The following is a 114,725-nucleotide window of genomic DNA, read 5'->3' as shown; positions in this document are numbered from 1 at the left end:
ACCTTCATGAGAACGAGTTCGGAGTCCTCGACCGTGACGCTGGGACCATCTATCCAGATCGTGCGATCCAAGCAGCAGCCAACGCTGCCATCGGACAAGGGGCATCAATTCGCACAGAATCCAGAGTGACCAGGATTGAACAGCGCGGAGCCCAGGTGCGAGTGACGACAGGCGACAGCGACGAACTGTTCGAGAAGGTGGTTGTAGCGGCCGGTGCGTGGACGTCGGCATTGCTTCCCGATATTGCGCCGTTGCTGGCTCCGCGCCGGCTGCTGTCGACGTGGTTCCTTCCGCGCCCTGGTCATGACCTTTCCGGGCTCATGCCGTACATCAGGGCTGCCCCGAACTATTCTTACGGACTCCCGACGGCCGACGGGGCGGCGATGAAGCTCGGACTGGGATTTGCCAATCACATGGCGGTCGACTCTCCTGATGACGCTGACGTCCGTGTCGGTGAATCGGACCTGACCGCGGTGCGCGAACTGGTCCGTGATTTCTTCCCGAACCTCGAGTCGTATCCAATGCGGATCAACCCATACTTCGAGGCGTATACGCAGTCTCGCATTGAGTACGTGGGGCGGCATCCTTCCATGGGCAAGGTCCTGGTCATGGCCGGTTTCTCGGGCAAGGGATTCAAGACGTCGCCAGCGATTGGTGAGCTCGGAGCGCAGTTGGCCCTTGAGCAGGAGATTGGTGAGGAATACTCGTTCATTGTTGAACAGGACCATCAGCCCTTCTGAGCCAATCTGAATCGCCAACATGAGGGGTCCGTTCTTGCTTATCCGAGCGGGCCCCTCAGGTTGGCTTGGTCGATCGGTTTGCGCTCTAGCGCATCGACTTAATTGCCTCCTGAATGACATGGTGCCCTTGGTCTATTGCATCCCGTTGATCATGAGTTACCTCGTGAACGGGGTACTCGTCGAATGCCCAAACGAACGGATCGGGAGTGAGTTTCTCGATGCCAGCTAGAGTTTCGACGACAGCAAGTCCGCAGAGCGGGACGTAGGCAGGTGAGTAGCCCCCCTCATGCGAGAAGACGAGCTTTCCTTCGCAGAGTGAGTCGGCCGCAGACATGAGGACATTAGTTATCTGCGCATAGCCTGCGGCTGTAACGCACATCCGACCCAAAGGGTCTGCCACCGACGCGTCGAATCCGCAGCTGACGATGATCACTTCGGGGCGAAACGCTTCGAGAGCTGGGACGACGTTCTCGGCAACAGTGGCAATATACGCGCCGTTGCCGCATCCGGCGGGAAGCGGCAGATTGATGTTGGTTCGTTTGCCTTCCTCACTTCCAGTCTCGTCGAACTTGCCACTGTCCAGAGGAAACAGGCGGTCTTGGTGGACGGAGATCGTCAGTACCTCCGGATCATCCCAAAAGATCTTCTGTGCTCCGTTGCCGTGGTGGACATCGATGTCGACGATGGCAATTCGGCGTGCCTTTCCCTGACGTCTGGCTTCATTGATTGCGATGCTGACATTCGAGAAGATGCAAAACCCGCGACCCTGTTGAGGCTCCGCGTGGTGGCCTGGGGGACGTACGAGCGCGTACGAGTTGTCGACGGTACCGTCAAGCACGTTGAGGAGCGCCGATGTCGTTGCGCCGGCTGCCATCTGTGCGATTTCATAGCCGCCGGGGCCAAAGGGCGAGGTGCCGTCACCGGCGTCACCGCCTCCTGAATTGCTCTGATCGATGATGCGGTCGACGTAATCTTCCGTGTGCACCGAAAGGATTTGTTCCTTTGTGGCAGGGTCAAATTCCAGGTCGGTCAGATTCTTTCGAAGGCCGCTGACCTCGATGAGGCTCGCCATTCGCGTTTTCGACGCGGAGCTTTCAAAGTGCTCAAGCGGCTGAAGCAAGCCGCCTGCAGGGAGGAAGCCGACGTGGGTAGAGGTGTCGTGCCATCCGAAGCGTTCGTGCCAAATGTAGCCGGTCCTGCGTGTAGTCGTGCGTTCTGCCTTGGTCATGATGCTTGCTTCTCGTCCTTCTGGATCTGATTGAGTTCGTCGAAGAGGTTGTCGACTCGAGTCTGTTCGTGCGCGTTATTGGGCATGAGCAGGCTGACTGCAACCATCACTCCGGTGTTGACGATCAGCCCGACAATTCCTGAGGTCATCCCGCCTAGCCAGGGCACGGAGATCGGGTAGAAGATTTGCACGATAGCGGCGGTACCGAAGCCGAGCACCATTCCCAGGATGGCGCTGAGCGCAGTTGTTCGTCGCCAGAAAATGCCGAGGAACAGTGTCGGGGCGAGCTGGCAGATTCCTTGGTAGGAAACTTGGGCCCACAGCACGAGCCCTGTTGTGGTAGATGCGGTTGCCAGCGCCCCGAGTGATGAAAGGATCGTGATAGCAGCCACGGAGATCTTGCCGATCCGTGCGTTCTGAATCTCTTGTTTCCTCATCGGTCCGATGATGTCGTTGGCGGTCATGGCTCCGATTGCCTGGAGGTTCGCGCCGACGTTGCCCATTGAGCCGCACAGCACGCAGATGCCGGCGAGGCCGAGCAGCAGGGGACCTCCGAATGAAGCCAAGACGAACCACACGGTGTCCGGTGCTGCGGCGACCTCTGGCACTGAGGACGCCAGCAGTGCCATCACGTTGAGTGCGGTGGCGAAGACGAGCAGGATCGGAACTGCCTGGACGGATGTGCGCCGGATGGTGCTCACACCGTTCTGCGTGAAGAGGCGAACGAAGATGTCCGGCCAGCACCATCCGCCCAGTGCTCCAGTAAGAACGAGCGAAAACAAATACAGTGGACCAAGCTCGCTTCCTGGTCCGGGCAGAATGAGGAGCGCAGGGTCGACTTGGGCGAATCCGTGGTTGTTGGCGATGAGCCAGACGATGAGTCCGAAGATGACAATGAATCCCATCAAGTACGCGGCGATTCCCTGAATCAAGTCGGAGATCATTACGCCTCGCATACCGAACTTGACGGTCCAGATCTGTCGGATAGTCAGAACGATGACTCCCAGGACAACGGCGAGCACGGGCCCGATGACTCCGTCGGACGAGAAGCTGAAAATGAGCGCCAACGACTGCATTCCCAGAACGACCCATGGGACTGATGCAACGACCCCGATGATTGCTGCGATAACGCGGACTGGCGTCGAGCCATAGCGGAGTCCGAGTAGGTCTGCTTGGGTACGGAGATCGTAACGATTTCCCCAGAGGTAGGCGGGCTTGGCCAACAGAAACATGATGATGGCGGCAAAGACGCTGTACTGGACCAGATAGAACCCTGTCACGCCGCTGCCAGCAGTGAGCCCTGCGAAGGAAATGAAGACAGTACCCGGCAACCAGGTATTGATGAACGCGGCGGTTCCGTAGACGGAGTTGAACGACCGGCCGCCAGTAGCGTAGTCAGAGAAGGAAGAGTCTTTGGCTGAGGTGCGCTCCATGACGATGATGACGAAAATGAAGAAGACGGCAATCATGCCGAACGTGATCCACATGCTCAGTCGCCTCCCTCAGCGGTGAGAGTGATCCTGTTGAGAATGATAACCAATGCCGAGACGAGAACAGAACTGCCGACGATGTAGGCAAATGACCACCAGGCTTGGCCAAAGATCCAGTGCAGGGGTGGGAAGAGTATGAGGACGGTGGCAAGAGCAATGATTGCCCTGACCGTTCGGGTGGGACTTGTCTTCTTTGACATGTGCATCAACCTTCGAAACGTTTGACTGCCATATGCCGGAACGTTCCGGCATTGATGAAGTGTAGTCATGCTCGTTAGCTCCGTGTCAAGAGCTCGGCCGCCAACGGCTGTCTGACTGACCGAAGGGCAAACGGTCCGACGCTCGTCATCGGTGCTGATACTGTTCCCATATGACGCGCCCCTCGCCCACGCTGCATGATCTCGCCGCTCACGTCGGATTGTCCGTGACAACGGTGTCTGATGCGCTGCGTGGGCAAGGTCGAGTTGCCGAGGCCACACGGTCCAAGATTCTCAAGGGCGCGGCCGAGTTGGGATACTCGCCAAATCGACCCGCGCAGTCTCTTCGTAGCGGGTCGAGCCTCAACGTCGGGATCTACATTCCCCGGCGGGTGCTCGGGATGGAGTTTTACATGGCGTTTGCGATGTCGGTCGCAGACGAGCTGGGACAGTATGGGTACGACTTGACGATCATTTCCGATGCGAAGGAACCGCGGCGGTGGACACAGTTCGCTGTGGTGGTGGTCGTAGACGCGTGCTTGAGCGACGGTCCGTTGCACGAGAATCTCGATAATGGGTCAACCGTATTTACCGCCGGTCGAATTGAGGGGTTGCCGGACAGTCGGTTGGCTGGACTGATCGAGATTGACTATTGGAAGATGCTAACGGAGGCACTCGACGGGCTCGAACAGCAAGGTGAAGTGACTTCGCCCTTCCTCATCGCGTTCGAGCCGTTGGACAAGTATTCGTGGTCTCAGATGCTCATCGACTCGTTCGAGCATTGGTGCACCGTGCGGGGGTTGGAACCTGATGTGTTCACGGTCTCTCCAGACCCGAATTCGTGGTTGTTTTCTGACGATTTCTCACGACGAATCAGCGAGGGGAAATCGTATGATCTGATTGTTCACGGAGGGACGCTTCTGTCGATGGCCGCACGTACCCAGAAGCTGTACACCGAGCTTATTGAACCGGAGTCAATACGCACGGCAGTTCTGACGACGAGTGAAATTGAAACCCGACTCATCGATTGCGACGTCGCTCTTAACATCCGCGCAAAGGAATTCGGAGCGGCAATGGCCCGTCTATGCCTGAAGCGGTTGCTCAATGGGACGCGAACCTTTGCTCACGAATGGTTCGAGCACGAGGTAGTCATGACCGAAGCCTCCTAAGGAGGCGCTCCTTACCCTCTCGCCTCAGATCCGCTGGTCCAAGTCGTTTCGCATAGTTCGGTGTTGCGAACACCACCTAAGTGAAACTTGGTGCGTTCCCATGACGCTGCGGGGTGTACAGACTGAGAAATCTAACTTCGCTCCTTCCCTGGTGAGACCGATCCTCTTGGTTTGAATGCGGAGTGCATCCTGCATTTGATCAGTTTGCCCTAGGCGACACGACGTTGACACAGATGCAACGGTTGTGGCTTATGCACAATGGTGAAGTTCAAATGCTGTGAATGTATTGTGGCATCTAGCGACCAGGCGGTGCATATTATGAGGGACATGCCAATGACTTTCAGTGCAACGCCGCCCGAATCTCTCCCCCGCAATCACGTTTCAAAGCGGACGCAGGCAGTTTATTCACTCGTACAAAACGTTCCGGGCTCCGGCTTACCTCACTTGAGCGACGAGACGCCACTAGTGGGCTTGATCGATCTCGACCTTGTCGACGTCCTCTTCAAAGATCTTGAAGCAGCTTTTGTTATTCCCGGGACAACTCTCCACGCGGTTGCGTGTAAGGCTGCACCGGTCAGGGGCCTGCTCCAAAGGTACGCAGATATGGGGGCTGGCTGTGAGGTTGCGAGCAAGGGCGAGCTTGAGCTGGCGCTGGCGTCTGGATTCTCTCCGGACAGGATTGTCTTCGACTCACCAGCAAAGACCTGGTCTGAGCTGAGACAAGGGCTTGAGCTCGGAGTGTCGATGAACATCGACAACTTCGACGAACTCAGCCGCGTAGATGAAATTCTGTCTGATCGGGAGCCTCTGTTGACCCGTAAAGATATGCCAGTGATCGGTCTGAGGATCAATCCTCAGACGGGCTCTGGAGACATCGAAGCACTTAGCACGGCATCGAAGACCTCGAAGTTCGGTATTGGCCTGTCTGATCTTGGTACCCGGGCGGAAGTTGTTCAAGCCTATCTGGACCGCCCTTGGATGACGCAGATTCACATACATTCGGGTTCACAAGGGGTCAGCCTCCAACACGCTGCACAAGGAATTTCGCAGGTAGTTGCACTCGCTCAGGAAGTCAATGATCTATCTGCGCGCCGTGGAGGCAGTGATAAGCAGATCAAGCGCATTGACATTGGGGGAGGGCTTGCAGTCAACTTCGCCGACGACGAAGTCACGCCTACTTTCGCAGACTATCGGAAGGTCCTCGAAGACGCTGTTCCTGAACTGTTCGACTTCGACCTCGTGACAGAGTTCGGACGAGCTCTCCTCGCCAAAACCGGAACGATTGTGACACGCGTTGAGTATGTGAAGTCCGCAGGCGATCGCAAGATTGCAGTTACTCATGCGGGCGTTCAGGTGGCGACTCGAACTGCCTATGCGCCGAAAGATTGGCCATTGCGAATTCTGCCCTTTGATGCCGATGGTTTGCCGAAAGAACAGGGAGAACTGGTCGCTCATGATATTGCAGGACCTGCCTGTTTCGCTGGTGACCTTCTAGCACGAGACACAATGTTGCCGCTTCTTCAGCCTGGAGACATTGTGGCCGTGCCAGAAACTGGAGCGTACTACTTCAGCAACCACTTCTCGTACAACCTATTGCCTCGGATCCCAATTTACGCCTACTACGGCGATCGGGATCAGCAATACGTGCTTCTCAGGCGAGGACAGACAACTGAGGAAATCCTTGCTGAGGCCTCCATCTAACGGAACCTCATTAAAACGTCACAACTCTTGAATTAGGAGAATGAAGTGAGAAACGAAGCTCTTCCCGATACACCAACTTCGAAAAAGTCATCCAATGCATATGAGACGGCGCTAACTCCAGGGAGATCAAGGTTGATCTGGGTTATCTCTACGATTGGCGTTGTCCTCGCCGTTGTCGCAGCGTTCATGTCTGACGGTCCGACGCTGTGGGGGCTTCTCCCAATCGTCCTCTACGCTGTATTGGCGATCCTGGGGATGGACATCGTGGTAGCGACTGTTGTCGCGGTGGTCTCAGGCATCATCATCTCGAAGATGGGAGCCATCGAGATCGGAGAGATGCTCGGAGAATCGTTGGCAGACCAGATCACGATCATCGGCCTCATCATCATGCTCGGTGCAGGTGTCGGCGAGGTTCTCAAAGTGACCGGTGTCGCCCAAAGCATCGTCTCGACCGTGATGCACGTGTTCGGACGAAGCGGCAAAAACATGATGGTCTTCGGCGTCATGGCCTCCTGCCTGATCCTGGTGGCGGCTCTCGGCACGCTGGCCGGTGCCATTGCGATCGCCGCACCGATTCTCCTCCCGATTACAGCTCGGCTTGGGTACACAAAGTCGGCTACGGCGTCGATGCTTTTCATCGGCGGTTGTGCAGGGCTTGCCCTCGCGCCGTTCGCAGGCTCGAATGTCGCGATCATGGAAGCGGCCGAGGTGAACTACGGACAGTACGTCCTTTACGGTGGCGGACCGATTGCCCTGCTCTCCCTGGTAGTCGGAGTGCCAGTGGTAGCGCTGATGCAGCGTTGGACGGCCAGAAAGAATGACTTCTATTCGACCGAGGAAGTAGGAGAAGCGAAATCTGGTGAGACCCCCGGATCGCGGTTGCCGACGTTCGTCTTTCTCGCACTCTTAGCAGTATCTGTTGTCTTCGCCGCTGTCACGTCGGCCGGAACCACTTTCCCCCTTCTCGCTTTGCCTATCCTCGGTGTCGCCACTGCCATCGCAAGTCGGATGAGAGTAGCGGACATCGTCTCCACCATCTATCGAGGATGCTCGCAGGTCATCAGCATCTTCATCCTTTTCTGGTTGCTAGCGGCCCTCTTCATCATTATCGACAAGTTGGCTCCGTTCGACGTCGTCATGGACCTATTCGGCGCACAGCTCGAATCTGCGTCCCCGTTCGTCTTCACGATCATCATCGCTTTGTTGGGCTGGGTCGGTGTACCCGGAGCTACTGCGGCGCAGGTGGTTCTGCTCGACAAGGTGTTCGGCGAACTCGGAAATACGCTCGGTGTGAGCGCCGGCTCGTGGGTCATTGTGCTTCTCTTCGCATCGAAAGCAGACACATACGGGCCGTTCCCCAACGGAAACATGGTGGGAGTCATGGGGCTCGCACGGTCAACGAACCTCCGCAATATGCTGTTCACAGGATGGATGCTCCTAGTTCCCGCTTGCATCATGTACTTCCTCATTCTCTTCGTCGAAACGAGGTAAACAATGTTTGATCTTCTCATCACCAACGCACACATCATCGATGGCAGCGGACGTCCGGGATTCCACGGGGAAGTCGGGATCCGCGACGGAAGAATCGTCCATGTCTCCGACACTCTCGAGACTGCTTCTGGCGAGGCGGAGCGCGAAAAGTCGCAAAGCGATGTCGATTCGCTGGACGAAGCACGGGCGAGTCAATCAATCAATGCTCACAACCAAGTGCTTGCCCCTGGCTTCATCGATCTGCATTCCCACTCTGACTTCTCAGTCATGGCAGATCCGGCAGCGGAGACACAACTGCTGCAAGGCGTCACCACTGCTCTTGTCGGAAACTGCGGGTCCTCGCCATTCCCAGCACGGTCAGTTGCTCAGGTCCAGCGTGACAATGCCCACCTTGACGCAGAGTTCACCGCCGATTGGACCGTAGCTCAGGGGTTCGCCGAGGCAGTGCAAGCAATCGGACCAGGTATTAACATCGCCCTGCAAGTCGGGTTGTCGAGTATTCGCTCGTACGTGATGGGACCGGTCGACGCCGTTCCGGATATGGACCAGCTGGCCTCGATGAAGGCACAGGTCGCGGAGGCGGCCTCAGCTGGGGTATACGGATTCTCCAGTGGACTCATTTACGCTCCGGGTATGTATTCTCTGCCGAACGAGGTAGCTGCGCTAGTAGCAGAAGCTGCAGCGCACGACTTGCTTTACTCGACTCATATGCGCAACGAGTCCCATAGTCTTCTCTCCGCAGTCGATGAAGCTTTAGATGCGGCCGCTGTCGCCGGAGCCAGGCTGGAAATCTCCCATCTCAAAGCTATGGGGCCCGAGAACTACGGCTCGCCGGCTTTCGCGCTGGAACGGATTGAACGAGCGCGAGAGGACGGACTCGATGTCAAAGCCGATGTCTATCCATACACAGCCTCAAGTACGAGACTGACCTCGAGACTGCCCGGATATGCGATGGACGGTGGGCAAGAGGCACTGATGGAACGACTCGCTGATCCGATGACGCGATCGAGGATTGCAAGCGATATGGCAGCTCGATTTGGAAGAGACATCGATCCTGAGGGAGTCGTTATCTCTGCTCTCGGTAACGGGGACAGTGATGACGACTATACATGGGCGATCGGGAGCTCCATCGCGCAGATCGGTAGAGCAGAGGGTTGCAACGCAGAAGAAGCTGCAATGCGTGTCCTCGCAGCTCACGGGGCCTCTGTCGGGATTGTCAACCACGCGATGGATCCTGCCGATGTCTCGAAGGTGCTTTCTCATCCGCTCGTCTCGGTCGCGAGCGACGGTTGGACACTGAAGCCCGAAGGGGAAGGTATGCCGCACCCCCGTTCGTTCGGAACATTCGTCAGGGTACTGGGCAAATATGTGCGCGACGAAGGCCTGATCACCCTGGAAGAGGCTGTCCGCAAGATGACCAGTCAACCAGCCGAACGAATGAGGTTGGTCGATCGCGGTCTAATCGCACAGGGAAACTTTGCTGACCTTGCAATATTCGATCCTGACACAGTCCGAGAAAATTCGACGTATGGCGATCCTTGGCAACTTGCAAGCGGAGTCTCGACCGTACTCATCGGCGGCGAGTTTGCTGTCTTCGACGGTCAGGTCACAGCGAATCGGCACGGTGAGGTACTGAGGAAATGCTGACTTCGAATAGGTATCCATCGAGGCCCAGCTAGAGGGAGATCGGGTGAGGTAAAGGTGATACGAGAAACACAGCTTTCTCACGCCGCGCGGATCGCATTGGTTAGGACTGACCACAGTTGGATCGGCGTCAATATAAGAAGCTGTTGCAATCTAAGCAAAGTTCCACACGTCGAGACCACTATTGCTGATCGCCGAACGAGCAGTATCGACCATTTCTTCAATATGGGGCCGCATTCGGACGTTTGGGCCGCCGACCGTAATAGCTGCGGCCAAAGACGAGCCGATCTTGAGCCCAAGAGCGAATGCGGACACATCTGCGACGGTTTCGCCGATGTTGAGACCGTAGCCTCTTTTCCGTACTGATTCGATTTCGACTTCAAGGGTCTCTTCGTCGAGATCTTCTGACGCTAAGACATGCGCCTTGAGCTCTGGAGTCTCAGACGCTGCCAGAAGAATCTTGCCGGCACTCGTGGGCCAGAGCGGTCGGCGGGTGTGCATCTCGGGGTTGTAGCCGATCCGCTGGTTGGACGGGACCGAGTGGACGTAGGTCAGCTCGTGATCGAGGAATACGGCGAGGGTGATGGTTTCACCGAGCTCCTGTCCGAGTTTGTTCATCACTGGTGATGCAAGTTCGACGAGGGAAGTCGCCTGTGACGCCAGCAGGGTATGAGCGCCTAGGCCGAAGACGAAGTGCCCGGCCGCGTTCTCCTTCAAGTAGCCCTCTGCCTCGAGTCCGCGCACGAAACCGTAGACGGATGACTTCGGAGCGTCCAGATGCTCAGCGATCTCAGAAAGTGTCGCGCCGTTGGGGGACCGCACGACGAACTCGAGGATGCCGATGACACGGCTGACCGTCCGGTGCTTCTCAACCATGAAGCCAGCCTAGATGACGCGCTCGGCCACATGCCGACGTTTCATGTTCATTCGATCGTGTCGTCGGCAGCAAGGGCGGGGTAGTAGACGTTGATGAGCTCAAGTGGCTCTGATGAGAGGACCTCGACGTGGTGGGCGACGTCGGTCGGGATCAGGACTGAGTCGCCTCCGCCCAGCTCGAGGGTTTGTGCACCGAGTTCGACTGAGCAGCGGCCCGAGAGGATGTGGAGGAATTGGGTGCTCTTGAGATGTCGGTGGGGGAGTGCAGACCCGCCGTGCTCGATCGTTCCTCGTACGACGGAGACTTCGCCGTTAGCATCGTCACCGGGCAAGAGCCTGAGATTTGATGTCAATGTGTGGCGCGGCGGAGTGTAGGCTTCGAGTTCCTCACCGACATAGTGCTTGATCGATTCGTTGGTCATTTGTTTCTCCTTTGTTCGATGAGAGCTGTGATGGCCTCGCGATCCCCGTCGGCTGGTGACGCCAGATTGACTGGCTGCAGTGGTGACTCGGAATAGCCGACGTTCGGTGTGGTTCGCCAATAGCTGCCTTCTGTGGGGTGATCAACCCGTTCCACAGTTCCGCGCCGTCTGAGGTATTCATCGTCGACGAGGTCTTCGATCCTGTTCACTGCTTGGGCCGGGATGTCGTGGTCATGGCAGAGCTTGATGACTTCGCCTGTCGAGCGGTGAGCAGCGAATTCCGCAATGAGAGTCTGTGTTTCTTCGACATGGGCGTTGCGGTCGCGGTTCGTTGGATAAGGCACAGTTCCGTCAGCGACGGTTGGATTATCAATGGCGAGGAAGTCTCTCCATTGTCGATCGTTGTAGGGCAGCACGCAGACCCATCCGTCTGTGGTGCGGTGTGGCCGCCGAGCTGGATTGATTGTTCGGTGCCAACCAGCGTCTCCCAGAGGAGGCTCAAACGTGTAGTCATTGAGCTGTTCGACCATGTTGAAGTCGGACATGACATCGAACATGGGGACATCGACCCACTGCCCGAGTCCGGTGATATGGCGGCGGTGGATCGCAGCGAGCCCGGAATAGACCATCGACAGGGCGCAGACTTTGTCGGCGACGACGTACGGAGCGTACTGAGGCCGGCCCAATGATTTCCGATAGACATCGCTGAGACCACTGGCCGCTTGAATGATGTCGTCATACGCGGGCCGGTCACGTTCTGGGCTGATCGAAGAGAATCCTTGGGCCGTAATGAGAACACACTGTGGATTGATCTCAGCAACGGAATCCCAGTCGAACCCATATTTCTGACGTTGTCGCGGAAGGTAGTTGGTGACGATGAGGTCGGCGATTCCGATGAGCTCGTTCAGCGTCTGCTGGTCGTCGGCGTCTGAGAAGTCGAGCGTGATGTTCTTCTTCCCGTCTCCGAGGCTGAGCGCGGCGGCAGACATCCCGGGGTTTCGGGACTGGCCGGACCGCCGGATGACATCTCCGCTCGGAGCTTCGATGTGGATGACCTCTGCACCGAGTTTGGCGTAGAGCCTTCCGGCCAGGGGGCCCATGATGACCGTGGCGATCTCGACAACTATCAGTCCGTCGAGCGGCCCTTTGACCTGAGTATTCTGCACGGGTTGTGTGTGCGTCATAGACTTCCCATCATTTCTGGCAATATGAGGACGATTTGCGGAAAGGCGAAGAGCAGGACACCGACGGCCAAGATCGCAAAGACGAACGGAATGCTGCCGCGGAAGACATCCTCAACCGGCATTCTGGCTGCTTGAGCGACGACGAAGACATTGAGGCCGAGTGGTGGAGTGATCAGCCCGATTTCGGCCAGCAGAATGACGACGATTCCGAACCAGATCGGATCGAAACCGAGCTCCGTCACAACGGGCAGTGTCACCGGCACGGTCAGCGCGATGATCGCCATCTGGTCCATGAAGAAGCCGAGAATGAGGTAGCCAAAGGCGATGATCGCAACGATGACGATCGGAGCAATCGGCAGCGCCGAGAGTGAATCGACCAAATGAGGTGTCACCTGCGATTCAGTGATGAAGTGGCCGAAGACGTGGGCGGCCATGATGATCGTCAGGATCATGATCGATGAGCTCAGTGCCTCAGCGAACGATTTTGTCAGGTTCGTCCAGTTGAGCTTCTTTTTGCCGAGCATCAGTCCTAGTGCACCGAGGCATCCGACTGCGGCGGCTTCGGTTGCGGTCGTGACGCCGAGGAAGACCAGGCCAACGACGATGATGAAGAGTGCAGCGATCGGCAAGAGGCCGGCAAGACTGCGGAACTTCTCGCGTCCGGTGCTGGCTTCGCCTCGTGGTGCTGATGACGAGTTGAACGTGATCAGAATGGTGATCGTGATGGCGAGTGCCACAGCTACGAGGAGGCCGGGGATGATTCCGGCGATGAGGGTCGGTCCGACTCCTGCTTCGGCTGTGATGGCGTAGAAGATGAGGAGCACGCTGGGTGGGATCATGGCCGCCAGTGTTCCTGCTGCGGCCACGACTCCGGCGCTGAGGCGTTTGTCGTAGCCCTGGCGGATGAGTTCGCCGGTTGAGGTGTGAGCGAGTGTCGCTGCCGCAGCGGTGGATGATCCCGAGACTGCAGCGAAGATGGCACCGGCCCCTACAGCCGCATGCGCTGTTCCGCCGCGCATTCGGCCAACGAGGACCTTTGCTGAGTCGAACAGGCTAGAGAGTGCGCCGCTGTGGAGGACGAACTGTGCCATGAGGATGAAGAGCGGGATAGCTGCCAGTGAATTGTTGCTGACTGCGCTTTGCGGGATCGTCATCAGTACACCGATGACATCGGCAGGGCCGCCGAGCGCCAACAGGCCGACGATGCCGCTGATCAGGATGGCAAAGGCGATTGGTATGCGGAGCAGGATGAGGGCCAGCAAGAGTGCCGTGATGGTGAGTACTAGCATCAGGCTGCACCGCCTTTGATGAAGGTCTTGGATTCCAGGAGAATGACTACAGCGGTGAACAGGCTCCCGATTGGGAGGAATGCCTGCCAGATCCAGCTATAGATCGGAAGCTGGGATGACAGTGGCGGTGGGATGTCACCGTGTTTGAGGGCTTCGAGCATTGTGATCGTCCCAGCGATGGCCAACGCAGCGATTCCCACGAAGACGACGATGAGGCTGAGCCATCGTGCGGCTGACTGCACGTTGGCCGGAAGGTGCTCATACAGCATGTCCGCAGCGACGTGTGCGCTGACTGCGTAGCCCCACGGCATGCCGAGGAAGACGATGGCCGGCAGCAGAACTTTTTCGATGAACGAGACGTTCCAGCCCAGGGGGCTTCCAGCGAAGTATCGCAGCACGACCTCAGTAAGCATGAGGACAGTGATCAGCGCGAGTGCGATGATCGCACACCATTTTGATGTGGACACGATCGCCGTGTGGATGCTGCCGTAGCGATGAGTAGAGGGGTCAGGAGTTTGATCGATTTCGCTCATTCTTGGTCACCGCCTTCTCGAATTCGGTCAGTATTTCGGTACCGGGGAGGCCAGCTGAATCGAGGCTTGTAGCCCAATCAGACTTTGCACGGCTTAGTTCACTAGTCCACTGATCTTTGGCATCGCCAGTGATTGGGACGAGCTCGACGCCGGCGTCTTTCATCAGTGATTCGGCTTCGGACTTTTCTTTGTTGAGGCCATCGCACAAGGATTGCTGGGCTTGAGCGGCTGCGTCAGTGACTTCGCCCTGTTCCTGCGGGCTAAGACCATCCCAGGTGCGTTCACTGATGACATAGGGGATGCCAACAGAGCCGAGGTTGAGGCCCTTGGTCGAGTAGTTGGCGACCTGCTCGAGGTTGTACGAGGGGACGCTGACAAATGGCATGGCGGTTCCATCGACGGTGTTACGTGTCATCGCCTCGTAGGTATCTGCCGCAGACATGCTCACTGCCGATGCCCCGATGGTTTCCATGGTGACGTCGAATGCACCACCCGAGGAGCGGAGGAGCAGTCCACGCACGTCAGCGGGATCTTCGACTTTGGCGTTGCTCGTCATCACTTCGTATCCGGGGATGATCGAGACCCAAAGAGGTCGGAGTCCGCGGTCCTCATATTCCTCTTTGTAAAGGATTCCGTCCTCGTCGAGTAGGTCCATCATCGAATCAGACGCGACGCAGGCATCTGTCGTCATCATGGGCAGGTCGCCGACACTGGACAGTGGAAGTTTGTCTTCCAGGTACGCGGCCGATGCCGGGCCGATGTCGATGTTGTCGGTGGAAATGAGAGAGGCAAGATCCTCGGCGTTCCCCATCTGACCTGACGGGTAGTACTCGGTGTCGATGCCGTCTTCTTTGAGCTTTTCGAGGAAGACGCTGACTCCGTACTTGCCGAACGGGTGCTTGGGAGAATACGAGTCGGCCAGGCCGAGAGTTGGATTCCCGGATCTCTCCACTGGTGCACAGCCCGCAGTCGCAGTGACCGCCAGAAGTACACCGGCTGCCAAAGGGAGTAATGAGCCTTTGAGTCTTGGGCGCGTGCCCGAGCTTTTGTATCGCGACATGACCTCACTGTCCTTCGCATATAGAAACGATAGTTCGTATATCCGAAACTGAGCTTATGCTTATGGACATGCCGAGTCAATCCGACATCGAGAGATAGTCAACGTGGGGAGAGGAATGCGTGAAGCCCAGCGTGGTTCGCTGTACCTACCAATTGCCCCGATTCGTGTATCGAAATCTGGGTTAACGACCTAGTTAAATGACTGCCTGGTCCCAATCGCTGAGAAGGTATAAGACACCAAACCGAAGCATTGGACTGGCGAGCTTCTATCCGAGAGGAAGTACCCAGGTTTGGCATGAAAAAGTTGGCCCATCGGCCGTAATGTTATGCCTCGTGAAGGGTTGTCTCCCATGCTTTGACGAGGTTGACTACCGTCGAATTCGCAGGAGTCGGCACTCCGACGTCTGCCCCGAAGCGGACGACGGAACCGTTGATCACGTCGATCTCACCTCGGGAACCTCGCAGTGCGTCGAGCAGCATAGACGGCTTTGCGTCCGGGATGTTTCCCGCAAGGGTACGCACGTGGTGGACGGGGTCGGTGATTTGGATGGGTACTTCCAGCGCTTGTGCGACGGCAAAGGCTTCTAAAAGGCATGCTCGAGAGACTTGCCAGGCGTTCTCGTCTGTCATCATTTCGCCGATGGTGAGCTTGTTGAGCACTCCGGGGCCGGAGAACGCCACATTCATGATCAGCTTTTCCCAGATGACACGAGATGGGTCACGCAACGAGGTCGCGTCGAAGCCCGCAGAGCGCCAGATCTCGACAACTTTGTCGACTTTAGGCATCGGCAGATCTGAATATGGAGAGAAGCGGACTAATGCCATTCCGTTGTGATGTGCGTGTCCTGGTTCGGGTACCGAGGCACCGAATCCGCCCACGACCCCAAGGCATAGTTGAGATTGCGGTAGATGCGGAGCGACGAGATCCATCGATCCGACTCCGTTCTGGATCGACTGGACGACTGTGTTCCGACTGACCAGCGGTGCTGTATCGAGCGCTGCTTGCTCAACGTCATAGGCTTTCGTGGCGATGACAATCAGGTCGAAATCTGCGGCGAGCCCGTCGGCCGTCGTGCTCACCGAGTCGAGTTGGACTGTGCGGTCGCCGCTGGCACCGGTGACTCTTAGGCCATGAGCCGCGATCGCATCCATGTGGTCAGCTGCCAGCCCCACTCCGTGGACTTCGTGGCCGGCGCTCTTCATCAGCGCAGCATAGACCGAGCCGAGTGCCCCTAGCCCCATAATAAGTATCTTGGCCATCGTTCTTCTCTCCTTTGAGTGGGGACAGGTCTTTTGAAACGCCAGGATGGTGACTAGTCGGTGTAATCGACAAAGTCGGCTGCCGATTTCACCCGCTTGGGGATCTCCTGCTGCAGAAATTCGGTGAAGCGCCTGGCGCGGAGCGGGAAATACTCGTTGTTGGGAAAAGCGAGGTAGACGTCTGATCGAATGGTCGGCACATCTGGCAAGACCGGGACCAACTGACCGCTCTCCAAGAACGGACGGACGTTCCATATCGAGCGCATCGCAATTCCGTGTCCGAGAACAGCCCATTTGGTGACAGTGTCGCCGTCATTGCATCGCAACGGTCCGCGGACCCGGACCGGTGTGACGACCCCGTCGAGCTCGAACTTCCACAGAGTGAAGTCGGGCTCGTGCTCGTTGAGAATGATGCAGTCATGTTCAGGAAGCTCAGAAACTGAGCTCGGAGACCCTCTGCGATTGACGTAGTCGGGTGACGCGCAAAGAACCCGACGGTTCGTCAGAAGCCTGCGGTAAGTTAGTTGAGAGTCTTTTGCTGCGCCGACTCCGACGAGCATGTCGAAATGAGTGTTCTCCAGGTCGAATGGGTCGCCTGAGAGCTCCAGATGAATCTCGATATTCGGGTACAGCGTGTGAAAATCCGCCACTAACTCAGACAGATGCGTGCGCCCGAATCCCAACGTGCCGAATACGACGAGAGTCCCACGTTCGCTGTCGACGCTGTTGGAGATATCCGCGTGCAGTACGTCGGCCTCATGCACGATGCGTCGAGCGCCTTCGAAATAGCGCAGCCCCTCGCTGGTTAGCAGCATCTGACGTGAGGTGCGTTTGATCAACTGGACTCCGAGTCGGTTCTCCAGTTGCGTGAGTCGCCTGCTCACTGCTGACACCGACATTCCCATTGACCTGGCCGCTGCAGTCAGGTTCATCTCTTCGCCGATGGTGGCGAAGAACTGGAAATCGTCGACTCTCACGATCCCAGTCTAGGGAGGGCACGCCCAATATTGGCCGACCCGCCATTGCAATTTGTTCAAGCCTGAGTTGATTCAAACGGCGGGTGAAACGACTGATTTCGCTGTTAGATTCGTGGCCAAGCGAATCAGCGCGCCGTCGGAATCCTTCCTATCAAGGGACCGACTCATAGAAACGTGGAGGTAGCTATATGCCCAAGATTGCAGTCATTCCGGGAGACGGGATCGGAAAAGAAGTCATGCCAATTGGTGTGCGGGCCGTCGAAGCTGCCGCACAGCGTCATGGCGTTGACGTGGAGCTCGAATGGTTCGATTTCGCCAGCGTTGAGTACTACCAGCAGCACGGCCAAATGCTTCCTGACGGCTGGAAGAACCAGCTGAGTGAGTTCGACTCGATCTACTTCGGCGCTGTTGGCTGGCCCGATGTAGTGCCCGACCATGTGTCCCTGTGGGGGAGCCTCCTGCAGTTCAGAAGGCAGTTCGACCAATACGTGAATCTCCGGCCATGCAAGATCCTTCCCGGTATCACTCCACCCTTGCGCGACAAAGGGCCCGGCGACGTTGACTTCCTCGTTGTTCGAGAGAACACAGAAGGGGAATACTCTAACTCCGGCGGCGTGCTGTTCGAAGGAACTGACCGTGAGTTTGCCATGCAGGAGACGGTGATGACGCGGATCGGCGTCGACCGTGTCATGGAGTATGCCTTCGCCCAGGCTGAGAAGCGCCGCAAGAAGGTGACATCGGCGACGAAGAGCAACGGAATCTCGATCACCATGCCGTACTGGGATACGAGATTCGAAGCGATCCAAGAAAATCACCCAGGCATCGAGACGAACCAATTCCACATCGACATCCTCACTGCTCACTTCGTTCAACACCCGGAATGGTTCGACGTCGTCGTCGCATCCAATCTCTTCGGCGACATTCTCTCGGACCTCGGTCCTGCGTGCACGGGCACGATCGGTGTGGCACCAAGTGCCAACATCAACCCGACAGGTGAATTTCCCAGCCTTTTTGAGCCCGTCCACGGTTCGGCACCCGACATCGCCGGCAAAGGAATTGCCAACCCGATCGGCCAGATCTGGTCGGGAGCGATGATGCTCGACCACCTCGGTTCTGAAGCGGCAGGAACTGAAATTGAGAATGCCATCGACGAAGTCCTCCGAAGCGCAGACCCAACTGTGCTGACGCCCGACGTCGGAGGACAGGGAACCACAGAGACACTTGGTCAAGCCATCATCGACGTGCTTCGAGGGGAGTGAAGCAGCCTGGCAGAGAACACCCTTCAGGCGTGGCTCGTCGACAGCGAACCATAGTTGAGGCGAGGCTAGCGGCCTCTCGAGTAGATCAGCGGTCACTCGAATCTCGTTCAAGAACCAAACGTTGCGCAATATGCGATGCCGGAGGGCTTAGCGCATTGCGCGCATAGTCCAACCCGAAATCGGAGATGCAATGACGCATTACGAATCTCAGACTGCGCAGACTCGCAGCAAAGTTGAGGCACCAGAGCAAAACCTTCATCAGAACCGCAAACAGCTCACAATAATGGGCTTCCCCTGGCCCTTCTACTTGGCCTTCCTCGTGGTGATCATCGCGGCCATTTTCCTCAATGTCATGCCAGTCAACATCGTCAGCGGAATGGCGATCGCGATGATCATCGGGGGTGCACTGAAATACATCGGCGACTCGATCCCCGTTTTCAATACATTCGGAGGAGGATCGCTGCTGTGCATCGTCGTCCCGGCCTTGATCGTCTTCACCGGGCTATTCCCTCAGGAGTTCGCTGATTTAGCGGACTCCTTCTACAACGAGCTCGGATTCTCTGAACTCGTCGTCACGGGTCTGATCGTCGGATCTATTCTCGGAATGAATCGGAAACTGTTGGTCAGCGTCGGCGCGCGCTTCTTCTTCCCAATCATCGCCGGCGTCGTCACAGCCTTTCTCGTCGGCGCACTGATGGGTCTGATCACCGGCTTCGGCGTCGGCCGAGCGGTCATGTTGGTCGTAGGACCCGTCATGGGCGGCGGCATGGCGGCGGGCGCGGTGCCAATGTCGGAAATCTTCGCCTCAGCCAGCGGAGGAGACGCCGGTTCGTTCCTCGAACAGATCGCCCCCGCCGTCATCGTCGCCAACGTCGTGTGCATCGTCGTCGCGGGAATCCTCAACGGAATCGGTAAGACTGTGAAGGCAAAGAGCTTCAGCGGCGAAGGCCGAATGATGCGCAAAGGCGATTTCGACTATTCGAAGGCCTCGGACGAAGCACCCCTTACGATCAAAGACATCACCGTTGGATTAGTACTGTCGATCACGATCTACATGGTCGGTGAGATCCTGTCGTCCCTGATTCCCGGGTTGCATGCCTATGTGTGGATCATTGTTGTGGCTGCCGTCCTCAAGATCTTCAACCTCCTGCCGGAACACCTCAACCTCGGTGCTGAGCAGTGGTACAACTTCATCTCGCACGCATGGATCCCAGCCGTTCTCGTCTCAATCAGCGCAGGCATGGTCGATTTCGATGCCATCGTCGAAATCGCGTCCGACCCTCGCTACCTCCTCATTGTCGTGGTGACCGTAATCGTTGCGGCCGCAGCCGCGGGCGGGGCAGGAATGCTGGTCGGCTTCTACTTCGTCGAATCTTCCATCAGCGGCGGCCTCGGAATGGCTGACATGGGCGGGTCGGGAGACGTCGCCGTCCTCTCAGCGGCTGGTCGACTCGAGTTGATGCCGTTCCTTCAGATCGCCTCCCGCCTTGGCGGGGCGATGATGCTCATCATCCTGTCGATCATGGCTCCCTTCCTTCTATAGATGTCCAAAGCGGTTCGTCCACGGCTCGCCTTGCGTGGACGAATCGACAGCGAGCTCGTATCTGTGCAGCAACTAATTCAACAGGAGGCTTGATGCCAAAAATCACTGCTGTTCGCCCTGTTCAGGTCAACCGGATTCTCTACGTCAGCATCGAAACCGATGACGGACTGTATGGGGTCGGTGAGTCCGGTGCCTGGGCCTACCAGGAGGCCGCCGCCGAAGTGGTGAAGAGTTTCGCCGATTACCTCGTCGGACAGGATCCGCGGAGGATCGAGCACCACTGGCAGTTCATGTATCGCGCATATCATTTCCGCGGTGCCGTCATCATGGGGGCCTTGAGCGCGATCGACATCGCGCTGTGGGACTTGGCGGGAAAGCGTCTCGGCGTTCCTGTTTATGAACTCCTCGGCGGAGCAGCGAGAGAACGAGTGCGAGTGTATAAACATGTTGCCGGGGCCACTGTCGATGAGCTTGTCGACGACTGCAAGAAGGCGCAGGATGAGGGATACACGGCGGTGGGCCACCTCTCGCCGTTCCTCGACATTGACCGCGGCGAGAGGCTGAAAACGTCGAATGCGCAATACATCAGCGGGGCAGTTAGCGTGCTCAAGACTCTCCGCGCCGAGGTCGGGGACGGCCTTGATCTGTGCGTCGAGCTGCATCGGCGACTGAGCATCAGCGAATCTGTGACGTTCGGCCGCGCTGTCGCAAAAGTGATGCCGATGTTCATCGAGGACCCTGTCCGTCCGGACAACCTCGACTCGATGGCGCACGTAGCGTCCTCAGTGCCAGTGCCGGTAGCGACGGGGGAGCGGTTGCACACTCCTGAGGAGTTCCAGATGCTGCTCAGTCGCTATCCATTGGCTTACACGAGGATCAGTGTCTGTTTGGCCGGAGGCATTACAGGTGCCATGAAAATCGCCGCTATAGCCGAATCAGTTGGATCGAAAGTTGTGCCTCATAATCCGCTCAGTCCAGTGAGCACCTCTGCGTGTTTGCAAGTCTCCAGTGCAGTCGCGAATCTGGGAATAATGGAGCTGCCCGACCACTCGGTCGCTTCCGCCACAGAGAGATACACCGCTTCAAACCAAAGCGAACGGCAGGAATTCGACCAGACCGCAATGCTGAGTCCGATACCCGAGGCCGTCGACGGTCACGTATCCGTTCCCGCTGGTCCTGGTATAGGCATTGACCTGGACTTCGAGAAGGCGAGGCGAACTCGAGCCACTAGGGTAGAAACACTGTCGCGACTTGGGGCTGACGGGGCGGTTGTCGACCAGTGAATTTCGCTCCAGAATGGCCAATCGGTGCGACCAGCACTCCAATCAGGTCAGCCGTCGGTGACTCTGACTCTTCAAAGTCAACTTCGCCATTGAGGAGTTCGGAGCAGAGACATGGATACCTACGTCCACTATTTCACGCCTACGCTTCTGAGCCTTCGTGTAGTGCGACGTATTCGCTACTTTCAGGAACTGGGAAGTGCGGACGGAATGTTGTCATAAGATAGCGTCAGCGCGACGATGACCGGGCTGGCATCGTGCTCAACCGAGTTTGGCATACGCGCGCTGCTGCGCTGTTGGATGGAGGACCTTTGTGGGGCAGTCACTCGCACATATCAATAAGAAAATAGCGCTCGAAATAGATGACGCGGGAACCCACATCCAGTTGGTTCGCAAAGGGGAAGTGAAGCGCAGCTGGGCACTAACTGAACTAGCCCAGATCCGCACCGTTGCGGTCAAGAGCTTTTGGGCCTCTAACTACGTGCGATTCATTCGGAGAAATGCGTCGTTTGAAGGAGAAGCCAAATATTCTGCACCTGTGGACCCAGACGCTGTCGATATTCTAGACGAAGACGTGTTTCGTTCTGCCTCTGAAGCTCTACGTGAGCTTGCTGAACGTCATGGTATCGAATATGCGGAGGGACCGTACGTGCCGAACCCAGACAAGGGGTTGTCTGTGAGGCCTGATCACGTTGACATCGCGCAGCAAGCGGACGTGGACATCTCTGTTCGGGCAAAGAGCGGAAGGGAGATTCTAAGGTGGTCGAACAGCTCGATCTATGTTCGTGATCACTCGGTCGAGTATCGAATAGAAGATCTTGAGTCGATCAGAGTCTTTATGTCGACCTTCGGAATCTCGTACATTCAGCTCGTGCCCAGTGGCCAGCTGCTTAGTTGGCCCGATTACGGGCCTGTCGAGGAGTTTTCGCATACTTATGATCTTGATGAAGTGTGGCGATCATCCGCTGCTATGGCAGCGTTTCGCGAATTCAGGAATGGTATCGAGGCTAAATATCCTCATCTGTTGATTGATTTGAAGAAGCGACGTAACCGCCGCGATCTTGAGGATGAACTCATGCGTCGCACTGCCGAAGTCAAAGGTGAGGCGATCGAGCTTCGGGTTGTACCAATTGCTATTGCTTTTCTTGTCTACCCACGAGAAATATGGACGGGGCCACCATTTCAACCTTCCAGCCAGGGCGGGTCGCTCGAAGGCGTACGAGCTTCATACTCTGTGTCGGGCAACCACCTGATGCAAACACGCACAAAGCACGAAATGATCGGTACGACGCACATTCATAAACAGGTCGACATGCGTCAATTCCAAATGACTGTTGAGGGGCCAGATTTTTCAATTACGCGCACTTGGGCGTCACAGGACGGGGCGACCGACCAGAAGATGGCTGAAATGGTCAATGTCATAAATGAGGCGAGCCGCAGTTTTACCCGCTCGAAGCTAAACTCAGACACGCTTCCGCATCGTCCCACCTCTCCGCCGACCAATGCGGGGCAGTCTCCCAAACCTGAGAGTGAACAGCTCAGGAGGCTGACTGGCCTATACTCCAAGAATTTGATCACCGAAGACGAATTTCTTCAGGCCCGAAAGGATCTGGAGAACGGAGGACACTAAGAGTTGCTCGTGGGACTGCTGAAGGTTTGGTTGACTTCACGACTGGATAAATTCCAGGAAGGATAGAAGTCATGCCAAAGATCTGCACCGATGAGTTCAAGCAATCAGCGCTCGAGCTCTTGGACGATGGAATGACCCAGAAGCAGGTGTGTGCCGACCTCGGTATCTCGAAGTCAGCTCTACAGGCCTGGGTGCGTGACTCGCGGCTACGCGAGCACGGACTCGAGCCCTCCCGTGATGTCGAGGAGTCACGCGCCCAGGCGGCAGCGCTGAAACGCATTCGCGAGCTCGAGCGTGAGAACAAGATCCTCCGCGAGGCCGCAGCGTACCTCTCGCAAGCGAACTTGAAGCTCGGTGGCCATCACCCAAAATGATGTACCCGCTGGTCCTTGAACTTGCTGCCACCGGGGTGCCGGTGGCAGTGACCTGTCGGGTGCTCGGCTTTACCAAGCAGGGGTTCTACAAGTGGTGCGCTCATCCGGTCTCAGCTCGGGACTGGGACGAGGCACATCTGATCAATGCCGCCTACGACGTTCATACGGACGATCCTGAGTTCGGGCACCGGTTCATCGCCGATGAACTCCACGCCGCGGGTCTGCAGACGTCAGAGCGTCGTGTGTGGCGATTGTGCTCGCAGCAGCAGTTGTTCTCGCACACGATCAAACGAGCCCGGAAACACGGCAAGAAGCCCGGCCCGCCAGTGTGTGACGACCTCGTCGAACGCGACTTCACTGCCAAGGCAATCAACGAGTTGTGGCTGACCGACGTTACCGAACACCACATCAGTGAGGGCAAGCTGTACATGTGCGCGGTCAAGGACGTGTTCAGCAACAGAATCATCGGCTATGCCATCGATTCGAGGATGAAATCTCGCCTGGCTGTGGCGGCGATTGATGATGCTGTGGCCCGTCGTGGCGGGTCTGGAATGATTGCCGGGTGTGTCGTTCACTCGGATCGCGGCTCGCAATTTCGTTCTCGGAAGTTCCAGCAGGTTCTACGGCATTACGGGCTCGTCGGATCGATGGGTCGGGTCGGTGCTGCTGGTGATAATGCGGCGATGGAATCGTTCTTCGCCGTGTTGCAGAAGAACGTCCTCGATCGGGGCCGTTGGGGCACGCGAGCGAGGTTGCGCACAGCGATCGTCCACTGGGTCGAGCGGACCTATCACCGGAAGCGTCGACAGCGACGTTTGGGTAAACTGACCCCGGTTGAATACGAGCTTGTTCACCAAAAGGCCGTCGCCCTGGCGGCATAAACCCAGGAGTCAACCAAACCTTCAGCAGTCCCCTTTGTTGGAGAGGTGGGGCTGATGCCACGCCGATACCGGTCATAGCAACGTTTGCACAATCCACGCGCTATTGCGTCTCGGTCACACCACACTGTGGCACAGGTACTCATGCTGGGCTCATCGTTGAGGACATGGCAATAGGGTAGCGGATGCAACGTAGGCCGCCACGTAACAGTGGTGGGGGCCTACGTTGCTTCATAGCGGGATCGTCGTGGCTGGACGGGCCCGAGTAGCGACTACTTTTCGCCCAGCACTCTCTTGACGAAGCTGGTGGCACGTTCGTTCAGTTTGTCGACGCGCATTGACACATGGGCTTCGAAGTCATTGTGACCTTCGACTGCGCGAGGAGGATTCCTGACGATCTCGGAGCACTCGAAATTGCCGTGTATGAGCGTCCCGAGCGAATTGCCGTTTCGTCCCGAAGGACCGGCCTTCTTCGCTGTGAACATCCGAACGCCGGTGGTCTCGTGCAAGTCCTCGCACCAACTGCACATCGCTTGAGACTTCGCCATGGGCACTGCCCTGAGCATCAGTCCGCGTGGGACGTCGTCCACGGGGACGACAATATAGGCCCGTTGGGGGATTTTCGCATCAGCCCAACCAAAGTAGTCGAGCTCCGCCCACTCGATCTCAGCGAGATTAGGCGGCAGTGCGATCTTTTCCACTTCGCGGCGAGAGGAGTTGATAAAGGACTTCTTAATCTGAGTGGCATTAAGTTGCTGCATGACTGGCTTTCTCTGATGTCAGTAGTTGCCTGAAGTTGAATAGCCGTGAAGCCGGTACAGTTTAGCCTTCGCGCAATCTTGCGGGCAGCTCATTTGGGGGTGCTGGCGGACTGTGTTCGCACCAAGCATGACCGGTGAACGCGAGTGGCTAACTGAGAATGGTTAGCTTGGCAATCGGCTACGGCAACAGGGAATGGGTAGAAGCTAGGTCGACTGTGATTAGGCACAAGTCACCCATCACCCGACCGGCTGTCAACGCGGGGTTCGGGTGATTCTAGAGTAGCAAGACTAGAAGCAGGCCACGAAGGCCACCATTCCCTTCTTCCTGAGATTCCAGGAGGTTCGGCGAAAGTTTTCGGATTTGACTATATCCAAGTCCGCGGCGCGGGTACAACAACTGACGCGTCTGCTGGCGCCGATGCTTCCCGAGCGAAGTCTGTGCTAGCTCGGGTCGTGTGCAACCGTGTCCGGTTCGGAGTTTGGCTGTGGGCGAAGTACGGTGGATGCACAATAGAACACATGATCGAATATGATGACTACGGCACGGCCACTTGGCGGTACTGGCAGAAGATCCGCAACGACGTCGGTGCCCGCGGATCGTATCGAGACCGTCCGCCGGTCGCGGTGCGTGCCCGTGTCGTGTTCGAGCGTGACGGTGAAGTGTGGCTAGACGGCACCGCGACGCGGCTCGGGTTCGATGGCGCGATCTTCGTTGAGCTCAAAGATCGGCGAGTTCAGACGATCGGTGTCTGGCTGAGGCCGGGTGATGTGTGGTGGCCGGGGTGAGCGGAAAGTCGGCGGTCCCGTCCTCAAGGGACGGAACCGCCGAGAGCAGCTGACTCGTGTGTCCTGTTCGCCGTCGAGTAGTTAACCGTGCAGGAAGATCGACTCTTCGGAGTAGCCAGTATCGCGAACCTCTCCCGGCTTCAGTTCCGGGCGATGGTCGTAGCTCGCAATTTGGATGCTGTGTTTCTGGTCAGCAGAAGCGACTACTGCGAATACTTCGACTAGCCGAGGCTCAGGATTCTGTCCGCGCTTCGCCCAGGCGATCACCTCGTCGAGTGTTGCAACTGCAGTTTCGTATACGGCAACCGAAGTGAGGTCCTGTGGGTCGTTTTCGTCGCCATGCCAGAACGAAACGCGAAAAGTGTCAGCAACAGCCTCACTATCAACATCTCGCTCGTCAACCAGGTGAAATGCTTCGTCGTCCATGGGTCCTCGCAGTTCAATTCGCCTGTCTGTCTTCGATTTGCTTAGCGGACTGCAGTCTAGATCTTTTTCCAGACGGTCTTCGAGCTTGATGCTGTTCGCTTTCCTGAGAGAGAAGGATGACTGTTGATAATCAGAGTGCTGGTGGCGTTCCAATATCCGGTGCCGCGTCCACCGTTGTAACCAGTCTTGGGCGTGCAGTAAGGGTTGGAGAACCCGGTGTTGGCCTTGACCGTAATGTTAGCGTCGCCTCTGGCCCGGCTCTGTGCCTTGCCGGCTTTCCCGTCGTTCTTCGAAGCTGGGTACAGGCTAAGGAGACCGCGGACTCGTAGCTTCACAGTCGTGCTGACTCCTTTCGATTCGCACTTATAGCGTGACTTGTAAATCGCGCCACCTGCGCCTTTGGAATAGGGGGGGGTGTCCACACGCGCAGTGCACCTGACGTAGCGTGAGTTCACCTCTTCAGCAGCTTCGGCGGAGCTCGAGGCGACTGGATCGCCGATCATCACTGTAGTGTCCACGTACTCGGCGGTACTCGCTGCCTGTGTTTGCAGGAAGTCGTCCGATAGTGTCAACGCGTTCGTCTCGACCGTCGGTGCCCAAGCATCGTACTGCGCCATGACAACAGTGTCGACCTCCGACTCTTCCTCCTCGGCGGCCACAGGCGATGCCGCGCCGGCCGCGAGGACTAGTGACAGGGCAATCGCCAGGATCTTGGAAGCATGCTTCATTGCATTTCCCGTTCTGCTACCTCCGCGTGGCATGCGTTAGTGCAACCGATCGTCGGAGTGGGTGACGTGATAGTAACCGCAGAACGCAAACTTTGGACGAAGTACCGAGTGAGGCTTGATCTTGGTGTCCAAACTGTGACCTTCGATGCGCTGCACGGTGCTGCGGCTGGATCGTCATTAGTCGATTCCGGATATGGTTGGCGCCCCGCTTCGTGAGCTTTCTTCATTCTGTTTGTCTCTGAGGAAAGGGCAGGTGTGCACACGGGCGCTCACGAGCACGACTGCCCGAGCGCGCACCTAGCAGAGAACCGGAGGCGTCCATAGACTCTATTCACGAGCCCTGAAGGAGGCGAACATGACCACCTACGAAGAGGCCATCGCCCGGGCGGCGAAACCACTAGCGGAGGCATTCTTCCGCATTCAGGAAGGCACAGCACGTGAAGCCGCGGAGCGTGCATACACGCCCGGTGGGCCTGGGCTCGACGAGCTGGAGGAGCGCATCCAGGCCTGGCGGGACGAGTTCATGGTGCAGGAATAGACGATAGCGACGATAGGTCCGGAAGCGCCTGCCGATTGGAAGGGGATGCGTTTACGATGCGCTTTGCGGCGAAGTCGGTGTACCCGTTGACGATGCGGGAATCGCGCACAATGCGTTCATCGCCCCAGGTCAAGCGGTCATCTGATCAACTTTCATACGCTTTCATATCCGCCCGGGTCCACGGGTCGTCAGAATGAATAGGTCGCGGGTTCGATTCCCGCAGGCGGCTCGGCAACAGCCCCTCCCACCGGGACAGACTCTGTTTTGGGAGGGGCTTTCTCGTGGCCGCAGCGCCTGTCAGGCGCGGACCCTCTCAGCCAGGAGGCGGAGCGAAGACAGTCTCACTTGCTTGGCAACCCGTCTGCAGGCTGCGGCTGAGGTCGTCAGTTGTGCTCGTCCGGCTGACCATCAGACACATCACCTCACCATCGACGGATGTCGTCGTGTGAAAGCTGCCCGGAGACATGACGATTCCCTGGCCCGGGCGGACCAGGAACTGTTTGACCGTTCCATTGTCGACATCGTCGCGGAACAGGTGCTGGACGATCGTGCCGGTGATCGGAATGAGCGCCTGCTCGGTGAGAAGGTGCGACTCGAACTCTTCGGGCGGTGTACTGCGGTCGTACGACACCCAGAGGAGATCAGTGCTTCCGGCGTCACCCGGGTCGAAGACTGAGGAGCGGAAGAACGAAGTTGCCTTTGACAGGAACGCTGACGAACCGGGCACCTGCTGAGCGTGGAAGTCCATCACCTTGCCGAATGGCGCGAAGGCTTCCGGCGTCAGCTTGAGCGTTCCGTCCCGCGTGACGTCCGGGTGCTCACGCCGATTCCAGTTCTGATGAGCGCGGGAAGGTGACTTCATCGTTCACCTCACCCGATTGGCTCGGGCATCTTCTCGATGGCATAGGACATTTCGATGCTGTCTTCGGTGCGCGGGTCGAACAGGCGCACTCGCCAGCGTGGGGCAAACTGGTCGACGCCTTTTGCCATGGGGATAGTGCCGGAGATGAGGATGGTGCCCGGCTGCGCGACCTCCTTGGCTCTGAGCTCGTCTAGCCAGTAGCTCGGAGGCAGCAGATCGGCGAAGCTCCCATCCTGAAGCTGTGATTCGACGCCATCCGCATCGGTCACGAAGGATTCGATGCGGATCTCGTCGATGTGATCGGCAATTTCTTCATAGACCCATGCGCGCTTGGCCAGAATGTTCGGTGCGGCGTTCTTGCTCCATGCCACCCCATATACTTCGAGGTCGCGGTCAGTCTGATCGCTGGCTGCGGTGATGAGAACGCCGCGGTCCGATACGACCAGGGCCCACTCTGCCTCCCCGGAGGACTTTCCCTGCTGAACCGTCACGGTTTCGGTCTGCTGGGCAAGGTAGGGAGACACCGGGTAGAGGGCGGGCACCTGGCTGGGGCCGGAGACTCCAAGCGCGGCCAGCTCGTCAATATGATGCTGAACGGCTTGTTGGTCGCGGCCCGCATAGCCGGCGTTGAGAAGCCTGTCGACGTGTACGTCGACGGTGGTCTTGTCTGGGAGTTCGAAGGTGAGCATCGTGTCTTCTTCCTGGTCGTCGATGAGTTTTCGCTTGGTGTTGTCTCATTGTATACAGCCTGTATACTGTTAGCGCAATCACAGTTCCCGCCGCAGAGTCACAGGCGTGGATTGCCCAGACAGATGAAAAGGATTGCTATGCAGAGTGCATCAACCACCCGTCCGCAAGTGGCGCGGAAGGACCTCATCAAGGCATTCGCCGCCAGCTTGAGCGGCACCACACTCGAGTGGTACGACTTCGCCATCTATTCGGCGGCTGCCGCCATCGTCTTTCCTGTGCTCTTCTTCCCCTCAGGCGACCCGATGGTCGGCGTACTGCTGGCCTTCTCAACGTACGCGGTCGGTTACGTATCCCGGCCGTTGGGCGGAATCGTCTTCGGCCGTCTCGGTGACAAGGTCGGCCGGAAGAAGGTCCTCGTTTGGACTCTCGTGCTCATCGGAGTTTCGACGTGTCTCATCGGCATCCTCCCGACCTACCAGAGCATCTCCTTGTGGGCTCCGCTCTTCCTGGTGCTCCTGCGCTTCGCCCAAGGCATCGGAGTTGGCGGCGAATGGGGCGGTGCGGTCCTTCTGTCCAGCGAATACGGGGATCCTCGTTACCGCGGGTTCTGGTCTTCGGCTGCTCAAATCGGACCCCCGGCGGGCAACCTCATGGCCAATGGCGCCTTTGCGGGGCTGACCCTCGCACTCAGCGAAGAGCAGTTTTTCGCCTGGGGATGGCGTGTGGCATTCCTCGTGTCTGCGGTACTCGTGCTTTTTGGTCTGTGGATCCGGCTCAAGCTCGAAGACACCCCGGTTTTCAAGGCGGTCGAGCAGTCGGGCGAACGTCCGGAGAAACCGATCACCGAACTTCTGCAGACCGAGTCGCGCCCGCTGCTGTCAGCGATCCTCGCCCGCATCGGTCCCGATGTGACCTATGCACTCTTCACGGTCTTCACCCTCGCTTACGGAACTCTTGTGCTCGACCTCGACAGGACCACGGTGCTGGGTGCGGTCATGCTCGGCTCGGCCTTCCAAGTGATCTGCATTCCCCTGGCAGGCTATCTCTCGGATGTCATCAACCGCCGCCTTGTCTATGGCGTCGCCGCGGTGGGAGCCGTGGCTTGGAGCTTCCTCTTCTTCGCAAAGCTCGAAGCGGGAGACGCTACATGGATGTATATCGGTATCCCAGTCGGACTGTTCTTTCATTCGCTTATGTACGGCCCGCAAGCGGCATTCGTCGTCGAGCAGTTCAAACCCCGCCTGAGGTACACAGGCTCGTCACTGGCGTACACCATCGCGGGTGTGCTCGGCGGGGCGATCGCACCGATGATGTTCACTCTGCTGCTCGACAACACCGGAACCTGGGTCTGGGTGGCCGTATATTTGGCCGGAGCTGTGACTCTCACACTGATCGGCCTGATCATGGGGCGCAACAACAACGTCCAGGAGGACTTCGATCATCTGGAGAGGCTGGCGGCTGCGCAGCGCTCGGCAGATTCCACCGACGAGGTGCCTGCGAATCGTTGAGTCAGGCCGCTCAAGTGCTCCGGCAGCTGTCGGCTGTCCGGAGCACTGCGCCCCACCTGGGGATGCGAAATAACTCGCGGAGGCAAGAGGCCCGACGGAAGCTCGCTTCTTGGCAGGTGAGATTCAGCGAGAGAGCAGGAGATTCTGCGTCTGTGCGATGTGTTCGCAGATCGCCTCAGCGGTGGCCGAATAGTCGCCCGACCTCAGCGCCTCGAGTATCCGGGAATGCTCATCGAGCACCTGCGCGGGGCGGTCGGCGCTGGTCCATGTCGCAGAGATACCGAAGCGGACGTGCTTGACCCTCAACCGTGTGTAGATGTCGCTGAGCACTCGATTGCCTGCTGCGTCGACCATCGACGCGTGAAAACGCTGGTCAAGGCTGATGAAATCGGGAATCGTATCGGGCGAGACGGGCAGCTCCACCTGCTGACGGTAGAGGTCGTCCATGGTCGCCACCGGAGTTTCACCGGTTTCCAGGATCTGACGAGCCGTTTCGAGCTCGATCATCTGTCGAACTTCCATCGTCTCGCGGATCTCCCGGTCATCACTGGGGCGGATGTATGCCCCGCGGTGCGGAATGAGATCGACGAGACCGTCGGAAGCGAGCATGATGAGCGCTTCACGGATAGGAGTGCGGGACAGACCGAACCGCTTGACAAGATCTCCTTCTGTCAGGAACGTGCCTTGAATCGCCGGATCCGTCAGGACGAGGTCACGCAGGCGCTCATAGGCGGTCCGGCGCGCGGCAGGACCTGACGAAGTTTGCATGCAACCCACCATAGTCGCTTGCTGGAATGTCAGCATCGGACACGAAATGAGTAGACAGAGGAGAGACATATGAAGATCGCGTTAGTGCAGATGAACTCGACTGGGGATCAAAAGGAAAACCTCGACATTGTCGCCAAGCACACCGCAGCGGCGGCCCAGGAGGGAGCCCGCCTCATCGTCTTCCCTGAGGCCACCCAGATCGCGTTCGGGCACGACCTGGCGGGTGCGACTGACGCGGACGACGGGCAGTGGGCCGAGTCGATTGCGCAGATTGCTGCAGAGAACAACACTGTGATCGCTGTCGGGGCCTTCCGCGGGGGTGAGAATGGGACCGTGGTCAACACCCTGATTGTGCGCGGAGTCGACGAGGGGCGCGAGATCAGCGTCGACTACGACAAGATCCATCTCTTTGATGCGTTCGGTCACCGCGAGTCGGATTCTGTGAGCGCGGGGGAGTCGGTGCGCACATTCCGCCTCGGTGGGCTGACCTTCGGCCTGGCGATCTGCTACGACGTGCGATTCCCAGCACTGTTCACAGCGCAGGCGCGGGCGGGGGCTGATGCAATCATTCTCGCGACTTCATGGGGCGCCGGTCCCGGCAAGGCCGAACAGTGGAAGCTCTTGGGCCCAGCCAGGGCCCTGGACGCCACTGCCTTTGTGCTTGCCTGCGACCAGGCAGATCCTGTGGTCACGCGAACACTGGCGAAGGCTGGCAGTCCGACGGGGATCGGCTACTCCTACGTGGCAGCGCCGAATGGAGAACTGCTTGCCGAGGCTGGACGCGGTGAAGAGACCATCTTCGCCGATATCGACCCAGGCAGAGTCGCGGAAATTCGCGCTGCGCTCCCCGTCCTCGACAACTCGCGCCTGGAGAAGGATATACGCGTCGAGAGCGTCTGAACCGACCAGTCGAAAAATCCGATCGCGAGATCGATAACCGCCAGTGGATCGCCGAAAGCCCTGTCCGCCAGCACATCGGCTGGCGGACAGGGCTTTGTGAGCAAGAAACTCTGCTTCGCGTATGTTCGGGACGAAAGGCTGTCCCGGCGCTCAGCGCTTCTTCACGGGTTTGAACGACGTCGAGCACTTCCACGTCGTCTTGCCCTTCTTTGCCGTCACGGTCACCTTGACAGCCTTACCAGGGGTAGCGCCGGAGATGTAGTACTTCAGAGAGGCCTTGCCCTTCTTCGACGCGGTGGCCTTCTTCTTCGTCTTCGTCGTCTTGTAGTGGGCAAGGGTCTCGACCTTGGCCTTCGACCCGACCTTCGAGACGTTGACGTTGGTGTACGAGTACTGTCGAGGCTTCGAGATCGACATCTTCGCCGAGCACTTCTTCGTTGCCGCTTCGGCCGGCTGTGCATCGACGGCGATGGGGCCGGCGAGGAGGCCGACTGCAAGGGTCAGTGCCACGAGCTTCGAACCCGTCTTCGTGCGGGCAGGGGTGGTCAAGGACATGATTCTCCAGGGGGTCAGAAATGATGAGTCGAGCCATCTTAACCACCCCTGCTGTATTCCGGTGTTATCGAAATGACTCGGTCGGAGAACTGTTATCAGTTCGAGAGATCGGCGGAGACTGTCGACTCAATCCGCCCCTCTCCCATCCGTCGTCGCGCCATGCTGCGAGCGGGACCAGCGTGTGTTGCTCGTCACCCGAAACCGGGGCACAATGGGACGTGCGAATGTTACTGAACGATCGATCAGATCTTATGGTCGGTCTTCCATCCAGACTGTGAGGAACACATGAGCGAAGCGTTCATCTATGACGCAGTGCGCACCCCACGCGGTAAGAACCGCGGCGGGGCGCTGCACAGCGTCAAGCCAATCGATCTCGTCACCGGCCTCATCGACGCCGTACGCGAGCGCAATCCGGACCTCGACGACTCCCAGATCGACGACATCGTCCTCGGCGTCGTCTCGCCAGTCGGCGAACAGGGCAGCGACATCGCCCGTGTCGCCGCGATCGCCGCCGGCCTCGACGAGTCCGTTGCCGGCGTTCAGGTCAACCGCTTCTGCGCCTCCGGGCTCGAAGCCGTCAACATCGCCGCCCAGAAGGTCGGCTCCGGATTCGAGAACCTCGTCCTCGCCGGAGGCGTCGAATCGATGTCTCGTGTTCCGCTGGGGTCCGACGGCGGAGCCTGGGCACAGGATCCGACGACGAACTACGACACGTACTTCGTGCCCCAGGGAATCGGTGCCGACCTCATCGCCACCACCGAGGGCTTCAGCCGTGCAGACGTGGACGCCTTCGCCGCCGAATCGCAGAAGCGAGCCGCCGCGGCCTGGGAGAACAGCCTCTTCGAAAATTCGATCATCCCGGTCAAGGACATCAACGGCATCACCGTGCTCGACCGCGATGAGCACATGCGTCCCGGATCGACCGTCGAATCGCTGTCTCAGCTGCCACCAGCCTTCGCCAAGCTCGCCGCTCAGACCGGGTTCGACGAGGTGGCCCTGCAGAAGTACCACTGGATCGAAGCCATCGACCACGTCCACACCGCCGCGAACTCCTCCGGAATCGTCGACGGAGCTGCGCTCGTCATCCTCGGCGACGAGGAAGTCGGTCAGAAGATGGGGATGAAGCCCCGCGCCCGGATCGTCTCCACCGCAGTCACTGGGTCCGAACCCACCATCATGCTCACCGGTCCGACTCCGGCGACGAAGAAGGCCCTCGACAAAGCCGGCATGACCGTCGATGACATCGATCTGTTCGAACTCAACGAGGCATTCGCCGCCGTCGTGCTCAAGTGGATGAAGGATCTCAACATCCCCCACGAGAAGGTCAACGTCAACGGCGGAGCCATCGCCATGGGCCACCCGCTGGGAGCCACCGGCGCCATGATTCTGGGCACTGTCCTCGACGAACTCGAGCGCCGCGACCTCAAGCGTGGACTCGTCACCCTGTGCATCGGCGCAGGCATGGGCATCGCGACGATCATCGAAAGGGTCTGACATGACGAACACTGAAACCACAGCTGCCGACTACCAGCGCAACACCGATGCCGATGGCATCGTCACCGTCGTCATCGACGAGCCCGGCGCCAAGGTCAACACCATGAACGACTACTTCGCGGCCGCCCTCGAGGCGACCGTGGAATGGCTCGAAGCCAATGTCGACGACATCACCGGTGTCGTCCTCACCTCCCCGAAGAAGACCTTCTTCGCCGGCGGAAACCTCAACAAGCTGCGCGAGGCGGACCCGGCCAATGCGGCAGAGGAATTCGAAGCTGTCGAACACCTCAAGAAGGTGCTGCGTCGCCTCGAGACCTTCGGCAAACCCGTTGTCGCAGCCCTCGGCGGAGCGGCACTGGGCGGCGGACTCGAACTCGCCCTGGCCGCTCACCACCGGATCGCCGCCGACGACAACCCGAGCGCCCGCTTCGGCTTCCCCGAAGTCTCCCTCGGCCTGCTGCCCGGAGGCGGCGGAGTCGCCCGGTCGGTGCGCATGCTCGGCATCCAGACCGCACTGCAGAAGGCCATCCTGCCGTCGACGAAGTTCAAGGCCGCCGACGCCCAGGCACTCGGCCTCATCGACGAACTCGCTCCCGCGGCCGAACTCGAATCCAAGGCCAAGGCCTGGATCAAGGCCAACCCCGAGGCCGTACAGCCGTGGGACGTCAAGGGCTTCAAGATCCCCGGCGGCTCCCCGTCCTCGCCGAAGATCGGAGCCATGCTTCCCGCACTGCCGTCCTTGCTGCGCAAGCAGGGCAAGGGTGCGCCGATGCCGGCTCCCCGGGCCGTGGTCGCCGCTGCGGTCGAAGGCGCACTGGTCGACATCGACACCGCGCTGACGGTCGAATCCCGCTACTTCGTCAACGTCACCCACACTCCGGTGGCGAAGAACATGATCAAGGCGTTCTTCTTCGACCTCGGCCACATCAACTCCGGCGGCTCGCGCCCTGACGGTGTCACACCTCGTCAGGTAAAGAAGCTCGGCGTGATCGGCGCCGGAATGATGGGGGCGGCGATCGCCTACAGCGCTGCGAAGTCGGGCATCGAGGTCGTCCTCAAGGACGTCGAGCTCGCCAACGCGGAGAAGGGCAAGGCCTACGCCGCCAAGCGTGAGGAATCGGCCCTGGCCAAGGGCAAGACCACCGAGGCGAAGTCGCAGGCTGTCCTCGACCGGATCACCCCGAGCGCCTCGGCCGAGGATTTCGCCGGTGTCGACTTCGTCATCGAAGCGGTCTTCGAATCCGTCGATCTCAAGCAGAAGGTGTTCCAGGAGATCCAGGACATCGTCGAGCCTGATGCGGTCCTCGGTTCGAACACCTCCACTCTGCCGATCACCGACCTGGCCAAGGGCGTCACCCGGGACAAGGACTTCATCGGCGTCCACTTCTTCTCGCCGGCTGACAAGATGCCGCTGGTCGAGATCATCTGCGGCGAGAACACCTCCGATGAGGTCCTCGCGCGCACCTTCGATCTCGTGCAGCAGATCCGGAAGACTCCGATCGTCGTCAACGACTCGCGCGGATTCTTCACCTCCCGCGTCATCGGCACCTTCATCGCCGAGGCGGTCGCCGCCGTGGGCGAGGGAGTGGAACCGGCCAGCGTGGAACAGGCGGCCCTGCAGGCCGGGTACCCCACGGGTGCCCTGCAGCTGCTCGACGAGCTGACGCTGACCCTGTCGCAGAAGATCAACCAGGAGACCCGCGACGCGGTCGAGGCCGCTGGCGGCACCTGGATAGCCCACCCCTCCGAAGCCGTCTTCGACTGGATGGTCGAGCAGGGACGGACCGGACGCAAGGACGGCGCCGGCTTCTACGACTACGACGAGAACGGCAAACGCACCACGCTGTGGCAGGGTGTGCGCGAGAAGTACGAATCGGGATCGAATGATCAGCCCTTCGCCGACCTCCAGGAGCGGATGCTCTTCGCCGAGGCGATCGAAACGATCAAATGCCTCGACGAGGGTGTGCTCACCTCGGTGCCGGACGCGAACATCGGTTCGATCTTCGGCATCGGATTCCCCGCGTGGACCGGCGGCGTGCTCCAGTACGTCAACCAGTACGAAGGCGGACTGCAGGGCTTCGTCGACCGGGCGAACGACCTGGCCGCGAAGTACGGAGAGCACTTCACCCCGCCGGCCTCGCTGGTCGAGCGCGCGAAGACGGGGGAGACCTACGAGTAAGCGCTCACCCCTGGAATAGCCTGATAGCCTTCCGGTGTTGTCCAGGCACACTGAGACTTCAGTGTCACTGACATCTACCGGAAGGCCATTGCTATGCGTGCCGCCGTCTATGACGCCTACACCGAGAACTTCGACGACATCACGGTCCGGGAGCTGCCCGACCCGAAGGTGCCGCCGGCCTCAGTGCTCATCGAGGTCAGAGCCGCAGGGGTCAACCCGGTAGATTGGAAGCTCGTCGGCGGTCACCTCGACCCGGTCATGCCCACACAGTTTCCCGTCACCCCGGGATGGGATGTCGCCGGAGTCGTCGTCGGTCTCGGATTCGACACCCCGGAATTCTCCATCGGGGACGAAGTCGTCGCCTATGCCCGTAAGGACGTGCTGGGCGGAGGAACCTTCGCAGAGAAGGTTGCGGTCCCGGTCCATGCGGTGGCTCCGAAGCCGAAGAGCCTCAGCTGGGAACAGGCCGGCGGTCTGCCGCTGGCCGGCGGCACCGCTCTGCGCACCCTCGAGTCCCTCGGTGACCTGGAAGGCAGGACCGTGCTCGTCCACGGAGCATCCGGGGGAGTGGGCAGCTTCGCCGTGCAGATCGCCCGAGCCGCCGGCGCCCGCGTCATCGGAACCGCTTCGGAAGCCAACCACGAGTACCTGCGTGGGCTCGGCGCCGAACCCGTGACCTACGGCGACGGTCTGGTCGAGCGCGTCCTCGAGGTCGCCGACGGCAAGGTCGACGGGGTCGCGGACTTCGTCGGGGGAGTCCTCGACGACACCCTGGCCGTGCTCGCCGAGGGCGGGCCGCACGCCTCGGTGGCCGATCCCAGCGTCGCCGAACACGGTGGACGCTACATCTGGGTACGTCCCGACGGCTCCGAGACCGCCCGGCTCGGTCTCCTCGTCGACGAAGGCAAGCTGACCGTCGAGGTTGCCGAAACCTTTGGTCTCGACGAAGTGCCCCAGGCGTTCAAGGACAGCGCCGCTGGCCACGTGCGCGGCAAACTCGTCATCGTCCCCTGACCGACGCAGCGACCGTCCTCTGTGATCGAGATATCGCCGAGGCGGGGCTCAGCTGATCCAATCAGGTTCAGTCGAGCCCCAGCGCCGCGGCTGCGGCGGCGCGCAATTCGACCTCGACTACCTCGGCGCTGGAGCGGCGAGCCTGGTGCGGGGTCGAATTCATCATCCCGAACGTCGCGTGCACGCGCACCGTGGCCGTCTCCAGCGTCCACGCCGGATGCGCGGCTTCGACGACCTCTGCCCACCGGCTGACATAGGCGCGCTGCAGACGGCGCACGGTCCGCCGCGATTCGTCCGGCAGTGCATCGAGGTCGCGGTCCTGGATGCGGATGAGCTCGGGCTCGCTCATGGCGAAGTCGACGTGGAAGTCGATGAGACGCCGCAGGGTCTGGGCCGCCTCGGTGGGGGAGATCCCCGACGCGGTGTCCCACGCCGCGGACACGATCTCCTCGCCTCCGGACTGGAGATAGTCGGAGATGCCGACGAGGAGCTCTTCGAGCACGGCCTCTTTCGACGAGAAATGTCGGTAGACCGCCGGTGCCGAGATCCCCGCGCCCTTGCCCAGGTCGTCGAGGCGCACCCCATGGAAGCCGTGCCGGGCATAGAGCGTCTTCGCGACCTCGAGCAGCTGCTCGCGCCTGGCTGCCTTAGCCGCTGCTCGCGCCGTCGGCTTGGCCTCGTCCGAGATCGACATCCGGCCTCCTTCCCTGAGCCTGATGCCCACCGTTGCGGACGACGTCGGTGCGGTCTGGCTCGTGCGTTGTCAGTTCTGCCTGTGAGCAGTATCATAGCAGTCAGTTAAGAATCATTAACTGAAATGAGGATGGAATGAGAGCAGTGGGAACTGCGGTCAGTCCGGCGACGGGGCAGGTCAACTCCGAGGCCCACGCCGAACTCATCGCTGAACTCCGGGAGCGCATTGCGGCCACAGCCCGCGGCGGTTCCGAGAAGTCCAGGCAGCGCCATATCGATCGCGGAAAGCTGCTGCCCCGTGATCGCGTCGAGCAGCTCCTCGACCCCGGCACTCCCTTCCTCGAACTCTCTCCGCTGGCCGCCAACGGCATGTACGGCGACGCCAGCCCGGGCGCGGGAATCATCACCGGCATCGGTCGAGTCGCAGGTCGCGAATGCGTGATCGTCGCCAACGACGCCACCGTCAAGGGCGGAACCTACTACCCGGTAACCGTGAAGAAGCACCTCCGGGCCCAGGAAGTCGCCAAAGAGAACAGCCTTCCGTGCATCTACCTCGTCGACTCCGGTGGCGCGAACCTGCCGAACCAGGACGACGTCTTCCCTGATCGGGAGCACTTCGGCCGGATCTTCTTCAACCAGGCCACACTCTCCGCTGCCGGCATCCCTCAGCTTGCCGCAGTCATGGGCTCCTGCACCGCCGGCGGCGCCTACGTCCCGGCCATGGCCGATGAGTCGATCATCGTTTCCGAGCAAGGCACGATCTTCCTCGGCGGCCCACCCCTGGTCAAGGCCGCTACCGGCGAAGAGGTCACCGCTGAAGAACTCGGCGGCGGTGCTCTGCACTCCCGAGTCTCCGGCGTCACCGATCACCTCGCGGCCAATGATCCCCACGCACTGGAGATCATGCGCGACATCGTTTCGACTCTCGGGCCGAAGGGTAATGCGAACTGGGACGTCATCGAATCCCGCCTGCCCGCGCACTCCCCGGACGAACTGACCTCCGTGGTGCCCGTGGACTCACGCACACCGTATGACGTCCGCGAAGTCATCGCCCGCCTCGTCGACGGATCCGAGTTCCACGAGTTCAAAGCCGAATACGGCACGAGCCTCGTCACCGGATTCGCTCACCTCGACGGACACCCCGTCGGCATCATCGCCAACAACGGCATCCTCTTCGGCGAATCCGCGCAGAAGGGCGCCCACTTCATCGAACTCTGCGACCAGCGCAGCGTGCCCCTGGTGTTCCTGCAGAACATCTCCGGCTTCATGGTCGGCCGCGACTACGAAGCCGGCGGCATCGCCAAGCACGGAGCGAAGATGGTCAACGCCGTCGCCACCGCCCGCGTGCCCAAGTTCACCGTCGTCATCGGCGGTTCCTTCGGTGCCGGAAACTACTCGATGTGCGGCCGCGCGTACTCCCCGCGGTTCCTGTGGATGTGGCCCAATGCCCGCATCTCCGTGATGGGCGGCGAACAGGCCGCCAGCGTGCTCTCCACCGTCAGGCGCGACCAGCTCGAGGCGCGCGGAGAAGAATGGAGCACGGAGGACGAAGACACCTTCAAACAGCCCATCCGCGACCAGTACGAAGCCCAGGGCAACCCGTATTACTCGACGGCACGTCTGTGGGATGACGGAATCATCGAACCCGGTGACACCCGCCAGGTGCTGGCCATGGCCCTCGAACTCTCCCGCTTCGGACCGATGGAACGCCCGCTGAATGCCAGCGGTTACGGCGTCTTCAGAATGTGAGCCCCTCCATGACGACATCCACTATGTTCACAACCGTCCTCATCGCCAACCGCGGCGAGATCGCCCTGCGCGTCATCCGCACCTGCCGCCGTCTCGGCATCCGCACCGTCGCCGTCTACTCCGATGCCGACGCCCACGCCGCCCACGTCAAAGCCGCGGACACAGCGGTCCACCTGGGTCCGGCCGCCGCCTCCGAGTCCTACCTGCGCATCGACAAGGTCATCGCCGCTGCTCAGGCCACGGGAGCCGAAGCCATCCACCCCGGCTACGGGTTCCTGTCGGAGAACGCCGAGTTCTCCGCCGCCTGCGCCGATGCCGGAATCGTATTCCTCGGCCCCGGAGCCGACGCGATCCGGACGATGGGTGACAAGATCACCGCGAAGCAGGCGGTGTCCTCGCGCGGTGTGCCTCTCGTTCCCGGTACGAAGGACGCCGCGATGAGCGACGAGGCCCTCATCGCTGCCTCGGACGACATCGGCTTCCCCGTGCTCATCAAGCCCTCCGCCGGCGGCGGAGGCAAGGGCATGCACGCGGTCCTCGAACCCGAGAAGCTGGCGGAGTCGCTGAAGACCGCCCGCCGTGAAGCCGCGAGCTCCTTCGGCGACGATACCCTGTTCCTCGAACGCCTCGTCGCCACCCCGCGCCATATCGAAGTCCAGATCATGGCCGATGCGCACGGCAACGTCATCCACCTCGGCGAACGCGAATGCTCCCTGCAGCGTCGCCATCAGAAGGTCATCGAGGAGGCCCCGTCCGCACTCCTCGACGAGGCGACCCGAGCACGGATCGGTCAGGCCGCCTGCGAGACCGCGAAGTCCGTCGGCTACGTCGGCGCCGGAACCGTCGAGTTCATCGTCGGCGCCGACCGCCCTGACGAGTTCTTCTTCATGGAGATGAACACCCGTCTGCAGGTCGAACATCCCGTCACCGAGGAGGTCACCGGGGTCGATCTCGTCGAACTCCAGCTGCTCGTCGGCACCGGTGCACCGCTGCCGCTGACCCAGGACGACATCACGTTGACGGGGCACTCGATCGAGGCCCGCATCTACGCCGAGGATCCCTCGCGCGGATTCCTGCCCACCGGCGGTCGTGCCCTCGACGTCGTCTTCCCGCAGGGGGAGGGCATTCGCGTCGACGCCGGACTCGAAGCCGGGCAGACCATCGCCTCGGACTACGACCCGATGATCGCGAAGCTCATCGTCCGCGCCGATGACCGTGCCCAGGCCATCGCCCGCCTCGATTCGGCGCTCGCCGCCTCTGCGGTACCGGGAATCGTGACGAACATCGACTTCCTGCGCACCCTCATGAGCCTGCCCGAGGTCGTCGCGGGTGACCTCGACACCTCACTCATCGACAACCTCAGCGAGGAGCAGCTGGCGCACCCCGCCGGTGAGCTCCACGCGCAGCTGGCGGCGGCAGCCGTCACGGTCACCGGGGGAGCGGCAGGCACTACCCTGACCGGGCCGGTCACGGCCGCCGAGCTCTCAGCGAATCGGCCGACCGCCTCGGTGTGGGCCGGACCGAGCGCCTGGCGCACCTCGCGTCCGGACTTCCGTCCCACGGTCACCCTGGCCGGCGGCGGGCAGAGCCGCGAGGTCGACGTCCGTGCAGGAGCCGTCGACGTCGATGCCGACGGTCTGTGGCACGTCACGCTCGACGGGATCCAGCACACCGCCCGAATCTTCTCCGACGCCCGCGACCGCAGCATCTGGGTGAGCACCGACTCCGGAATCCACGTCTTCACCCGACCGTTGGCGGACTCGTCGCTGACGCCAGGACTCGAGGGCGCCGAGGTGCTCGCACCGATGCCCGGCTCCGTCGTCGACATCAAGGTCGAGACCGGGGACTCAGTGGAACAGGGCGATGCGATCGTCGTCGTCGAGGCGATGAAGATGGAACACGTGCTCACCGCACCCGCCGCCGGAATCGTCAACGTCGTCGCCGTCGCAGGCGCCCAGGTCGCACTCGACGAGGTGCTCGCCACCGTCGTCGACGAAACCGCAGCCGAGGCCACCGAATAGTCGCCAGCCACTCACACCACAACCACGCCACAAGCGGGAGGAAACAATGGAAACCTTTGTTCCGGGCATGCTGCCCGAAGAATACGAAGACCTGCGCCAGGGCGTCGCGAAGTTCGCCGACGAAGAGGTCGCACCTGTCTCGGCCGAACTCGACGCCAAGCACGAGTTCCCCTACGACCTCGTTGCGAAGATGGGCGAGATGGGACTCTTCGGCCTGCCCTTCGACGAAGAGTACGGCGGAATGGGCGGCGACTACTTCGCCCTGTGCCTGGCCATCGAAGAACTCGGCCGGGTCAACCAGTCCCTGGCCATCACCCTCGAAGCCGGAGTCTCGCTCGGAGCGATGCCGATCTACCGCTTCGGCACCGAAGAGCAGAAGAAGGAATGGCTGCCGAAGCTCACCGACGCCTCGGGCCTGGCCGCCTTCGGCCTGACCGAACCCGAGGCCGGATCGGATGCCGGCGGCACCCGGACCAAGGCCACGCTGGCGGGCGGGACTTGGACGATCAACGGCAGCAAGTGCTTCATCACGAACTCCGGCACCGACATCACCCGCCTGGTCACCGCCACCGCCGTGACCGGAACCCGAACGTCGAAGTCGGGCCGCGAAGTGCCTGAGATCTCGACGATCATGATCCCGACCGGCACCCCCGGCTTCACCGCCGAACCGGCCTATGACAAGGTCGGCTGGAACTCCTCGGACACGCACCCGCTCACCTTCGACAACGTGCAGGTGCCCGAAGAGAACCTCCTCGGCGAACGCGGCCGCGGCTACGCGAACTTCCTGCGCATCCTCGACGAGGGCCGCATCGCCGTCGGCGCCCTGTCCGTCGGTGCCGCCCAGGGCTGTGTCGACGAATCCGTGAAGTACGCGAAGGAGCGCCAGGCCTTCGGCAAGCCGATCGCCGACTTCCAGGGCATCTCCTTCAAGATCGCCCGTATGGAGGCCCGCGTCGTCGCCGCCCGGTCGGCGTACTACCTCGCGGCCTCGCGGATGCTCGCCGGACTGCCGTTCAAGAAGGAAGCCGCCATCGCGAAGATGATCGCCGGCGAAGCGGCCATGGACAACGCGCGCGACGCCACCCAGATCCACGGCGGCTACGGCTTCATGAACGAATACCTCGTCGCCCGCCACTACCGCGACTCGAAGATCCTCGAAGTCGGCGAAGGCACCACCGAGGTCCAGCTCATGCTCATCGCCCGCGAACTCGGACTCTGAGCCCAGTCCACATCCTGCCCTGAGGGCCGGTGCCGACCTTCCGTCGGTCACCCACACCATCAACGCCCGCCGAGGCGGCGCCGCACATCCGTACGGACGTGCAGTGCCGCCTCGGCGGGCGATATTCTGGTCCGATAACACCGTGAGGTGAGACGGCGACCGAAGGGGAAGTGGGAGCACATGGATCTCAGCTTGGTGGCGTCGGTGGCGACGACGACGTGGATCGTCATCGAATACATCGTGAAGATCATCGCGGTCGGTGTGGTGCCGGAGAACCGTCGCCCGTCATCGTCCTCGGCATGGCTGCTGCTCATCCTGTTCGTGCCGATCGTCGGAATTCCCGCATTCCTGCTGCTCGGTAGCCCCTATATCAATCAGCGCCGCGCCCGGATCCAGGCCGAAGCGAACGAACTCATGCACGAAGGTGCCGACGACCTGCCCGATGTGCCGCCGTCCCTGGTCGCCGAGCCGGAATTCGTCTCCGTCGCCCAACTGGGACGGGCACTGACCGCACTGCCGATGGTCACCGGCGACAGCCACGGGGTGATCTCGGACTACGAGGCGTCGATCAAGCGGATGGCCGAGCTCGTCGACGGGGCAGCCGAATACGTCCACGTCGAGATCTACATCATGGCGTGGGATTCGACGACCGACATCTTCTTCCAGGCGCTCGAGCGAGCATCTGCGCGCGGGGTCGAAGTCCGTGTCCTCTTCGACCACATCGGGTCGCGGAAATATCCGGGATTCCACAGGCTCGGCAAACGACTGAACGCCGCCGGCATCGAATGGCACCTGATGCTGCCGTTCATCCCGTGGCGCGGCAAGGCCCGACGCATCGACCTGCGCAATCACCGCAAGCTGCTCGTCATCGACGGCAAGCGGGCGATGATGGGTTCGCAGAACATGATCGATTCGAGCTACCTCAACAGGAAGAACTCCCAGATCGGCCGGAACTGGCACGACATCATGGTCGAGCTCTCCGGCCCCATTGTCGCCGGAATCGAAGCGGTGTTCTCCACCGACTGGTATTCCGAATCAGGACAGGCGCTGGGCATCCGCCCGTACGAACGCGACGGCAACGAGCCCGAAGTCGGCGGGGCGACGAGCGCGATGCAGCTGGTTCCTTCGGGGCCCGGGTTCACGACCGCTCCGAACCTCAAAGTCTTCACCTCGATGATGTATCTGGCGCAGAAGCGCCTGGCCATCGTCAGCCCCTACTTCGTGCCCGACGAATCGCTGCTGGCAGCCGTGGAGACCGCGGCCAGGCGTGGGGTCGACGTCGAGCTCTACGTCAGCGAGCAGGCGGACCAGTACATGGTCGACCGGGCACAGTCGTCCTACTACCGGTCGCTGCTCGAAGCGGGGGTGCGGATCTTCCTCTACCCGAAACCCGCCGTGCTGCACACGAAGTGCTTCATCGTCGACGACCTCTATGCCGTGATGGGCTCATCGAACATGGACATGCGCTCGTTCGGTCTCAATTACGAGATCAGCCTGCTGACCACCGGCGGCGACCTGGTCGACGACATCGTCGACGTCATCGCCGACTACCAGCACGTCAGCCACGAACTCACCCTGGAGGAATGGGAGAAGCGCCCATGGCCTCGTCGGTATATGGAGTCCGTCATGCGCCTGACCTCATCGCTGCAGTAGCCGGTGTCTCCTGCGGGCGGATCCACCGCGATTTCGGACGAAGAAACGAGGGGGGGGCCACCCCTAGGAGACATCGAGACCTCTAGGAGACGATCAGGCGGAGCCCGTGGGGTCGGGGCCGAGGTCGCCGCGGCTCTCCAGCGGCACGTCCAACAGATTGTGGACTCCGTCGACGATCTCGTTGGGTCGGAACGGGAAGCGGCGGACATCCTCGGCGGTGGAGATTCCCGACAGCACGAGCACGGTGTGCATGCCCGCTTCCATGCCGGCGATGATGTCGGTGTCCATGCGGTCGCCGATCATCGCGGTGCTCATCGAATGGGCGCCGATCCTGTTCAGGGCCGAGCGGAACATCATCGGGTTCGGCTTGCCCACCACGTAGGGCTCGCGGTTCGTCGCCTTCGTGATGAGGGCGGCGATGGCGCCGGTGGCCGGCAGGACGCCCTCGGGGGAGGGGCCGGTGGCGTCCGGGTTCGTGACGATGAACCGGGAGCCGGCATCGATGAGGCGGATGGCCTTCGTAATCGCCTCGAATGAATAGGAATGGGTCTCGCCGACGACGACGAAGTCCGGGTCGTGCTCGGTCATGACGAACCCGGCCTCGTGGATCGCCGTGGTCAGCCCCGCCTCGCCGACGACGTAGGCCGTTCCGTGCTCGACCTGATTGGACAGGAAGTCCGCGGTGGCCATCGCCGAGGTCCAGATGTTCGACTCGGGGACGTCGAGCCCGTTCGAGCGCAGCCGGGCGGAGAGGTCGCGAGCGGTGTAGATGGAGTTGTTTGTCAGCACCAGGTAGGGGATATCGGCCTGGCGCCACTGGGCGAGCAGCTCTGCGGCTCCCGGCAGAGGATTGTTCTCCTTGACCAGGACGCCGTCCATGTCGGTCAGCCAGCAGTCGATCGAATCGCGATCCATGTCTCTCCTCGAGCTCGGGGTGGGCCGAAGCGGCTGTTTCCAGCCTAGTCGGGTTGAGCGCAAATGTGCTGAGAAGTCCGATCCGAGGTGGTGCCGTACCCCTTTGCGGATCGTCCCAGAGCCCCTTGACGGGGCGGCTGAGAAGTGTATTGTAGTCTTCACTTAATTAAGAGGGTGCTTAAATGAGTATGGACCACGTCTTCGCGGCGCTTGCCGATCCGACACGTCGGGCGATCATCGATCGGCTGCGCGGGGGAGACAAGACCGCCGGTGAGCTCGCGGAACCGCTGCCGATCAGTCGATCCGCAGTCTCCCAGCACCTCAAGGTGCTCGAGACGGCGGGGCTCATCACCCGATCGAAAGCCGCTCGGCAGCGCATCGTCGCACTCAACGCCGACGCCCTCACCGAGGCGGCCGAATGGATGCAGGCGGCCCACGACGAATGGCAGCAGCGCTTCGACAACCTCGACCGCATCCTCGCCGAGGAGGTGCCCACCGACCCATCAACGACCGATCCGTCGACCGCAGATCGCACTGCGGACTGACCATCGACGGCAACGACGTACCGAACGACGCGGACAACACGTACGACGCAGACATCATGCACGACTCAAGGAGGAGAACAGCGATGAACGCCGAGAACACAGCCAACACAGACACCACCGCGACCGATCCGAACAGCGCACAGGCGGGGGAGCCGGGATTCACCATCGTCCGCGAATTCGCCGCACCGCGGGCCCGGGTCTGGGAAGCCTGGACGAACCCGGACGTCATGGCCCGCTGGTTCCACCCTGAAACGCTGGTCACCCCACGCGAATCCGTATCCGTCGACCTGCGGGTCGGCGGCGAATACACCTACACGATGCGCACACCCGACACGGGACAGGAGTTCCCGACCGCCGGGAAGTACCTCCACATCGACGAGCCCGTCCGCCTCGACTTCACATGGGGGAGTCCCGGCGAGGTGGACGATGCCCCGCGCGTGAGCGTCGCACTTGAGGAGATCGACGCCGACCGCACCCGCATGACGTTCACGCTGACCGGCCTGCCCAATGACTCGGGCTCAGATGCGAGTGCGTACGACGGATGGTCATCGGCCTTCAACGAACTCGGTACAGAGCTCGGTTCCTGACCGGTGCCGGCTGATCACGGCGGTGAACCGCCTCAGGCATCGCCGAGGTGGTCCACCGCCGCCAGCGAACGCAGGGTCCGATTGCCGAACCGATCGTCCTCGGCCAGTTCGGTGATGCACCCGGAATGCGCGGCGAAGGTCGCCCGGCCCATCGCCTCGAGCGGCAGCTCCAGCCACCGACCAATGACGAACGTGTGGGCGAAGCCGTGCGTGACGACCACCTGGTGTGAGGCTCTCTGCGCGAGGATCTCGTCGACCGCGGAGTAGATCCGAGCACCGGCCTCACGTCGCGTCTCCGCCCCGTCGATGCCTTCGACATGATCGAGGCGCATCGTGTGGTCGAAGGCGCCATCGGGCACGGGCGGGAAGACGAAGCGCTCGTCCAGCCAGGACTGCTCCCGTCCCTCCGCGACCCCGTACGACTTCTCGCGCAGGCCCGGGTGGTCGATTGCGCGGGTGCCGAGACGATCGGCGACCATCGCAGCGGTCGTGCGGGTGCGCCGGAGGTCGGAGGTGAACACCTGCACCGAGGCGGCCGCCGGGATCCGCGACCGCAGCTCGGCGGCGATGCGATCGGCTTGGAGTTCGCCGCGGGCAGTGAGCTCGGAATCGTGCCACCCACCGACCCTGGCCTCGAGATGGTGCCGGGCCTCCGGGTGGGTGACGACGAAGAGGGATCGTGTGATGGCCATGGTGACTTTGAGCCTACCGAAATCGGCCTGCTGTGACGATCGTCAGGCCAGAAGCCGTGAGACCAGCTCCCTCGCCCTGCGCAGACGGCGGTCGTCTCCGTCGATGCCGAAGTGGACCATGGCTCCCTCGAGGATGAGGAAGATGTGCTCAGCCAGTTCGAAAGGGTCGGGGATGCCGCTGTCTTCCAGGCAGCCGGAGATGAGCTCCACGACCCGCTGTTTGTGAGCGCGGATGACGGCGCGTCCGGGATGGGCGTCAGGAAGCTCTGCGGCCGCATTGATGAAGCCGCAGCCGCGATCGGCAGATTGGGAATCGAGAGTATACGAATCGAAGACCGCCATGACGCGTTCGCTCGCTTCCTTGCCGTCGCCGAGGTGCTCGAGGCGCGATTCCAGTCTCTGCCACCAGGCGTCATGCCTGAACTGCAGGTATGCGACGACGAGCCCATCCTTCGACTCGAATCGGTTGTAGAGAGTGCGTTTTGTGATTCCGGACTCGGCCGCGATCGTGTCGACGCCGACCGCGTGGATGCCGTGAGCGTAGAAGAGCTCCCCTGCAGTTTCGAGGATGCGTCTCGCTCCTGTGGTCAGTCGTGGGGGTGTGAGCGCATCGGTCTGCGGTGCTGCCGACATCGGTTCGGTCCTGTCTCGTCTCCGGTGGCCCGCGCATCGCTGCGCGGTCGATCTTTACAGATCAGTGTACATGAGGGCAGAGTGATTCACAGACCTGTGAAGTTTGTTGCTGCGGCCCGGCGCCGGGGGCAGCCTGTCCTGCGATCGGAGACCTCCCCAATGACATCGACCCTCCTCAGCCAGCGCCCGCTCGACCGTCGTGGCGCGCTGACTCTGATCGCAGCCGGGACCGCCCTCATCGCCGTCTGCTATGGCTTTGCCCGCTTCGCCTATGGGCTGTTCCTTCCGCCCATTCGCACGGAGTTCGGTCTCGAGGCTTCGACCGCGGGCGCCATCGCCTCCGGGTCGTATGTGGCCTACTGTGCAGCGATCATCGTCTCCACCGCGCTCACGCCGCGATTCGGCGGTCGCGTCCTTGCCGTGTCCGCCGGGGTCATTGCGGCATCGGGCACGGCCCTTGTCGCGCTCGCCCCGAACCCCGCGCTGCTGGCGGTCGGTGTAGTCGTCGCCGGTTCGAGTACCGGTGTCGCCTCACCACCGCTCGCTCATGCTGTCGCGCATTCCCTGCGCGCAGCAGTCCAAGGGCGGGCGCAGACGGTGATCAACGCCGGTACGGGACTCGGCGTCGCTGTCGCCGGACCCGCTGCTCTGCTCGCGTCGGGCCACTGGCGACTGGGTTGGTTTGCCTTCTCGGCGATCTCTGCGGCGGTCACAGTCTGGGTGCTGCGGGCCGTGCCCTCAGCCGGCCGTCCCGGCCCGGCTCGCACGACGAACAGAGGGGCCTCGACGAGCGCGGAGCGGTGCGCCGAGACGCCTTCGCACGCGAAGGATGGGCGAGGTGCGGTGTCGGCTCTTCTGCCCCGTCCCCTCTTCCCGCCGGGAAGCGGCAGGATCATCGCAGCTTCGGGGCTCATGGGAATTGCGAGCTCGGCGGTCTGGACGTTCGGTCGCGATGTCCTCGGCAGTGTAGGTGGAATGGGTCCGACCGCCTCAGCAATTGCGTGGATACTGCTCGGTGCCTTCGGAATCCTCGGTGCACTCGCCGGAGACGCTGCACGACGGATCGGGCTCAGGCGATCATGGGTGCTGGGAATGCTCCTCCTCGCAGCAGCCACCGTGCTCTTCGCTCCGGCCGCTGGAATCCCCGGCGCGGCCGGGCTGCTCTGCGCGACATTCGGGGCCGTCTACATCGCACTCACGGGTTTGCTCCTCGTCTGGGGCACCGAGGTCTATGCCTCCAGTCCTGCCACCGGGGTGGGTCTGGCATTCCTCGTCATCGCCGTCGGTCAGGCCGTCGGGGCACCGCTGACGGGCGAACTCATCGGTGACTTCGGGCCGCACATCGCCTTTGCCGTGATCGGCGGATGCGCCGCCGTCGGTGTGCTGGTGGGTCCCCGACGCCGTCAGTGACAGACATCGAGCCCGACGATCATTGCCGACCCGACCGATCCGATGCACAAGGCCTGCCCGCGACCCCCGAGTCGCAGAGGTCCGGTGAATGGCGATAAACTCAAATCACGACGAGTGAGGAGCGTTACATGGGCGACAAAGTCATTGCACAACGAGGTCTGTGGCTGGACGAAATGGAAGTCGGCGCCACCTATAAGCACGCGCCGGGCCGCACCGTCACCGAGGCGGACAACACCCTGTTCACGGCCGTGACGATGAATACCCAGGCTCTGCACCTCGACGCGGCATGGTCGTCCACCGAACCCTTCGGCGAGCGCCTCGTCAATTCGATGTTCACCCTGGCCACCCTCATCGGTCTGTCCGTGTCCCAGCTGACGCAGGGCACGACGGTCGGAAACCTCGGCTTCTCCGAGGTCAGCTTCCCGGCCCCGATGTTCCACGGTGACACCCTCTACGCGGAGACGACCATCCTCGACAAACGCAATTCGAAGTCCCGTCCGGGCCAGGGCATCGTCACCTTCGAACACCGCGGCTACAACCAGGACGGCAAACTCGTCGCGAAGGCCGTGCGCCAGGCGATGATGTTCGACTCCAGTCACGAATCCGCAGCAGCGAAGTCCGCCGCCGACACCGCCGATCAGACGGACACCGGAAAGTGAGCCCCCATATGTCACTCGAGTTCAAACCCGCCTGGCTCTTCGTCCCCGGCGATCGTCCCGACCGGTACACGAAAGCGGCCGAACGCTCCGATATCGTCATCCTCGACCTCGAGGACGCCGTCAACGACGCTGACAAAGCCGCCGCACGGGAGTCCATCGTCGACTTCCCCCTCGACCCCACCCGCACGGTCGTGCGGGTGAACTCCCACGATTCTGGCCACCTCGGCGAGGATCTGAAGATGCTTGCGCGCACCGAGTACACGGCCGTGATGCTGCCGAAGGCAGAGCTCGCAGCGGATCTGTCGATCCTATCCGGATTCCAGGTCATCGCGCTCATCGAAACCGCGCTCGGGGCCGTCAACGTCGCCGAGATCGCCGCCGCCCCCAATGTCTATGCGCTGATGTGGGGATCGGAGGATCTCATCGCCGACCTCGGCGGAGGATCTTCCCGCAAAGACGACGGTGGCTACCGGGACGTGGCCAAGCATGTGCGCAGCCAAACCCTCCTCGCAGCTCGGGCCCACCGCAAGTTCGCGCTCGACTCGATCTGGGCGGACATCCCGAACCTCGAAGGACTGGCAGCCGAGGCCGAGGACGCCGTGCAGTCGGGGTTCTCCGGCAAGGTCTCCATCCACCCCAACCACGTGCCCGTCGTCCGCGACGCCTTCCGCCCCGGCGAGGAACAGCTGACCTGGGCGCAGTCAGTGCTCGACCTGGCGAAGACGGAGAAGGGTGCATTCTCCTTCGAGGGCAAGATGATCGACGCCCCTCTGCTCAAGCACGCCGAACTCATCGTCGCCCGCGCGAACTGAAGGTCACCAGCTCGTGAACGTCTCCGACGCGCTCATCGCCGACCAGATCCACGCCGTCCTCACCGCCGCCGAGGCAGGGGACGGGACCGCGCCCATCGTCGAGGCCGGCGATCCCGTCCTGCGCACCGACACCCGCCCCTTCGACGGGCAGGTCGATGATGCCGAACTCGATCAGCTCGCCGAGGTGATGCGAGCGACCATGCTCGCCGCTCCGGGAGTCGGCCTCGCGGCCCCGCAGGTGGGCATCGGTCTGTCGATGTTCGTCGCCGAAGATCCCGGTGCCCGCGATCCCGAGGTCGCGAAGGTCCGGCAGCGGGAGCCGATGCCGCTGCGGGTGGTCCTCAACGCGAGCTACGAACGCGCCGGTGGTGAGGACGTCGCCTTCTATGAGGGATGCCTTTCGATCCCCGGCTACCAGGCCGTCGTCGCTCGCCCCCGCAACATCGCTCTGACGGGCATCGACCTGAAGGGCGGCCCCATCGCCGAGGAGGTCTCCGGCTGGTCGGCGCGCATCGTCGCCCACGAGACCGACCACCTGTCCGGGATCCTCTTCCTCGACAAAGCCGAGATGCGGTCCCTGGCGACGAACGAATCCGTGGCGAAGTTCTGGCACCAGCCCTCGACGCAGAAGGCCGCCGCCGAACTCGGCTTCTCTTTGCCTTCGGGCATGGTGATGTGAGCTCTCGCTGCTGCAGTCGGCGGGAACCAGGGCGGCAATCATCGTGACCTCCGGGCCGTGACCGTTCTCACCTGCAACTCAGTCGAGCATGATTCGATAAAGCCATGCGACTTCCCGACATCCCCCACCGCCATCACCGTTTTGTGCGGACCACCGCGGCTCTCGGCGCCGGTGCTCTCGCGCTCGTCCGCCGCCGTGACGTCTCCGCCGAATACCAGGGCAGCCTGCGGGGCGCCACGGCGCTCGCCAACGCGGGCCTGACCTGGCTCACCGGGTCCCGGGCCTTCCTCGGCAAGGTGGGCGGATCGAGCGGCATCGACGAATTCATCGGAGCCTTCTCCACCAGAGGGAGCGGTCCCCTCCGATATGCTTCCTCTCCTGCGCACATCTCGGACGTCGGAGAACTCGACGGCAATGCCGACGCGGATACTTGGTGGGACGAACAGGCGAGCATGACGTCGCCGGCGTACCTCAACGCAGTCACCGCGGCAGCAGCGGGAGCGGCCTCATGGGCGCTCTGGCCGCTGACGGAGCGGCTGGCGGAGAAAGTCGATGAGAAACTTCCGAGCGGAGTCGGCCGCGGTCTCAACGCCGTCGTCAACGGCGGGCTCGTCGCGGTGACAGCGGTCCTCATCGACAAGGTCGAGAACTGGGCCGACGACGAGGACCTCGACTACGCACCGGTCGAGATCGAGCTGCCCTCCCGCATCCGGGAGTCGCTGAACCTCCTGCTGTCACAGCCGCATCCCCTCGCACAAGCCACCGCCGAGGCAGTGTCCGAGCAGCTCGCCACCGCGCGCTTCTTCGTCTGGGTCACCTACCCGAGAGCTGAGTATCCGGGAAACGCGCCGATCAGTCTGGACCCCGACCGGCTGGCCGAGATCATCAGAGACGAAGACATCGAGAGCATCGACGTCTACCCCGCAGCATCATCCCCGCGGGTGGTCCCGGGAACGCAGACGTACCCGGTCGTTGGGATCAGGCACAGCGCGGACCAAGATGGGGGAGAGACGGCCGAGAGGGAACTGAGCCTGAGCATCGTCAACGGCTACCTCGACGCCATCTCGTTCAGCTCGCCTGATTCAGATGTCAGGGTCTCCGAGGATCTTCCCGAGGACTCGGTGCCGGGAACGCTCCATCCCGAGGGCCTCGAACAGGAGTCAGACTATGCGGGCTACTCGAGCAGCTTCGAGATCCTCGACGATGACGAAAATATGACCGTGCTGGCGACGTGGCCCGCCCCCGATCAGCTGACCTTCCGCGCTGATGGCAGCTGATCGTACCGCTCGGGCCGGGAATAACCTGCGCACGTCATCGTTATACGTTCCATGAGCGATCTTCGAACACTCACCCTCGGCGCCGGCTGCTTCTGGTGCCTCGACGCCGTCTACCAGCGGACCACCGGCGTGAGAGAAGTGATCTCCGGCTACACCGGCGGACACACCGACAACCCCGGATACCGTGAGGTCTGCTCCGGGATGACCGGCCACGCCGAAGCCCTGCAGGTGACCTTCGACGCCGACATCGTCCCCGAAGACGTCATCCTCGGCCTGTTCTTCACCGGCCACGACCCCACGAGCCTCAACCGTCAGGGCTACGACGTCGGCACCCAGTACCGGTCGGCCATGTTCTACCGCGACGAGACCGAGAAGCAGCACTTCGCCGAAGCCATCGAATCCGCGCAGAGCCTCTTCGACGATCCGATCGTCACCACCCTCGAACCGCTGGGCACCTTCTATCCCGCCGAGGCGGTCCACCAGGACTTCTACACCGCGAACCCGGACAATGGCTACTGCCGTGTCATCATCGACCCGAAACTCAGCAAGGCCCGCACCGCCTTCGCCGAATGGGTGAGCTGATGGGCAGCCATAAGAAGGGCAAGTGCAAAAAGGACAAACACAAGGATCGCAAACGTTCCGGGGACGCGGGCAAGGCCTGCGAAACGACCAAAGATCGCGTCCGTGCCCATTTCCTCGACGGCAACACCGGGCCGTGGGCGAAGAGCCTGGCCGCGCAGGACGCCCAGACCGCCCGCTCGGCGGAGAGTGAGAAGAACACCGACCCCACCGAGGCAACCGCCGCCTCAGCGAGTGACCGAACCGGTGCCGTGACGTCGACTCGCCGCGGACCCGACTATTCAGCGCCGTCATCGATCGACATCGTCGCCGATCCCGTCCTTCACGCCCTGAGCACCCGACGGTCGATCTCGAAGGTCGACCCGGAGACCCCGAACGACTCCGACCTGCTCGAGATCATCCGATCGATCTCCTCGGTCGCCGACCACAAGTCACTGCGCCCCTGGCGTTTCCTCATCATCCGCGGCAACGACCGGCACCGCCTCGGCGATGCCCTCGACGAAGCCGCCGGAGTGGTCCGCAAACCTGGCGAGACCAATACGAAGCCGCTGCGGGCCGAACTTCTGCTCGCCCTCGTCTCCTCACCGGTCGACCATGACAAGGTCCCCGAATGGGAGCAGCACGCCACCGCAGCCGGAGCCGGGCACCTCCTCGAACTCGCCCTGTGGCAAGCCGGCTGGGGAGTCATGTGGCGCTCAGGCACCCTGACGAACACCGAATCGGTCCGCCGCCTCCACCGCCTCGACGATCACGAACTGCTCATGGGGTGGTTCTACATCGGAGCCGTCCCCGAACGCTACCGACAGCGCCTGACCACGAGCACCCGCCCCCTGCCTAAACCCGAACAGTTCCTCGATACCCTGTGAGCACACCCGGCACCGACGCACCGGAAACACGCCGCCTGCCCAAGGAGATCTATGTCCTCGTGGCAGCGGCCTTCATCGTGGCCCTGGGCTACGGAATCATCGCCCCGGTCCTGCCGCAGTTCGCGGCGAGCTTCGACTTCGGGGTCACCGCCGCAACCATCGTCGTCTCCTCGTTCGCGTTCTTCCGGTTCGTGTTCTCACCCTCATCGGGGCGCCTCGTCGATGCCTTCGGCGAACGCCGCATCTACATCACCGGCCTCCTCATCGTCGCCGCCTCCACCGCTGCCGTCGCCTTCGCACAGAACTACTGGCAGCTGCTGATCTTCCGCGGACTCGGCGGCATCGGGTCGACGATGTTCAGCGTCTCCGCGATGGCGCTCATCGTCCGCCTCGCCCCGATCGACGCCCGCGCGAAGGCATCGTCGACGTACGCGACCGCGTTCCTCGTCGGCAATATCGCCGGACCCGTCCTCGGCGGTGCCATGGCCGGATGGGGGATGCGCATCCCGTTCGTCATCTACGCCGTCGGTCTGCTCATCGCCGCCATCGTCGTCCGCGTCTTCCTCGCCTCCACCGCGTCCTTCGGCTCCTCGACGAAGTCCGGGCGTGCCCGGCTGGAAGCAGAGAAGGACAAGGAACAGCAGGAAGTCATGTCCTTCCGGGAAGCCTGGAAGGATTCGGCCTACCGGTCGGCGCTCATCTCCGCCTTCGTCCAAGGCTGGTCGGCGATGGGCATCCGCGTGGCCATCTACCCGCTCTTCGCCATCCAGGCCCTCAGAGCCGATACCGCCGTGGCCGGACTGGCCCTGACCATGTTCGCCATCGGCAACGCCTCGGCCGTGACAGTGGTCGGGCGCTTCGCCGACACCGTCGGGCGCAAACCCTTCATCCAATGGGGTCTGTTCGTCCTCGGCGTGACCACCGCGGCGCTGGCCTTCATCGACTCGATCTGGCTGTTCTTCGCCTTCTCCATCATCGCCGGGATCGGTTCCGGGCTGGCCAACCCCGCTCAGCAGGCCACGGTCGCCGACGTCATCGGCCGCGACCGCAAGGGCGGCCGAGTGCTCGCCCGCTATCAGATGGCCCTCGACGGCGGAGCCATCCTCGGCCCGATCATCGCCGGAGCCGTCGTCGACCACTTCGACTACTCGTGGGCGTTCCTGCTCACCGGCGTCCTCGGAGTCATCGCCGCAGGCCTGTGGTTCTTCGGCCGCGAGACCCGTCCCCGCCAACCGGCTTCGGCTGACTGACGCACTCAAACGCACCCGGACATGCGCTGCAGCTTGGTGAAACTGCAGCAGCTCGGTGCAGGAACCAAGCTGCTGCAGTTTCACCGAGCTGGTGTTCGGGGCGCGGCGTGCTCAGCCGTTGATCAGAGAAGTCAGGTTTTCCTCATGTGCGATGCAGGTGACACTCACTAGGATGGTTGGTTGAGTCGGCGTTCTGCGTCGTCGCCCTGTCTACGACAAAGAAAGTCCCCTCGTGAGTTTCCTGACCCGGCTGAGTCTGAAGAACCGGGCGCTCATCGCGCTCATCTCCGTCGTCGCCATCATCTTCGGCATCATCGGAGCCGGAGCCCTCAAGCAAGAGCTCTTCCCCTCCCTCGACAACCCACAGGCCACGGTCAGCGCTTCCTACGGGGGAGCGTCCCCCGAGGCCGTCGAATCCGAAGTCACCGACCCACTCGAAGGGGCGCTGACCGCACTGCCCGAAGTCGAGGACATGACCTCGACATCCTCGGCGGGCAGTTCGCAGATCACCGTGAGCACGAAGTACGGCGACGACTCCGATGACGTCGTCCGTGCCCTGCAGCGCGCCGTCTCCCAAGTGCAGCCGACCCTGCCCGACGGGGTCGAACCGAACGTCATGATGATGGGCACCGATGATATTCCGGTGCTCGCACTATCAGTGACCTCCGACGCCGATGAAGACCAGCTGGCGGCGAATCTCGAAGACATCGTCGAACCCGAGCTGAAGAAGGTCGACGGCGTCTCCCAGGTCCAGATCGCCGGAGCGAAGACCAAACAGGTCGAGATCAGCATCCGCCGCGACGATCTCGAGGACGAAGGAGCCAACCTCGACGAGGTGGCCGGAATCCTCCAGTCCAACGGTGTGCCCACCTCGGCCGGTGAGCTCAAGGGCGCCGACGGTACGGCCCCGGTCGAGGTCGGCACGCGCATCCGCTCGATCGATGCGATCAAGGACCTCGTCATCTCCGGCAAGGACGGACCGATCCAGGTCTCCGACGTCGCCGACGTCAAACTCGTCGACGAGCCCGTCGAATCGATCTCGCGCACCAACGGACAGCCCTCGCTGTCCGTTTCGGTGATGAAGGAATCCGACGCGAACACCGTCGACGTCTCACACGCGGTGGCCGACAAACTGCCCGAACTCGAGAAGATGATGGGGGAGAACACGGAGTTCGTCTCCGCGTTCGACCAGGCACCGTTCATCGAGCAGTCCATCCATGACCTGCTCAACGAGGGTGGGCTGGGCCTCATCTTCGCGGTCCTCGTCATCCTCGTCTTCCTGCTCTCGGTGCGGGCGACGATCATCACCGCCATCTCCATTCCGCTCTCCCTCCTCATCGCCATGATCGGGCTGTGGATGGGCGGGGAGACCCTCAACATGCTCACCCTCGGAGCGCTGACGATCTCCGTCGGCCGCGTCGTCGACGACTCCATTGTGGTCATCGAGGCGATCAGGCGACGCCATGCCTCCGGTGGCGACAAATTCTCGAACATCCTCGCCGCCGTCTCCGAGGTGGCCGGTGCCATCACCGCGTCGACCCTGACCACGGTGGCCGTGTTCCTGCCCCTGGCGTTCGTGACCGGACAGACCGGAGAGATGTTCCGGCCCTTCGCCCTGACCGCGACGATCGCCCTGCTCTCCTCCCTGTTCGTGGCACTGACGATCGTGCCCGTCCTCGCGTACTGGTTCCTGCGTCAGCGTGAAGCGAAGGTCAAGCTCACCCGCGCTGAGAAGGCCGAGATCCGTCGCAGTCGCAAGTCGATGCTGTCGCAGTGGCGGACAGAGAAGAAGGCGGCGAAGAAGGCCGACAAGAAGCGCGACCTCGTCGCCGCCGGTGCCGAAGCCGAGGACACCGGTCCTCGCGACAGTGCCGAATCGTCCCAGCGGGCCGATTCTCCCGTGCAGGCCGGTGCCGCCACTCGAACCGATGCGACCGGAGTGGCCGCGGGCGGACCGCGCTACGGCGAAACTGATGACGGAACGGAGGCCGTCGACGAACTCGCCGGAATGCATTCCCCGGTGACGCGACTGCAGAAGACCTATATGCCGGCCATCGGGTTCTCGACGAAGCACCCGATCATCATGATCCTCATCGCCGTGCTCGTGCTCGCCGGCACCGGAGCGATGATCCCGCAGCTGAAGACCGAGCTCTTCGGCGACACCGGGCAGGACTCCCTGCAGATCTCGCAGACCTTCGACCCGGGCACCGACCTCGACGAGGCATCGGAGCAGGCGAAGAAGGTCGAGGACATCCTCGCCGACGAATCCGATGTCGACAACTACCAGCTGTCGCTCGGCGGCACATCGTTCGGCTTCACCGACGATTCGTCGCTGACAGGCACCTATATCGTCAACACGAAGTCCGGAGTCTCGGCGCAGTCGATCTCCGCGGATCTGCAGAAGCAGTTCGACGACCTCAAGGGTGCCGGCGACGTCGAGATGGCAAGCCAGAGCTCGACCCCGGGCGCGCAGACCATCGACGTCACACTCACAGCCACCGATCCCGAAGAACTCGAGGACGCGACGAACAAGGTCAGCGACAAGCTCGAGGGCGTGCCCTCGGCGCAGTCGGTGACGAGCGATACCGCCGCGGTCCAGCCCGTGATCGAAGTCAAGGTCGATCATGAGAAGGCCGCAGAGGAGAACCTCACCGAGGCGGCCATTGGCCAGTACGTGCAGCGTGCCATGCACGGTCAGCAGATCGGTGAGGTCGTCATCGACGATGTCTCCCATTCGGTGCTGCTCTTCGATCGCAATGCCGACACCGTGGAGAAGCTGCGCGAGCTCAAGATCCCGGGCAAGCCGGAAGAGACCGCACCTGCCGGCGGAGCCGGTGCAGGTGCGGCAGGCGGAGCCGGTGGAGCAGCCGACGGTGCCGGTGGCTCAGGTGACGCCGGCGCTGCCGGGGGAGCCGGCGGCGGTGCCGGAGGTTCCGGTGACGCCGGTGCAGCCGGAGGTGCTGGTGGTGCCGGTGCCGCAGGCGGCGCCGGTGCGACAGGCGGCGATCCGAACGCGGGCGCCCCCGTGACCTCGGAGCCGCGCTTCATCGAACTCGATGAGGTCGCCGACGTCAAGGAGGTCAAGACCGCACCGACGATCCGCCACACGGATTCGCAGCGGTCGACCACCGTGTCCGTGACCCCGGAAGGCGATGACCTCGGAGCCGTGTCGACCGAGGTCCAGTCCGCCCTCGACGAGGTGGACCTGCCCGATACGGTGTCCGTCGACACCGGCGGTGCCACGCAGGAGCAGAACGAAGCGTTCTCGCAGCTGGGACTGGCGATGCTCGCGGCGATCCTCATCGTGTTCGTCATCATGGTCGCCACGTTCAAGTCGCTGCTGCAGCCGCTGATCCTGCTGGTCTCGATCCCGTTCGCGGCCACCGGTTCGGTTGCGCTCTCGCTCATCACCGACACCCCGCTGGGGCTGACGTCGATGATCGGTCTGCTCATGCTCATCGGCATCGTGGTGACGAATGCGATCGTGCTCATCGACCTCATCAACCACTTCCGGGTCCGCGGGGTCGACCTGCGTACGGCCATCGTCCACGGCGCCCGATTGCGTTACCGTCCGATCCTCATGACCGCGGCCGCCACGATCTTCGCTCTGCTGCCGATGGCCCTCGGACTCACCGGCGGGGGAGTGTTCATCTCGAAGCCGCTGGCGATCGTCGTCATCGGCGGACTGGTCAGCTCGACGCTGCTCACGCTCATCCTCGTGCCCGTGCTCTACCTGCTGCTCGAAGGGGTCAAGGAACGCCGGGCCGAGAAGAAGTACGTGAAGAACATGGCTCGCGGCGAGGTCCTCGACGCCGCCGAGGCCCGGGCGCATGAGCGGGAGACCGCCGCTGTGCGAGCCGGTGCCGAGGCCGCCGCCGTCGGTTCCGACGACACCCGGGCGCAGGCAGAAGGGGAGGCCCCCACCGAGGCGACCGCACCGACCGCGGACTCGACGTCCGCAGATTCGGGCAGGGCCGCCTCGGCGTCGGATGAATCGGCAGAGGCCGACCACGTCGACGTCGGACGGAATACCGATCCGTCCGCTCGCGATGGACGGGACGACGACGCGGACCGGGGCGATGGGTCGGGAACGGACTTCACCCTGCGCAGCCAGCAGCCACGTCGTGACGACGGGGACGGCGAACCCAAACACTGAGCCGTCCCGGCTAGAGTTGAGTCCATGACGACCGAGCTCGAACCACTGGAGAGAAAGCGCCTGCGGTTCGAGCTCGGCCTCATCGCGGCGCTGTCTCTGGGGCAGGCATCCGTCTATGCGATCGTCCGTCTGGCAGACATCGCCACGCGCGGACCGATCAGCGACGCCCAGGCCAAACTCAACACCTCGATCTCGCCCCGGCCGGGCTTCGACCTCATCTACCAGCTTCTCGACATCGGCTTCACCCTCGTTCCCGTCGCCCTCGCGATCTACCTGCTCAGTCGCGACCGACCGGCCCAGCCCCTGCCGACCCGTCTCGGAGTCGACGGGCACCGACTGCGCGACCTCGGCCACGGTGCCCTCATCTTCCTCGTCATCGGCATCGGCACCCTCGGGGTGTACGCGGGCGGCAGGGCACTGGGGATCACGGCCGAGATCCAGCCGTCCAACCTCGGCGATCATTGGTGGACGATCCCGGTGCTGCTGCTCTCGGCGGCGAAGAACGGAATCCTCGAAGAGGTGCTCATCTTCGGCTTCGGGGCGCTGCGACTGCGGCAGCTGGGGTACGGACCGTGGCCGATCATCATCTCCCTGGCGATCTTCCGCGCCAGCTACCACCTCTACCAGGGCATCGGCCCGTTCATCGGCAACGTCGCCATGGGCATCATCTTCGGCTGGTACTTCCTGCGCAAGGGCAGACTCATGCCGCTGGTGTGGGCGCACGTCATCATCGACGCCGTCGGATTCCTCGCCCCGGGCGTGCTCGCCCTCGTCGACATCGGCTGAGTGCGGCAGGTGAGGTCGGGACAAGCGAGGTCGGGACACTCATTCCTCCCTCCGGGTTCACCTCTGATTCACCGGCGGGTAGTTCCAGGGCCGCTTGCCAGTGACAGTCTCGATCGGGTGAGTCCTTCCGGCTCCGCCCTCTGTACCGGGCGGGCCCCGGACTGGGAAGATACCCGATACAAGGAGAGAATCGATGCGAACCTTTCTGCCGATGGCCGACCATGTGCGTGGCAAGCGCAGCCCCGTCACGTGCGCACTGAAGTGCGACAACGCCTGCCTCAAGGCCACCTGCAACACATCGGCAAATGGGTATTTCCGCGATATCGTCAATGCCAAGCTCAGCCGTCGCGCGGTTCTCGGTGCCTCGGCTGCCGGCGCCTTGGCCATCGCAGTGACCACCGCACCGAGTCCGACCGCACGCTCTGCCGCCGCGGCCACCGCAGGCAGTCTGGCCTTCACCGCCATCGACCCGGTCCAGCACGAGGTCGACGAATTCATCGTCCCCGAAGGCTACTCTTGGCATCCGATCGTCCGCTGGGGAGATCCCTTGTTCCCCGACTCCCCGAGGTTCGACCCAGAGAATCAGAGCCCAGAGGCGCAGCGCCGCCAGTTCGGCTACAACAACGACTTCCTGTCCATTCAGATCGACCCCGACGACTCGAACCGGGCCGTGCTCTTCGCCAACCAGGAATACACGAACGATGCCATCATGTACCCCGAGGACATGGACGGAGCCGATCAGCGGGCGATCAGCCGTGAAGCCCACGGACTGACCGTTGCCGAACTCATCCGCACGGACGAGAAGTCAACGTGGACGGTCGACGTCAACGGAAAGAAAAACCGCCGGTTCCTCATCGACACCGAGTACGAGTTCACCGGACCCGCTGCCGGTTCCGATCTGCTGCGGACGAAGGACTACCCGAACGGTGACAAGGCGCAAGGCACCCTCGGAAACTGCTCGGGTGGGCTCACACCATGGGGCACATTGGTTTCCGGTGAAGAGAACTTCAACTCGTACTTCAAGGCGCAGGGCACCTCGGCGGCCGACAAGCGCTACGGACTCGACAGCGAAGACTCGGCCAACGGTTGGGAAGCCGATGTCGACCGATTCGACACGAACAACCCCGGCTATGCGAACGAAGCGAACCGGTTCGGTTGGATCGTCGAAGTCGACCCTTGGGATCCGAACTCCACACCTCACAAACACACGAATATGGGCCGGTTCAAGCACGAGGGAGCCAATATCACGATCTCCGATTCGGGCCACGCCGTGGCCTATATGGGAGACGATGAGAAGTTCGACTACCTCTACAAGTTCGTCTCGAAGGACACCTACGTCGAGGGCGATCGCGAACACAACAAGACGCTGCTGACCGACGGCGACCTCTACGTCGCGAAGTTCACCGGCAACTCACCGAAGTCCGAGATCGACGGCAGCGGTGAGGTGCCCGCCGACGGCGAGTTCGACGGCAGCGGACAGTGGCTTCCGCTGGTCAAGGACGGCAAGTCGCAGGTGTCAGGATTCTCCGTCGAAGAGGTCCTCGTCAACACCCGTCTGGCCGCCGACAAGGTCGGCCCGACGAAGATGGACCGCTGCGAAGACGTCGAACCCAACCCGGTCAACGGCCGCATCTACGTCGCCTGCACGAACAACTCCGACCGCGGCACCGACGGGAAGGCCGCCGCAGATGAGGCCAATCCGCGCACGGAGAACCGCGACGGGCATATCGTCGAGATCACCGAGCGCTCCGGCGATCACACAGGCACCGAATTCGATTGGACGCTGCTGTTGGTTTGCGGAGACCCGAAGCAGGGCGACGCCACTTACTTCTCCGGCTTCCCCGCCGATCAGGTCTCACCGATCTCCTGCCCGGACAATGTCGCCTTCGACACCGCCGGAAACCTGTGGATCTCCACCGACGGTGCTCCCGACGGCATCGGCTACTGCGACGGGCTGTTCAAGGTAACCATCGAAGGCGACCAGCGCGGCCGCGTCGAACAGTTCCTGTCCGTACCTCGCGAAGCCGAGGTCTGTGGACCACTCGTCCACGACGAATACGAATCCGCGTTCGTCGCAGTTCAGCACCCAGGTGAGGACGGCTCGTATGCCGATCAGCACTCGCAGTTCCCCGATTATGTCAAGGAAACCGATGTCGACAAGGGAGTGGCCGCGATGCCGCGGCCCACGGTCGTGCAGGTCATCAAGGGCGACGGAGGATCAGCACCGGACCCGACTGAACCGCCGAAGGACCAGGACTCCGACGCCGACGGCACAGATGAAGGGGCGACGGACTCGGATGAGAACGGCAACTCAGATGGTGCCGGAACCGGTGAGGACACCGATGCCAAGGGCGACAGGACCGGAACGGACGCCGACAGCTCCGGATCGACTGCCGGGTCGCAGGACGGCGCGAAGGATGCCGCGGCAGCTGGTGCGGCAGCGAGTGCCGGCAGCGACGGCGGCTCCCTTGCCGGCGGCTCCGGTTCGGGCGGCGGTTCTTCGAACGGCGGCTCGGGTTCAGGCGGATCCGGTTCAGGTGGGTCAGGCTCGGACGGCGGTGAACTGCCGTGGACCGGTTCGGACAGCACTCTGCCGCTGCTCGGCGGCGGAGCAGGTCTCCTCGCCGTCGGCGGTGCGATGGCGACGGCCGCTCATCTGCGTCGGAAGCACGCAGACGGGACGGAAAGCGAGCAGGGCTTGCCGACGGAGACTCAGGGCGACTGATGACTCCAGGCCCATAAGCTGAAAAAGGCCAGAGGCGACACTGCCTCTGGCCTTCTTCGACTCCGCTGTGTGCGCGGACGCTGAGGGTCTCAGATGGTGACGGGTCCGGTCTCCGTGTTGAAGCTCACCGACATGATGCCCGGCGTGCCATGGGGAGCGGACCAGTCGATGTTGATCTCCGAGATCGGCTTGGCATCCTGAGTGCCCAGCCAATCGCGCAGACGATCGCGGTCCCCGGCGATCTGCAGGGTGTCGATGTCGACGCCCACATTCGTCTTGTACGTCGACGGGTGCTGCGAGGAGTCGGCGGACCACTTGATGAAGAACGGCAGCTGGGGATCGGCGATGAGCCCCTTGACGCCGATCTGCAGCCACCGAAGTTCCAAACCGGATTCCGGTGTGCGGTTTCCATCGACAGCTTTGCGCTCGAGGCGGGTTTCGACTGCGGTGAGATCGTCGACCGAGACGCACCAGCCCATCCAGCCGCCGCCGAGCTCGGAACGAGCCCGGACCGCCTGACCGAAGGGCGTCGAGAGAGCGGCCGGATGCTCCAAGGCTTCCACGACTTCGAGGTAATGGCCGTTCGCTAGGGGGAAGATGAGGTTTCTGGTGCCGAATCGAGGATGCACACCGCCGTCGTAGGGAGCCACTCCGAGCTTGCCCGCGATCCGCTCAGCGGTCGCACGATAGCCGTCAGGTTCACTGGCGTATGACACATGATCGAGTTTCATGACACGACAATCGCATAACCTGACTCACACTGCCCCTTAGGGTTACCTAAGAAATCGTGATGATCGTCACGCTGGGGCTCGGTCGGGGGCCAAACGAAACCGCCCGGATGTCATCATCCGGGCGGTCGCAGACCAGCGCTGAACTCTCAGCGCGGTGAGAGGGGAAGGCTCAGTGGCCCTCGGCCTTGAAACGTTCGATGGAGGCGTTGATCTCCGCCTCGGCGGCTTCGCGACCGGCCCAGGACGAACCCTTGACGTACTTGCCGGGCTCGAGGTCCTTGTACCGGCTGAAGAAGTGCTCGATCGAGTCGAGCATGAACTGGTCCACATCCGAGATGTCGGTGTAGGAGTCCCAGCGGGGGTCGCCGGCGGGAACGGCGAGGACCTTGTCGTCGCCGCCTGCCTCGTCTTCCATCTGGAACATGCCGATGGGACGGATGTCGATGAGCACACCGGGGAACAGCGGCTCGGGCAGCAGCACGAGCACATCGAGAGGGTCGCCGTCGTTTCCGAGCGTGTCCTCGATATAGCCGTAGTCGGCGGGGTACTGCATCGAGGTGTAGAGGTAGCGATCGAGCTTGACCCGACCGGTCTCATGATCGACTTCGTATTTGTTGCGGGACCCCTGGGGGATCTCGATTGTGGCCAGCAGTTCCATAGTGCTCCTTCACGTTAGGGGTGCATCACTAGAATAGATGGTACAAGTCCCCGTCACCGCCCACCGACGGCGACCGCCTCACGGCCGTCGAGGAATGAGAGCCTGAGTTTGAACGACACCGATGCGCCGCAGAACCCGTCGGACTCCGGCTCCGCGCGCCGCGACCGCAGAGAGGCGACCTCGCGGCGGAAGAAGGGCGGTGCGATCACCGCAGGGATCATCGTCCTCGCGCTCGGTGCCTATGCCGCCGTCGACGCCTGCGACCTCGTGCCCGGCCTGCCCAGCGTGCTGACCACCGAACCCCAGGTCGAGGTCCAGACCGTGCCCACTCCGCAGGCCCACGCCCAGCAGGTGCCCGCCCCCGCCTCGGCGGTCGACGATTCCGCTCCCGTGCCCACGCAGATCCCGAAGACGATCGACGCCGTGCTCAAGGACTCGAAGGTCAAGGGCTTCGGACTCGAGGTCCGCGACGGGATCAGTGACGACGTCCTCTACGCGAAGGACGAGACGAAGCCGCGCACTCCCGCCTCCGTGACGAAGGTGCTCACAGCGGCCGCCTCCCTGTCCGCGATCGGCGGAGAGAAGCGTTTGGCGACGACGACGGACTTCGACGCGGACACGAACACCCTGACGCTGACCGGCGGCGGCGATGTGCTCCTGTCGGCCGGAGACTCCGATCCCGGTTCGGTCAACGGGCACGGGGGACTGCGGACCCTGGCCGAAGACACCGCTGCCGCGCTCAAGGACCAGAACATCACCGAGGTGGCTCTCAACCTGGACACGAGCCGCTACGTCGGCGAGGACTTCGATTCCGGCTGGTCCCGGTCCGACATCGCCAAGGGCGTGATCACCCCGATCCAGCCGATCATGGTCGACACCGCCTACGTCGGGTCGAAGAACGCCGAGTGGCGGGGCCGCAGCGAACACCCGGCCAAGGACGCGTTCTCGATCTTCGAAGAAGAGCTGAAGAAGACCGGGATCACCGTCACCGAGGCGACTGACCGGTCCGAATCCAAGACGCCGTCCGAGTCCGAGAACCCGCAGGAACTCGCCCGGGTGGAATCGGCGACGATCTCCGAGATCGTCGAATACGCGCTCGTGCACAGCGACAACGTCGTCGCCGAGATGCTCGGCAACGAGGTCGCCATCGCGCAGGGACAGGAGGGCAGCCTCAAGAGCGGTCCCAAAGCGGTCCTCGAGGCCCTCGGCGAATCCGTCGATCTCGGGCGCACCCACCTCGTCGACACCTCGGGACTGTCCTATGACAACCGGATCGCCCCGCACGATCTCACGACCGTCCTGCAAGCCTCGGTCGTCGCCGACGACTCGCTGGCCGGACTCGTCAGCTACTTCCCCGTCGGCGGGCTGACCGGTACCCTGCACGACCGATTCCTCGACGAAAGGAACGCCTCCGGGGTGGTGCACGCGAAGACCGGAACGCTGTCGACCGTGACCTCCCTGGCCGGGGGAGTGCTCGACGCGGAAGGCCGCTACCTCGTATTCTCCATCCAGATCGACGACGTGGAAAAGGACAAGATCTTGGAAGCCAGAAAGACCGTGGACGATATCGTCACAGCCCTCGCGAACTGCGGCTGCCGATGATCATCGACGAGAACTTCGCCGCCCGCACCGCCCGTGAGCTCGTCTCCGCGGCGAAGGTCCCCGAACCGGGTGTGCTCGACGGCCTCGTCGAGGGGATGAAGGACAATGCGCTGACCGCCCAGGACCTCGTGCTCGACTCGTTTCTGCTGCCGCCGGAGCACGCCGATGAGGTGCGCGGGCGCCTCGCCGCCGGTTCCGTGCTCGTCCTCGACCAGGTCAGCTGGGTCAAAGCCAACGCGCAGTCCGTCAACGGAATGCTCGATGAGGCGACCCTGCCCGCCCCGGTCAGCCCCGCCACCGCGAAGGCCGGCGCCGTCGAGGTCGCCGGTGTGCTCTCACTCCTGTCGACCCGCGTGCTCGGCCAGTTCGACCCCTTCGCCGTGGAGACGGGCCGGCTGATGTTCGTCGCCCCCGCCGTGCTCATCGCGGAGAAGGCCATGGACGTCGATCCGCGTGACTTCCGCATGTGGGTGGCCCTCCACGAAGCCACCCACCAAGTGCAGTTCGCGACCGCGCCCTGGCTGCGCGAGCACATGCGCACCCTGCTCTCCGGAGCCGTGTCGACCCGATTGACGATGCCGGGAGTCGGCGGGATCGTTGACCTCTTCGCCACCCTCGGGCGCATCGTCAAGGGCGAGGCCAGCATCATCGACCTCATCCGCGACGAGAACATGCGCACCGCACTCGACGAGGCCACCGCGATCCTGTCCCTGCTCGAAGGCCACGCCGATGTCGTCATGGACGAAGTCGGAGCCGGTGTCATCCCGAGCGTGCGTCAGCTGCGCCGGAAGTTCGAGGCCCGCCGTGACGCCAGTCAGGGCGGAATACTGACCAATCTGCTCGGAATGGACCTCAAACTCGCCCAATATCGCGACGGAGCGAAGTTCGTCCGTGCCGTCCGCCGTGAGGTCGGGCAGAAGAGCTTCTCCCGCATCTATGCCGAACCCGCGAATCTGCCGCGCACGGCAGAGATCCACGATCCGCAGCTTTGGCTCGACCGTGTCCACGGCTGAGGGTCCGCGCAGCGCATCGTCGCCGAGGCGCCCGACCCTCGACCCGGCCAGCGCGGCCATCCGCAATGCCGTGCGCGCAGCGCTCGCCGCCGGAGGAGCGTCCGTCCCGGGCGTCATCGTCGCAGTGTCCGGGGGAGCGGATTCGATGGCGCTGCTCCACGCGACCGCGTTCTTGCACCGTCGCGGTGAGATCCGTGCCCGTGCCGTCACCGTCGAGCACGGTCTGCAGGCCGTCACCGCCGAGGTGGCCGACCGGGTTGCCGCCACCGCCGAATCCTGGGGCGTGCCCGCCGAAGTGATGAGGGTGAGCATCGATGCCGGCGACGAAGGCCTCGAAGCCGCGGCGCGCACCGCCCGCTATGCCGCCCTCGAAACCGCTCGGGCCGCAGCCGGAGCCGTCTGGATTCTCACCGCCCATACCCGCAGCGACCAGGCAGAGACCGTTCTGCTCGGCCTCATGCGCGGTTCGGGCACCCGGTCCCTGGCCGGGATGAGTCCGCTGGCCGGTCGCCTCATGCGGCCCCTGCTCGGCCTCGACCGAGACCAGACCGAAGCGTCCTGTCGGGCACAGGGCCTCGAGATCTGGAACGATCCGATGAACGCCGACACCGCGTTCACCCGAGTCCGGGCTCGGCGGCTGTTGTCCGGACTCGAAGCCGAACTCGGCCAACCGATCAGCGCGAACCTCGCCCGCACCGCCGACCTGTGCCGAGCCGACGCCGATTTCATCGATGCCCACGCTGAGGCGGTAGGGCAGCAGGTCCGCGGAGCCGCCTCGGTGCCGGTGGAGGTCTTCACCGCACTCGACGATGCCGTGCTCAGCCGCGTCGTGCGCGACTGGGTGATCTCACTCGGCGTGCCCGCACAGAACCTCGGAGCGGTGCGGGTCGCCGAACTCTGCGCTCTCATCCGCGACCGCAGACGCGGTCGCCTGTCCCTGCCCGGCGACACGGAAGTCGTCGTCTCCGGCGATCGGGCCGTGTTCCAGCTCGCGGCGAAGGCCCGTTGAGGCTCAGCTCAGCCGCGGCCCGCCTGCAAGTTCGCCACCGGAGGCGATGAGTCGACCGCCTTTGAACACGTCCCGGTCCTTGGGACAGTCCATGATCGCCGAGGTGACCGTATCGGCGTCGACGAGTAAGAAGTCGGCGGGAGCGCCCACCGCCAGTCCGAACCGGGAATCGTCGACCAGCGCCGAACCGTCGGGACGAGCACCGGCCATGACCTGAGCTCCTCCGCGGGAGGCGATATCGAGACAGCCTTCGATGTCGGCATCACTGCGGAACCCGTTCGTGAACGCCAACTGCCAGGTCCGACGCAGCAGATCGCCGTCACCATAGGGACTCCAGTAGTCCCGCTGACCATCCTCGCCGAGTCCCAGGGCCATGCGGCGCTCACGGAGGAGTGCCTGCGGCAGCACGCCCTTGGCCGGGGCGACCGTCGTCAGGGATACTCCCGCCTCGGCGAGGACATCGAGGATCCGGACGACCTCGGGTTCCGGATTCGTGTTGAGAGCGAAGGCATGTGAGACCGTGACCTGACCCTGCATTCCCGTCGCCCGGGTGCGGGCGGCGATCTCCTCGAGGGTGAACAGGCCTGCGGTGCCCGCCTCGTGGAGGTGGATGTCGACGCCCTTGCCGTGCTTCTCGGCCAGGCTGAAGACGACATCGAGGTGGGAGACCGGATCTCGGTCGTAGAGCAGCGGATCGAGTCCGCCGACAAGATCCGCGCCCTCGGTCAGAGCCGCATCGAGCAGCGCTCGCACGCCCTGCTCGTGCACGATTCCGGCCTGCGGGAACGCGACGATCTGGAAGTCGAGGACATCGGCATGAGCCTCGAGCGCGGCCCTGACCCCGTGGAAGCGCTCGAGACCGCAGTCGGCATCGACCTGTGCGTGAGACCGGATGCGCGTGCCTCCGGAAGCGATGATCTTGGCAATCGCAAACGCGGCCTGATCGGCGACGCTGCGCTCTCCCTGCCGCCAGTTCTCCCGGTCGTTCATGATGTACCCGTGCAGAGTGCCGTCGGCGGTGTGCGGTCGGAACGTCTGACCCATCCGATTCGAATCCAGATGAGCGTGTACATCGCCGAGGCTCGGCAACAGGATCCGCCCCGCCCCGTCGATGACCTCGACCTCGGTCGATGCCGTCTCGGTCGCCGGTGACGCGGATTCGGGGGCGGAATCCTCGGCGGGAGAGAGGCGAGAGAACCGCCCTTCGGTGATCTCGACATCGACGGCGGGAGCATCGGGGGTGCGTGGGAACAGGCGCACATTCTTCACAGCGATCATGTGCTCAGCCTACGACCGTCAAACGGTATACCATCGAAAGCTGTGCCCGTCCGCGTGCCTCTATGGGGCCGCGGCCCGCGTGTACGACGACTACAGCGGTCTGAAAGGATGAGGCCATGACGACTTCGCCCGAGCAGGGTTTCCGACGCACCCGCGGCCTCGACATTCTGGCGCTGGCCTGTCTCGTCCTCATCGCCGCCTCGCTGCGCCCGGCCGCCTCCTCCCTGGGGCCTGTGCTCTCCGAAGTCAGCGACGGATTCTCCCTGGCCGAATGGCAGACCGGTCTGCTCACGGCTCTGCCGGGACTCGTGTTCGCCATCTGCGGCATCATCGCCGTACCTCTGCTCAAACGGCTCGGCCTGTTCTCCGCTCTGGCCCTGAGTGCGGCCCTCATCCTGGCAGGCGTCGGTCTGCGCGCCATCGTCACCGAATGGGTGGCCTTCGCTCTGCTCACGGTCCTCGCCCTGGCCGGAATGTCGATCGGCAACGTCATCCTGCCGGTCTACGTGAAGTCCCGCTTCCCGCACCGGCCCACCCTGGGAGCGACGACGTTCACCGTCTCGCTCGGCCTCGGATCGATGCTGCCCTCGCTGTTGACTGCGCCGTTAGCCGAACAGTTCGGCGGGTGGCGCTTCGGTCTCGGCTTCTGGGTGGTCCTGCCCTTGTCCGCCCTCATCACCTGGACGGTGCTGCGGACGCTGAAGTCCGTACCCGTCCTCTCCGGACAGGCAGCGGAGCCCGGTGGGCAGCGGGAGGAGGCGCCGCCTCGGCGAGCGGTCTTCACTTCGCCCAAGGCGCGATATATGGCTATGTTCTTCGGCCTCCAATCGGCCAATGCCTATCTCCAGTTCGGATGGCTGCCGCAGATCTACCGCGACGCCGGACTCGACCCCTTCCTCGCCGGGATCATGCTCACGATCGTCACCTTCGGCGGTCTGCCCGGCGGATTCCTCGCCCCGCAGATCATCGTCCGGGGCATCGCCCCGCGCGTCTTCCTCGTCTCCTTCGGGGCCAGCGCCGTCGCCGGCTATACCGGACTGCTGCTCAGCCCGGTCAGCCTCCCCTGGCTGTGGGCGGCTCTGCTCGGATACGGCGGTTTCGCGTTCCCCGCCGCGCTGGCGCTCATCACCTCCCGCACTCGCGAGGTCTCCGTCACGGCCTCCACCTCGGCATTCGTCCAGTCGTCGGGCTATGTGCTCGCCGCACTCTGCCCGCTGGCCGTCGGCGGACTGCTCGGCATCAGCGGCGGCTGGCAGGTGCCGCTGTGGTTCATGGTCATCATCTCCGCCCTCATGGCGATCACCGGTTGGCTGTCGGCCGGTCCGGGGACCGTCGACGACGAACTGGCGCCGCCATCCGGGCCCACTGGCACCGGTGAGGCAAAGTGACCCATAATGGAATCTCCAGGACCCGCATCTGAGGAGAATCGACACTCGTGGACATCAACGATCTCGGCAATGACATCGAAAAAGTACTCGTCTCGGAAGAGCAGATAGCCGCAAGACTCGTTGAACTGGCCGCCGCCATCGATGAAGACTACAAAGACAAGGACATCCTCCTCGTCGGCGTCCTCAAGGGCGCCGTCATGGTCATGGCCGACCTCGCCCGGGCCCTGCACTCACCGGTGACGATGGACTGGATGGCCGTCTCCTCCTACGGTTCGGGCACCAAATCCTCCGGCGTCGTGCGGATCCTCAAGGACCTCGACACCGACCTCACCGATCGTCACGTCCTCATCGTCGAAGACATCATCGACTCCGGCCTCACCTTGTCCTGGCTGGTCCAGAACCTGCGCACCCGCGGGGCCGCCACCGTCGAGATCTGCACGATGCTGCGCAAACCCGAAGCCGTCAAGGTCGACATCGACGTCAAGTACGTCGGCTTCGACGTGCCCAACGAATTCGTCATCGGCTACGGTCTCGACTATGCGGAGAAGTACCGCAACGTGCCGTTCGTGGCGACCCTGGCTCAGCACGTCTACAGCTGAGCCCGCTGGCACCGCTTTTTACGCCCGCGGCGAACCCGGGCCGGGTCCGGGGCCTGTGACGGAATAGATTCGGCACGCATTCGGGCTATAGGGGTGCGAAGTATTAGGCTGTGGGGGATGTTCCCAGGCAGCCTCGGTAGCCTGAAACGGTTGCCCACATCTTTTTCCTGAGAGGACTTATGGCCGAGTCGAACAAACGTCGCCCCCTGCTGAACAAGGCGACGAAGGGCCCATTGGTCTGGATCGTCCTGGCGCTGCTCGTCGTATCGATCGGTGCTCTGCTGTTCAGCCAGTCCGGGTTCAGCCAAATCGACACCGAACAGGGTCTGCAGCTGCTGGAGGACGACAAGGTCGAACAGGCCAAGATCGTCGACAAGGACCAGCGCGTCGACCTCACTCTCAAGGACGACTACAAGGTCGACGGCAAGGACTTCGGCAAAAAGGTCCAGTTCTTCTACGTCGAACAGCGCGGCGAGCAGGTCGTCAAGGCCGTCGACTCCGCCGGCCCGGACAAGGGCTTCACCGATGAGGTACCCAAGCAGAGCTGGCTGATGTCGCTGCTGGGCACGCTCATCCCGTTCGTCATCATCTTCGTCGTCTTCTGGTTCCTCATCTCGCAGATGTCGGGCGGGAAGATGATGAACTTCGGCAAGTCGAAGGCGAAGCTCGTCAACAAGGAGAACCCGGACGTCACCTTCAAGGACGTCGCCGGAGTCGACGAGGCCCTCGAAGAGCTCGAAGAGATCAAGGAGTTCCTCGCCGAGCCGGAGAAGTTCAAGGCCGTGGGAGCGAAGATCCCCAAGGGCGTGCTCCTCTACGGTCAGCCCGGTACGGGCAAGACCCTGCTGGCCAAAGCCGTCGCCGGTGAGGCCGGAGTTCCGTTCTACTCGATCTCCGGTTCCGACTTCGTCGAGATGTACGTCGGCGTCGGTGCCTCCCGAGTGCGTGACCTGTTTGAACAGGCGAAGTCGAATGCCCCCTGCATCATCTTCATCGACGAGATCGACGCCGTCGGGCGCCAGCGCGGCGCCGGAATGGGCGGCGGACATGACGAGCGCGAACAGACGCTCAACCAGCTGCTCGTCGAGATGGACGGATTCGACGTCAAGACGAACGTTATCCTCATCGCGGCAACCAACCGTCCCGATGTCCTCGATCCGGCGCTGCTGCGCCCCGGTCGCTTCGACCGGCAGATCCCCGTCGAAGCCCCTGATATGAAGGGTCGCAAGCACATCCTCGAGGTCCACGCCGCCGACAAGCCGCTGGCCGACGAGGTCGACCTCGGGCAGGTGGCGAAGCGGACCCCCGGATTCTCCGGTGCGGACCTGGCCAATGTCCTCAACGAGGCGGCCCTGCTCACCGCCCGTGAGAATGCGAAGGTCATCGACAACCGGATCCTCGATGAGGCCATCGATCGTGTCATCGCCGGCCCGCAGAAGCGGACCCGACTGATGAACGACAAGGAACGCCTCGTCACCGCCTACCACGAGGGCGGGCACGCACTGGTCGCCGCGGCCATGAACCAGACAGACCCGGTGACGAAGGTGACGATCCTCCCGCGCGGCCGCGCACTCGGCTACACGATGGTGCTGCCCAGCGAGGACAAGTACTCGACGACCCGCAACGAGCTGCTCGACCAGCTCGCCTACGCCATGGGCGGGCGCGTGGCCGAGGAGATCGTCTTCCACGACCCGACCACCGGCGCCAGCAATGACATCGAGAAGGCGACGAACATCGCCCGCAAGATGGTCACCCAGTTCGGAATGAGCGAGAAGCTGGGCATGGTCAAGATCGGCGACGACCAGTCCGAACCCTTCGCCGGACGCGGTTACGGCGGCGGCGACGAATACGGGGATTCGACCCTGTCCTCGATCGATCGCGAAGTCCGTGGTCTCATCGACTCCGCGCACGCCGACGCCTACTGGGCGCTGACGCACAACCGCGATGTGCTCGACAACCTCGCCTACCAGCTGCTCGAACGCGAAACGCTGGACCAGTCCGCCCTCGAAGAGATCTTCGCCCCCGTCGTCAAACGCGCCACCCGCGAAGTGTGGCTGGCCCACGACGATCGTCCCGTGTCCGAACGCGGCCCCATCGTTCCGCCCGCACCGCAGAGCGAACGCAGCGACGGTGAAGGATCGACCGGCGCCGAGGTGGACACCACCGACATCCCCGGCGCCGGACCCACGGGCGTCAGCGGACCCCACGTCCCGCACAACCCGCCGGGGCCCGAGAACCCGAACGGCCCGACCGGCCCGACGGGAGGCCCCACAGGGGGACCGACCGGAGGACCCGGCACGAGCGGTCCGGGAACCGGGGGACCGGCGACGAATGACACGAACGAAGACAGAGGGAACAACGACTGATGGCCGATATCGAAGAGGTCTCCGCCGGTCTCGGCCCCGCCCCCGCAGGGCAGGACAACAAGGTCGACCAGGAGCGCATCGCCGCTGCCGTGCGTGAGATCCTCATCGCCGTCGGCGAAGACCCCGACCGGGAAGGTCTGGTCGAGACTCCCGGCCGAGTGGCTCGAGCCTACGAGGAGATCTTCGCGGGACTCCACCGCGACCCGGCCGAAGTCCTCGGCGTCACCTTCGACATCAGCCACGAGGAACTCGTCCTCGTCCGCGATATCGACCTCTACTCGACCTGCGAACACCACCTCGTGCCCTTCCACGGAGTCGCCCACATCGGCTACATCCCGAGCAAGAACGGCAAGGTCACGGGACTGTCGAAGCTGGCTCGCCTCGTCGAGATCTATGCGCGGCGCCCCCAGGTGCAGGAACGCCTGACCTCGCAGATCGCCGACGCGCTCGTCGATCATCTCGAACCGCAGGGCGTCATCGTCGTCGTCGAAGCCGAACACCTGTGCATGACCATGCGCGGCGTCCGCAAGCCCGGCGCTTCGACGATCACCTCGGCCGTGCGCGGGCAGCTGCGCGAAAGCGCCTCCCGAGCAGAAGCGATGAGTCTCATCCTCGGTCGCTGAGGCAGAACACGGATCACACAGCGATGGACGAAACAGCCGCGAAGACGACGCAGATCATGGGCGTCCTCAACGTCACCCCAGACTCCTTCTCCGACGGCGGACTGTGGTTCGACCATGACCGGGCCGTCGCCCACGGACTCGAACTCATGGCCAACGGCGCCGACATCATCGACGTCGGAGGCGAATCGACGCGTCCGGGATCGGCCCGCGTCGACGAATCCGAAGAGCTGCGTCGAGTCGTTCCGGTCGTCCGTGAGCTCGCTGCGGCCGGAGCCGTCATCAGCGTCGACACGATGCGTGCCCGTGTCGCCGCGGAATCCCTGGCAGCCGGGGCGCACATCATCAACGACGTCTCCGCCGGACAGTCGGATCCCACCATGCTCAGCGTCGCCGCCGAGTCCGGAGCTCCCATCGTGCTCATGCACTGGCGCGGCTACCTCGATCAGGCTTCGGCGACGTTCCACTACGACGATGTCGTCGCCGAGGTGATCTCCGAACTGCGCACCCGCATCGACGAAGCCATCGACGTCGGCGTGAAGCCTGCGAACATCATCGTCGACCCCGGCCTCGGGTTCTCGAAGAATGCCGAACACAACTGGCAGCTGCTCTCCGCGCTCGACGAATTCGCCGCGCTCGACCACCGACTCCTCGTCGCCGCCAGCCGGAAGCGCTTCATCGCCTCCCTGCTCAGCCCCGACGACCCGAAACAGGCCGAACAGGCGGCGAAGGATCAGGCCACGGCCACGATCTCCGCGATCTCTGCACAGGCCGGTGCCTGGGCGGTCCGCGTCCACGATCCGGCCACCTCGGCGGTCGCCTGCAAGGTCATCGCCGCGGTCAGGGAACACTCCGCAGCGGCGGCAGACCCCGTAGCGGACTCCGGGATCGACGGAGCCGGGCGATGACCGGCACCGAGGCGACTCCCGACCGCATCGAGCTGCGCGGACTGACGGTGCATGGCAACCACGGCGTCTTCGACTTCGAGAAGCGCGAGGGCCAGGACTTCGTCATCGACGTCACTCTGCACACCACCGTCGCACGCGCCGCGGCCACCGACGACCTCGCCGAGACGATCCACTACGGCGAACTCGCCGAAGACGTCGCCGGAATCGTCGAGAACAACACCTTCGACCTCATCGAAACGCTGGCCGAACGCATCGCCGACCACTGCCTGAGCCTGTGCGAGCACGTCGAAGTCGTCGTCCACAAACCCTCGGCACCGATCCAACGAGCCTTCGACGATGTGCGCATCCGCGTTGAACGCAGCCGCGCCGACTCTGCCGGCGCCTCGGTGGGGGAGCCCGCAACGGACGCAGACGCCGCGCCCGCTTCAGGCGGCACAGCCGAGGACGAAACCGAAGCGTATCTCAATCTCGGGGCGAACCTCGGCGATGCCGCGGACACCCTCGACCAGGCGGTGGCCGCCCTCGACCGGCATCCGGACATCACCGTCACCCGCCGGTCCTCACTCTTCCGCACCGCACCCTGGGGCGGAGTCGAACAGGCCGACTTCCTCAACCTCGGAGTGCTCGTGACGACCACGCTGTCGGCTCTCGAACTGCTCTCGGTGGCACAGGGCATCGAAGTCGCCTGCGGGCGGACACGCGAACTCAGGTGGGGACCGCGCACCCTCGACATCGACCTCATCCGCTTCGGCAGCGAGGACGCCGAGCAGTACCGCCGGAGCCCGCGACTGACGCTGCCGCACCCACGCGCCCACGAACGCGCCTTCGTCCTCGCTCCATGGGCGGAACTCGCCGGAGACACACTCATCGACACCCCGCAGGGCCGACGGCCCATCAGCGCGGTTCTGGGTGAACTCGACGACCAGGACATCGCCCGGATCACCTCTGGATAACCGCCCGCGATCTGAGAGACTGGGAACCATGCAGAGAACCTCCTCGTCCACCCTCGCCGTCTGGGCCGTCATCGGCACGATTCTCGCGATCGTGGTCGACGTGGTGCTCGAAAGCCAGGGGTTCTCACTGCCGGGACTGCCGTGGTTCGCCGTCATCGGCATGCTCGTTCTCGCAGCCATCCTGTTCCTGCTCGGCTGGCCCATCAAGAAATGGAACGACGGGGACCGGACGAAGGAGATCGACCCGATCCAAGCGGCGAGAGTGGCGATCATGGCCAAGGCCAGTGCCCTGACCGGGGCCGGACTCTCCGGTTGGTATCTCGGCAACGCAGGGTACTACTTCCTGTCGACTCCGGGAATCCGGAACGACCTGGCCGCAGGTATGCTTGTCGCAATGATCTCTGCCGCCGTGCTCATGATCGTCGGTATGATCGTCGAGGGATTCTGCGAGATCCCACCCCAAGACCCGCCTGGAGCTGAAACAGCATGAACCGCGACCTCTCCTTCTCCATCGGAGCCGATGTGCCCTTCAACCGGGTGAGTCCGAAATACGGGCTGAAAGAGGTCCTCGCCTCAATGACGCTGCTCGTCCCGATGCTCATCGCCGGACTGGTCTTCGCAATCATCTTCAACTCCGAGGTGCCCTGGCTGCACCTCATCTGGATCGCCGTTGCGGTCTACGGCATCATCTCGACGATCATCATCCTCCGCCAGGCTCGCGCCATCGGCTATGCCGAACGGGAGGACGACCTGCTCGTCCGCCGCGGCATCATGTTCCACCGCGCCACCGTCGTGCCCTACGGCCGACTCCAATTCGTCGACGTCGACGCAGGCCCCATCGACCGCATGTTCGGTCTGGCCACCGTCAAACTGCACACTGCGTCGGCAGCCACCGACGCGACGATCCCCGGTCTGCCCCGCGCCGAAGCCGATCGCCTGCGCGACAGCCTCGCCGGACTCGGCCAGGCCAATCTCGCCGGGCTGTGACCATGAGCGACGAAACCTCGCCCAACTCTCCGAACCCCGGGACCGAGGCGGCCGCACCGGAGGTCTGGCACCGCGTCCATCCGCTGACGCCGATCCTCGAGAGCCTCGGTGTCCTCGTCGGTATCTTCATCGCCGCAGCCTACGGTCTGCAGAACTTCTTCCAGAGCGCAGTCGAAGACCTGGCCTCCGGCCGTTCCGTCAACTTCACCTTCGCCGAATGGCTGGGCGCCCACCCGCTCGTGATCCTCGCCGTCGTCGGTGGAATCATCCTGATCCTGGTCCTCACCGCCTTCTTCAGCTGGCTGGCGTGGCGAGTCATGGGATATCGGGTCGACGCCGAGGCGATCTACTACCGTCGGGGACTGCTGTCGAAGAAGCTGCGCAAGGCCCGACTCGACCGCGTCCAGTCGATCGATCTGCAGCAGAAGCTGCTGCCGCGCATGCTCGGCATGGCCGAACTCGTCTTCGATGTCGCCGGCGGCACTGACTCGAACATCTCTCTGAAGTACCTGTCGAAGAAGCGCGCCGAAGAGCTGCGCGATGAACTTCTCGCAGCGGTGAAAGCGAAGAAGAACGCATCTGCGACGTCTGCGACATCTGCCGATGCAGTGTCCGGAGCCGCAGCCGAGCACGATGGAACCGAGCCCCATGCAGGAACAGATGGTGCGGCAGGAGCCGGTGCAGCACGCTTTGATGCCGGTGACCACGGCAGTCTGGACCCAGGTGCGGACGGAGCACAGCCGGGCATCGACCGCTCGGTGCCCGAACGCAGCGCCGACAGCATCGGAGTGCGACTGAGCAAGCGTCTGGGCGTCCTGGCCGACGACGTCTCCCACGAAGCGGAACGGAGCCTCAACGACCTGCTGGCCCCGTACAACCTCTCGGCCGATGTCGGCGAAGAGGGAGAGATCATCCGTGTGCCCGCTCACCGGGTCATCGTGTCCTCCCTGCTCAGCACGGGAACATTGATCTCCGTCGGCGTGATCATCGCCCTCGTCGTCATTGCCGTCGTGTTCCTGCTCGTCGGAGTCGAAGAGGCCTTCCTCCCGATCCTCATCGGTGGACTGCCCGGCATCTTCGCCGCATTCACCGCGTTCAAGAAGAACCTCGACAATGCCAACTTCGTCGTCCGCATCAGCGAAGACGGTCTGGCCGTCAGCCACGGACTCTTCTCCACGTCCCGCAAAGTCATCCCGCTCGACCGGCTCCAGGCCGTCTGCCTCCACCAGCCGCTGCTGTGGCGCTGGGCCGGCTGGTGGAGAGCCGAATACAACATCGCCAGCGACGGTGGAAAGAACGACGAGAATCTGCTCCTGCCGGTCGGCGATATCGACCAGGCCCTGCTCATGGTGGGTCTCGCCCTGCCCGACCCACAGCTGCCCGAAGGCATCTCGGCCGACGGCCTCGTCCGGTCGGCCATGTACGACAGGAAATCCACACACCCCGATGCAGCGGCGGCCGAGGAGCTGTTCCACACGCAGCCGCGCTCCTCACGGATCCTCGATCCCCTCGTCTGGAAACGACGGGCCTATGCCCTCACCGAGTCCCTGCTCGTGCTGCGCCTGGGAGTCCTCGATCGCCGGGTCGACTTCGTGCCCCACGTCAGGGTCCAGTCCCTGCGCTACTACCAAGGACCGCTGATGAGGTCGCTGAATCTGGGCACCGTGGCCGTGCACTCGACCGCCGGACCCATCACCCCGCTCGTGAAGCATCAGGACGCCGAAGCTGCCAAACGCTTCTTCACCGAACATGCCGAACGCACTCGGATCGCCCGCCAACGCTTCGACGCCGCCGCGAAGACGGCACGCACCGGCCCCATCGAGACCCACGAGGAAGACGAAGGATGAGCCAGGATGACGCACCACGGCTGGGCATCGGAATCATCGGCTGCGGTCGAGTCGGAGCCAGCATCGGAGCGGCCTGGCGGCAGGCCGGTCACGCGATCATCGGAGTCAGCGCCACCTCGACGGCCAGCCTCGAACGCGCGGAGGACATGCTGCCCGGAGTGCCGATCCTCGACCCCGACGCGATCACCGAACGCGCCGAACTCGTGCTCATCGCCGTCCCCGACGACGAGATCGCTCCCTTGGTCACGGGCCTGGCCGACCTCGGCCACATCCACGCCGGGCAGATCCTCGTACATTGCTCCGGCCGATACGGAACGGACGCCCTCGACGCCGGGACCCGCCTCGGCGCTCTGCCCATCGCTCTGCACCCATCCCTGACATTCACCGGCACAGATGTCGATCTCAGCCGTCTGCGGCAGGCGACGATCGCGGTCACCGCGCCCGCGCCGATCCGTCCGGTTGGCGAGGCCCTCGTCGTCGAACTCGGTGCCGAACCGATCGACATCGCCGAGGCGGACCGTTCCCTCTACCACGCGGCCATCACCCACGCGTCGAACCATTCGATCACGATCCTCGCCGAGGCCATGGAGCTGCTCACCGAGGCAGGGGTCGCCGATCCGTCGGCCGTCCTCCACACCCTCGTCGACGCCAGCGTCGCCAACACCATGCAGAACGGGCCGAAGGCACTGACCGGTCCGATCAGCCGTGGTGACGTCGGAACCGTCGAAGCCCACCTGGCGGCACTGAGCGAGTTCAGCCTCAGCCGATCGAACCCGACCGTGCGCAACAGCTACATCGCACTCGCCCGATCGACGGCCGCGAAAGCGCTGGCGATGGGACGCATCACAGAGGCCCAGGCACAGCAGATTCTGAGCGCTCTGGACTGACCGCCGAATTCCCCCGTACGGCCCGTCCACGGTAGCCTTGATGCATGGCGAATACCGACTCGAAGACACCTGAGAACGCAGACCTTTCACCCGAACACCTCGATCCGGAACAGATCCGGATTCGAAAGGACAAGCGCCAGCGTCTCCTCGACGACGGAACCGATGCCTACCCGGTGACGGTGCCCCGCACCCACAGCCTCGCCGAGGTCCACGCCGCCCACGACGGACTCGAGGCGGGGGAGGAGACCGAGGCCATCGTCGGCGTCATCGGCCGCGTTGTCTTCGTCCGCACCACCGGCAAACTCTGCTTCGTCACACTGCAGTCCGGTGACGGCACCCGTCTGCAGGGTATGCTCTCGCTGCGCGAAGTCGGCCAGGAGCGTCTGGATGACTTCAAGACCGACGTCGACCTCGGTGACTTCCTGTTCCTGCACGGCAAGGTCATTAAGTCCAAGCGCGGTGAGCTCTCCGTCCTCGCGGACTCCTGGACCATGGCGTCGAAGGCCCTCCGTCCGCTGCCCGGACTGCACACCGAACTCGCCGAGGACACCCGCGTCCGCCAGCGCTACCTCGACCTCATCACCCGCGAGCAGGCTCGGGAGACGATGCTCACCCGCGCCAAGGTGATGTCGTCGCTGCGGAAGACGTTCGCGGACCAGGACTTCGTCGAGATCGAGACGCCGATGCTGCAGACCATGCACGGCGGTGCCTCGGCGCGCCCGTTCAAGACGCATATGAACGCCTACGACATCGACATGTACCTGCGCATCGCCCCGGAGCTGTTCCTCAAGCGGGCGATCGTCGGCGGAATCGAGAACGTCTTCGAGATCAATCGCAACTTCCGCAACGAGGGCGCTGACTCCACTCACTCCCCGGAATTCGCGATGCTCGAGGCCTACCAGTCCTTCGGCGATTACCATTCGATCGCCGATCTCACGAAGACCCTCATCCAGAATGCCGCCCAGGAGGCCACCGGATCGCTCGTCGTGACTCTCGACGACGGCACGGATTACGACTTCGGCGGAGACTGGCCGGTCGTGAGCATGTACGACTCCCTGTCCGAGCTGTCCGGCGTCGAGGTGACCCCGGAGACCGGGCTGGACGTCCTCGACAAGATCGCCGCCGACAACGGCGTCGACATGGGCGGAGTCTTCCGCTCACACGGAAAGTACGTCGAAGAGCTGTGGGAGCACTTCTACCAGGACAAGCTGTGGGCTCCGACCTTCGTCACCGACTTCCCGGTCGACACCTCACCGCTGGTGCGTGAGCACCGGACGAAGAAGGGCGTCGTGGAGAAGTGGGATCTGTACGTGCGCGGCTTCGAGCTGGCCACCGGCTACTCGGAGCTCGTCGACCCGATCATCCAGCGTCAGCGTTTCGAGGCTCAGGCCGCGGACGCCGCTCGCGGTGACGACGAGGCGATGGGCCTCGACGAGGACTTCCTCATGGCGATGGAGCACGGAATGCCGCCGACCGGCGGAATGGGCATGGGACTCGACCGTCTGCTCATGGCGCTGACCGGTTTGGGAATTCGTGAAACCATTCTGTTCCCATTCACCAAGCCGTTGGCTTCTTCGCAGGAGGACTCGGCTCAGGAGGGCTGATCTGATTATGTTGGATATCCTCAAAGCACTGCTCCCGTCGATCTGTGTGGGATTGCTGTTCTGGTATGTGTTCCGGAATATCGTCCGCGCAGATCGCAATGAACGCGAACAGGTAGATAAATACTATTCAGAGATTGAAGTTAGCGAAGTCGACGATAATCCCCGAACGGATGTTAAGATGACAGCGACAAAATCCTCTGATTACGAAAAGAGTGAACATGGCAAGGGAAATGCGCCTCGTTCTCACGGATGATTTCGACGGAAGCGAAGCGGCGGAAACCGTTCGTTTCAGCCTCGACCAGGCAACGTACGAACTCGAGCTCTCAACCGAGAATGCAGACAAGCTCCGTGAGACGTTCGCCCCATTCATCGCCAAAGCACGTCGTGTAGCCAACACCGGTGGCCGTGGCCGCCGTGCGGGTTCGTCGGGCCCCAAGCGGGACACGGCGAAGATCCGCGAGTGGGCTCAGAACAACGGGTACCAGCTCGGTGATCGTGGACGGATCCCGCTGGAGATCGTCGAAGCATACGAAGCAGCGGAGAAGTAAGAGGCTCATTCGAAAGCCGATAACTTCCGATTAGGTCCGAGGGGCCAGCGAATTGATTCGCTGGCCCCTCGGACTTTTTGCGCTCGGCCTCGGTAATATCAATTGCCCTCTTCCGGCGATGCGGCAACACAACAGTGATGAAACATCACAGACAATTGCCAGGTGGAGAGTAGTTGAAAATCATATCGAACGATGGCGCAGCCAAATGATTCGATGAAGTGGCTCACGAATCAAGGGAACCTGCACTGTGGCCGATGAAATGCCTGTGCTCATCGCACGGCAATTGAAGTCGGTTCAGATCTGCGGGTTCAACTGAATTCGTGCCGCACTCATATGCTCCGGGACTCCGGTCTGCAGAGCGTACAGCCCCAATTCGACGGGCGAAGTCGAGTAGAGCTCGCCGCAGTGCTCGGCGAACCGGGGCCAGATCCGACCGCCGGCTTCCACGTATCGCGCTGTCGTGTTCTCGAACGCTGAGGCCGAGACGCTGGCGTGGTGGAACATGAAATCTCTGGCCGGATCGCCGATTGCAGCGGTCGTCCAGTCGAGGATGCTCAGATTGACGGGTCCGTCCATGAGCTGATGCGCCGGATACACCTCGCCATGAGTCACGGTTGAGAACGACGGCCAATAGCTGTCATCGTCGAGCCATGCGGTCCACCGCCGGAGCAGAGACGGCGCCACCTCGAACTCGGCGGCGACGTGCTCGATGTCTTCGCGCTTGCGCCGTCGGATCTGCGTGGGGGAGAACTCCGGAATGCCCGTGTCCCGAACGACAGCCGGGTCGACGGTGTGAAGTTCGGCGAGGACCGATCCCAGAGATGCGGCATACTCGGGGGATTCGACATCGAAATGCCACTGCGGCTGACCACTGTCATCGATCGTCAGTCCGGGTGTACCCGGCAGCAGCGGGTAGGCGATGAGGTCATTCGAGTGGATCTGCCAATCGGGGACCGCGACGCTCAGATGCGGTGCGACGGCGCCCAGGAACCGGCCCTCGACGGCGGCTCGGGCGGAGACATCCGGACGTCGGGGTATCCGGAGCACCCAGGATCGACCGTCGACCGCCTCGGCGATGGCGACCTGGAAGTCGAGGCCGAGCTCGTTGATGACGATGGAATCGGTGATGATGTCGAGACCGTGGGCCCGGGCCAGGTCCCGGATGATCGTGGGATCGGTGGGCATGTCTGCATCCTCTCTGACGTTGCTGTGTGGGTCTCGAGTCTAGAGAATTTCGCCCACAGCCAAACGGTTTCGGCTGATGGCGAAAACTGCAATAGAACCGCGGTCGTGGTGGTTAGGCTCAGAAGAATCAGAAGACCGAGGAGGATGAATATGTTCGAGCGGTTCACCGACCGAGCACGACGCGTCGTGGTGCTCGCGCAGGAAGAAGCGAAACTTCTCAAACACAACTACATCGGCACCGAGCACATTCTGCTCGGCCTCATCCATGAGGGTGAAGGTCTGGCAGCGAAGGCACTCGAGGGCATGGACATCTCCCTCGAGCAGGTGCGCGACCAGGTCCAGGAGATCATCGGTCAGGGACAGCAGGCTCCGAGCGGCCATATCCCCTTCACCCCGCGGGCGAAGAAGGTCCTCGAGCTCAGCCTCCGTGAAGCACTGCAGCTGGGTCACAGCTACATCGGCACCGAGCACATTCTGCTCGGCCTCATCCGTGAGGGCGAAGGCGTTGCTGCGCAGGTGCTCGTCAAGCTCGGCGCGGACCTCGGACGCGTCCGCCAGGAAGTCATCAAGCTGCTGTCGGGCTACCAGGGCAAGGAACCCGTGTCCGCCGGCGGCCGCGAAGAGGGAACTCCCTCGGGGTCGCTCGTGCTCGACCAGTTCGGCACCAACCTCACCGCTGCGGCCCGTGAGGCCAAGCTCGACCCGGTCATCGGCCGGCACGAGCAGATGCAGCGCGTGATGCAGATCCTCTCGCGCCGGACGAAGAACAACCCGGTCCTCATCGGCGAACCCGGTGTCGGCAAGACGGCTGTCGTCGAGGGACTCGCACAGGCCATCGTCAACGGCGATGTCCCCGAGATCCTCGCCGACAAGCAGCTCTACACACTCGACCTCGGTTCGCTGGTCGCGGGCTCCCGCTACCGCGGTGACTTCGAGGAACGTCTGAAGAAGGTGCTCAAGGAGATCCGCACCCGCGGCGACATCATCCTCTTCATCGACGAGATCCACACCCTGGTGGGTGCCGGAGCCGCCGAAGGTGCGATCGATGCCGCTTCGATCCTCAAGCCCATGCTGGCTCGCGGAGAGCTGCAGACCATCGGTGCGACCACGCTGGACGAGTACCGCAAGCACATCGAGAAGGATGCCGCTCTCGAGCGCCGGTTCCAGCCGATCCAGGTTCCCGAACCGTCGCTGGCGCATTCGATCGAGATCCTCAAGGGTCTGCGTGACAAGTACGAAGCGCACCACAAGGTCACCGTCACCGACGGAGCTCTGGCTGCGGCTGTCAACATGTCCGATCGCTACATCAATGACCGGTACCTGCCGGACAAGGCGATCGACCTCATCGACGAAGCCGGTGCCAAGCTGCGCATCTCGCGTCTGTCGGTTCCCCAGGAGGTGCGTGACCTGGAGGAGAAGATCCTCGAGGCCCGCCACCGCAAGGAAGCCGCCATCGATGCTCAGGACTTCGAACTGGCGGCCTCGGAACGCGATTCCGAGATGAAGCTGCAGAAGGAGAAGGAAGAGCAGACCGAGGCGTGGCGCAAGTCCGGCACCGACACCTCGAAGGTCGTCGACGCCGATCTCATCGCCGAAGTGCTCGCCTCTGCCACCGGCATTCCGATCTTCAAGCTCACCGAGGAAGAGTCCTCGCGTCTGCTGCGGATGGAAGACGAGCTGCACAAGCGCGTCATCGGTCAGGACGATGCGGTCAAGGCGATCTCGCGGGCGATCCGTCGTACCCGCGCCGGGCTGAAGGATCCGAAGCGCCCCTCCGGCTCGTTCATCTTCGCCGGCCCCACCGGCGTCGGCAAGACCGAGCTGGCCAAGGCTCTCTCGGAGTTCCTCTTCGGCGATGAGGACTCGCTCATCAGCCTCGACATGTCCGAATACTCGGAGAAGCACACAGTTTCGCGACTGTTCGGTTCACCTCCGGGATATGTCGGATACGAAGAGGGCGGTCAGCTCACGGAGAAGGTCCGCCGGAAGCCGTTCTCGGTCGTCCTCTTCGACGAGGTGGAGAAGGCCCACTCGGACATCTTCAACTCGCTGCTGCAGATCCTCGAAGATGGTCGACTGACCGACTCGCAGGGTCGTGAGGTGGACTTCAAGAACACCATCATCATCATGACAACCAACCTCGGTACGCGTGATGTCTCGAGCGGACTCCAGCTCGGATTCCAAGTCGAGGGTGACACGAAGACCAACTACGACCGGATGAAGCAGCGGGTCAACGAAGAGCTCAAGCAGCACTTCCGTCCCGAGTTCCTCAACCGTGTCGATGACACGATCGTGTTCCCGCAGCTGAGCATGGTCGAGATCATCAAGATCGTCGATCTCTTCCTCGAGCGTCTCGACGTCCGTCTGGCCGATCAGGGCATGAAGGTCGACGTCACGGCCAAGGCGAAGGATCTGCTCGCCGAGCGCGGCTACGATCCCGTCCTGGGTGCCCGTCCGCTGCGTCGGACCATCCAGCTCGAGATCGAGGACACTCTGTCGGAGAAGATCCTGTTCAAGGAGATCGGCCGCGGTCAGACCATCAAGGTCGACGTCAAGGGCGAAGGAAAGGACGCTGAGTTCACCTTCGAAGGCATCGAGACCGAGAGCCTGAAGCCCGCTGAGGATGACGAAGGCGAACTCGCAGGTCTGGGTTCGTCAGGTTCGAGCGGATCCTCGGAGACCTCGGCCTGATCGTTCATCACCTTCTCGGATAACGCGTGAGAGTCCGGGTAGTCGGCAGCAGCCGGCTCCCCGGACTCTTTCGTGTTCGCCTCCGGTGATGGTGTTGAATGTCGGTATGAGCTCACACGCAGGCGACTTTGATCACGGACGGATCTCCGAGGACCACCATTCCAAGCACGAACTCCGCGGAGGTCTGTACCTGCGACGAGCGAGGACCGGCGACGTCAAAGGCATCGAAGCCCTGGTCGCCCCACTGGCCGGTGAGCGGATCCTGCTCGCCAAGGACACGGTGACCTACTTCGAGTCGCTGCAGGAGTTCTGGCTGGTCGTCGACCCACAGCCCGATGGTTCCGAGATCCTCGCCGGCTGCGGCGCCCTGCACATCATCTGGGCGGATCTCGCCGAGGCGCGCACGGTCGCCACGTCACCGGACTACCGCGGCAGGGGAGTGGGCAAGGCGATCATCAGGCAGCTGCTCGCCGATGCCCGTGAGATCGGAGTCGACCGGGTGTTCTGCCTGACCTTCGAGACCGGCTTCTTCGGTTCGCTCGGCTTCGAACCGATCAAGGGCATCCCCGTCTCACCCGAGGTCTACGTCGAGCTGCTTCACTCCACCGACGAGGGCGTCGCAGAGTTTCTCGACCTGGCCAGGGTCAAACCGAACACCCTGGGCAACTCACGGATGATCAAATACCTCTGAGCCAGACCCTGATCCTGCCCGTCACAGGCGGGCGTCGGTCTTGGCCACGCTCTCACCGGTCGGTGTAGGCGACTGCCGCACACGCACCGTCCAGTGGCGACGTTTGCCGCGTTCGGGTCCTGATTCAGCTGTTCGGCAGTGCCAATCGGCCATCGACCTGTTGTGCCAGACCGTCGTCGACGAGGTCGGAGATGAGCCGACTGATCCTGTCCGGGTCCGCACTGAGTTCACGCACTCGCGCCACCGCCGTGGCCGTCGATTCGGCCAGTGAGTCGAGAAGCACCGGGTCGAAGTCGGTCACCGAAGCGGTGAAGACGTCGAGCCGGACACCGTGTCGGTCGTCTCCGGCGACGTGCGCTGCCTTGAGGGCATCCATGATCGCACCGCGCAGCTGTCGATCGGTGCCTGCCCACTTCTGAGTCTTCGGTTTCGTCGCCGAGGCGGGTCTTCCCAATCGGTTCCATGTGCAGATGTCCTGGAGCGGGCAGGCGGGACAGTCGGGATTGCGTGCCGTGCAGACGAGAGCCCCGAATTCCATGACTCCGGCGTTCCACTCAACGTGCTTATCCTCGGGTACGAGGGCCGCCGCCCAAGCGGTCTCTTTCCGGCCGGGTGAGGTGGTGGGGCGTTCTCGGCCCGCGAAGAGGCGGATGAGGACCCGACGCACGTTCGTGTCGAGCACGGTCGTCTTTCGACCGAAAGCGAAGGAGGAGACCGCGGCGGCGGTATAGGACCCGATGCCCGGCAGTCGTTCGAGCTCTTCGGTGGTTTCGGGAACCCGGTTGTCCAGGTCCGCGGCGATGACTTCGGCGGCTTCCTGCAGTCGCAGCGCTCTGCGCGGATAGCCCAAGCGATCCCAGGAGTGGAGGACTTCGGCGGTCGGGGCGGCGGCGAGGTCGGCTGGTGTCGGCCATTTGTCCATCCACGCACGCCATCGCGGTTCGACTCGGGCGACAGGGGTCTGCTGGGACATGATCTCACTGACGAGGATTGCCCAGGCACTCGTCTTCGGGTGCCTCCACGGCAGGTCCCTGGCGGTGTCCTCGAACCAGGCGATGATGGTGTCCTGGACTCGTCTGAGCACAGGTTCGGACACCTCGGGGAAGGTGGAGGTCGACCCGGAGGGATTCGATTCGGGACCGGCTCGGTGTGTCATTTGGATGCTCATTCGCTTCGGCCTAGGCTCAAAGCGATGACTCCTTCCAATCGTGGTTCGCAGCCGAACAGAGCTGCCGGACAGCCTCGCCAGTCTAGCGGGAAGCTGCCTGCTCACGTGTACCGTCGACGCCGCATCACGCTTGCTGTGGCCAGCCTCCTCGTCCTGGGGCTTCTCGTCCTCGGAATCGTCGGAATCGTCAAAGCCATCGGCGGCCGTAGCGAAGGATCGGACAAGGTCGCTGCCGAAGAGACGACCCCGGCCGAATCGACGACCGCGGCACCCGTGCCGGATAAGAAGGCAGCGAGCGGAAAGTGCCCGGAGGACAAGGTCTCACTGAAGGCGAAGGTCGATCCGAAAAAGGTGAAGGACGGGAAAGAACCCGAATTCGGCATGGTCATCGAGAACGGGCACACCGCCACCTGCCTCATCGAAGTCGGCACCGACAAGCAGGAATTCATCGTCGAGAAGAACGGTGACGTCGTGTGGTCGTCGGAGTACTGCGCGGCGGCGAAAGACGAGAATGCCGAAGCTTCCACGGAGTTCGCACCGCAGTCGGAGAAGACCGCGAAGCTCAAGTGGAACCGGATCAAGGTCGACAAGAACTGCAACCGCGAAGACGATGACTTCGCCCCCGGTGACTATGAGCTCATTGTGAAGCTCGATGACAAGAAGAGCGAACCGACGAAGTTCACGCTCGAGAAGAGCGCCGCCGAAAAGGCCGAGGAGAAGAAGGCCGCGGAGGAGAAGAAGAAAGCCGACGAGGAGAAGAAGTCGGAAAAGGAATCCGGCGAGAAGGACTCCTCGGATGAGAAGCAGTCAGAGGAACCGCAGGACTGAGTCCTCAGGCACCGCGGTAGGAGCCGACTCCCCACGAGTTTCCATCGTGGTCGCGGAAGTCGAATTCGCGGCCGCCGTGAACCTGAGTCGCCACAGGTCGCACGATCGCATGCCCCATGTCGACGATCTCCTGGTAGAGTTGGTCGACTTCGCGTTCGGTGTCGACGACGACGTAGATCGAGCTGCCGCCCACCGAATCGAGGGCCGACCCGTCGTTGCGAACCGAACCGAACATGATGCCGCCGTTGTCACCGAACGCGAACTCGGCATGCTCGACGAGCGCCGGATCGTGCTCATTGCGCACGATCAGTCTTTCGGTGAACCCGAGCGTGACCAGCAGGTCGATCGTCGCTGCGGCATCGGTGGTCCGGAAGGCTGGAAAAACTGTCGTGGTCATGACACCAGGATGCTCCAAAACCAAGCGAAAGTCCCGGACTTTCTCACTTCTGACCCCGAAGAGCCTTCTTCGTCAGCATGAGTTCGACCGCTCCGGCGATGTGTTCGCACTCCTCGACTTCCATCTTGTCCGGCGCCGCCACATTGGTCATCGCTCCCTTGGCGACGACAGCGTGAGTGATGCCCAGCCGTTTGGCCTCGTTGAGGCGTTGGCCGAGATTGGGGACATTGCGAATCTCCCCTGACAGGCTGACCTCGCCGATCGCGACGAGGTGGCGGGCCAGCGGCTTGCCGAGCAGTGCCGAGGCCAGGGACATACAGATCGCGAGGTCGCTGGCCGGCTCGGAGAGCTTCGCTCCGCCGACGGTGGCGGTGAAGACATCGCTCTTGGCAAGGTTCGCCTGCGCGACGTTCTGGCTGAGCACAGCCAGCATCATCGCCACCCGGGAGGAATCGACTCCGGAGACCGAACGACGGGACTGGCCGCCGGCGGATTCTGTGATGAGTGATTGGACTTCGACGAGGAGCGGACGCTTGCCCTCCTGCGTCACCGTCAGGCACGTGCCGGGCGGGTTCGCACCGCTGCGCGAGAGGAACAGCCCCGAAGGGTCCTCGAGACTCTTGATCCCGTTCTCCTCCATATCGAAGCAGCCCACATCGTCGGTGGGGCCGAAACGATTCTTCACCGCTCGCAGCATGCGCAGACGCGAATGCCTCTCACCTTCGAAGGTGCACACGACATCGACGAGATGCTCGAGAAGGCGAGGACCGGCGATCGTGCCGTCCTTCGTGATGTGGCCGACGAGCACAGTCGGCAGAGACCGGGCCTTGGCTTCCCTGATGAGGGCGGACGCGACTTCGCGGACCTGGGTGACCCCGCCGGGGATGCCTTCGACCTCGGACGATGCCAACGTCTGGATCGAGTCGACGACGAGCAGCTCCGGCTGTTCGGATTCGATCATTCCCAGGACCGAACCCAGATCGGTCTCAGCAGCGAGGAGCAGTGAGTCGGCCAGGGCATTGATCCGTTCGGCGCGCAGTCGCACCTGACCGGCGGATTCCTCACCGGTGACATAGAGGACCTTGACCCCGAACATGGCGATCTTCGCGGCGACGTCGAGCAGCAGCGTCGACTTGCCGACCCCCGGCTCGCCGGAGAGCAGGACAACGGCGCCGGGCACGATGCCACCGCCGAGCACCCGATCGAACTCGGGGACGAACGTCGATCTCGCCTGCGCGAGGGTCGAGTCGATCTCGCTGATCGGCTTCGCCGCATTGGACTTCTTGACCTTAGTCTTCACCTTCGACGAGTTCGCGCCCTTTTCCTCAAGGGTGCCCCAGGCCTGGCATTCGGGGCAGCGTCCCAACCATTTGACCGTCGAATAGCCGCATTCCGAGCATGTGAAAGACATACCGCAATTCTGGCACGGGCCGCTGACATGGGAGCCCGGAGCTCGATCAGTCGAGCGCGGTGAGGATTCGGGGACCATCCTCGGTGATGGCGATCGTGTTCTCCGAATGGGCACCATTCGAACCATCGGCCAGACGCAGGGTCCAACCGTCTTTGTCGACGGAGAGCTTCTTCGAGGTGAACGACCACCAGGGTTCGATCGCCAGGGTCAGGCCTGGTTTGAGGACCAGCCCGCGACCGCCCTTGCCGCGGTTGGGCACGTGCGGATCCTCGTGCATCGTGTGGCCGAGGCCGTGGCCGCCGAAGTCGAGGTTGACGGGGATGCGGTGGGCATCGGCGACGTCACCGATGGCCTTCGAGATATCGCCGAGGCGGTTGCCTGCTTGGGCGGCACCGATTCCGGCTTCGAGACCGGCCCAGGTGGTGTCGATGAGGCGCTGGTCCTCGTCGCTGCCGTTGCCGACGACGACGGAGCGGGCGGCGTCGGCGACCCAGCCGTCGATGGATACGGCGAAGTCGAGTGTGAGCAGGTCGCCGTCCTTGAGGACATAGCTGTGCGGTTTGCCGTGGAGGACGCCGTCATTGACGGACAGGCAGATGACGTTGCGGAAGGGGCCGGAGCCGAAAGAGGGGGCGTAGTCCCAGTAGCAGGACTTCGCTCCGGCATCCTCAATGAGCTTCCGCGCGGTCTTCTCCAGGTGCATGATGTCCATGCCCGGTTCTGCGATCGAGGTCAGCTCGGCCAAGGTCTTCGCGACGAAACGGCCGGTCACCGCCATCTTGTCGATCTCGGCGGGCGTCTTCAGCTCAATCACAGGGGTCTCCTTAGGCGGGGTGCAGGGTTTCGTCGGCGTTCACTGGTCCAGACTCGATTTTAGTCCTCGGCGGTTGTGAAGTCGCGGCCGCACCCGGATCTGTGGTCAAGCAGACAGGCCCGAGCCGAGCTCAGCGTCACTCGGTTCGGTCTACCGGACAGCTGAGTCGAGAGCCGTCCGGTTCCTGAGGTCGTACCGGTGCCAGGCAATGTGCGCTTCTTGCCGGCCCGATCGCTGGCTCGGCATTTCGCTCAAGAAACTCCGTCGTTCAAGGCTGAGCGCGAATATCGCCTCGTGTACGGAACGATATCCGCGCCTAGCCTTGATCGACGCTTAAAGTGCTGTCTTGCAGGTAAGGAGTCTTGTGTTTTGTGACCTTGAAACGTAGGGTGCGCAGCATGAGGAACATCATCATGGCTTTCAGGGCAGGCATCGCCTTGGCAACCTCGGCGCTGTCGGGTGAAGAGGACCTCCGCTCGGGCGGGCCCTGGGTTCTCTCGCTCGTAGTCTTTCCCGCCTGCTCACTGCTCTGCCTCGCTTTCATTCTCCGCAACCACCGGCGACGGGAGCGTGCGGACGGCCAGCGTGAGCATGATTCTGCATCCTCGACTGCAGAGACAGGCGAGAGCGTGAGCAGCGAACGCTGAGGACACAGTCCTGCACGAGAGTCGATCGTTCAAGAGCCAGCGCGGATATCGCGTCGTGTACCACGTGATATCAGCGCTGGCCCTTGAACGACGTGAAGAGTCGCCGGTGGGCCCGTCCGCGCTTCGAGCAACCCACCGGACGAGGATCTCACCGCGCTCAGGGGACACAGCTCTCTCAGAGGAACTCGACTCCCTGCGCCAGTGGCAGCTCGCCGGAGTAGTTGATCGTGTTCGTGGCCGGACGCATATAGGCCTTCCACGAATCCGAACCCGACTCGCGTCCGCCGCCGGTCTCCTTCTCACCACCGAAGGCACCGCCGATCTCTGCACCGGAGGTACCGATGTTGACGTTGGCGATTCCGCAGTCGGAACGGGACAGGAACTTCTCGGACTCGGCGAGTTCGGCAGTGAAGATCGCCGAAGACAGCCCCTGCGGCACCCCGTTGTGAATCTCGAGCGCCTCATCGAGATCCGAATACGTGACGACGTAGAGGATCGGTGCGAAAGTTTCTTCCTTGACCACTGCGGTCTGACTGGGCATCCGCACCACGGCGGGTTCGACATAGTGAGCATCCGGGCGTTCATCGGCGAGCACTCGACCGCCTCCGCAGAGGATCTCGCCGCCCTCTGCCTCTGCCTGCTTGAGGGCCGCCTGCATTGCCTCGTACGAACCCGAATTGATGAGCGGTCCCACGAGCACTCCTTCATCAGTCGGCGAGCCGATGCTCAGCGTCTTGTACGCGGCGACGACCTTGTCGACGAACTCGTCCGCGATGGACTCGTGCACGATGAGCCGCCGCAGCGTCGTGCACCTCTGGCCGGCGGTTCCGGCGGCCGCGAAGACCACTCCGCGCAGCGCCAGGTCGATGTCGGCGCTCGGGGCGACGATGGCGGCGTTGTTGCCGCCGAGCTCGAGCAGGATCTTGCCGAAGCGCTCGGCCACGACGGGACCGACCTCGCGACCCATCCGCACCGATCCCGTCGCCGAGACCAAGGCCACGCGTTCATCCCGGACCATGGCATCGCCGACGTCCCGGCCGCCGACGAGGACAGGCGCGAGGTTCTCCGGTGCCCCCACCTCGGCGGCGGCCCGGGCCAGCAGGGACTGCGCCCCCAGCGCTGCGAGCACGGCGTTCTCCGAAGGCTTCCACACGACCGCGTCACCGGCGACCAGGGCCAGGGCAGTGTTCCAGGAATACACGGCCACGGGGAAGTTGAAGGCGGAGATGACGCCGACGATGCCGAGGGGATGCCACGTCTCCATGAGTCGGTGACCCGGCCGTTCGCTGGGCATGGTCTTGCCCCACAGCTGCCGGGACTGACCGAGCGCGAACTCGCAGATGTCGATCATCTCCTGGACTTCGCCGGCTGCCTCGGAGGGGGTCTTGCCGGCTTCGACGGTGATGATCTTGGCCAGATCCTCCTTGTGCTCGCCGAGCAGCTGTCCCCACCGCTGCACCAGCTGACCGCGGACCGGAGCGGGCACGTCCCGCCAGGTCTCGAACGCGGTCTGGGCCGCGGCGATCTTGTCCGCCGCCGTCTGCGCGGTGTCCGCGGCGATCGTGCCGAGATCCTGTCCCGTGATGGGGGAGCGAGCAGGCAGGCTCGCCGAGGCGGCCGACCCCTTGAGGACGGATGCGTCCACTCCGCAGGCGCTCAGTCCTGAGGTGAGGAGGTCGGTGATGGTCTGATCGGTGGGCAGTGCGGTCATTGCTGTCCTTTCGTCTTCCGCTGTGTCGATCGGCGGCTTGGCCGGTCGGCGGTGTTCAGTCGTTGTGGGGAGGCGGGATGTGAGGGGCGGGTGTGCGAGGACTCAGATCACGTTGAGCTCCTTACGCAGTCCGGTGGTGGTGAAGCGTCGTTTGTCCATGGGGGTCACGTCGACGAAGGGGGTGCGGCCGGTCATGAGGTCGGCGACGACCTCCCCGACGGCCGGGCCCATGAGGAAGCCGTGACCGGAGAACCCGCAGGCGTAGAAGAATCCCGGCCTCTCCTCGGCCTCGCCGATGAGGGCATTGTGGTCAGGCGTCATCTCATACAGTCCCGCCCACCCGTGTTTTGCTTCGACATCGCCGAGTTCCGGGGTGCGGGCTTCGATGTGCTCGGCCAGGGCGGCCAGCCAGTTCGGGTCGCGTTTGTCGTTGAAGGACCAGTCATCGACCTCATCGGGGCAGCCGAACAGCAGCCCGGACCCTTCCGGGTGGACGTAGTAGCTGGTGGAGAAGTCGATCGTGAAGGGCATCCGCGAGGTGTCGAAATCGACGGGTTCGGAGACCATGATCTCCCGCCGCAGCGGCTTCACGGGCAGGTCGACCCCGGCCGTGTCGCCGATGGGGCCGGACCAGGCTCCCGCCGCGACGACGACCTGTTCGCAGCTGATCGTGCCCTGATTCGTGATCACCGAGGTGGCTCTGCGATCCGTCCCGCCGTCGGTGTCGAATCCGGTGACCTCGCAGTTCTTGACCACCGTGACCCCGCGCTCGCGGGCGGCGGTGACGAAGCCTGCGACGACGGCCTCGGGGGTGCAGTGGCCGTCGCCGGGGTTGAACGCCCCGGCGATCAGCCCGTCGGTGTTGACGAATGGGGCTAGTTCGGCCACCTCGGCGACGGTGAGCATCCGCGAATCCAGGCCCATCCGCTGCTGCAGGGCCACATTGTCGGTGAACGCGCGCACGTCGTCATCGTTGTCGAGGAGGAACAGATAGCCGTTGCTGACCAGATCGATGTCGACGCCGAAATCGGTCTCGAAGTTCCGCAGCACTTCGAGCCCGCGGGCGGCCAAGGCGATGTTGACCTCGTCGGAGAATTGGCAGCGCACACCTCCGGCGGCCTTCGACGTCGATCCGGCTCCGGGGGTGTCGCGCTCGACGATGACGATGTCGCGGACTCCGCGTTCGGCCAGGTGGTAGGCGATGGCCGCTCCCATGACGCCGGCGCCGATGATGACGACGGAGGCTTCGGTGGGCAAGGCTCTGGACGTGTCGGGGACCCCGTCGGTGTCAGGGGTGGTGGTTGATGCGGTGGGGGATTCCACGGTTCACCTCGCTGTCTGCTGCCGGGGCGACCGTCGTTGGTCGCCCAGGAAACGAAGAGTGCCGACGGCGATGTCGGCGTTTGCGTCTTGACTTCATTGTGGTTGCCATCACACTTAAGGACAAGAGAGAGTTTGTGAACATAGTGTTCAAGAAACCTAAAGACAGGGGAGTGCCGCCATGACCTGGACGCTCGGACAGCTGCGGACGTTCGTCGCAGTGGCCGAACTCGGGTCGATGACGCGGGCGGCCGACCACCTCGGCTACAGCGTCGGGGCCGTGTCCCAGCACATCTCAGCGTTGAGCAGGGTCGTCGATTCCGACCTGTTCCGACGTCGCGGCCGCGGGCTCGTCCTCGCCGAAGCCGGGCGCACCCTGCTGCCCAGGGCACGGAACATCCTCGCCGCTCAGCAGCAGGCGGAGATGGCGATGCTCGGCCGGGACTTCCGCAGCGAGGCCATCGTCACCCTCGGCGTCTTCGGATCGGCATCGACGACGGCGCTGCCGAAGGTGGTGCGGGCGCTGGCCGAGCGCCATCCGCATATCGAAGTCCGGGCGCGGGAGATCAATGTCGAGACCATGTCGGCCGCCGTCATCGACGGGGTCATCGATCTGGGCATCGGGATCAACTACCCAGCTGCGCCGCTGCCGCCGATGCGCGGGCTGCGCTGGGAGGCTGTGGCCGAGGAGGACTTCGGCATCGTCGTCCCCGTGGGGACGTCCCGGCCGAGCGACGACGATCTGGCCGAGGCCGACTGGATCCTCCCACCGGCCGAGGAGCTCTTCGGTCGCGCGATGCGGTTGGCCACCTCGGCGCTGGGAATCAATGCGAAGGAGACCCACATCGTCACGGACACCGCGGTCGCGTTGGCGCTCGCCGGAACCGGGCTCGGCCTGACCCTGGCGACGCCGATCATGATGTCGTTGGGCGGGTCCGACGTCGACCTCCACCCGGTCGCGAAGGCGGGCGGACGCGAGATCATCGTGCTGACCTCCCCGGACCCCAGCGATCCGGTCCGGGCCGTCGCCAAGGTGGTCACCGACATCTTCGCCTGAGGTTCCGGCCTAGGATGAGGGCATGAGCTTCGACCATCAGTGGAACAAGGTACGCAGGGCCAACCCCGACCATTCGGCGAACTACGCGCAGCGGTGGCGTGATCTCGCGGCCGCTGGACATGACATCGGCGGTGAGGCCAGGTTCGTCAACGCCATGGCCCCGCGGGGATCGCGCATCCTCGACGCCGGCTGCGGAACCGGACGGGCGGGCGGGCTGCTCATCGACGAAGGGCACACCGTCTTCGGCGTCGACCTCGACGAGTTCCTCATCTCCGTCGCCGAGGAGGACTTCCCCAGCGGGGAATGGCACACCGGCGACCTCGCCGACTTCGATTTCGCCGGTGCCGGAATCACCGAGATCGACGTGGCGTTCTGCGCCGGAAACGTCCTGTCCTTCCTCGATCCCGCCTCGCGTCGGCAGACCCTCGGCAACATCAAATCGACCCTCAAACACGGCGGTCGATTCGTGTCCGGCTTCGGTGCCGGACGCGGGTACGATTTCGACGACTTCATCGAAGACGTCAAAGCCACGGGGATGTTCGTCGACCAGAAGTTCTCCACCTGGGAACTCCGTCCCTTCGAAGCTGACAGCGACTTCCTCGTCCTCATCGCCGAAAGGCTGTGAGCCGATCGATTCGCGATGGCGGCCGAACTAAGCTGGGATCGACCCGTACTGCTGATCAGCTGAAGGAGAATGATCATGATCTTCATCGTCGTGAAATATGACGTGAAACCCGAAAGCGTCGAGAAGTTCCCCGAGGCGGTGCGCGCCTTCACCGAGGCCGTGCGGGAAGAGCCCGGCAACCTGTGGTTCGAATGGTCGAAGAGCTTGGAGAACCCGAACGAGTTCGTGCTCGTCGAAGCGTTCACCGACGAAGGTGCCGAACCTCATGTCAAGAGCGACCATTTCGCCGCCGGTCTCGAATCGATGCGCCCGCACCTGGCCACGACCCCGAAGATCATCTCCCGCAAGATCGACGGTGAAGGCTGGGACGAGATGGGCGAACTCAAGATCGACTGATCGCCTTCCACACCTTCATCACGGGTCGATCGAGCACATAGACTTCTGCCATGGCGACCAAAGCGCAGAACATCGCATCGATCGAAAAGGCCCTCGACGAACCATGGGCCGACACCCGTGCTCGCTTGGAAGCGGCCGGAGGAGCGTCGGCGAGTCACAAGGAACTCGCCGACGCTCTCTATCCCCAGTTCGACGGCAAGGTCGACAACCACGGTTGGTGGGTCCAAGGAGCCGTCGTCGCCTATGAGCAGGAGATCGGACGCCGCGTCCCCGGCCAGCGGGCCGACGGCACCTTCGATGTCGCCGTGTCCCGCACCATCCCCGGCGATCGTTCCGCACTCATCGAAAAATTCGCGTCCCTCGTCGGCGACACCCTCAACGAGGTGGCCCTCGACGGTGATCCCCGCACCTCGGAGACGGCGAAGCGCTCCTTCTGGCGAGCCAACCTCGACGGCGGCATCAAGGTCGAAGCCGCCGCTGAGACGAAGAGCGAAGACAAAACCCTCTTCGTCCTCACCACGTCGAAGCTTCCCAGCCCCGAAGCCCTGGAGGAATGGCGGGCCTTCGGCAAGGACCTCCTCAAACAGCTCTGAGCTCTGACCGACCGGCAGCGGAACGGCTCCGACTTCTCGTGAGCACGGCAGCTCCGAGACACCCGATCCGCCTCAGCCGATGATCGGGTTCCAGACTCCGAGCATGTGAGCCGCACCGATCGCGATCCCGCAGACAGCCAGACTGAGAAACACCGCCACGACATCTCGGGTCGCGAAACTCGATCGCCGGCGCCAGGTGCGGCCCGGACGACCGAAAGCCCGTCCCTCCATCGCCATCGCCAAGGTCGTTGCCCGGCGAATCGAGACCACGAGCAGAACGAACACCCCGCTGAAGAGGCTGCCCGTGCGCCGCAGAAGCGAACCGCCGGCGACGCCTCTGGCCCGCCTGGCCATCGCCAGAATCTGCCACTCACTGACGAGCAGTCCGAGCAGGCGAGAAGCCGCCAGAACGGAGATCACGACGACCTCCGGCAGCCGCAGGTGCTGAATGAGCGCATCGGCGAGGTCACGCGGATCGATCGTCGACGCGAGCACAATGAGTGGGATCGCCAACGCCAGGGCACGGACGAAGATCGCCGCGGCCGCGGCCAGTGATCCCGTGGTGAACAGGACGGGGCCGACATCGACGACCACATCCCCGGTCTTCTCCGCCAACAGCGCCGTGCCCCAGGCCGCAAGCAGGGCGCCCGCCGGAAGGAACCACAGGCGCTTGGCCGCGGCCACCAGATCGAGTCCCGTCGCCGGCAGAGCCAGCAATGCTGCCAGCAGCACCACTCCAGCAGAGACGAGATCGATGCTCAGCAGCGCCCCGACCATGAGGATGAGAGCCACTGCGATCTTCGTCAGCGGATTGCACCGACCCAAAGCGGTCGAACGCACCACGGGGATGAGCTGCCCCGGATCCTGTACGGCGACCTCGGGGGACGAGTGAACGTGTTGGTCCAGGCCCTTACTCACCGCGATCACCCGCCCTGACATGCGAATCCGACTCACTGTCGCTGAAACGTTCTGCGCTGCTGCGGTCGCCGAGCTCGAGGAGATCGGCACTGATGGCTTCGAGGAACGCGTGATCATGACTGACCGCGACCACCGCAGAACCGTGTTCCAAGGCATCGACGAACATTTCCACCAGCCCCGCCCACGTCAGCGCATCCTGACCGAAAGTCGGCTCATCGACGATGAGCACCCGGGGCCGGGGAGCCAGCATCGCCGCCACCGACAGGCGACGCTTCTCCCCGCCGGAGAGACTCTGCGGATGAGCTTGCGCCAACCCGGTGAGCCCGAGTCCCTCAAGAAGCTCATCCACCCGAGCTCGAGACTCGGCGGCAGACCACCCGGCCAGCCGCGGACCCAGCTCGAGTTCGGCCGCCACGCTCGAGGTGAGGAACTGGTGGGCCGGTTCCTGGAAGACCATGCCGATACGCGCCGCCAGCTGCTTCGACGGCCAGGCGAACGGCCGGGGTCGTTTGGCTCCTTCTCGCAGGGCCGCCTCGGCGAGGACCTGCCCGGAGAATTCGGGCAGCAGGCCCGCCAAGGTCAGGGCCGTGGTCGATTTGCCCGCCCCGTTCGCACCGACGATTCCGAGCGCCTGACCAGCGCGCAGACTCAGGTCCAGGTCGGTCGCAGCGGGGGTGGCCATGCGCGGTCGGGCAACGCTGAGCCGATCTGTGCGCAGCAGAACCTCGCCGAGGCGGCCCGACGTTCCGCCGATTCCTGCGGTTCCGCCTCGGCGCGGGGCGGGGGAGTGCTGCGGCATCCAGATTCCGCAGTTGACGAGTGTTTCGGTCAGGTCGGGATCGGAGAAGACCTGCGCGGGCGGACCTTGGGCTGCGATGCCTTCGCGGCCGAGCACGATGACCCGGTCGACGTGATCGATCCACAGTTCGACCCGGTGCTCGACGACGAGCATTGTCGCCGCGGTCGCGGCCTGCACGGTGAGCACGGCATCGCGGACCTCGGTCGCCGAGGCGGGATCGATATTGGCCGTCGGCTCGTCGAGGACGATGACCTCGGGGGCCATCGCGTGGACCCCGGCCAGAGCCAGCCGCTGCTTCTGCCCACCGGACAGCGCAGCACTCGGATGCTCCGGCGGCAGATCGAGCCCCAACGCCTGCAGAGATCTGGGCACCTGAGCCTCGATTGCCTCGGCCGGGAATCCGAGGTTCTCCATCCCGAACGCCACGTCATCACCGATGCGGGAGAAGATCACCTGCGAATCGGGATCTTGGAGGACCAGCCCGGTGCTGTCTCGGCGAGGGTTCGGTTCCTCACCGCCGACGAGGAGTTCACCGGTGGCCTCACCCGATTCCTCGGGCAGGACGCCGGCGACGGCGTGGAGGAACGTCGATTTGCCGGCCCCGGAGGCACCGAGCAGCAGCACTTTCTCACCGGCGGCGATCTGCAGATCGAGTGGACCGACCGCAGGCACGTCACGGTCGGTGTGCGTCCACGAGAAGCCGGAAGCCGTGATCGGCAGTGCCATCAGCGCAGACGGCCGGAAGCGAAGGAGCTGAGCGCTCCGGTGGCCGCGATCGCCCGGTAGGCGAACCAAGCGCCGATTCCGGAGATGCCGAGACCGGAGACGATCGCGCAGACGGCGTAGATCGCCTGGAAGCCGAACTGCCATTCCGCGTTGTACATGATGTTCTCGCTCACGGCCATGAACGCCGCGGCCAGCATCCCCGAGGCCGCGGTGACCCACAGGGTGAAGCGCTTGTAGCCGAAGGCGGCGAAGACGAGTTCGGCACCGAGGCCCTGCAGGAGACCCGAGAGCAGAACTGTCGCTCCGAAGTGGGAGCCGAGGACGGCTTCGACGATGGCGGCGATGAGTTCGCACAGGAGCGCGGCACCGGGTTTGCGGATGATCGCCCCGGCCAGCGGGCCAGCAAGGACCCAGAGTCCTGCGATGAGACCGATCGACGGCGGGAATGCCTGGAAGGCGAGTTCGAGGACCTTCCAGCTCAGCGCCAACACCCAGAACACGAGCCCCACGGCAATGCCGAGAACGGCGGTGGTGACATAGTCGACCACCCGCCACTGTTTGGATTTCGGCGCCGCGGTGAGGGCGCGTGAAGAGGTGGGGGTGGTGTTCGGCGTGGTGGTATTCGGCATCGTGCCTCCTCATTTCAAGGAGGGGTGAAGAGTCTCGACTTCCTTCGGCGGTGCTAACCACATCAGGTTCGAGGGTCTGCAGCTTCTTCTGCACTCTCAGCGCCCCTGACGGCGCTCCCCTGTCGTAGCCACCACTGTACAACAGGGGAGCGACGCGGAGGCTGGGATCGGAAACGACGCGGAGTCCGGGGTCGGTCATCGAGGATTCACTTCCCGTTTCCCTTCCCGTCGACGGTCCTCGAACGACCGGACACTACTGGTCAGTAGGAATAGGCGGGTGAATACGCATCGACTGAAGAGACCGCTCAGTGCCCTGTCCGCCGCTACCCTGCTCGCCGCTCTGGTGGCGGCCCCGGTGCCCGTGCGTGCCGAACCATCTCTCGGTTCCGGAGGGTCGACCGCGACCCAGGGCACGAATGCCGACACTGCTCAGACTCCCAGCCCGGACCGGACGGATTCGCCCGCCGAGGCGGATGCGGGAAGCGAAGCGATCACCGATGCGGTGCTGCAGGTCGGCGCCGACCCCACTGCGCGCAACCTCTCGTGGATGAGTGAGAGCTCCGGTGGGGGAGAGGTCCGGTGGGCGCCGGCCAGTGAGGTCGACGGCGGAAAGCTCCCCGCCGATGCTGACAGGGCTGTGACCACGGACTCCGGCCTTGCCACCGACCTCAAGCGTCACTTCAACCATGCGAACATGACCGACCTCGAGCCCGACACCGAATACGCCTACCAGGTCGGCAACGAAGAGGACGGATTCACCGAGGTGCAGCAGTTCACCACAGGATCGTCCGGAGGAGACGACGAATTCCTCGTCTTCGGCGACCCCCAGGTCGGCGCCGGAGGCGGAGACCCCGACGACGCCGCCGGTTGGGACCGGACCCTGAGTTCGGCCGTGGCCACCGCCGACGACCCGAGCTTCTTCTACTCGCTGGGAGACCAGGTCAACTCCGCCGGCAACCAGGAGCAGTACGCACAGTACCTGGCACCGGAAGCCACCCGGACGATCCCGCAGGCGACGACGATCGGCAACCACGATGTGTCATCGAAAGCCTACGAACAGCACTTCAACCGACCCAATGTCAGCCAGGACCACGGCGGTGGCGGCGTCATCACCTCCGGCGGCGACTACTGGTTCATCGAGGACGGAGTCCTGTTCCTCAACATCAATTCGAACAGTTCGGACATGGACGCCCACGCCGATTTCATCGACGAAGTCGTCGCCGAGCACGGTGACCAGGCACGCTGGACGGTTCTCGGATTCCACCACTCGATCTATTCGACGGCCACGCACTGGGATGACCTCGATGTGAAGCGGCTGCGGAAGGAGATCCCTCCGGTCGCGGCCCGCAATGACATCGACCTCGTCGTCTCCGGCCACGACCACATCTACAACCGCACCTTCCTCATGGACGGCGAAGGCAAGCCCGTTGAGGGCTCCGAAGCGGGAGCCGAGGAGGAGAAGGAAGACGGGCAGACGCTCTACCTCACGCTGACCTCGTCATCGGGGTCGAAGTTCTATGGCTACGTTCCCGGCCTCGACTGGGAAGGCAAGAGCGTCCACAACGACGTGCCCGCCTTCACCCGGGTTCGAGTCAGCGACGAAGCGCTGCGAGCGACGACCTATGAGGTGCCGGCAGGCGGAGCGCCGGCCGATGGTGAACGCGCGGAAGCGCAGGCCGCAGCCGAGCAGATCGACGATGTCGAACTCAGGCGCGCCGAGGCGGAAGATCCAGCCCCGGATGACGACGCCGGTGCAGACGCGGATGGCGGGGCTGGAACAGAAGCCGACGCCGAGGCGGATGGTTCGGACGCCGAATCAGACGCCGGTGCGGGGGTCGGGGCTGAAGCGGATGGTTCCGATGCCGGACCAGAGGCCGGCGCCGGAGTCGATGCAGATGGCGCGGGAGAAGACGCAGACGCCGGCGCGGCGGGAGCCGAAGCCGACGGTTCGGAGAGCGATTCGGACGGTTCGGACGAAGGTGCGGAAACTGCCGGCACCGCCGACTCCGGCGCCGAGGCAGATGCGACCGAGGCGAACGCCGCAGGAACGGATGATGATTCGGACTCCTCTGGGACCGCCTCGGCGGGTGGGGACGGAGACCTGCCCCGCACCGGCGGTGGGCTTGCACTGCCCTTGGCCGTCGGGGCGGGGGCGCTGGCACTCGGCGCGACGCTCCTCGTTGTGAGCCGTCGCCGCCGAGATGCCGGGCTCAGCTGATCAGCACAGCCTTCCTGATCAGCACGGCGCCGCCGATCAGCTCGGCACCACCATGACCGGACCTTCGGCGTGGTTGAGGACCCCGCGCGAGACGGATCCCAGCAGAGCGCTGCGGATCCGTCCGCGCCCGCGGGTGCCCAGCACCGTCAGCTGTGCGCGCGAGCTGATCTCGACGAGGGTCTCCGTGGGATCGCCGACCGGCACCGAGGTGGTCACCGTCAGATCCGGGAACTGCTCGGACAGGGTTGCGGCTTCCTTCTCCAGACCTTCGGTCAGCTGTTTCTGCCGACGCGAGGTGACCTCGGAGCTGAGCTCGAGGTCGGGGTACCAGTAGAGCCATTCCTCACCGGCAGGCAGCACCACGACGAGTTCGAGTTCTGTGCCGCGTAAGGCGGCCTCGGCGGCTGCCGTGAACATGGCGACCCGACCGGTGTCGGAGCCGTCGACGGCGACGACGACCGGGCCTGTGTCCGCGGATGCTGACATCGACCGTTCGGAAACGACGATCGTCGGGCAGTGAGCGTGGGCAGGCAGAGCCGTGGATACGGACCCGAGGACTCGGCCCATGAAACCGCCGCGGCCGCGGGCGCCGACGATGACGACCTCGGCATCGGCGCTGAGCGTGACGAGCGCACCGGCGGAATTGCCGGGTGCGGTGCGGAAGGACTTCTCACCGGGGTAGGCGTGCAGAAGTTCGACCGCCTCGGCGAGGGTCTTCTCTGCTTCCTTCTTCGCCTTGTCATCCTCGGGTTCGCTGGGGATGGAGGCCATATTGGGGTAGATCATCGTCGGCAGCTCATAGGCAGTGACGACGGTGAGAACGGTTCTGCGGCGTTCGGCCTCGACTGCGCCGTAGCGGACGGCCTGAGCGGCGAGTTCGGAGCCGTCGAAGCCGACGAGGACGCCGAGTTCGAGGTTGAGGCCGGATTCGGACGAACTGGTTTGAGCAGACATCTCGCACCTCTCGATCGGGGCCTGTCCAACCCAGACGCCGACGACGGCCCCGACTGGCGGTATCGTCCGCGTCGCTTTCAGTCTACCAAGTCGGTTCTACAAGATGTAGAAAAAACGTGGGGTGAGAGGGTTCGTCTCACCCGGGCGTGCATCTGGCTCAGACCCGGAAGCCCAGATGGGCCAGTGCGATGCGCAGGATATGGTCCTGGCCGTAGCAGAGCTCGCCGACGATATCGGGACGCAGGGTCTCCTCGGGGGTCAGCCAATCGAGGCTGAGGGCATCGGCCCGTGGGGTGCATTCGCCGCGGACCTCCATGATGAAGCACATGGCGATCGCATGCTGGCGCGGATCGTGGAGGAGAGCCGAACCCTCGGTGGGGAAGTATTCGGCGATGTGGAACGGGCTGATCGCAGGCGGAATCACCGGCAGCGCCATCGGGCCGAGGTCGTTCTCGGCGTGACGCACCAGTGCGGTGCGGATGGTCTCGTGGAAGCGGATCCGCCCGCCCACGACCTCCCGTCCGAGGGTGCCGTCTTCGAGGCTGCGCAGCAGCAGGCCGATGCGTTCGACATTGCCGGTCTCGCCCACCCGCACCGGGATGGCGTTGACGTAGGGGATCGGCATGCGTCTGCGCAGGCGAGCGTATTCCGCGTCGTCGAACCAGTTCTCGTCGAAGTCCAGGGCAGTCCGAGTCATGACCCAATATTCCCACAACCATCCCTCGCGGCAGAAGACCATGGAGACCCTGTTGGTGAACTGGGACACGCTTCGGGTAAAATATCTTGATGTCGAGATAAATTTCCGACCGGCACGGACCTGCCAAGTGACGTGGCCTACAGTTGTGTCAGCACTATGTGACCATTTCCGGTCAAGGACTATGAAGGGGTATCCATGATCAATCATGAAGTCCGCACCTACAAGAGCTCAGAGAACCTGGCTCGCGAAGATCAGCTCGCATGGAAGATCGCCGAGGTCGCATCCGACCCGACGCCGGTCGATTCCGAAGTTACCGAAATGGTCATCAACCGCGTCATCGACAACGCTTCCGTCGCTGCCGCATCCGTGCGCCGCTCCGCTCCGACCCACGCTCGCGAGCAGGCTCAGGCCCACCCGTTCAATCCCGGTGCCAACATCTTCGGCCTGCCGGTGACCGACCGCTTCTCACCGGAATGGGCCGCTTGGGCCAACGGTGTGGCCGTGCGCGAACTCGATTTCCACGACACCTTCCTCGCCGCAGAGTACTCACACCCCGGTGACAACATCCCGGCAGTGCTCGCAGTCGCCCAGCACAAGGGCATCGGCGGCAAGGACCTCATCAACGGCATCGCCACCGGCTACGAGATCCAGGTCGACCTCGTCAAGGGAATGTGCCTGCACGAGCACAAGATCGACCACGTCGCCCACCTCGGCCCCTCGGCCGCAGCCGGCATCGGCGCCCTGCTCCACCTGCCCACCGAGGTCACCTTCCAGGCCGTCCAGCAGGCCCTGCATGTGACCACCGCGACCCGTCAGTCGCGCAAGGGCGAGATCTCGTCCTGGAAGGCCCACGCTCCCGCGTTCGCCGGCAAGATGGCCGTCGAATCCGTCGACCGTGCGATGCGCGGCGAAGGTGCCCCGAACCCGATCTACGAAGGTGAGGACGGCTTCATCGCCTGGATCCTCTCCGGCCCCGAGGCCCGCTACACCATCCCGCTGCCGGGCAAGGGCGAAGCGAAGCGTGCGATCCTCGACACCTACACCAAGGAGCACTCGGCCGAGTACCAGGCTCAGGCGCTCATCGACCTCGCCCGCAAGCTCGGCGGGCAGATCGAGGACCTGTCGAAGATCAAGCGCATCGTCATCCACACCTCGCACCACACCCACAACGTCATCGGCACCGGTGCGAACGATCCGCAGAAGATGGATCCGAAGGCCAGCCGTGAGACCCTCGATCACTCGATCATGTACATCTTCGCCGTGGCCATGCAGGACCAGGGCTGGCACCACGAGCACTCATATGCTCCCGAGCGCGCCGGCCGTCCCGACACCGTCGAGCTGTGGCACAAGATCGAGACCACCGAGGATCCCGAGTGGACCCGCCGCTACCACTCGATCGACCCGAACGAGAAGGCCTTCGGCGGACGCGTGGAGATCGAATTCGAGGACGGCTCGACGCTGACCGACGAGATCGCCGTCGCCGACGCCCACCCCTTCGGTGCGCGTCCCTTCGCCCGTGCGAACTACATCGAGAAGTTCAAGACCCTGGCCGAGGGCATCGTCTCCGATTCGGAGCAGACCCGCTTCCTCGATCTCGCCGAGAATCTCGAGAGCCTCGACGCCAAGGGCGTTGCGGAACTGAGCTTCACGGTCGACGGACTCGAGCACAGCGGATCGAAGGGCATCTTCTGATGCTCGGCGCACAGGCAACCCCCGCCGAGCGCCGCGCCAAGTTCCGCGAGCTGCTCGCAGGCGACGAGATCGTCCAGTTCCCCGGCGCCATCAACCCGATCAATGCTCAGATCATCGAGCAGACCGGCTTCGAAGGCGTCTACATCTCCGGTGGCGCGTTCTCCGCGGCCATGGGTCTGCCCGACATCGGGCTGACCACCCTCACCGAGGTGGCCGACCACGGACGCAATATCGCCCGAGTGACGAATCTGCCGACCTTCATCGACGCCGACACCGGATGGGGCGAAGCCATGAACGTGGCCCGCACCGTCCAGGAGTTCGAGGACGCCGGAATCTCGGGCATGCACCTGGAGGACCAGGTCAACCCGAAGCGCTGCGGCCACCTCGACGGCAAGGAGGTCGTGACCGCGGCCGAGATGTCCAAGCGCATCAAGGCCGCCGTCAAGGGGCGCCGAGACGAGAACTTCGTCATCTGCGCCCGCACCGACTCCCGCGCCGGGGAAGGCCTCGACGCCGCCATCGACCGGGCGAAGGCCTACGCCGATGCGGGAGCGGACATGATCTTCCCCGAGGCGATGCGAAATCTCGGAGAGTTCGAGAGATTCGCCTCCAGCGTCGATGTGCCGATCCTGGCGAACATGACGGAATTCGGAAAGAGCGAACTGTTCACCACCGAACAGTTGGCGAATGTCGGAGTCAAGCTTGTGATCTACCCGGTCACGACTCTGCGCATCGCCATGGGTGCGATCAGATCGGGCCTGCAGACCATTCGGGACAAGGGCACTCAGGTGGACCTGCTCGAGGGCATGCAGACCCGTGCGGACCTGTATGACACGATCGACTACGCGGCGTACAACGAGTTCGATGCCGCAGTCTTCAACTTCTCACAGGAGGGTCACCAGTGACCGAAGAAATCAAGAAGGGCCTCGCCGGTGTCGTGGTCGACACCACCGCAGTGTCCAAAGTGGTCCAGGAGACCAACTCGCTGACCTACCGCGGCTACCCCGTGCAGGAGCTCGCCGCCAAGCGCAGCTTCGAGGACGTCGCCTACCTCATCTGGAACGGCGAACTGCCCACCGAGGCGCAGCTGGCAGAATTCCAGGAACGCGAACGCTCCCAGCGTGAGATCGATGACAAGCTCGTCGACCTCATCCTCGGCCTGCCCAAGGACTGCCACCCGATGCACGTCGTGCAGACGGCTGTGGCCTACCTGGGCGCCGTCGACCCCGAGGCCGACACCGAGGGTGCCGAGGCGAACCTCGCGAAGGCCGAGCGTCTCTACGCCCAGCTGCCGACGATCGTGGCCATCGACCACCGTCGCCGTCACGGCCTCGACCCCGTCGCCCCGACGAAGGATCTCGGCTACGCCGCGAACTTCTTCAAGATGGTCTTCGACGAAGTTCCCGCCGAGGAGGTCGTGCGCTGCTTCGACGTGTCGATGATCCTCTACGCCGAGCACTCGTTCAACGCCTCGACCTTCACCGGTCGCGTCATCACCTCGACCACATCGGACCTGTACTCGGCCGTCGCCGGTGCCGTCGGTGCGCTCAAGGGCCCGCTGCACGGCGGAGCGAACGAAGCAGTCATGGCGATGCTCGAAGAGGTCGGCACCGCCGACAAGGCTTCGGCCTGGATCGACGAGGCGCTGGCCAAGAAGGCGAAGATCATGGGCTTCGGCCACCGCGTGTACAAAAACGGCGATTCGCGCGTTCCCACCATGCGCAAGGCCTTCGAGGACATGGTCGCCGTCAAGGGTGCGAACGATATGCTGGATCTGTACAACACTTTCGAAGAGGACTTCGTCGGGCGCAAGGGCATCTACCCGAACCTCGACTACCCCTCGGGCCCGGCTTACCACCTCATGGGCTTTGACACCGAGCAGTTCACCCCGATCTTCGTGATGGCCCGCATCACCGGCTGGACCGCTCATATCTTCGAGCAGCAGGCGAACAACGCCCTCATCCGTCCCCTGAGCGCCTACGACGGTGAGGACCAGCGCGAGGTTCCCGACAACCGGGGCTGACCTCTCGAAAGGCAGAACACACATGAGACCAGACGGCTCCTACCGTCCGGTCGATCTCGAGGGTTTCGACTTCACCGTCACCGGTGGGGTCGGAACCCTCGTCATTGATCGGACCGAAAAACGCAATGCGATCTCCCGACCCATGTGGCGGGCGCTGCCGGAGATCATCGCGAACGTCGATGCCGACGATTCGATCGGCGCGCTGGTGATCACCGGGGCCGGCGGGCACTTCTCCGCCGGTTCGGACATCGCCGACCTCAATGTGCCGCTCGATGATTTCTGGGAACTCAACTCCACCGCCGAGGCGGCACTGGCGAACTCCCGGACCCCGACGATCGCCGCGATCACCGGCAACTGCGTGGGCGGGGGAACGGAGATCGCCGCGGCCTGCGATATCCGCATCGCCGCCCCCGGATCGATCTTCGGCGTCACCGCAGCCAAGCTCGGACTCGTGTACCCGGCCGGACCCACGAAGCGGCTGGCGCAGATCCTCGGCGACGCCTGGGCACGCTACCTGCTCATCACGGCCTCGATCGTGAAGTTCGAGAAGATGGCCGAACTCGGGTTCTTCCACGAAGTCTCCGACACCCCACTCGAAACGGCGCAGGCCCTGGGGGAGCGGATCGTGGGACTGTCCCGGCTCAGCCAGGTCGGAGCCAAAGCAGTTCTCGACGGTGAACTGACCGAGGACACGGAGCCGCCTCGGTGGCTCGATGATGCCTACCGGGACGAGATCATCCGCGGTCAGGAAGCCTTCTTCGCCAAGGAACCGCCGGAATTCGGCTTCGCCAAATCCGCCTGGCAGAACGGTCCCCAGGTTCGTTCTCACGGAGGCCCACGGAGAGGATAAACTGAGCGAATGCGCCTAGCAGTCCTCGATATCGGCTCCAACAGCGTCCACCTCCTGGTCGTCGACGCCCACGTCGGAGCACCGCCCCTGCCGGCCACCTCGCACAAGGAGGTGCTCCGACTCGCGGAGTACTTGGGCGATGACGGATCGATCGATGCCGAAGGGCAGGACCGGCTGCGTTCCTTCATCACCGATGCCGTCGAGATCGCCGAGGATCAGGGAGCGGAGCAGATCCTCGCATTCGCCACCTCGGCGGTCAGGGAAGCTCCGAACGGGATCGGTCTCATCGAATCGATCAACGCTCAGCTCGGGGTCACCCTCAACGTCATGTCGGGCCGCGACGAAGCCCGCGTGACCTTCCTCGCCGCCCGTCGCTGGTTCGGGTGGTCGGCCGGAAAGATCCTGCTGCTCGACATCGGCGGCGGATCACTGGAGATCGCGGCAGGTCAGGACGAATACCCGCAGGCGGCCGTGTCGATTCCCCTCGGCGCCGGACGCACCTTTTCGGACTTCCTCCCGGACCCGATGCCCACCGCCGAGGACATCCACCGCCTGCGCAAACATGCCCGGGCGCAGATCGGACGCATCGCCGGCGACATCAATCGGGTCGGAGTGCCCGACCAGGTCGTCGGTTCGTCGAAGACCTTCCGCTCCCTGGCGCGCATCGCCGGTGCCGCTCCGAGCGGCGATGGAATCTATGCTCCCAGGAAGCTCTTCCGCCGCGACCTCGAAGGCATCATCGACACCCTCGCATCCCGCACCCCCGAAGAGCGGGCGACCCTGCCCGGCGTGTCCGAGGCGCGTGCCGGTCAGGTGCTGGCCGGAGCGATCGTCGCCGAGGCGGCCTTCACGATCTTCGACATCGGCGTGATGAACATCTCCCCATGGGCGCTGCGCGAAGGCATCATCATGCGCAAACTCGACCTCCTCGACTCTGCCGAACAGTCATCGGCGATGCGCGTCGAGCCCGTCGCCGCCCTCGACTGAGCAGCCTTCGCATCTGTCGGTTTGCTACCGGAATTCAGGTTCGCCTGCTAGTTTTTGATTAGTCGCCGAGGAAGCACCCGCACTGATCTGCCCGTGCCGATATCGGTGAAAGCCCGAATCTTCTTACGGAAAGTACTAATCTGCTGATGCGAAATGGTGAGCTGTCCCCGAACTTCCGCGACCAGGCGCTGGAGACTCTGAAGAAGACGAGCGCGACCGACCCGCTCGACGTCTTCGTCGTCGGCGGGGGAGTGACCGGAGCAGGATCGGCCTTCGACGCAGCCACGCGCGGACTCAAGGTCGGCGTCGTCGATGCCAAGGACTGGGCCTCGGGAACCTCGTCCCGATCCTCGAAGCTCATGCACGGCGGACTGCGCTACCTCGAGATGCTCGACTTCAAACTCGTTGCCGAGGCTCTCAAGGAACGCGACCTGCTGCTCCAGCACACCGCACCCCATCTCGTCGAACCCGTCGCCTTCGTTTTCCCCTTCGAACACCGCCTCATCGACCGCGCTTTCATCGGCTCCGGCGTGCTCCTCTACGACACGATGGCCACTCGGCCGGGCCGCAAACGGGCCGTGCCGATGCACCGCCACCTGGGGAAGAAGGCACTGAGCTCCCACTTCCCGGGCCTGGCCGACGACGCCGCCGTCGGAGCCCTCGAATACTATGACGCGAAGGTCGATGACGCCCGCTTCGTCATGACCCTGGTCCGCTCGGCCGTGAGCTACGGGGCCGCAGCCGCCAACCACGTCTCCGTCATCGGCTACCTCCACGACGGGGATCAGGTCACCGGCGTCCACGCCCGGGACGAGATCACCGGTGAAGAGTTCGACATCCATGCCCGCCGCACCATCCTCGCCGGAGGAGTCTGGACCGAAGAGCAGCAGGATCTGGCGAAGGCCGACGCCGGGCTCAAGGTGCTCGCCTCCAAGGGCGTGCACATCACGGTGGCCGAGGACAAGATCAAGGCCGACCCGAACACCGGAATCATCTCGAAGACGGAGAAGTCCGTCCTCTTCGTCATCCCCTGGGAAGGCTATTGGGTCATCGGCACCACCGATACCCCGTGGAACGAAGACGTCGACGCCCCGGTGGCGACCTCGCAGGACATCGACTACCTGCTCGAACACGCCAACGCCATCCTCGCCGACAAACTCACCCGCGACGACGTCATCGGCGTCTACTCCGGACTGCGGCCGCTGCTCCAGCCGGTCGTCAAGGAGGGGCAGGCTTCGACGAAGGTCTCCCGCGAGCACACCGTGATGGAGGTCGAACCGGCCCTCGCCGCGATCGCCGGAGGCAAGTTCACCACCTACCGGGTGATGGCCGAAGACGCCGTCGACTTCGTCCTCGGCGACGATGCGAAGGACCGCCGGTCGCTCACCGAATCCGTGCCGCTGCTCGGCGCCCAGGGAGTGGGTGCGCTGCGGCGCGGCCAATCCGGGATCGCGGAGAAGTACGGCTGGGACGAAGACCGCGTCAAGCGGCTCATCCGCCGTTACGGCACCCTCATCGAGGATCTGCTCGACCTCGTTGATGACGATCCCGAGCTCGGTCAGCCGCTGGAAGGCGCCGAACGCTACCTGCGCGTCGAGGCCCACTACGCGGCCGCAGCAGAGGGGGCCGTCCACCTCGGCGACATCCTCGAGAGGCGGATGCGGCTGAACTACGAAGCCCCGGACCGAGGCAAGAACGCCGCCGAGGCGGTCGCGGCCATCGTCGCGCCCGTCCTCGGATGGGGCGCCGATCGGCAGTCGGCCGAGGTTGAGAAATTCAACGCTCACGTCGACGCTCAGGTCGCGGCCGAGGCCATCGACGACGACGCCTCGGCGGCGGCCCTGGTCGGGGAGACTCTCCACTGAACCGTGCACAGCGAAGTGCGGAACCACAACGGAATACCGACAACTGAATATCGACCGACCCGGAGCACCCTCCGGGTCGACCATCGGCCGGAACACCCACCGGAAATGCAAACAATAGGAGTTTGTGAGATATGGGCACCATTTTCCTCTATGAGATCGCCGGTACAGCGATGCTCATGCTGCTCGGCGTCGGCGTCGTTGCCAACGTCGTACTCGGCAAGACGAAGGGCAACGGGGGCGGTTGGCTCCTCATCTCGTTCGGTTGGGGCCTCGCGGTCTTCGCCGGTGTCTTCGTCGCCTTCAAGACCGGCGCACACCTCAACCCGGCCGTCACCTTCGGCATCCTCGCCAGTGGAGCCTCGGAATACGCGGACGGAATTCCGGTCACCTTCGGCAATACCATCGCCTATCTCGCCGCCGAGATGATCGGTGCCATGATCGGTGCCTTCCTGGCCTGGGCCGTCTACAAGAAGCACTATGACGAAGAGAAGGAAGCCGGCAACATCCTCGGCACCTTCTCGACCGGTCCGGAGATCCGCAGCTACGGATGGAACTTCATCACCGAGGTCATCGCAACCTTCGTCCTCGTGTTCGTCATCCTGCTCTTCGGAGGTACCCCGGACAAGTTGGGACCATTGGCAGTCGGCCTCCTCGTCGTCGCCATCGGCGCCTCACTCGGCGGACCCACGGGCTACGCGATCAACCCTGCCCGTGACCTCGGACCCCGTATCGTCCACGCGCTGCTGCCGATCCCGAACAAGGGAAGCTCCGACTGGTCGTACTCGTGGGTGCCGATCGCCGGCCCCCTCGTGGGCGGCGTGCTTGCCGGTCTGGCCTCCCAAGCCTTCCTCTGAGTCGGTCAGCGGCAACAGCACCTCACCATCGAGACACAGCACCATCTGGACATAGCGTCATCGAGACACAGGAGTGAAGAATGAGCCAGGAAAAGTACATCCTCGCCATCGACCAGGGGACCACCTCGTCGAGGGCCATCGTCTTTGACCATGACGGTCAGATCGTGTCCTCGGGCCAACTCGAGCACGAACAGATCTTCCCGCGTGCCGGCTGGGTCGAACACGATGCAGAAGAGATCATCAGGAACACCAACGAGGCGATCGGCCAGGCCCTGACCAGGGCAGGCATCAACCGCCACCAGCTCGAGGGCGTTGGCATCACCAACCAGCGTGAGACCACGGTGATCTGGAACAAGAACACGGGCAAGCCCGTTTACAACGCGATCGTCTGGCAGGACACAAGAACCCAGAAGATCTGCGACGAACTGGCAGGGGACGAAGGTCCGGATAAGTACAAGGAACGGGTCGGGCTGCCCCTTGCCACGTACTTCGCGGGTCCGAAGGCCAAGTGGATCTTCGACAACGTCGACGGGGTCAAGGAGGCCGCCGAGGCAGGCGAGCTCCTCTTCGGCACCATGGACACCTGGGTGATCTGGAATCTCACAGGCGGCGTCAACGGCGGAATCCACGTCACCGACGTCACGAATGCCTCCCGGACGATGCTCATGAACATCAAGTCCCTTGACTGGAACGAGGAGATCGCCGGTGAGATGGGCATCCCCGTCTCGATGCTGCCGGAGATCAAGTCCTGTTCGGAGGTCTACGGCTACGGTGCCAAGAACGGCCTCATCATCGACACCCCGATCTGCGGCATCGTCGGTGACCAGCAGGCGGCGACCTTCGGTCAGGCCTGCTTCGAGAAGGGCCAGGCGAAGAACACCTACGGCACCGGCAACTTCATGCTCATCAACACCGGCACGGAGCCGGTGGCGAGCAAGAACGGCCTGCTGACCACCGTGGCCTACAAGATCGGCGACGACGAGGCAGTCTACGCCCTCGAGGGATCAGTGGCGGTCACGGGTTCGCTTGTGCAGTGGCTGCGCGACAACTTCGGAATCATCTCCGAGGCTCCAGAGGTGGAGACCCTGGCGAAGAACGTCGATGACAACGGCGGCTGCTACATCGTCCCCGCGTTCTCGGGTCTCTTCGCTCCGCACTGGGAGTCGGATGCCCGCGGTGTGATGGTGGGGCTGACTCGGTACGTCAACAAGAGCCACATTGCACGTGCGGCTCTCGAATCGGTGGCATTTCAGTCCCGCGAGGTCCTCGATGCGATGAACCTCGACTCGGGTGTCGAACTCACCGAACTCAAGGTCGATGGCGGCATGGTCGCCAACGAGACGCTCATGCAGTTCCAGGCCGACCTCCTCGGCGTGCCCGTCATCCGTCCCGAGGTCGTCGAGACCACGGCCCTGGGTGCTGCCTATGCGGCCGGTATCGCCGTGAAGTTCTGGAACGGTGAGGAAGATGTGAAGAACAACTGGCGCGAGGACAAGCGCTGGCTGCCGTCGATGGACGAGGAGAAGGTCGCCCGCGTCTACCGCCTCTGGAACAAGGCGGTCGAGAAGTCGAAGAACTGGGTCGACGACGACACCGAAGCCCTCTACGCCTGAATTACTACCTGACGGCGGCCCAGCAACCT

102 protein-coding genes and 1 riboswitch (1 of these 103 running past the window's edge) are annotated in these 114,725 nt (G+C 63.1%); of the genes, 65 read left to right on the top strand and 37 right to left on the bottom strand.

Annotation, left to right across the window (positions count from 1 at the left end; translation table 11 throughout):
- Positions 1-740, top strand: partial view of an FAD-dependent oxidoreductase gene (locus ACSBQT_RS09510; RefSeq protein ID WP_410710747.1) — the 3' portion only. Its footprint begins 388 nt before the window's first position; 740 of the gene's 1,128 nt are visible here — the last part of the coding sequence; the start codon falls outside the window, past its left edge; its stop codon occupies positions 738-740.
- An 85-nt stretch (positions 741-825) separates the two neighbouring features.
- Here the strand turns inward: ACSBQT_RS09510 and ACSBQT_RS09505 are convergent, their stop codons facing one another.
- Genes ACSBQT_RS09505 through ACSBQT_RS09495 form a run of 3 tightly spaced genes read right to left on the bottom strand, consistent with a single transcriptional unit; the run spans position 826 to position 3,658 of the window.
- Positions 826-1,968, bottom strand: a complete 1,143-nt coding sequence (locus ACSBQT_RS09505) for a class II histone deacetylase (protein ID WP_410710746.1) — start codon at positions 1,966-1,968, stop codon at positions 826-828.
- On the bottom strand, positions 1,965-3,455 hold the full coding sequence (locus ACSBQT_RS09500; protein ID WP_410710745.1) for a sodium:solute symporter family protein: 1,491 nt from the start codon (positions 3,453-3,455) through the stop codon (positions 1,965-1,967). Before ACSBQT_RS09500 ends, ACSBQT_RS09505 begins: the two co-directional genes overlap by 4 nt.
- A 2-nt stretch (positions 3,456-3,457) precedes the next feature.
- Positions 3,458-3,658, bottom strand: a complete 201-nt coding sequence (locus ACSBQT_RS09495; RefSeq protein ID WP_410710744.1) for a hypothetical protein — start codon at positions 3,656-3,658, stop codon at positions 3,458-3,460.
- A gap of 170 nt (positions 3,659-3,828) precedes the next feature.
- Between ACSBQT_RS09495 and ACSBQT_RS09490 the strand changes: the two genes are divergently transcribed.
- The 4 genes from ACSBQT_RS09490 (at position 3,829) to ACSBQT_RS09475 (ending at position 9,663) form a co-directional block, all read left to right on the top strand.
- Positions 3,829-4,824 carry a LacI family DNA-binding transcriptional regulator gene (locus tag ACSBQT_RS09490; protein WP_410710743.1) on the top strand — a complete coding sequence of 332 codons (996 nt, stop codon included), beginning with the start codon at positions 3,829-3,831 and terminating at the stop codon, positions 4,822-4,824.
- 327 nt (positions 4,825-5,151) lie between these two features.
- Positions 5,152-6,525, top strand: a complete 1,374-nt coding sequence (locus ACSBQT_RS09485) for a diaminopimelate decarboxylase (RefSeq protein ID WP_435001638.1) — start codon at positions 5,152-5,154, stop codon at positions 6,523-6,525.
- A gap of 45 nt (positions 6,526-6,570) precedes the next feature.
- Positions 6,571-8,016: a Na+/H+ antiporter NhaC family protein gene (locus tag ACSBQT_RS09480; protein ID WP_435001637.1), complete on the top strand. Its 1,446-nt coding sequence runs from the start codon at positions 6,571-6,573 to the stop codon at positions 8,014-8,016.
- A gap of 3 nt (positions 8,017-8,019) precedes the next feature.
- Complete coding sequence (locus ACSBQT_RS09475) at positions 8,020-9,663, top strand: N-acyl-D-amino-acid deacylase family protein (protein WP_410710740.1); 1,644 nt, start codon at positions 8,020-8,022, stop codon at positions 9,661-9,663.
- 150 nt (positions 9,664-9,813) lie between these two features.
- Here the strand turns inward: ACSBQT_RS09475 and ACSBQT_RS09470 are convergent, their stop codons facing one another.
- From ACSBQT_RS09470 to ACSBQT_RS09435, 8 genes are all read right to left on the bottom strand, one after another.
- The gene (locus ACSBQT_RS09470; protein WP_139908212.1) at positions 9,814-10,536 is read right to left on the bottom strand and encodes an IclR family transcriptional regulator; all 723 of its coding nucleotides are present in this window, start codon (positions 10,534-10,536) and stop codon (positions 9,814-9,816) included.
- A 47-nt stretch (positions 10,537-10,583) separates the two neighbouring features.
- Complete coding sequence (locus ACSBQT_RS09465; protein ID WP_410710739.1) at positions 10,584-10,958, bottom strand: cupin domain-containing protein; 375 nt, start codon at positions 10,956-10,958, stop codon at positions 10,584-10,586.
- Positions 10,955-12,142 carry a CaiB/BaiF CoA transferase family protein gene (locus ACSBQT_RS09460; protein WP_410710738.1) on the bottom strand — a complete coding sequence of 396 codons (1,188 nt, stop codon included), beginning with the start codon at positions 12,140-12,142 and terminating at the stop codon, positions 10,955-10,957. Before ACSBQT_RS09460 ends, ACSBQT_RS09465 begins: the two co-directional genes overlap by 4 nt.
- On the bottom strand, positions 12,139-13,431 hold the full coding sequence (locus ACSBQT_RS09455; protein WP_410710737.1) for a TRAP transporter large permease: 1,293 nt from the start codon (positions 13,429-13,431) through the stop codon (positions 12,139-12,141). The genes ACSBQT_RS09460 and ACSBQT_RS09455 overlap by 4 nt, the downstream gene beginning before the upstream one ends.
- Positions 13,431-13,898, bottom strand: coding sequence for a TRAP transporter small permease (locus ACSBQT_RS09450; RefSeq protein ID WP_410710736.1), 468 nt, complete (start codon positions 13,896-13,898; stop codon positions 13,431-13,433). The genes ACSBQT_RS09455 and ACSBQT_RS09450 overlap by 1 nt, the downstream gene beginning before the upstream one ends.
- Positions 13,899-13,938: 40 nt before the next feature.
- Positions 13,939-15,024: a TRAP transporter substrate-binding protein DctP gene (gene dctP / locus ACSBQT_RS09445; RefSeq protein WP_410710735.1), complete on the bottom strand. Its 1,086-nt coding sequence runs from the start codon at positions 15,022-15,024 to the stop codon at positions 13,939-13,941.
- Positions 15,025-15,347: 323 nt separating this feature from the next.
- Positions 15,348-16,283: a ketopantoate reductase family protein gene (locus ACSBQT_RS09440; protein ID WP_410710734.1), complete on the bottom strand. Its 936-nt coding sequence runs from the start codon at positions 16,281-16,283 to the stop codon at positions 15,348-15,350.
- 53 nt (positions 16,284-16,336) lie between these two features.
- Positions 16,337-17,260 (bottom strand): LysR family transcriptional regulator, encoded by a 924-nt coding sequence (locus ACSBQT_RS09435; RefSeq protein WP_410710733.1) that lies wholly within the window; start codon positions 17,258-17,260, stop codon positions 16,337-16,339.
- 188 nt (positions 17,261-17,448) lie between these two features.
- On the opposite strand from ACSBQT_RS09435, the gene ACSBQT_RS09430 reads away from it, so the two are divergent.
- The 5 genes from ACSBQT_RS09430 to ACSBQT_RS09410 all read left to right on the top strand — a co-directional run bounded on the left by ACSBQT_RS09430 (position 17,449) and on the right by ACSBQT_RS09410 (position 24,227).
- The gene (locus tag ACSBQT_RS09430; protein ID WP_410710732.1) at positions 17,449-18,519 is read left to right on the top strand and encodes a tartrate dehydrogenase; all 1,071 of its coding nucleotides are present in this window, start codon (positions 17,449-17,451) and stop codon (positions 18,517-18,519) included.
- Positions 18,520-18,709: 190 nt separating this feature from the next.
- Positions 18,710-20,062, top strand: coding sequence for a 2-hydroxycarboxylate transporter family protein (locus ACSBQT_RS09425; protein ID WP_435001636.1), 1,353 nt, complete (start codon positions 18,710-18,712; stop codon positions 20,060-20,062).
- A 92-nt stretch (positions 20,063-20,154) separates the two neighbouring features.
- Positions 20,155-21,345, top strand: coding sequence for a mandelate racemase/muconate lactonizing enzyme family protein (locus ACSBQT_RS09420; RefSeq protein WP_410710730.1), 1,191 nt, complete (start codon positions 20,155-20,157; stop codon positions 21,343-21,345).
- A gap of 310 nt (positions 21,346-21,655) precedes the next feature.
- On the top strand, positions 21,656-22,972 hold the full coding sequence (locus ACSBQT_RS09415; protein ID WP_410710729.1) for an SHOCT domain-containing protein: 1,317 nt from the start codon (positions 21,656-21,658) through the stop codon (positions 22,970-22,972).
- Between the two features lie 71 nt (positions 22,973-23,043).
- Positions 23,044-24,227, top strand: a protein-coding gene (locus ACSBQT_RS09410) for an IS3 family transposase (protein WP_435001635.1) whose coding sequence is annotated in 2 segments (ribosomal slippage) — positions 23,044-23,301 and positions 23,304-24,227 — 1,182 coding nt in all. Because the reading frame shifts where the segments join, the coding sequence is not laid out codon by codon here.
- Between the two features lie 269 nt (positions 24,228-24,496).
- On the opposite strand, the gene ACSBQT_RS09405 is transcribed toward ACSBQT_RS09410, so the two are convergent.
- Positions 24,497-24,985, bottom strand: a complete 489-nt coding sequence (locus tag ACSBQT_RS09405) for an FBP domain-containing protein (RefSeq protein ID WP_410710727.1) — start codon at positions 24,983-24,985, stop codon at positions 24,497-24,499.
- Between the two features lie 519 nt (positions 24,986-25,504).
- Between ACSBQT_RS09405 and ACSBQT_RS09400 the strand changes: the two genes are divergently transcribed.
- Positions 25,505-25,771: a hypothetical protein gene (locus tag ACSBQT_RS09400; protein WP_410710726.1), complete on the top strand. Its 267-nt coding sequence runs from the start codon at positions 25,505-25,507 to the stop codon at positions 25,769-25,771.
- An 81-nt stretch (positions 25,772-25,852) separates the two neighbouring features.
- Here the strand turns inward: ACSBQT_RS09400 and ACSBQT_RS09395 are convergent, their stop codons facing one another.
- A complete protein-coding gene (locus ACSBQT_RS09395; protein ID WP_173157030.1) occupies positions 25,853-26,197 on the bottom strand; it encodes a hypothetical protein in 345 nt (114 codons plus the stop codon).
- A 56-nt stretch (positions 26,198-26,253) separates the two neighbouring features.
- Positions 26,254-26,925 carry a hypothetical protein gene (locus ACSBQT_RS09390; protein ID WP_410710725.1) on the bottom strand — a complete coding sequence of 224 codons (672 nt, stop codon included), beginning with the start codon at positions 26,923-26,925 and terminating at the stop codon, positions 26,254-26,256.
- Positions 26,926-27,280: 355 nt separating this feature from the next.
- On the opposite strand from ACSBQT_RS09390, the gene ACSBQT_RS09385 reads away from it, so the two are divergent.
- Entirely contained in the window at positions 27,281-27,463 is a 183-nt protein-coding gene (locus ACSBQT_RS09385; RefSeq protein ID WP_173157032.1) for a hypothetical protein, read from the top strand.
- Between the two features lie 313 nt (positions 27,464-27,776).
- On the opposite strand, the gene ACSBQT_RS09380 is transcribed toward ACSBQT_RS09385, so the two are convergent.
- Together ACSBQT_RS09380 and ACSBQT_RS09375 are read right to left on the bottom strand one after the other, a co-directional pair.
- A complete protein-coding gene (locus ACSBQT_RS09380; protein WP_410710724.1) occupies positions 27,777-28,325 on the bottom strand; it encodes an ureidoglycolate lyase in 549 nt (182 codons plus the stop codon).
- An 8-nt stretch (positions 28,326-28,333) separates the two neighbouring features.
- Entirely contained in the window at positions 28,334-29,014 is a 681-nt protein-coding gene (locus ACSBQT_RS09375; protein ID WP_410710723.1) for a DUF2848 domain-containing protein, read from the bottom strand.
- Between the two features lie 138 nt (positions 29,015-29,152).
- Here ACSBQT_RS09375 and ACSBQT_RS09370 point away from each other — a divergent pair, with 138 nt between their 5' ends.
- On the top strand, positions 29,153-30,523 hold the full coding sequence (locus ACSBQT_RS09370; protein ID WP_410710722.1) for an MFS transporter: 1,371 nt from the start codon (positions 29,153-29,155) through the stop codon (positions 30,521-30,523).
- A 123-nt stretch (positions 30,524-30,646) separates the two neighbouring features.
- Here ACSBQT_RS09370 and ACSBQT_RS09365 read toward each other — a convergent pair whose 3' ends face one another.
- Entirely contained in the window at positions 30,647-31,291 is a 645-nt protein-coding gene (locus ACSBQT_RS09365; RefSeq protein ID WP_410710721.1) for a GntR family transcriptional regulator, read from the bottom strand.
- A 69-nt stretch (positions 31,292-31,360) separates the two neighbouring features.
- Between ACSBQT_RS09365 and ACSBQT_RS09360 the strand changes: the two genes are divergently transcribed.
- Positions 31,361-32,191: a carbon-nitrogen hydrolase family protein gene (locus ACSBQT_RS09360; protein ID WP_410710720.1), complete on the top strand. Its 831-nt coding sequence runs from the start codon at positions 31,361-31,363 to the stop codon at positions 32,189-32,191.
- Between the two features lie 150 nt (positions 32,192-32,341).
- Here ACSBQT_RS09360 and ACSBQT_RS09355 read toward each other — a convergent pair whose 3' ends face one another.
- Positions 32,342-32,746 carry a hypothetical protein gene (locus tag ACSBQT_RS09355; protein ID WP_101545740.1) on the bottom strand — a complete coding sequence of 135 codons (405 nt, stop codon included), beginning with the start codon at positions 32,744-32,746 and terminating at the stop codon, positions 32,342-32,344.
- A gap of 285 nt (positions 32,747-33,031) precedes the next feature.
- Between ACSBQT_RS09355 and ACSBQT_RS09350 the strand changes: the two genes are divergently transcribed.
- From ACSBQT_RS09350 to ACSBQT_RS09340, 3 genes are all read left to right on the top strand, one after another.
- Complete coding sequence (locus ACSBQT_RS09350) at positions 33,032-34,240, top strand: acetyl-CoA C-acetyltransferase (protein ID WP_039211381.1); 1,209 nt, start codon at positions 33,032-33,034, stop codon at positions 34,238-34,240.
- Position 34,241: 1 nt separating this feature from the next.
- Positions 34,242-36,419, top strand: coding sequence for a 3-hydroxyacyl-CoA dehydrogenase NAD-binding domain-containing protein (locus ACSBQT_RS09345; RefSeq protein ID WP_410710719.1), 2,178 nt, complete (start codon positions 34,242-34,244; stop codon positions 36,417-36,419).
- 93 nt (positions 36,420-36,512) lie between these two features.
- Complete coding sequence (locus ACSBQT_RS09340; RefSeq protein ID WP_410710718.1) at positions 36,513-37,433, top strand: NADP-dependent oxidoreductase; 921 nt, start codon at positions 36,513-36,515, stop codon at positions 37,431-37,433.
- A 67-nt stretch (positions 37,434-37,500) separates the two neighbouring features.
- Here the strand turns inward: ACSBQT_RS09340 and ACSBQT_RS09335 are convergent, their stop codons facing one another.
- Positions 37,501-38,127 (bottom strand): TetR/AcrR family transcriptional regulator, encoded by a 627-nt coding sequence (locus ACSBQT_RS09335; protein WP_410710717.1) that lies wholly within the window; start codon positions 38,125-38,127, stop codon positions 37,501-37,503.
- Positions 38,128-38,261: 134 nt separating this feature from the next.
- Between ACSBQT_RS09335 and ACSBQT_RS09330 the strand changes: the two genes are divergently transcribed.
- From ACSBQT_RS09330 to cls, 4 genes are all read left to right on the top strand, one after another.
- Complete coding sequence (locus tag ACSBQT_RS09330) at positions 38,262-39,875, top strand: carboxyl transferase domain-containing protein (RefSeq protein ID WP_410710716.1); 1,614 nt, start codon at positions 38,262-38,264, stop codon at positions 39,873-39,875.
- Positions 39,876-39,898: 23 nt separating this feature from the next.
- A complete protein-coding gene (locus ACSBQT_RS09325; RefSeq protein WP_410710979.1) occupies positions 39,899-41,896 on the top strand; it encodes an acetyl/propionyl/methylcrotonyl-CoA carboxylase subunit alpha in 1,998 nt (665 codons plus the stop codon).
- A gap of 46 nt (positions 41,897-41,942) precedes the next feature.
- Positions 41,943-43,115, top strand: coding sequence for an acyl-CoA dehydrogenase family protein (locus ACSBQT_RS09320; protein WP_410710715.1), 1,173 nt, complete (start codon positions 41,943-41,945; stop codon positions 43,113-43,115).
- Positions 43,116-43,295: 180 nt separating this feature from the next.
- Positions 43,296-44,768, top strand: a complete 1,473-nt coding sequence (gene cls, locus ACSBQT_RS09315; protein WP_410710714.1) for a cardiolipin synthase — start codon at positions 43,296-43,298, stop codon at positions 44,766-44,768.
- Between the two features lie 93 nt (positions 44,769-44,861).
- Here the strand turns inward: cls and ACSBQT_RS09310 are convergent, their stop codons facing one another.
- Positions 44,862-45,683 (bottom strand): HAD-IIA family hydrolase, encoded by an 822-nt coding sequence (locus ACSBQT_RS09310; RefSeq protein WP_139468677.1) that lies wholly within the window; start codon positions 45,681-45,683, stop codon positions 44,862-44,864.
- 182 nt (positions 45,684-45,865) lie between these two features.
- Here ACSBQT_RS09310 and ACSBQT_RS09305 point away from each other — a divergent pair, with 182 nt between their 5' ends.
- Together ACSBQT_RS09305 and ACSBQT_RS09300 are read left to right on the top strand one after the other, a co-directional pair.
- On the top strand, positions 45,866-46,228 hold the full coding sequence (locus tag ACSBQT_RS09305; protein WP_410710713.1) for an ArsR/SmtB family transcription factor: 363 nt from the start codon (positions 45,866-45,868) through the stop codon (positions 46,226-46,228).
- Between the two features lie 83 nt (positions 46,229-46,311).
- On the top strand, positions 46,312-46,815 hold the full coding sequence (locus ACSBQT_RS09300) for an SRPBCC family protein (RefSeq protein ID WP_410710712.1): 504 nt from the start codon (positions 46,312-46,314) through the stop codon (positions 46,813-46,815).
- Between the two features lie 32 nt (positions 46,816-46,847).
- Here the strand turns inward: ACSBQT_RS09300 and ACSBQT_RS09295 are convergent, their stop codons facing one another.
- Both ACSBQT_RS09295 and ACSBQT_RS09290 read right to left on the bottom strand, forming a co-directional pair.
- On the bottom strand, positions 46,848-47,507 hold the full coding sequence (locus ACSBQT_RS09295) for a histidine phosphatase family protein (protein WP_410710711.1): 660 nt from the start codon (positions 47,505-47,507) through the stop codon (positions 46,848-46,850).
- 42 nt (positions 47,508-47,549) lie between these two features.
- The gene (locus ACSBQT_RS09290) at positions 47,550-48,140 is read right to left on the bottom strand and encodes a TetR/AcrR family transcriptional regulator (RefSeq protein WP_052239663.1); all 591 of its coding nucleotides are present in this window, start codon (positions 48,138-48,140) and stop codon (positions 47,550-47,552) included.
- A 159-nt stretch (positions 48,141-48,299) separates the two neighbouring features.
- Here ACSBQT_RS09290 and ACSBQT_RS09285 point away from each other — a divergent pair, with 159 nt between their 5' ends.
- From ACSBQT_RS09285 to ACSBQT_RS09235, 11 genes are all read left to right on the top strand, one after another.
- Complete coding sequence (locus tag ACSBQT_RS09285) at positions 48,300-49,550, top strand: MFS transporter (protein ID WP_410710710.1); 1,251 nt, start codon at positions 48,300-48,302, stop codon at positions 49,548-49,550.
- Between the two features lie 128 nt (positions 49,551-49,678).
- A complete protein-coding gene (locus ACSBQT_RS09280; RefSeq protein ID WP_410710709.1) occupies positions 49,679-50,209 on the top strand; it encodes a MaoC family dehydratase in 531 nt (176 codons plus the stop codon).
- Between the two features lie 8 nt (positions 50,210-50,217).
- Positions 50,218-51,021 carry an HpcH/HpaI aldolase/citrate lyase family protein gene (locus tag ACSBQT_RS09275; RefSeq protein WP_410710708.1) on the top strand — a complete coding sequence of 268 codons (804 nt, stop codon included), beginning with the start codon at positions 50,218-50,220 and terminating at the stop codon, positions 51,019-51,021.
- Positions 51,022-51,034: 13 nt separating this feature from the next.
- Entirely contained in the window at positions 51,035-51,700 is a 666-nt protein-coding gene (locus ACSBQT_RS09270; RefSeq protein WP_410710707.1) for a peptide deformylase, read from the top strand.
- Between the two features lie 104 nt (positions 51,701-51,804).
- On the top strand, positions 51,805-52,977 hold the full coding sequence (locus ACSBQT_RS09265; RefSeq protein WP_410710706.1) for a hypothetical protein: 1,173 nt from the start codon (positions 51,805-51,807) through the stop codon (positions 52,975-52,977).
- Between the two features lie 51 nt (positions 52,978-53,028).
- Positions 53,029-53,559: a peptide-methionine (S)-S-oxide reductase MsrA gene (msrA, locus tag ACSBQT_RS09260; RefSeq protein WP_410710705.1), complete on the top strand. Its 531-nt coding sequence runs from the start codon at positions 53,029-53,031 to the stop codon at positions 53,557-53,559.
- Positions 53,547-54,422 carry a nitroreductase family protein gene (locus ACSBQT_RS09255; protein WP_410710704.1) on the top strand — a complete coding sequence of 292 codons (876 nt, stop codon included), beginning with the start codon at positions 53,547-53,549 and terminating at the stop codon, positions 54,420-54,422. Before msrA ends, ACSBQT_RS09255 begins: the two co-directional genes overlap by 13 nt.
- A complete protein-coding gene (locus ACSBQT_RS09250; protein WP_410710703.1) occupies positions 54,419-55,672 on the top strand; it encodes an MFS transporter in 1,254 nt (417 codons plus the stop codon). Before ACSBQT_RS09255 ends, ACSBQT_RS09250 begins: the two co-directional genes overlap by 4 nt.
- Before the next feature lie 232 nt (positions 55,673-55,904).
- Positions 55,905-59,828, top strand: a complete 3,924-nt coding sequence (locus tag ACSBQT_RS09245; protein ID WP_435001634.1) for an efflux RND transporter permease subunit — start codon at positions 55,905-55,907, stop codon at positions 59,826-59,828.
- Between the two features lie 24 nt (positions 59,829-59,852).
- On the top strand, positions 59,853-60,614 hold the full coding sequence (locus tag ACSBQT_RS09240; RefSeq protein WP_410710701.1) for a CPBP family intramembrane glutamic endopeptidase: 762 nt from the start codon (positions 59,853-59,855) through the stop codon (positions 60,612-60,614).
- A 193-nt stretch (positions 60,615-60,807) separates the two neighbouring features.
- Positions 60,808-63,339, top strand: a complete 2,532-nt coding sequence (locus ACSBQT_RS09235) for a PhoX family protein (RefSeq protein ID WP_410710700.1) — start codon at positions 60,808-60,810, stop codon at positions 63,337-63,339.
- Positions 63,340-63,428: 89 nt separating this feature from the next.
- On the opposite strand, the gene ACSBQT_RS09230 is transcribed toward ACSBQT_RS09235, so the two are convergent.
- Both ACSBQT_RS09230 and ACSBQT_RS09225 read right to left on the bottom strand, forming a co-directional pair.
- Complete coding sequence (locus ACSBQT_RS09230) at positions 63,429-64,070, bottom strand: VOC family protein (protein WP_410710699.1); 642 nt, start codon at positions 64,068-64,070, stop codon at positions 63,429-63,431.
- Between the two features lie 169 nt (positions 64,071-64,239).
- Complete coding sequence (locus tag ACSBQT_RS09225) at positions 64,240-64,728, bottom strand: inorganic diphosphatase (RefSeq protein ID WP_139907224.1); 489 nt, start codon at positions 64,726-64,728, stop codon at positions 64,240-64,242.
- A gap of 108 nt (positions 64,729-64,836) precedes the next feature.
- Here ACSBQT_RS09225 and dacB point away from each other — a divergent pair, with 108 nt between their 5' ends.
- The 3 genes from dacB to tilS are packed head-to-tail and all read left to right on the top strand — an operon-like array spanning position 64,837 to position 68,352.
- A complete protein-coding gene (gene dacB, locus ACSBQT_RS09220; RefSeq protein ID WP_435001633.1) occupies positions 64,837-66,330 on the top strand; it encodes a D-alanyl-D-alanine carboxypeptidase/D-alanyl-D-alanine endopeptidase in 1,494 nt (497 codons plus the stop codon).
- Positions 66,327-67,343 (top strand): zinc-dependent metalloprotease, encoded by a 1,017-nt coding sequence (locus ACSBQT_RS09215; RefSeq protein ID WP_410710697.1) that lies wholly within the window; start codon positions 66,327-66,329, stop codon positions 67,341-67,343. The genes dacB and ACSBQT_RS09215 overlap by 4 nt, the downstream gene beginning before the upstream one ends.
- Complete coding sequence (tilS, locus tag ACSBQT_RS09210; protein WP_410710696.1) at positions 67,330-68,352, top strand: tRNA lysidine(34) synthetase TilS; 1,023 nt, start codon at positions 67,330-67,332, stop codon at positions 68,350-68,352. Before ACSBQT_RS09215 ends, tilS begins: the two co-directional genes overlap by 14 nt.
- Before the next feature lie 3 nt (positions 68,353-68,355).
- Here the strand turns inward: tilS and ACSBQT_RS09205 are convergent, their stop codons facing one another.
- On the bottom strand, positions 68,356-69,630 hold the full coding sequence (locus tag ACSBQT_RS09205; RefSeq protein WP_435001632.1) for an amidohydrolase family protein: 1,275 nt from the start codon (positions 69,628-69,630) through the stop codon (positions 68,356-68,358).
- 116 nt (positions 69,631-69,746) lie between these two features.
- Here ACSBQT_RS09205 and ACSBQT_RS09200 point away from each other — a divergent pair, with 116 nt between their 5' ends.
- The 12 genes from ACSBQT_RS09200 (at position 69,747) to ACSBQT_RS09145 (ending at position 82,337) form a co-directional block, all read left to right on the top strand.
- Complete coding sequence (locus ACSBQT_RS09200; RefSeq protein WP_410710694.1) at positions 69,747-71,018, top strand: MFS transporter; 1,272 nt, start codon at positions 69,747-69,749, stop codon at positions 71,016-71,018.
- Positions 71,019-71,065: 47 nt separating this feature from the next.
- Positions 71,066-71,617, top strand: a complete 552-nt coding sequence (gene hpt / locus ACSBQT_RS09195) for a hypoxanthine phosphoribosyltransferase (protein WP_025778026.1) — start codon at positions 71,066-71,068, stop codon at positions 71,615-71,617.
- A 179-nt stretch (positions 71,618-71,796) separates the two neighbouring features.
- Positions 71,797-73,983 carry an ATP-dependent zinc metalloprotease FtsH gene (ftsH, locus tag ACSBQT_RS09190; protein WP_410710693.1) on the top strand — a complete coding sequence of 729 codons (2,187 nt, stop codon included), beginning with the start codon at positions 71,797-71,799 and terminating at the stop codon, positions 73,981-73,983.
- The gene (gene folE / locus ACSBQT_RS09185; protein WP_172173815.1) at positions 73,983-74,606 is read left to right on the top strand and encodes a GTP cyclohydrolase I FolE; all 624 of its coding nucleotides are present in this window, start codon (positions 73,983-73,985) and stop codon (positions 74,604-74,606) included. The genes ftsH and folE overlap by 1 nt, the downstream gene beginning before the upstream one ends.
- A gap of 23 nt (positions 74,607-74,629) precedes the next feature.
- Complete coding sequence (gene folP / locus ACSBQT_RS09180) at positions 74,630-75,511, top strand: dihydropteroate synthase (RefSeq protein WP_410710692.1); 882 nt, start codon at positions 74,630-74,632, stop codon at positions 75,509-75,511.
- The gene (folK, locus tag ACSBQT_RS09175) at positions 75,508-76,464 is read left to right on the top strand and encodes a 2-amino-4-hydroxy-6-hydroxymethyldihydropteridine diphosphokinase (protein ID WP_410710691.1); all 957 of its coding nucleotides are present in this window, start codon (positions 75,508-75,510) and stop codon (positions 76,462-76,464) included. Before folP ends, folK begins: the two co-directional genes overlap by 4 nt.
- 28 nt (positions 76,465-76,492) lie before the next feature.
- Entirely contained in the window at positions 76,493-76,954 is a 462-nt protein-coding gene (locus ACSBQT_RS09170; protein WP_410710690.1) for a DUF3180 domain-containing protein, read from the top strand.
- Positions 76,951-77,451 carry a PH domain-containing protein gene (locus tag ACSBQT_RS09165; protein ID WP_410710689.1) on the top strand — a complete coding sequence of 167 codons (501 nt, stop codon included), beginning with the start codon at positions 76,951-76,953 and terminating at the stop codon, positions 77,449-77,451. Before ACSBQT_RS09170 ends, ACSBQT_RS09165 begins: the two co-directional genes overlap by 4 nt.
- A 2-nt stretch (positions 77,452-77,453) precedes the next feature.
- Positions 77,454-79,298, top strand: coding sequence for a PH domain-containing protein (locus ACSBQT_RS09160; protein ID WP_435001631.1), 1,845 nt, complete (start codon positions 77,454-77,456; stop codon positions 79,296-79,298).
- Positions 79,295-80,185 (top strand): Rossmann-like and DUF2520 domain-containing protein, encoded by an 891-nt coding sequence (locus ACSBQT_RS09155; RefSeq protein ID WP_410710687.1) that lies wholly within the window; start codon positions 79,295-79,297, stop codon positions 80,183-80,185. Before ACSBQT_RS09160 ends, ACSBQT_RS09155 begins: the two co-directional genes overlap by 4 nt.
- Before the next feature lie 44 nt (positions 80,186-80,229).
- Positions 80,230-81,789: a lysine--tRNA ligase gene (lysS, locus tag ACSBQT_RS09150; protein ID WP_410710686.1), complete on the top strand. Its 1,560-nt coding sequence runs from the start codon at positions 80,230-80,232 to the stop codon at positions 81,787-81,789.
- Between the two features lie 218 nt (positions 81,790-82,007).
- Positions 82,008-82,337 carry a histone-like nucleoid-structuring protein Lsr2 gene (locus ACSBQT_RS09145; protein ID WP_092015973.1) on the top strand — a complete coding sequence of 110 codons (330 nt, stop codon included), beginning with the start codon at positions 82,008-82,010 and terminating at the stop codon, positions 82,335-82,337.
- A gap of 294 nt (positions 82,338-82,631) precedes the next feature.
- Here the strand turns inward: ACSBQT_RS09145 and ACSBQT_RS09140 are convergent, their stop codons facing one another.
- Complete coding sequence (locus ACSBQT_RS09140; RefSeq protein ID WP_410710685.1) at positions 82,632-83,522, bottom strand: macrolide 2'-phosphotransferase; 891 nt, start codon at positions 83,520-83,522, stop codon at positions 82,632-82,634.
- A 150-nt stretch (positions 83,523-83,672) separates the two neighbouring features.
- Between ACSBQT_RS09140 and ACSBQT_RS09135 the strand changes: the two genes are divergently transcribed.
- Positions 83,673-86,213 carry an ATP-dependent Clp protease ATP-binding subunit gene (locus ACSBQT_RS09135; protein ID WP_139468746.1) on the top strand — a complete coding sequence of 847 codons (2,541 nt, stop codon included), beginning with the start codon at positions 83,673-83,675 and terminating at the stop codon, positions 86,211-86,213.
- A 106-nt stretch (positions 86,214-86,319) separates the two neighbouring features.
- Entirely contained in the window at positions 86,320-86,904 is a 585-nt protein-coding gene (locus tag ACSBQT_RS09130) for an amino-acid N-acetyltransferase (protein WP_410710684.1), read from the top strand.
- 124 nt (positions 86,905-87,028) lie between these two features.
- Here ACSBQT_RS09130 and ACSBQT_RS09125 read toward each other — a convergent pair whose 3' ends face one another.
- Positions 87,029-88,060: an A/G-specific adenine glycosylase gene (locus ACSBQT_RS09125; RefSeq protein WP_410710683.1), complete on the bottom strand. Its 1,032-nt coding sequence runs from the start codon at positions 88,058-88,060 to the stop codon at positions 87,029-87,031.
- Between the two features lie 117 nt (positions 88,061-88,177).
- On the opposite strand from ACSBQT_RS09125, the gene ACSBQT_RS09120 reads away from it, so the two are divergent.
- Complete coding sequence (locus tag ACSBQT_RS09120) at positions 88,178-88,900, top strand: hypothetical protein (RefSeq protein WP_435001630.1); 723 nt, start codon at positions 88,178-88,180, stop codon at positions 88,898-88,900.
- A gap of 4 nt (positions 88,901-88,904) precedes the next feature.
- On the opposite strand, the gene ACSBQT_RS09115 is transcribed toward ACSBQT_RS09120, so the two are convergent.
- The 5 genes from ACSBQT_RS09115 to ACSBQT_RS09095 all read right to left on the bottom strand — a co-directional run bounded on the left by ACSBQT_RS09115 (position 88,905) and on the right by ACSBQT_RS09095 (position 95,203).
- On the bottom strand, positions 88,905-89,297 hold the full coding sequence (locus ACSBQT_RS09115) for a VOC family protein (protein WP_410710681.1): 393 nt from the start codon (positions 89,295-89,297) through the stop codon (positions 88,905-88,907).
- Positions 89,298-89,340: 43 nt separating this feature from the next.
- Entirely contained in the window at positions 89,341-90,708 is a 1,368-nt protein-coding gene (gene radA, locus ACSBQT_RS09110) for a DNA repair protein RadA (protein ID WP_410710680.1), read from the bottom strand.
- 46 nt (positions 90,709-90,754) lie between these two features.
- Positions 90,755-91,522 carry a type I methionyl aminopeptidase gene (gene map, locus ACSBQT_RS09105; RefSeq protein WP_410710679.1) on the bottom strand — a complete coding sequence of 256 codons (768 nt, stop codon included), beginning with the start codon at positions 91,520-91,522 and terminating at the stop codon, positions 90,755-90,757.
- An 822-nt stretch (positions 91,523-92,344) separates the two neighbouring features.
- Complete coding sequence (amaB, locus tag ACSBQT_RS09100) at positions 92,345-93,880, bottom strand: L-piperidine-6-carboxylate dehydrogenase (RefSeq protein WP_410710677.1); 1,536 nt, start codon at positions 93,878-93,880, stop codon at positions 92,345-92,347.
- Positions 93,881-93,982: 102 nt separating this feature from the next.
- Complete coding sequence (locus ACSBQT_RS09095) at positions 93,983-95,203, bottom strand: NAD(P)/FAD-dependent oxidoreductase (RefSeq protein WP_410710676.1); 1,221 nt, start codon at positions 95,201-95,203, stop codon at positions 93,983-93,985.
- A gap of 178 nt (positions 95,204-95,381) precedes the next feature.
- Here ACSBQT_RS09095 and ACSBQT_RS09090 point away from each other — a divergent pair, with 178 nt between their 5' ends.
- The 4 genes from ACSBQT_RS09090 (at position 95,382) to ACSBQT_RS09075 (ending at position 97,871) form a co-directional block, all read left to right on the top strand.
- Positions 95,382-96,257, top strand: coding sequence for a LysR family transcriptional regulator (locus tag ACSBQT_RS09090; RefSeq protein WP_410710675.1), 876 nt, complete (start codon positions 95,382-95,384; stop codon positions 96,255-96,257).
- A gap of 22 nt (positions 96,258-96,279) precedes the next feature.
- Positions 96,280-96,882 (top strand): class I SAM-dependent methyltransferase, encoded by a 603-nt coding sequence (locus ACSBQT_RS09085; RefSeq protein WP_139468637.1) that lies wholly within the window; start codon positions 96,280-96,282, stop codon positions 96,880-96,882.
- Between the two features lie 75 nt (positions 96,883-96,957).
- Positions 96,958-97,278 carry a putative quinol monooxygenase gene (locus ACSBQT_RS09080; RefSeq protein ID WP_039206485.1) on the top strand — a complete coding sequence of 107 codons (321 nt, stop codon included), beginning with the start codon at positions 96,958-96,960 and terminating at the stop codon, positions 97,276-97,278.
- 50 nt (positions 97,279-97,328) lie between these two features.
- Positions 97,329-97,871, top strand: a complete 543-nt coding sequence (locus tag ACSBQT_RS09075; RefSeq protein WP_410710674.1) for a hypothetical protein — start codon at positions 97,329-97,331, stop codon at positions 97,869-97,871.
- 72 nt (positions 97,872-97,943) lie between these two features.
- On the opposite strand, the gene ACSBQT_RS09070 is transcribed toward ACSBQT_RS09075, so the two are convergent.
- The 3 genes from ACSBQT_RS09070 to ACSBQT_RS09060 are packed head-to-tail and all read right to left on the bottom strand — an operon-like array spanning position 97,944 to position 100,943.
- On the bottom strand, positions 97,944-98,789 hold the full coding sequence (locus ACSBQT_RS09070; protein WP_410710673.1) for an energy-coupling factor transporter transmembrane component T family protein: 846 nt from the start codon (positions 98,787-98,789) through the stop codon (positions 97,944-97,946).
- Complete coding sequence (locus ACSBQT_RS09065) at positions 98,782-100,314, bottom strand: ABC transporter ATP-binding protein (RefSeq protein WP_410710672.1); 1,533 nt, start codon at positions 100,312-100,314, stop codon at positions 98,782-98,784. Before ACSBQT_RS09065 ends, ACSBQT_RS09070 begins: the two co-directional genes overlap by 8 nt.
- Positions 100,314-100,943, bottom strand: a complete 630-nt coding sequence (locus ACSBQT_RS09060; RefSeq protein ID WP_410710671.1) for an ECF transporter S component — start codon at positions 100,941-100,943, stop codon at positions 100,314-100,316. The genes ACSBQT_RS09065 and ACSBQT_RS09060 overlap by 1 nt, the downstream gene beginning before the upstream one ends.
- A 22-nt stretch (positions 100,944-100,965) precedes the next feature.
- Positions 100,966-101,074, bottom strand: a riboswitch (TPP riboswitch).
- Between the two features lie 146 nt (positions 101,075-101,220).
- Between ACSBQT_RS09060 and ACSBQT_RS09055 the strand changes: the two genes are divergently transcribed.
- Positions 101,221-103,161, top strand: coding sequence for a fibronectin type III domain-containing protein (locus ACSBQT_RS09055; RefSeq protein ID WP_410710670.1), 1,941 nt, complete (start codon positions 101,221-101,223; stop codon positions 103,159-103,161).
- A 36-nt stretch (positions 103,162-103,197) separates the two neighbouring features.
- On the opposite strand, the gene ACSBQT_RS09050 is transcribed toward ACSBQT_RS09055, so the two are convergent.
- Both ACSBQT_RS09050 and ACSBQT_RS09045 read right to left on the bottom strand, forming a co-directional pair.
- Positions 103,198-104,115, bottom strand: a complete 918-nt coding sequence (locus ACSBQT_RS09050) for a universal stress protein (protein ID WP_410710669.1) — start codon at positions 104,113-104,115, stop codon at positions 103,198-103,200.
- A gap of 157 nt (positions 104,116-104,272) precedes the next feature.
- Complete coding sequence (locus tag ACSBQT_RS09045) at positions 104,273-104,812, bottom strand: DUF4916 domain-containing protein (protein WP_025777997.1); 540 nt, start codon at positions 104,810-104,812, stop codon at positions 104,273-104,275.
- A 195-nt stretch (positions 104,813-105,007) separates the two neighbouring features.
- Between ACSBQT_RS09045 and ACSBQT_RS09040 the strand changes: the two genes are divergently transcribed.
- The 8 genes from ACSBQT_RS09040 to glpK all read left to right on the top strand — a co-directional run bounded on the left by ACSBQT_RS09040 (position 105,008) and on the right by glpK (position 114,696).
- Positions 105,008-106,504 carry an MmgE/PrpD family protein gene (locus tag ACSBQT_RS09040; RefSeq protein ID WP_410710668.1) on the top strand — a complete coding sequence of 499 codons (1,497 nt, stop codon included), beginning with the start codon at positions 105,008-105,010 and terminating at the stop codon, positions 106,502-106,504.
- A complete protein-coding gene (gene prpB, locus ACSBQT_RS09035) occupies positions 106,504-107,409 on the top strand; it encodes a methylisocitrate lyase (RefSeq protein WP_410710667.1) in 906 nt (301 codons plus the stop codon). The genes ACSBQT_RS09040 and prpB overlap by 1 nt, the downstream gene beginning before the upstream one ends.
- Entirely contained in the window at positions 107,406-108,527 is a 1,122-nt protein-coding gene (locus ACSBQT_RS09030) for a bifunctional 2-methylcitrate synthase/citrate synthase (protein WP_435001629.1), read from the top strand. Before prpB ends, ACSBQT_RS09030 begins: the two co-directional genes overlap by 4 nt.
- Positions 108,528-108,549: 22 nt before the next feature.
- A complete protein-coding gene (locus ACSBQT_RS09025) occupies positions 108,550-109,377 on the top strand; it encodes an enoyl-CoA hydratase/isomerase family protein (RefSeq protein ID WP_410710666.1) in 828 nt (275 codons plus the stop codon).
- Between the two features lie 9 nt (positions 109,378-109,386).
- Complete coding sequence (locus ACSBQT_RS09020; RefSeq protein WP_410710665.1) at positions 109,387-110,364, top strand: Ppx/GppA phosphatase family protein; 978 nt, start codon at positions 109,387-109,389, stop codon at positions 110,362-110,364.
- A 146-nt stretch (positions 110,365-110,510) separates the two neighbouring features.
- Positions 110,511-112,229: a glycerol-3-phosphate dehydrogenase/oxidase gene (locus tag ACSBQT_RS09015; RefSeq protein ID WP_410710664.1), complete on the top strand. Its 1,719-nt coding sequence runs from the start codon at positions 110,511-110,513 to the stop codon at positions 112,227-112,229.
- 131 nt (positions 112,230-112,360) lie between these two features.
- Complete coding sequence (locus ACSBQT_RS09010; RefSeq protein ID WP_410710663.1) at positions 112,361-113,083, top strand: MIP/aquaporin family protein; 723 nt, start codon at positions 112,361-112,363, stop codon at positions 113,081-113,083.
- A gap of 80 nt (positions 113,084-113,163) precedes the next feature.
- Positions 113,164-114,696, top strand: coding sequence for a glycerol kinase GlpK (gene glpK, locus ACSBQT_RS09005; RefSeq protein WP_410710662.1), 1,533 nt, complete (start codon positions 113,164-113,166; stop codon positions 114,694-114,696).
- The last annotated feature ends 29 nt before the right edge of the window (positions 114,697-114,725 follow it).

Origin of the sequence: Brevibacterium sp. H602 (assembly GCF_051172395.1) — a bacterium.
In the GTDB taxonomy this organism is placed as follows: Bacteria; Actinomycetota; Actinomycetes; order Actinomycetales; family Brevibacteriaceae; genus Brevibacterium.
This window is presented reverse-complemented; position numbering and strand designations above follow the sequence as displayed.

What these genes read in the sequence shown, in the direction of transcription:
- ACSBQT_RS09025 (WP_410710666.1), top strand. Translation starts at nt 108,550, where the DNA reads ATGAGACCAGACGGCTCCTACCGTCCGGTCGATCTCGAGGGTTTCGAC.
- ACSBQT_RS09285 (WP_410710710.1), top strand. Translation starts at nt 48,300, where the DNA reads ATGACATCGACCCTCCTCAGCCAGCGCCCGCTCGACCGTCGTGGCGCG.
- ACSBQT_RS09060 (WP_410710671.1), bottom strand. Translation starts at nt 100,943, where the DNA reads ATGCCGAATACCACCACGCCGAACACCACCCCCACCTCTTCACGCGCC.
- ACSBQT_RS09300 (WP_410710712.1), top strand. Translation starts at nt 46,312, where the DNA reads ATGAACGCCGAGAACACAGCCAACACAGACACCACCGCGACCGATCCG.
- ACSBQT_RS09475 (WP_410710740.1), top strand. Translation starts at nt 8,020, where the DNA reads ATGTTTGATCTTCTCATCACCAACGCACACATCATCGATGGCAGCGGA.
- ACSBQT_RS09010 (WP_410710663.1), top strand. Translation starts at nt 112,361, where the DNA reads ATGGGCACCATTTTCCTCTATGAGATCGCCGGTACAGCGATGCTCATG.
- lysS (WP_410710686.1), top strand. Translation starts at nt 80,230, where the DNA reads ATGGCGAATACCGACTCGAAGACACCTGAGAACGCAGACCTTTCACCC.
- ACSBQT_RS09335 (WP_410710717.1), bottom strand. Translation starts at nt 38,127, where the DNA reads ATGTCGATCTCGGACGAGGCCAAGCCGACGGCGCGAGCAGCGGCTAAG.
- ACSBQT_RS09135 (WP_139468746.1), top strand. Translation starts at nt 83,673, where the DNA reads ATGTTCGAGCGGTTCACCGACCGAGCACGACGCGTCGTGGTGCTCGCG.
- ACSBQT_RS09090 (WP_410710675.1), top strand. Translation starts at nt 95,382, where the DNA reads ATGACCTGGACGCTCGGACAGCTGCGGACGTTCGTCGCAGTGGCCGAA.
- ACSBQT_RS09310 (WP_139468677.1), bottom strand. Translation starts at nt 45,683, where the DNA reads ATGGATCGCGATTCGATCGACTGCTGGCTGACCGACATGGACGGCGTC.
- ACSBQT_RS09050 (WP_410710669.1), bottom strand. Translation starts at nt 104,115, where the DNA reads ATGTCTGCTCAAACCAGTTCGTCCGAATCCGGCCTCAACCTCGAACTC.
- glpK (WP_410710662.1), top strand. Translation starts at nt 113,164, where the DNA reads ATGAGCCAGGAAAAGTACATCCTCGCCATCGACCAGGGGACCACCTCG.
- ACSBQT_RS09405 (WP_410710727.1), bottom strand. Translation starts at nt 24,985, where the DNA reads ATGCAGCAACTTAATGCCACTCAGATTAAGAAGTCCTTTATCAACTCC.
- ACSBQT_RS09155 (WP_410710687.1), top strand. Translation starts at nt 79,295, where the DNA reads ATGAGCCAGGATGACGCACCACGGCTGGGCATCGGAATCATCGGCTGC.
- ACSBQT_RS09215 (WP_410710697.1), top strand. Translation starts at nt 66,327, where the DNA reads ATGATCATCGACGAGAACTTCGCCGCCCGCACCGCCCGTGAGCTCGTC.
- ACSBQT_RS09345 (WP_410710719.1), top strand. Translation starts at nt 34,242, where the DNA reads ATGACGAACACTGAAACCACAGCTGCCGACTACCAGCGCAACACCGAT.
- ACSBQT_RS09230 (WP_410710699.1), bottom strand. Translation starts at nt 64,070, where the DNA reads ATGAAACTCGATCATGTGTCATACGCCAGTGAACCTGACGGCTATCGT.
- ACSBQT_RS09455 (WP_410710737.1), bottom strand. Translation starts at nt 13,431, where the DNA reads ATGCTAGTACTCACCATCACGGCACTCTTGCTGGCCCTCATCCTGCTC.
- prpB (WP_410710667.1), top strand. Translation starts at nt 106,504, where the DNA reads ATGCTCGGCGCACAGGCAACCCCCGCCGAGCGCCGCGCCAAGTTCCGC.
- ACSBQT_RS09265 (WP_410710706.1), top strand. Translation starts at nt 51,805, where the DNA reads ATGCGACTTCCCGACATCCCCCACCGCCATCACCGTTTTGTGCGGACC.
- ACSBQT_RS09470 (WP_139908212.1), bottom strand. Translation starts at nt 10,536, where the DNA reads ATGGTTGAGAAGCACCGGACGGTCAGCCGTGTCATCGGCATCCTCGAG.
- ACSBQT_RS09080 (WP_039206485.1), top strand. Translation starts at nt 96,958, where the DNA reads ATGATCTTCATCGTCGTGAAATATGACGTGAAACCCGAAAGCGTCGAG.
- ACSBQT_RS09490 (WP_410710743.1), top strand. Translation starts at nt 3,829, where the DNA reads ATGACGCGCCCCTCGCCCACGCTGCATGATCTCGCCGCTCACGTCGGA.
- ACSBQT_RS09295 (WP_410710711.1), bottom strand. Translation starts at nt 47,507, where the DNA reads ATGGCCATCACACGATCCCTCTTCGTCGTCACCCACCCGGAGGCCCGG.
- ACSBQT_RS09290 (WP_052239663.1), bottom strand. Translation starts at nt 48,140, where the DNA reads ATGTCGGCAGCACCGCAGACCGATGCGCTCACACCCCCACGACTGACC.
- ACSBQT_RS09330 (WP_410710716.1), top strand. Translation starts at nt 38,262, where the DNA reads ATGAGAGCAGTGGGAACTGCGGTCAGTCCGGCGACGGGGCAGGTCAAC.
- ACSBQT_RS09235 (WP_410710700.1), top strand. Translation starts at nt 60,808, where the DNA reads ATGCGAACCTTTCTGCCGATGGCCGACCATGTGCGTGGCAAGCGCAGC.
- ftsH (WP_410710693.1), top strand. Translation starts at nt 71,797, where the DNA reads ATGGCCGAGTCGAACAAACGTCGCCCCCTGCTGAACAAGGCGACGAAG.
- ACSBQT_RS09365 (WP_410710721.1), bottom strand. Translation starts at nt 31,291, where the DNA reads ATGCAAACTTCGTCAGGTCCTGCCGCGCGCCGGACCGCCTATGAGCGC.
- ACSBQT_RS09145 (WP_092015973.1), top strand. Translation starts at nt 82,008, where the DNA reads ATGGCAAGGGAAATGCGCCTCGTTCTCACGGATGATTTCGACGGAAGC.
- ACSBQT_RS09255 (WP_410710704.1), top strand. Translation starts at nt 53,547, where the DNA reads ATGGGTGAGCTGATGGGCAGCCATAAGAAGGGCAAGTGCAAAAAGGAC.
- ACSBQT_RS09485 (WP_435001638.1), top strand. Translation starts at nt 5,152, where the DNA reads ATGCCAATGACTTTCAGTGCAACGCCGCCCGAATCTCTCCCCCGCAAT.
- ACSBQT_RS09395 (WP_173157030.1), bottom strand. Translation starts at nt 26,197, where the DNA reads ATGGACGACGAAGCATTTCACCTGGTTGACGAGCGAGATGTTGATAGT.
- ACSBQT_RS09240 (WP_410710701.1), top strand. Translation starts at nt 59,853, where the DNA reads ATGACGACCGAGCTCGAACCACTGGAGAGAAAGCGCCTGCGGTTCGAG.
- ACSBQT_RS09505 (WP_410710746.1), bottom strand. Translation starts at nt 1,968, where the DNA reads ATGACCAAGGCAGAACGCACGACTACACGCAGGACCGGCTACATTTGG.
- ACSBQT_RS09425 (WP_435001636.1), top strand. Translation starts at nt 18,710, where the DNA reads ATGACGCATTACGAATCTCAGACTGCGCAGACTCGCAGCAAAGTTGAG.
- ACSBQT_RS09500 (WP_410710745.1), bottom strand. Translation starts at nt 3,455, where the DNA reads ATGTGGATCACGTTCGGCATGATTGCCGTCTTCTTCATTTTCGTCATC.
- folE (WP_172173815.1), top strand. Translation starts at nt 73,983, where the DNA reads ATGGCCGATATCGAAGAGGTCTCCGCCGGTCTCGGCCCCGCCCCCGCA.
- ACSBQT_RS09465 (WP_410710739.1), bottom strand. Translation starts at nt 10,958, where the DNA reads ATGACCAACGAATCGATCAAGCACTATGTCGGTGAGGAACTCGAAGCC.
- ACSBQT_RS09205 (WP_435001632.1), bottom strand. Translation starts at nt 69,630, where the DNA reads ATGATCGCTGTGAAGAATGTGCGCCTGTTCCCACGCACCCCCGATGCT.
- amaB (WP_410710677.1), bottom strand. Translation starts at nt 93,880, where the DNA reads ATGACCGCACTGCCCACCGATCAGACCATCACCGACCTCCTCACCTCA.
- ACSBQT_RS09320 (WP_410710715.1), top strand. Translation starts at nt 41,943, where the DNA reads ATGGAAACCTTTGTTCCGGGCATGCTGCCCGAAGAATACGAAGACCTG.
- radA (WP_410710680.1), bottom strand. Translation starts at nt 90,708, where the DNA reads ATGTCTTTCACATGCTCGGAATGCGGCTATTCGACGGTCAAATGGTTG.
- ACSBQT_RS09170 (WP_410710690.1), top strand. Translation starts at nt 76,493, where the DNA reads ATGCAGAGAACCTCCTCGTCCACCCTCGCCGTCTGGGCCGTCATCGGC.
- cls (WP_410710714.1), top strand. Translation starts at nt 43,296, where the DNA reads ATGGATCTCAGCTTGGTGGCGTCGGTGGCGACGACGACGTGGATCGTC.
- ACSBQT_RS09065 (WP_410710672.1), bottom strand. Translation starts at nt 100,314, where the DNA reads ATGGCACTGCCGATCACGGCTTCCGGCTTCTCGTGGACGCACACCGAC.
- ACSBQT_RS09045 (WP_025777997.1), bottom strand. Translation starts at nt 104,812, where the DNA reads ATGACTCGGACTGCCCTGGACTTCGACGAGAACTGGTTCGACGACGCG.
- ACSBQT_RS09085 (WP_139468637.1), top strand. Translation starts at nt 96,280, where the DNA reads ATGAGCTTCGACCATCAGTGGAACAAGGTACGCAGGGCCAACCCCGAC.
- ACSBQT_RS09305 (WP_410710713.1), top strand. Translation starts at nt 45,866, where the DNA reads ATGAGTATGGACCACGTCTTCGCGGCGCTTGCCGATCCGACACGTCGG.
- ACSBQT_RS09355 (WP_101545740.1), bottom strand. Translation starts at nt 32,746, where the DNA reads ATGTCCTTGACCACCCCTGCCCGCACGAAGACGGGTTCGAAGCTCGTG.
- ACSBQT_RS09350 (WP_039211381.1), top strand. Translation starts at nt 33,032, where the DNA reads ATGAGCGAAGCGTTCATCTATGACGCAGTGCGCACCCCACGCGGTAAG.
- ACSBQT_RS09420 (WP_410710730.1), top strand. Translation starts at nt 20,155, where the DNA reads ATGCCAAAAATCACTGCTGTTCGCCCTGTTCAGGTCAACCGGATTCTC.
- ACSBQT_RS09460 (WP_410710738.1), bottom strand. Translation starts at nt 12,142, where the DNA reads ATGACGCACACACAACCCGTGCAGAATACTCAGGTCAAAGGGCCGCTC.
- ACSBQT_RS09325 (WP_410710979.1), top strand. Translation starts at nt 39,899, where the DNA reads ATGTTCACAACCGTCCTCATCGCCAACCGCGGCGAGATCGCCCTGCGC.
- ACSBQT_RS09165 (WP_410710689.1), top strand. Translation starts at nt 76,951, where the DNA reads ATGAACCGCGACCTCTCCTTCTCCATCGGAGCCGATGTGCCCTTCAAC.
- ACSBQT_RS09020 (WP_410710665.1), top strand. Translation starts at nt 109,387, where the DNA reads ATGCGCCTAGCAGTCCTCGATATCGGCTCCAACAGCGTCCACCTCCTG.
- ACSBQT_RS09015 (WP_410710664.1), top strand. Translation starts at nt 110,511, where the DNA reads ATGCGAAATGGTGAGCTGTCCCCGAACTTCCGCGACCAGGCGCTGGAG.
- ACSBQT_RS09125 (WP_410710683.1), bottom strand. Translation starts at nt 88,060, where the DNA reads ATGACACACCGAGCCGGTCCCGAATCGAATCCCTCCGGGTCGACCTCC.
- ACSBQT_RS09370 (WP_410710722.1), top strand. Translation starts at nt 29,153, where the DNA reads ATGCAGAGTGCATCAACCACCCGTCCGCAAGTGGCGCGGAAGGACCTC.
- ACSBQT_RS09340 (WP_410710718.1), top strand. Translation starts at nt 36,513, where the DNA reads ATGCGTGCCGCCGTCTATGACGCCTACACCGAGAACTTCGACGACATC.
- folP (WP_410710692.1), top strand. Translation starts at nt 74,630, where the DNA reads ATGGACGAAACAGCCGCGAAGACGACGCAGATCATGGGCGTCCTCAAC.
- msrA (WP_410710705.1), top strand. Translation starts at nt 53,029, where the DNA reads ATGAGCGATCTTCGAACACTCACCCTCGGCGCCGGCTGCTTCTGGTGC.
- ACSBQT_RS09275 (WP_410710708.1), top strand. Translation starts at nt 50,218, where the DNA reads ATGTCACTCGAGTTCAAACCCGCCTGGCTCTTCGTCCCCGGCGATCGT.
- dctP (WP_410710735.1), bottom strand. Translation starts at nt 15,024, where the DNA reads ATGTCGCGATACAAAAGCTCGGGCACGCGCCCAAGACTCAAAGGCTCA.
- ACSBQT_RS09430 (WP_410710732.1), top strand. Translation starts at nt 17,449, where the DNA reads ATGCCCAAGATTGCAGTCATTCCGGGAGACGGGATCGGAAAAGAAGTC.
- ACSBQT_RS09400 (WP_410710726.1), top strand. Translation starts at nt 25,505, where the DNA reads ATGATCGAATATGATGACTACGGCACGGCCACTTGGCGGTACTGGCAG.
- ACSBQT_RS09075 (WP_410710674.1), top strand. Translation starts at nt 97,329, where the DNA reads ATGGCGACCAAAGCGCAGAACATCGCATCGATCGAAAAGGCCCTCGAC.
- ACSBQT_RS09495 (WP_410710744.1), bottom strand. Translation starts at nt 3,658, where the DNA reads ATGTCAAAGAAGACAAGTCCCACCCGAACGGTCAGGGCAATCATTGCT.
- ACSBQT_RS09200 (WP_410710694.1), top strand. Translation starts at nt 69,747, where the DNA reads ATGACGACTTCGCCCGAGCAGGGTTTCCGACGCACCCGCGGCCTCGAC.
- ACSBQT_RS09040 (WP_410710668.1), top strand. Translation starts at nt 105,008, where the DNA reads ATGATCAATCATGAAGTCCGCACCTACAAGAGCTCAGAGAACCTGGCT.
- ACSBQT_RS09390 (WP_410710725.1), bottom strand. Translation starts at nt 26,925, where the DNA reads ATGAAGCATGCTTCCAAGATCCTGGCGATTGCCCTGTCACTAGTCCTC.
- ACSBQT_RS09160 (WP_435001631.1), top strand. Translation starts at nt 77,454, where the DNA reads ATGAGCGACGAAACCTCGCCCAACTCTCCGAACCCCGGGACCGAGGCG.
- ACSBQT_RS09115 (WP_410710681.1), bottom strand. Translation starts at nt 89,297, where the DNA reads ATGACCACGACAGTTTTTCCAGCCTTCCGGACCACCGATGCCGCAGCG.
- ACSBQT_RS09380 (WP_410710724.1), bottom strand. Translation starts at nt 28,325, where the DNA reads ATGAAGTCACCTTCCCGCGCTCATCAGAACTGGAATCGGCGTGAGCAC.
- ACSBQT_RS09440 (WP_410710734.1), bottom strand. Translation starts at nt 16,283, where the DNA reads ATGGCCAAGATACTTATTATGGGGCTAGGGGCACTCGGCTCGGTCTAT.
- ACSBQT_RS09225 (WP_139907224.1), bottom strand. Translation starts at nt 64,728, where the DNA reads ATGGAACTGCTGGCCACAATCGAGATCCCCCAGGGGTCCCGCAACAAA.
- ACSBQT_RS09375 (WP_410710723.1), bottom strand. Translation starts at nt 29,014, where the DNA reads ATGCTCACCTTCGAACTCCCAGACAAGACCACCGTCGACGTACACGTC.
- folK (WP_410710691.1), top strand. Translation starts at nt 75,508, where the DNA reads ATGACCGGCACCGAGGCGACTCCCGACCGCATCGAGCTGCGCGGACTG.
- ACSBQT_RS09360 (WP_410710720.1), top strand. Translation starts at nt 31,361, where the DNA reads ATGAAGATCGCGTTAGTGCAGATGAACTCGACTGGGGATCAAAAGGAA.
- ACSBQT_RS09140 (WP_410710685.1), bottom strand. Translation starts at nt 83,522, where the DNA reads ATGCCCACCGATCCCACGATCATCCGGGACCTGGCCCGGGCCCACGGT.
- ACSBQT_RS09385 (WP_173157032.1), top strand. Translation starts at nt 27,281, where the DNA reads ATGACCACCTACGAAGAGGCCATCGCCCGGGCGGCGAAACCACTAGCG.
- ACSBQT_RS09130 (WP_410710684.1), top strand. Translation starts at nt 86,320, where the DNA reads ATGAGCTCACACGCAGGCGACTTTGATCACGGACGGATCTCCGAGGAC.
- ACSBQT_RS09280 (WP_410710709.1), top strand. Translation starts at nt 49,679, where the DNA reads ATGGGCGACAAAGTCATTGCACAACGAGGTCTGTGGCTGGACGAAATG.